Genomic DNA, 115,343 nt, shown 5'->3' with positions numbered 1-115,343 from the left:
CCCTGCCCTGCGATAGGGTGAATAGCGTGCCCTGCATTACCAATTAATACCGTACGGTGGCTGCTCAGTGATTCTGCTTTACCATACACAAGCGGATAACTTGCACGCATACCCACTTTACTAAATGAACCGCCGCAGTAACCAAATGCTTTTTGCAACTCAGCTAAAAAGGCATCGTCTTCAAGCGCCATAGTGTGCTCAATTTGCTCAGGCTCCATGCACCACACCAGTGAGTATCGATTATTACTCATTGGCAATAGGGCCATTGGGCCGTGCTCAGTAAAACGCTCAAAAGCATGATGATGATGACCACCAGCCACTTCGATGTTAGCAATAATCGCCGCTTGCTGATAAGCGCGAGTATTAAACTCTATATTAGCTAGTTTACGGCTTTGCGAATGAGCACCATCGGCAATCACCACAAGCTTTGCGCTTAACTGCTCACCCGAGCTTAGCGTGATGTTGGCAAAATCGCTTTGGTATTCAAGCTTGGCAACCGTATCAGGGCAAAACAAACTAACATCAGTACGAGTAAGTTGCTGATGAAGGCTGCGCCCAAATGGGTTCACTTCGACCACATAACCAAGGGCATCATGGCCATATTCTTGGCAATCAATATGTGTTTTACCAAAATGACCACGGTCAGACACAGTTACTTTTTCAATCGCTGCCGCAAATGGCGCTTGGCAATCAAACGCATTGATTGATTTTAAGTACTGAACAGACTGCTGAGCCAGCGCAATGCTTCTATCATCAAAGCTTGGGTGATAGTCTGCGCTTACTTCATTTGCTTCAATTACAGCGATTGATAACTGATTATTGCTCTGTTTTAGACCCAGAGCACAACTTGCTCCCGCCATTCCACCGCCGATAATGACAACATCAAACTGCTTTGCCACGCTTGCTCCTAGCCTTTATTTGCTTGCATCACTGCTTCAATGTCACTAATGGTTTTTGGAACCGAAATGGTCAGATTTTCATGGCCATCTTCAGTGACAAGTAAGTTATCTTCAATACGAATACCGATGCCTTTATATTGCTCTGGTGCTTTTGCATCTTCGCTAATATATAAACCCGGCTCGATAGTGAGCACCATGCCCGACTCAAATAAGCGCTCTTTTTCATCAAGCTTGTATTCGCCAACATCGTGCACGTCTAACCCTAACCAATGGCCAAGGCCATGCATGTAAAACGCTTTGCATGCTTGGTTTGCCATTAACTCATCAAGCTCGCCGGTTAAAATGCCTAAATCAATAAGCCCTTGCGTTAATACCGTTGAAGCCAGTTCATTTGCTTTAGATAAACTACCGCCCGGCTTAACTTGGCTAAATGCTGCTTCTTGGGCTGCTAATACAATGTTGTAAAGCGCCGCTTGTGGTTCGCTAAATTTGCCATTAATTGGGAAGGTGCGTGTAATATCTGCCGCATAACCTTCAAGTTCACAGCCAGAATCAATTAACACTAAATCGCCATCTTTTAGCTCAGCGTCATTTTGTGTGTAGTGTAAAATGTTGGCGTTGTCGCCACTGCCGACAATCGTGCCATAAGCAGGATGACGGGCACCATTCATTGCATAATGGTGGTGAAGCTCTGCCTCTAATTGGTATTCAGTTGCGCCAGGTTTGGCAAACTGCATAGCGCGAATATGGCCTTGCGCGCTAATTTCGCAAGCTGTGCGCATTATGTTTAATTCTGCGTCAGATTTAAACAAACGCATTTCATGCACTAAACCACGAATATCTTTAATGGTATGTGGGGCTTTATAGCCTTTTTTAGGTGCGCCGCGAAGTGTGTTTAATAAATCCCAAACCTTTGCATCGAAATTTGCGTAAGTGCCTTGTGCATAAAATAAAATCTGCTGGCCGTTCACCAAATCTAATAATTGTTCATCTAGTTCACTAAGTGGGCAAGTTGCGTCGAATAAGTACTCAGATTTAGCTTTTTCGAAGCCAATTCTTCGGCCATGCCAAATTTCAGCTAGTTTATCTTTGTTACGACAAATCAGCGTACTTGGTGTATCGCTTGACGGGCAAAGCACTAAAACCGCATCCGGTTCGTTAAATCCTGTTAGGTAGAAAAAGTCACTGTCTTGGCGAAATGCATATTCAGTATCACGGCTACGTGTTACTTCTCCTGCCGCAGGAATAATAGCCACGCTATTTTTATCCATCATCGCAAGCAAGCGCTCGCGGCGGGCTTTAAATTCAGCTTTATCGATTGCAATAGACGACATGCTAAACCTCTGTAATTTGATTAGTGAAGGGTCTTCTTAGGGTTTTTATCTGCAGGCTCTTTGCCTAATTCAGCAAAACATAAAAGCGCAGAAACACGTACATACTCAATCACTTCGTGCAGTGCTTGGCTGTCTTCTTCGGTCTCTTCAAACATGGTGTCTAGGCGGGTAATTTCACTAAAATCGCTGATCACTTCTTTCACATCAGCAGATAACTTGCCGTAATCTTTTTGTTTTAAACCAAAACCAAGCATAAAACCCGATACCCAAGATACTAAGCCATTGGCTAAATCGATCAGTGTTTCGTCGTCGCTTGGTAAGAATAGGTCAAATTGAAATTCTTCATCGCTAAAGCTGGCAACAACCTGAGAATACACATCAGCAAAAAATGCTTTTAAATCTTTATTGAAGGCTAAGCCATCATTGAATACATCGCTTAGTAAACCTAAGTATTCGTCGGCTTCGATATTGATGCCACAGGCTAATAAACCACTGATCACACCATGGGCTTCGGCTGGTGCGACAAAAATTTCATTCTTTTCTAATAACAATTGGGCTTGTTGGTAATCAGGTAACGTGCTCATAACTTTTTCTTTGTTCGGCTAAGTAACGCCATGCTACCACTCGATAAATCGCAACTCCAATTAATTGTATGATTGAGGTCAAAAAGCAATCTGAAAAGTAAATAAGCAGTTAAAGGTGGGGAAAAACTACCCGAACGATCCGCTTTTTTTACTTCTATGGTTTAAGGATTGAAACTTGTCTTATATACTGAAGGTGTTCCCTAGGGTGCAGGAGCTTGGTTAAGTCCCTGAGCCGATAAATTTTATGTTAGGGTTTCTGTTCGTCTACTATTGTGCAAGCTCGGCATGTACCGAGAAGCCTACGGTAAACCGCAGATCCCCGCCCTGAAACCTCAAGGTTTCAGGACTGACACCGGGCACCGCATACTTGGGGAACACCATCAAGCTATCAGCTATCAGCTATCAGCTATCAGCTATCAGCTATCGAAAATCTTCCATGTAGTTTTTCTTTTATACAAGAGCTTATTATTCTTATTCGCGCGAAATAAATTTCACGCCTACAGTATTATTTAGTTTCAAGTTTCAAGTTTCAAGTTTCAAGTTTCAAGTTTCAAGTTTCAAGTTATCAATAACTTCCATGTAGTTTTTCTTTTATACAAGAGCTTATTACTCTTATTCGCGCGAAATAAATTTCACGCCTACGGTACTAACTTTACTCTTTCCCCTTGCTAACTCGCTAACTTATTTTTATCTGACTCCTGACGACTAATATCTAATATTTCCTATGTGTTGGGTTTCGCTTCGCTCTACCCAACCTACGGGCTAAAGCTCGACCTCGACTAACCCGTTATTTAAGAAATATCGCGCGAAATAAATTTCACGCCTACGGTACTAACTTTACTCTTTCCTCTTGCTAACTTTCCCCTTGCTAACTTTCCCCTTGCTAACTTTCCCCTTGCTAACTTTCCCCTTGCTAACTCGCTAACTTGTATGTTTTTCTGATAGCTGACGGCTGAAAGCTGATAGCTCCTGTGTGTTGGGTTTCATTTCGCTCTACCCAACACACATGTTTTCAACCTATCGCCCCTACTTAAACCATCCCTGAAAGCGCTCCATTAATAGGTAATTAACTGGCACTAATAGCAAGGTGATAAGCGTTGCGAAGATAATCCCAAAGCCAAGGCTTACCGCCATAGGAATAAGGAATTGTGCTTGCGTTGCTTTTTCAAATAACAACGGCATTAAACCAATAAAGGTGGTTAAACTGGTTAGCATTACTGGGCGAAAACGTGCCGCACCGGCAAGCTTAACTGTTTCAAGTAAATCGCCGCCCTCTTCACGCTTCTTATTGATAAAATCGACCAATACTAGTGAGTCATTCACTACAACACCTATCAAGGCTAGCATGCCAAGTAGGCTCATAATGGTTAACTCCATGCCCATTACCCAGTGACCCATTACCGCACCTATCATGCCAAACGGAATAACACTCATCACAATTAATGGCTGCATATATGATTTAAACGGTATCGCTAATAACGCATAAATAATAAAGAATACAAACACCAGACCCCAAGCGAGTGAACCAAATGATTCACGCTGCTCTTTGGCTTCACCTTCGAGCGAGTAATCAACACCTGGGTATTGCACCATTAGCTCATCTAAGTAGGTTTTTAAGTCTGCTTGCAGTACCGTCATATTGGTATTTGATTTTTCAACATCGGCTGTTACGTTCAATGTGCGATAGCGATCAATACGATAAATAGACGATGGACTTTGCCCCGGTACTAAGGTCGCCACATGCGACAATGGCACTGTGCCACCCGTTGGGGTTTTAATTAAAATATCAGTTAAATCAGCAACTGAGCGACGTTCTTCAATTGGCAAACGCACCATTACACGCACATCATCACGACCACGTTGAATACGTTGAACTTGCGCACCAAAGAACGAATTACGCACTTGTTGCGATACATCAACACGGTTTAAACCAAGCGCCAAACCTTGCTCTGTTAGCTCAATTTGCAGCTCGTCTTTACCATCTGACATGCTATCGGCAATTTCGTACACAGTTGGGTAAGTTGCTAAACGTTCTTTTACCTTTTCTGCCACAGCTTCAAGGGTGTCGATTGAGCTGCCGCTTAGCTGCACATCAATAGGATCTGAACTGCGACCAAATTCAGCACGGAAAGTTACACTCTCTGCGCCCGGTATAATACCAATAAGGTCACGCCATTCACTGGCAAGCTCTCGCGAACCTATATCTGAATCACGTTTTTCGGCTGGTGTGATTTCAAAGCGCACACTACCTGTATTTGATGAACCACCACGGCCACCCGTGGTTGCCAAAATATTTAAAATCACACTTTGACCATCTTCATCGCGATACTTGTCTTGTAGCTCTTTGGCCTTATCTGACATATCGATGATGTATTTATTAGTCACTTCAAACGGTGTTCCAGCAGGGAATGTTAGCTCTGCGCGAACGGTTTCACTTGGTATACGCGGGAAGAATATAAACTTCGTCCAACCACTGGTGATCAGGGTCAAAATGATAAAGAAAATACCTACGAACAAGCTGACTGTTGCTAATTTATTCTTTAGCGCAACATTTAGTAGCGGCTGATAGTACTTCATAATGGCGTGTTCAAAGCCATCGGCAAAACGCTGCTGAAACTGCTGCAGTTTTGACGGATTTGCTTTTTCACTACGTAGTTTTAAGTACTTTAAGTGAGCCGGCAGAACAAATTTAGACTCAATTAAAGAGAACAGTAATACCGGAATAACAACAACAGGAATTTGCGCAAATAAGGCACCACGGTTACCTTCGATAAAAGCTAATGGTAAAAATGCGGCAACCGTTGTAAGTACACCAAAGGTAACAGGTGTCGCAACTTCTTGCGTACCACGAATAGCAGCTTGTTCACCATTTTCGGCTGTTTTTAGGTGGGTGTAGACGTTTTCACCGGTCACAATGGCATCATCAACAACAATACCGAGTACCAAAATAAAGCCAAATAAACTCATTACATTAAGCGTAATACCAAAAATTGGCATCGCTAAAAACGCGCCCATGAATGACACAGGGATACCAATAAACACCCAAAATGCAATGGCAGGACGCAAGAACAAGGTAAGTAATGCAAGAACTAAAATACCACCTTGAATAGCATTGGTTGTCAGTGTAGCAATACGGCTTTTCACGATTTCAGAGTCGTCATCCCAAAAGCTTAACTCAAACCCTTCAGGTAGCTGGCTTTGATGCTCGGTAATGTAATTTTTTACCGCATCAGCAACTTCAATCGCACTTTGCGGACCAATACGATACACATCAATAAACGCCGCTTGCTTACCATTGAATCGCGTGCGAACTGGGGTTTCTTCGAAGTCATCGGTAATACGAGCAATGTCACCTAGGCGAATAATGGTACCATCAGCTTGGTACTTCACCACAACTTGGGCAAACTCATCTTTACGATAGGCTTGGCCTTTTGAGCGAATGAGTACATCACCCCCTTCCGTTTTTAAGTTACCTGCAGAAACATCGGTACTTGAATTACTAATTGCTGAAGAAATGTCCGATAAGCGTAAATCATATTGGCGTAATGTATCTTGGCTTACTTCAATAGCAATTTCGTAATCACGCACCCCACTTAGCTCTACCTGAGTGATTTCTGGCAAGCGTAATAAGTCATCACGTACCTGCTCGGCGTATTCTAAAGTTTCTTTTTCGCCGTATTCACTCGACACAGTTACCGCTATTACTTCACGAGTGCGCTGTGCAAGGGCTACAACTGGTTTTTCGGCATCAACCGGAAAAGTGTTAATGGCATCAACCCGGCTTTTTATATCGGCTAATAGCTCCCGTGGGTCATAGCCAGTATCTACTTCAATTGATACCGAGGCAGAGCCTTCTGATGAGCGGCTAGTAATACGCTTGATCCCTTCGAGATCTTGCACCGCTTCTTCAATACGGATAGCGACACCCTTTTCAACATCTTCAGGTGTTGAGCCACGTAAGGTCACGCTAACACTGATACGGTCTGCTTCAAATGACGGGAACACTTCAAGTGGTATTTGCGTCGAAACACTAAATAACCCTGCTAATAAAATGCTGATCAGCAATAAGTTTGCTGCAACATGATTCTTTGTAAACCAAGCTATCATTATTGCGCTCCTTGCTCTTTAGGCGGCTCTTGATTGCTTGGGCGCTGTGCTTTACCACGCGTAGCTTGATATGCTTCACTACCCATTACTGTCACTTGAGTACCTGAGCTAACTTGTCCAAGCGGAGTAATCACTAAGTGTTCTCCTGCTGATAAGCCTTCGGCTACCATGGCGTGATTAGCGTTTTGCCAAGCTAGTGAGATATTTTTACGGCGCAACACACCTTGCTCTTCAACATACACATAAGTGCCTTGGTAAATTGCGCTGTTTGGGATCACAATGGCATTTTCAACCGCCTTGCCAGTAATTTGCGCTTTGATGTACTGACCAATTTTAATTGGGTACTGATTCGCAGAAGTGGCTTTGTAAGGGTCATTAATTTGTGCAACCACGTAAAGCTGCTGAGCGCTTTCATCAATGGCCCCTTCGGTGCGAATAACTTGACCTTGCCATTGCTGTTTACCAACGAGATCTGAGCTAAATTTAACGAGTGAACCAGCGCTATTTTTAGCGCCATCACGAAATTGCTCTGGCAAATTAATAAACGGTAAGTCTTTATTTTTGATCGGTAAACGGATCTCAACTCTATCGATGGCATAAATACTGGCAAGTTCCATGTTATTACTCACCACTTGCCCTAAGTCTACGCTGCGACTTAAAACTCGCCCCGCGTATGGAGCAGTGATCTTTGTACGCTCTAAATCAAGCTTCGCTTTTTCAAGTGTCGCTTGCGCAGACAACACACTGGCTTCGGCTGCTGCTAATTGTGGTTTACGAAGTACCAGGCTACTTGCTTGTTCACCCTTGCCTAAGCGTTCCCAATCAGTAATTGCTTGACGACCACGAGCTTGCTCTTCAAGTAAGCTTTGCTCAGCGGTTAATAAAGCCGCTTGTGCTGATTTTACTTCGGCGCGGTGATCTCTATCATCTAGTTGCAACAACACATCGCCTTTTTCGAAAAAGCCACCTTCACGAAATTGCTCACTAATTTCGATAATTTGCCCTGAAGCCTGCGCGACTAGCATACTTTGCGTACGTGGCTTTACGGTGCCAAAACTATCAATCATCACCTGATAGGTTTCTGGTGTTAGGGTCTTAACTGCCACATTTACTTTTGCTTTTGGCGGTGAAGAAAAGCGGTTTGCTTGAGGCGGGTTGCCTTTAATAAACATGACAAGCAGTACCGTCACAACGATCACTACCAATGGAATTAAAATTTTACGAGTCTTGCTATTCATGATTATTGCTCTGCTACTTCGCTGTTTGCTTCACTAAAATCACCACCAAGGGCAATATGTAAGTTGATTCTATTAATAATTAACTGGTTTTTAATTTCGATTACCGAGCTTTGCGCATTGAACGAACGATCTTGTGCATCGAGTACCGTGGTGTAGGTAACCAAGCCACTTTGATATTGTTCAAACGCTAATGCCTCTGCGGTAATGGCATTTTCTTGCGCTTCTAAGGTTTTTTCATAGCGTACTTTAAGCGCTTGCTCTTGGCTGATGGCTGTTTCAACATCGTTAAAGGCATCATAAAGTGTGGCAAGATACACCTGCTCTTGGCGCTTAACGTTTAACCTTGCTTGTTCTTCATTGGCTTTTAGGCGGCCCCCTTCAAAAATTGGCATCGAAATACTACCAAGCAGCGACCACGCTAAGCTTGAAGGCGAAAATAAGTCGCTCACTCTATCTGTACTATCACTAATTGATGCAGAAAGATTTAAGCTCGGAAAACGCTGTTTATGCGCATAAGCAAGCCCAGCATCGGTGCTAAGTAATTGATACCAGCTTGCCATTAACTCAGGTTTGCGAGTGATAAGCTCTGAAGGTAAACCAAGTGGAATAGCACTATCGAGTAGTGGTAAATCTGCACTAACGCTTAACGCACCAGTTGGGTATTGGCCTGTTAAACGCTCTAAATCGCGAATCGATTTAGTTAACGTTGCTTGCTGCGCCGCAATGTTCGAGCGCTCAGTATTTAGTTCATTACGAGCAAGGTAAACATCAAGCGCTTCATTTAAACCTTGGCGATAACCTGACTCAATAATATCTAAATTTTTCTCAGCGTTTTGCTCACGCTGCTTATATAGCTCAAGTAATTTGTGGTTCGTAATAACATCAAACCAACCCGCTACCACATCAGCGACTAATTGTTGTTTGCTTTGTGCAAAGGTGGCTTTTTCAGCTAGGTATTCAAGATTTGCTTGTCGTTCTGAAGCTGATAATTTACCCCATAAATCAACTTCGTAGCTTAATTCTAATGATGCTGAGCTGGCGTTGTTATAACTAACAGGGCGGTTATCTTTACTACGGCTAGCACGTGTTGATAAATCAAGGCTTGGCCATAAATCAGCCCCAGCAGCAATCAGCTGCTGCTCTTTAATCGCAACATCGTAACCCGCTTGTAAAATCGCTTGGTTATGGGCTAATGCTTGCTCAACTAAAGTAAAAACTTGAGGGTCATGTAATTGCTGCAACCAGTTATCTTCAACAGCAAGCACCTTGTCGCCCGAAGGGAGTTGCTGCCATGCACTTGGTACAGTCTCAAGCTCAGCAACTCGTTCATTGTGAGTCGGCTGGCTCGCACATGCACTTAGCAAAATTACACTTAAAGCCAATAAACTCGGCTTATATTGCCAATTCATTCTAAAAACCTGAAAAACATCTATTTATGAGTGTAATTCAAGCACCACGTTAAGTTTTGCTCAACTGACTTTACATAACATTACACAGCCTGACATTTGGGGACGATGAATGGTAGATAAATGGAGATAAGTTGCAAACTATCAGCTATCAGCTATCAGCTATCAGCTATCAGCTATCAGCTATCAGCTATCAGCTATCAGCTATCAGCTATCGAAAATCTTCCATGTAGTTTTTCTTTTATACAAGAACTTATTATTCTTATTCGCGCGAAATAAATTTCACGCCTACGGTGCTAGGTGCTAGGTGCTAGGTGCTAGGTGCTAGGTGCTAGGTGCTAGGTGCTAGGTGCTAGGTGCTAGGTGCTAGGTGCTAGGTGCTAGGTGCTAGGTGCTAGGTGCTAACAGCATAGTGTCGGTTTTGGGTTCGTAAAGGGGTCACCCTACCAAATCGAATTTTTTGTTCGGCGTTTAAGCGCCTCCTACAACTCGTATCTCGGGCCTCGAAACTCGTACCTTTACCCTTTACTCTTTCCCCTTGCTAACTCGCTAACTTATGTATTTAAAATCTGATAGCTGACGGCTGAAAGCTGATAGCTCTTTAAATTTCACGCCTACGGGATGTAAAATCGTGATTTGGAGGAGACAGAAACAAAAAAGCCTCGCGATTGCGAGGCTAGGAAAAATGGTGCCCAGAGGCGGAATCGAACCACCGACACGAGGATTTTCAATCCTCTGCTCTACCGACTGAGCTATCTGGGCAATATTTAGTTTTATGCAGAATATCCACAAGGATTTTCAATGCAATTCCCGATGGCTCTACCGACTGAGCTATCTGGGCAAAACAATTAGCTAGATGCTAACTATTAAATAAATGGTGCCGACTATCCGAGTTGAACGGATGACCTACTGATTACAAGTCAGTTGCTCTACCAACTGAGCTAAGTCGGCACACTAAACCTGTGTGCGTTTAGCACTTAATCACGTTGTGATTATAAATAATGGTGCCCAGAGGCGGAATCGAACCACCGACACGAGGATTTTCAATCCTCTGCTCTACCGACTGAGCTATCTGGGCATTTTAAACTTTCGTTTAAAAATAAATGGTGCCGACTATCCGAGTTGAACGGATGACCTACTGATTACAAGTCAGTTGCTCTACCAACTGAGCTAAGTCGGCACACTAAAATCGTGTGCGTTGTGCACTATAATCACTTTAAAAGAGATTATCAAATAATGGTGCCCAGAGGCGGAATCGAACCACCGACACGAGGATTTTCAATCCTCTGCTCTACCGACTGAGCTATCTGGGCAAAATTTAGTTTTATGCAGAATATCAACAAGGATTTTCAATGCAATTCCCGATGGCTCTACCGAGTGAGCTATCTGGGCATAACAAAAAGCTAGAAGCTTGATGTTTAAATAAATGGTGCCGACTATCCGAGTTGAACGGATGACCTACTGATTACAAGTCAGTTGCTCTACCAACTGAGCTAAGTCGGCACACTAAATCTGTGTGCTATGCACGATACTGATGTCTAAAGCATAAATTAAACACCAACATATTAAATAATGGTGCCCAGAGGCGGAATCGAACCACCGACACGAGGATTTTCAATCCTCTGCTCTACCGACTGAGCTATCTGGGCAAATTTCAAACGCACTTATGAGCAACAAATTTGGTTGTCGCTGTCTGGGCGTGCGGCGTATTAAACGGGTTTTGCCTTCTCAAGTCAACTTTTTTTTGAGGATTCTAACTGTTTGCACAGTTTTCAATCAAGATTGCTGTTTTTAATAGTTTTTAGCTTATTTAATCTACAAACTTTGTGCTTTTTGGTTGACCCTCATCATAAAAGGGTTACCTATCTTAAAAACGTGGTGAATTTTTCTTCATAGATGGTAGGATTGTCCAATAATCAAGAATATGCTTAATGATGCTGTATAATTTGTTGGACTAAAGCCATGCCAAGTAAATCAAATTCACCTGTAAAAGGCCTACTACCGCTTTTTATAATCACGAATCTTGTCATCACCCTACTTGCGGTTGTTGCTTACTCTTTTTATCCAACAAGTGAAGTAACTCAGCAAGATAGCAAACCAACTATCACAACGCAGCAATTATCAAATCAGCTTTCAGCACCTCTAATCAGCGCATTAACTATGCCTGGCCAAGATAAAGTAAAAGAGGTTCTCGATTTAAGTCTCCTGCTTAATGATGGTTTTGATTACTATTTATATCGATATGAATTCAACGGCGATGTATCGCTTGTATACGCCAGTAATAAAAAGCTAATCGAAGCCAGTAAAGTTAATCAAAAGCTAGAACAAAACACCCTCATTCATACGGTGTTAGAGTTTAATGATCAACCAGTTGGTGAACTAGTTATAAAGCAACACCCGATTACTGACCCCATTGCGCAGTCTGCAGGTCTTGCATATGGTTTAGCCGCATTGACTTTAGTAGCACTGGCTATTTTATCTTTTGCCTTAAGTATCTTTATTAATAAGCGTTTTACTAAAAGTAGTGAGTCATTAAGCAGTGAATTAATGGCCATCACAGACAATGCTGACTACCAAGCCCAAGTAAATGAAAACCTAGATTTTGGTTTGGATTCAGTAGCAAAAAATATCAATTTATTACTTAATAAAGTTCAATCAGCAATAACAGAAAACAAAGCTGCTCAGGCAGATTTACAGAAACTACAAAGTGGTCTAGAAAACGAAGTACAAAACCGTACTCTAGCTCTTGAGCAAGCAACTCTCAAAGCCGAACAGGCAAACGAGACCAAAACGACTTTCTTGGCAACCATGAGCCATGAAATTCGCACCCCTATGAATGGGGTTATCGGTACCATTGACTTACTTCGCCAAACTGAGCTTGATGGTGCGCAGCACAGATTAAGTACAATTATTCGTGATTCTGCATTTTCTTTATTAGGCATATTAGATGACATTCTCGATTTCTCGAAAATCGAAGCAGGTAAACTGAATATCGATAATATTCCTTTCTCAGTGTCAGACACCATTGAAGAGGTCGCTCGTGTTTTATCATCGGTGGCCAAAAAGCGTGACCTTGAATTAGAGCTGGCAATTGCGCCAGATATCCCTACAAATTTGATTGGTGATACGGTGCGTGTTCGCCAAGTACTTTATAACCTATGCAGTAATGCAATTAAGTTCACTAGTACTGATGATAAACATAAAGGCCACGTTAAAATCTCGGTAGAGGTGGCTCAAAACACCACTGATCACTACACCCTGCGTTTTAGCGTATTAGACAACGGCAAGGGTATGACGCAAGCACAGCTTCGTGAAATCTTTAACCCATTCATTCAAGCTGAAGGCTCAATCACCCGTGAATACGGTGGTACTGGTTTAGGCTTATCGATTTGTAAAAGCTTAACTGAGCTAATGCTAGGTACCATCTCTGTAACAAGTGATTTAGGTATTGGTAGTGAGTTTGTTGTCGAGTTACCTTTTAGTACACAAGGTAAAGTTGAATATGCCCACAAACAGGTAATGAAAGACCAACGTGTTGTAGTTGTAACCAATCATGATGGCCGCAAAAAACTACTTACTCGTTATCTATCATTTATGGGGGCAACACCTGTTATTGCTGATAGCAGCGACAAAATCGAAGCTGAACAAGATAAAAAAGATATTATTTGGATCCTCGATGGTATCGAAACCATGGAAGATATTAACTATATCTTACGCCGCTTGCTATACACCTTAGAAGACAATAAACAGCAAGTAATTGTATTAAGTAAGCTAGATGAAGCCGCTGTTAATCATAAAAATATCTTCTACTTAAATGCTGCACCGCTGTGTAAGTCTAACTTTATGATGTCGCTATTAGTGGCGGCAGGTTTACATAAGCCAAAACAAATTGCTTCGGCTAAGTCATTTAACGACTATTTAAGTGTTGATAAAGCCCGCGAAGAGAACAAACTTGTATTGCTTGTTGAAGACAACGTATTAAATCAGCAAGTGTTAACTGATCAGCTCCATCTATTAGGTTATGGTGTTGAAGTAGCTGAAAATGGTGAAAAAGGCCTTGAAGCATGGCGTGAAGGTAAACACTCAATTATCTTGACCGATTTACACATGCCGAAAATGTCAGGCTACGATATGGTTGAAAAAATTCGTCATGAAGCATCGCAGCTTGAAGATATTAACGCTCAACCTTATGTGATTGCTATCACTGCCAATGCCCTTAAAGGCGAAAAAGAACGCTGTTTAAGCATTGGGATGAATGATTACATCACCAAGCCTGTTGAGCTAAATGTGCTCGAGGCCACTTTACACAAATGTGCATACAAAACGAATCCTGAAGCCACTAAACTTGAAGTTAAAAGGCCAACAGCGCCTATTAATATGGCGATGCTTGCTAACTATGTAAACAATGATGAAGCAAAGAAACTACGCTTTTTCAAAATGTATTTAGAGCAAAGTAATCAACTTAGTAAAGAAATCAACAGTGGTGTTATTGAGCAAGACTTAGAGAAAATCATTTCAGCCTGTCATCAGCTCAAGTCAATCTCAAAAACGATTGGTGCAATGAAAGTTGCAGAACTAGCTGCCGAATTTGAAAAACGCTGCAAAGAAGATGAGCTATCAAGCGATGATTTAATTGAACTGCGCGATAGTTATGAAATTGAATACTCCAAAGTAGCTCAATTCTTAAAAGAACAAATACAAAGAGCTGAGCAAGAAGCAACACATTAAAAAAGGGCCTATTGGCCCTTTTTACTTTTAATTTCTTCGTTTATTTTTCTGGTGGACGGTAGCCTTCAATTTCCACATCTTTACCTTCAAATAAGAAACCTACCATTTGCTCTTCTAAAAAAGCACGGTGCTCTGGATCCATCATGTTCAGGTGTTTTTCGTTGATCAACATTGTTTGCTTGTGCTGCCATTGGCCCCATGCTTCTTTACTGATGTTGTTGAAAATCTTTTCACCAAGCTCACCTGGGTATAGTTGGAAGCCTAAGCCTTCAGCTTCTTTTTGTAACTTTTGACAAAATACTGTGCGTGCCATAATTGCTCTCTACTCTTATTGCGTGATGCTATTGTAATCTATTGCGCTTAATTGTTTAACCAGCTTTTTCGTTGGGGCTGCAAGGCCAACCTCAACTGACTCATCAAGCGGATACCAAACTAGTTGCCGCTCATTAATAAGATCTGGAATACTCGGCAAGGTTAAAACATGTGGGTTGATGGTTAGCTCAAAATGCGAAAATACATGGGTAAAGGCTTCAAGTGCCTGCGTATTGTTTGATAAACCATGCTGGACTAAAAATGTTTCTAGCTCAGTTAATTCACTAAACTCAAAAAAGCCAAACAAACCTCCCCATATCCCTGAGCTTGGGCGCTTTTCCATAAGCACTTTATTGTCGCAAGCTAGTATAAGCTGATGACATGACTTTTTCGGCACAGCTTTTTTCGGCTTTGAATGCGGGAACTCTTTAACTTTACCTTCTTTAAAAGCAAGGCATTTGCTATTTAAAGGACAAGGCTCACAGTCAAACTTACTTCGTGAACAAAGACTTGCGCCTAAATCCATCATTGCCTGATTAAACTCAGTGACCGACTCTTTAGGCGTTAATTGCGATGATAATGACCAAAGGTGATTTTCGACCTTTTTCACTCCATACCAGCCTTCAACCATAAAAAAGCGTGCCAGTACTCGTTTAACATTACCATCTAAAATTGGATGATGTTGGCCAAGTGATAAAGACAAAATTGCCCCAGCAGTTGAACGACCAATACCCGGCAAGTCCATCACCTCTTCAAGCGTGGTTGGAAATTTACCTTGGTATTTTTCACGAACTATTTTTGCCGTTTTATGTAAGTTACGCGCACGGGCGTAATAGCCAAGCCCAGTCCAATGGTGAAGCACCTGATCTTCATCGGCATTAGCAAGCGCAATGATGTCAGGAAAGCTTTGCATAAACTTTTCAAAGTAAGGAATAACAGTTACTACTTGGGTCTGCTGTAGCATGACCTCAGAGATCCATACCTTATAAGGGGTTTTATTTAGCTGCCATGGCAGAGTTTTACGACCGTGAAGGTGGTACCAGTCAACCACTTGGTTTGCAAACCAGGTTGACTCCTTATTGCTTAAATTCAAAATAACATCTTTACTTGCTGAAGCTCATTGCGGCCAAGTCTATTGCAGTTAGTTAGGCCAAGCAAGCCGAAGAAGCTCTGCTCTGTCTAAATTGCTCGTACATGGTCGCAATATTAATCTCGAAAGATAAACAGCCCTTGACTATTGTACTCAAGGCGCAGGTCAGGGATAATACGCAACCTTTTTCTATAGTCAGTATTTTAATCAGGCCAAAATATATGAGTGACTCAAGTAACCCAAACCTCGAGCAAGCAAAGCAAGAGGGTAAATACATCCGCACGATTCGTAGTTTCGTTAAGCGCGAAGGTCGCCTTACAAAAGGCCAAGCGGCAGCCATCGAGAAGTGTTGGCCAACTATGGGCCTTGAGCACAAAAATGGCATGCTAAACCTAGCAGAAGTGTTTGGTAACGATAACGATGTGGTACTAGAAATCGGTTTTGGTATGGGCAAATCGCTAGTTGAAATGGCTAAAAACGCACCAGAACTTAACTTCATTGGTATTGAAGTTCACCGCCCAGGTGTAGGTGCTTGTTTAATGGATGCCGATGAAGCGGGTGTAACAAACTTACGCGTATTCGAGCATGATGCGGTTGAAGTGCTTGCTGACTGTATTGCCGATGAAAGCTTATCTAAGCTGCAATTATTCTTCCCTGATCCATGGCATAAAAAACGTCACCATAAGCGTCGTATCGTACAACCAGAGTTTGCACAAAAATTACGTAGCAAATTAAAAATTGGCGGTGTTTTCCATATGGCCACTGACTGGGAAAATTATGCAGAGCATATGCTAGAAGTAATGCAAGTGGCTGAAGGTTACAAAAACCAATCAGAAACTAACGATTACGTTCCTCGCCCAGATTCACGTCCACTGACAAAATTTGAGCAGCGCGGTCACCGTTTAGGTCACGGCGTATGGGATCTAATGTTCGAGCGTACTAAGTAATAAAAGGTAAAGCAGCATGAGTAAGTTAACCAACCCAAGTTTACTATTGCTTCGTAATGAAGACGAACTTGTTGGACAATCGATTTTAGTGGTTAACTTTGAGCAAGATGGCTTTTTACGCGAACTTAAAGCGCTAAATCCCGACGCAAAAATTACTGCGTTCAGTTATAACCACGCAAATGCCATGTATGCCAGTAAAATAGCCGGTATACATGCAGTGGTTGATCACACTATTCCAAATGGTAACTACGATTTAGTTATCTACTATTACCCAAAAGCAAAGCCAGAAGCACAAATGAGCCTTGATAACATTCGTGCTGTTTGTCATCAAGATGCGCAACTATTTGTAGTAGGTGAAAATAAAAGCGGTGTTAAATCAGCAGAGAAACAACTAAAAGACCACTGTGGTTTTAGTAACAAGATCGATAGTGCCAAGCACTGTATTCTGTATTTATTCTCTGAGCTTACGCTAAACGATAACTTTGCTATCAGCCGTTACCACAAACAATTCCAAGTAAAAGCCGGCGATATTGAATTTACTGCGATCAGTGTGCCAGGGGTATTTAACCACGGTGCGCTTGATGTAGGCACTGCGGTACTTCTGAATAATGCGCCAACTGTTAGCAAGGGTAAAGTACTCGACTTTGCTTGTGGCGCAGGCATTATTGCTACTTACTTAGGTTTAAAGCAGCCTGAGCTTGAATTTGTATGTAGCGATGTAAGTGCGCTTGCAACTTATGCCACTGAGCAAACACTTGCGTTAAATGACCTCAAAGGCCAAGCGATTTTGAGTGATGGCTTAACTGATATTAATGGTAAATTTGATCTAATCATCAGTAACCCACCGTTCCATACGGGGATTGCCACAGATTACACCATTGCCGAAGCATTTCTTAGCTCAGCAAAGCAACACTTGAGCAAGCAAGGTAAATTGACCATAGTTGCAAACAGCTTCTTAAAATACCCACCTATTTTAGAAGCACAATTTGGCCAATACAGCACAGATTTCAAAAATACTAAATTTGCCGTTTACTCAGCTAAATAAAAGTTGAGTAAATAGCTTATTCGTAGCAAAAATATTTTTTAAAATATTTAGTTACTTTCAAATGTCTTTGCTAGACTAAACTCTTACTAATAACAAAAATTCTGGCCTTCTATAGCGCATGCCGATATTTTCGACACAAACAAGTATTCGTAAAGCGTTGACCAATGCGGTAATGCTAGTCACTGCGTTATGCTTGTCTTTGTCTATTTCTATTTCGACCTACCTAGATGTAAAAGAGCAAAAGTCGCTGATTGTCGATAAGATCTCTATTTTATCGAAAATAATTGCCTACAACGCCCAAATCACCGTGCTGTTTGATGATAACGAAACCGAATCTGAGCGCTTAAAGTCATTTGAATCTGTGCCGCTTATTAAAAACATCCATATCTACTCAATCGATGAGTTATCTAACGAGCCGGTGTTTTTTAGTAGCTTTAATGCCAACCGTACACCACCAGTACCCATTAAAGTTGGCAGCATAGATAACCTGTTAGAGCCACGCTTCACAGATAAAGATATAGAGCTAATAACCCCTATCGTATACGAAGGGGATACCATCGGTTATGTTTACGTTCGCGGCGGCTTAGACAGGTTAAACCAATATATTAATCGTAAAATTATCATCGATATTTTACTGACCCTGTTCGTTTTAGTACTGGTGTATTTTGTCGCTAGACGTATTCAAAAACGTATTGCAAACCCTATTGATGAGCTAAGTAACCTGCTACAGGACGTATCGAAAAACCATAACTATGATACTCGCGCACAAAAAACCAATATTGATGAAATAAACCAGCTAGCGGGCAGCTTAAATATCATGCTCTCGCGCACTCAAAAACAAATTGAGCGCCACGAAAAAGACAAACAAGAAATAAAACAGCTTAACCAAAGCCTTGAAGAAAAAGTAAACCAACGCACAATCGCATTACGTGAGGCTAACCAAGAGCTGCTCAATACCCTTGAGCGTATGCACCAATACCAAAACCAAATCGTCGAAAATGAGAAAATGGCGTCACTGGGGCAAATGGTTGCAGGTGTTGCTCATGAGGTTAACACACCTATTGGGTTAGGTATTACAGGCTCAACGCTGTTACGTGACAAGCTGGCAGAAATTCACGCGCAGTTTGAACAAAAAACTTTAACTTCAGCACACTTAAAACGCTTTATTAATGACGGCATTGAAAACCTCGATCTTATCTATCGCAATCTTAACCGTGCAGCTGAGCTCGTATCTAGCTTTAAGAAAGTGGCTGTTAATCAAGATGTAGAAGTCAGCACCAAAATCAATTTAAATGATTTATTAAATGATGTGGTGATGTCGATGCGCTCAGAGATTCAATATCGTAATCCTAAAATTACGATTAACTGTAGCAATGACATTAGTATAGAAACCAAATCTGGGCCGTTACAACAAGTGTTACAGCAGCTATTAAGTAACTCGGTGATTCATGCATTTAGTGATGATCAAAATAACGAAATCACCTTTAATGTTGATCGCAACGAAAGTAGCTTGAGTATTCACTACTTCGATAACGGTATTGGCGTTGAGAAATCAATTCGCAAACGTATTTTCGACCCATTTGTAACTACTAAACGTGGTGAAGGTGGCAGTGGTTTGGGCATGCACCTAGTTTATAACTTAGTGACTCAAGCACTTGGTGGTAGCATCGTATACGATGAGCTAGCAGACGAAGGGGCTCACTTTATTATTACTCTGCCATTGCAAGAAGGTGCAGCGTAATGAGATTAGTGAGTTGTATCTTATTAGCTTTGCTTGCTGTATGCCCTGCATTTGCCAAATCACCGGACCAAGTTAAATCAGCCTTTTTGTATCAAATTGCTAAGTTCACGAAGTTTAATGACCAAGTGAACCCTCCCCCTATTTCATTTTGTTTTTATGACTTAGATAAAGGTCCTGGAGCGTTCCTTAAAGATAGAAATGAACTGCAAATTAACAAAAAACCAATTAACGTTATATTAGTGAAAAAAACCCAGCAAATTTCTGAACTTTCTCAAGTTTGTGATATCACATACATTGATGAAACATTAGAAAATGATATACTTCCACTTTGGACCGATACAATTTCATTGGATACTTTAACAATAGGTGAAAGTATCAGCTTTTTAGAAAATGGCGGTATAGCCTCTCTGGTTCAAGAAGGAAATAAAATCCGACTGTATATCAATAAGCAGCACGTATTGCAGCATAACTTTAAAGTGCAATCTCGATTGTTAGCTATGGCTAAGTTTTATCCAAATTGATTTTACTTGTTAACAATTGGATCTAATCCTATAATCTCTAGTATTCGGTTTTGCTTGATAATACCGAATTTTTGTAAATAAAATTTCCGAAAAGGTTAATATACAATGCAAACGCCAGTCATTCTGATCGTAGAGGATGAAGACGTAACTCGACTAAACCTCGTTAGTTTATTTGAAGCTGAAGGTTACAAAGTTATTGAAGCCATTGATGGCGATGATATGCATGACAAGCTTACAAATAATGATGATGTGAACCTTGTAGTTATGGACATCAACCTACCAGGTAAAAACGGGCTAATCTTAGCGCGTGAATTACGTCAAAAACGTAACGTTGGTTTAATTTTCTTAACAGGTCGTGACAACGACGTTGATCGCATTTTAGGTCTTGAAATTGGTGCTGATGATTACATCACAAAACCATTCAACCCTCGCGAATTAACTATTCGTGCTCGTAACCTTATTTCGCGCACAGCCCTAGGTGGCGAAGAAGCGAATATCGAAACAAATGGTGTTATCACATTTAACGGTTGGGAACTTGATGAAAACAGCCGTTGTTTAACATCTCCAAGCGGCGACGCTAAACGTTTACCTAAAGGTGAATACCGCGCGCTACGCTTAATGCTTGACTCACCGGGCCGTATTTTCAGCCGTGAGCAATTAATCAAGCACATGACTGGCCGTGAGCTTCGCGCTAACGACCGTACTGTAGACGTAACAATTCGTCGTATCAGAAAACACTTTGAAAGCGATAACAGCACATCTGAGCTGATCAGCACCATCCATGGTGAAGGCTATCGCTTCATTGGTAAAATCGACAGCTAATTAGAATTAATCTTCTAACTGTTGTAAGAATAATTGGAGGGCGTCACGCCCTTCATTTATTTTCACTGCTAATTCATCAAGCCACTGTTGTAACTCTTCGCTATTTTCTTCAAGCGCACCATGTTCCATCTTCTTAGCGTGTAATTGCACATCGTTTAAACCTACAGAACCAGCTGCACCTTTTAATTTATGTGCCACCGATTTGTACTCTTCTCTATCATCTGCCGCTAACGCATCTGCCAGCTCAGTTTGGTACTGAGGGTTTAACTTATTAAATAACTCACAGCTACGATTAAAGATAACCAGCCCCATTGAGCCTACAAAGTCCTCGATGGTTTCTATATCGAGCAGCTCAACACGAATACCCGATAAGTCTTTTTCAGCTACCGTTTTTATTGGCTCTGGCTGACAGTTTTGTTGCTGCTTGATATCAAATAACTCACCGAGCATTTTATCGAGTTTAGTGGTGTTGATAGGCTTAGCGAGTGCACCTTGAATATTAATACCCGCAAGCTCCTCTTCGGCGCTACGCACGTTGGCAGTCAAGGCAACGATTGGTAAGTTATCAAAGTGTTCATCGTCACGAATTTGACGAGCAACTTCATCACCATTGATATCAGGTAATTGCATATCAAGTAAAACTAGGTCTAAGTCATCTTCTGTGTAGACAAACGACAGCGCATCCTCACCAGTTTCAGCCCAAATAACTTCGTGGCCACGCTGCTCAAGTAAGTTAGTAGCAATTTCAGCATTTAGCGGCACATCTTCTACTAAAAGAATGTTTAAGCTGCGTACCGCATAACTTTGCTCGGTAGGCGCAATACAAAGCTTAAGCGGTATTTCAACAACAAAAACACTGCCCTCACCTTCAGTACTGCTGACATTAATTTCACCTTTCATTGCGCTAACAAGTGCTTTTGTTACCGCAAGGCCGATACCAGAGCCAATAGCATTGGTGCCCTTGATATCTGGTGCTTTGTAGTACATGTCAAAAATACGATGCAGCTGCTCTTGTGGAATACCTTGACCCGTGTCGCTCACACGCATCACTAACCACGGACCATCGGCACGATTCTCACGACGACATTCAAGCTCTACATGGCCTTGCTGAGTAAACTTAACGGCATTATTGATAAGGTTCCAAACAACTTGGCGTAAACGGGTCGGATCAAGAGACGCGTAAACATCCAGTGTGCCTTTACGTTTAATATTGAACTCAAGACCTTTTTGTTCAGCAATTAAGCCTGCAAAATTCACTACGTCATTAATAAAATCGGCCACATTAACTGAGTCAGCAACAATATCGAGCTGCTCACGGTCAATTTTATCCAAGTCGATAATATCGTTAAAAATATTGCCAAGGGTTTCAGCACTTGAAAACACCGTATTACACCAACTACGTTGCTGTTTATCGAGTTCAGTATCAAGTAGCATGCGGGTTAAACCCACAATACCGTTAAGCGGCGTTCTTAATTCATGGCTTAAAGTTGCAATGAACTTACCTTTATCTTTATAAGCTGCTTCAAGGGCCTGAGCTGCCTCTTTACGACTGGTGATATCACGGCCAAAGGCAAGTAAACCTATGTACTCACCTTTTTCATTAATAAAAGGTAGCTTACGCATTTCAAACCAGCGCTTTTCACCATCAACGGGGTATTCAACGTCAAGTGTAAGAGCTTGGTGGGTTTGAGATACTTTTTTGTCGGTGCGCAGTACTTCTGGTAAATAATCACTTGGGTAGATTTCTTCAACACTCTTACCGATTAACTCATCGCTGCTTTTACCTATCACTTGTTCAAACATTTTATTACAGCCAGCAAATACACCATTGTTATCGCGGTAATAAAATAAATCGGGAGATGAGTCGACAATAGAGCGCAATAGCATGCCTTGTTGCGCAAGCTCTTGTTGAGTTTTTTTACGCTCGGCGATTTCGCGTCTAAGCTCTTCAATCGCTCTATGCTTGGCATGAAACGCCATTTTACGCTCATCAATCTCTTCGTTTAAGCGACTGATATTGTCTTTTAGCGTTTGGTTAAGCAGTTTTTCTTGTTTGGTTGCGCTATCTAGGTAGCTATAAGAAGCTTCTAATTGGCGAATTGAGTTAAGCAGTACAGTGATTAAAATCGGCGATACCACCGCAGTGAAGAACATCACCGCTAAGACATCAACTAAAGTCACCGTTCCAACTGCAACATAATAAAACATGCACGATAAGATCAGCGACATGACCAATAATAAGGCATAACAGGCGGCGGCAGTTTTAAACTCACCGTACTTAGAAATAAAGCTTGAGAGAGTGCGAGCCCACGGACTCAAAGAAGAATCAATCATATATAAAGCTTAGGCACATAATCGAAAAAAAACAGCATAGCTAATTTTATCACTATTCCTTTAGAAATATTCATATTGTGCGATAAACATAGAATTTTTTCATCAACGCCGCTTTTTTATATTTTTTCATGTAAAATACCGCGCTTTAATAATTGCAAAGAATGAGTATTACCATGCAAACCACAATGCCAGATATTGCTGATACGGCTCCCGCCTTACAAACAGGTAAATTAGACTGGGTTGGCATGGGCGAAATTGAACTTCCTTTCATTTTTGAAACTCGCAATATTGCCCCTGTAAATGTAATTGCCAAGGCACGCGCTTTTGTAAACTTGCATAAAGAAGACGCAAAAGGCATTCATATGTCGCGTCTATTTTTAGCCCTTGATACCTTATCAACCGAGCAGCAAGTTAATCCACAAACTCTTAAACAAGCTCTTGATGCCTTTATTAGCAGCCATGATGATTTAAGTGACCAAGCACAAATCGAATTTAAATTTGAGCTACCTCTGCGTCGTAAATCTTTATTAAGTGGCAAAGTAGGTTGGAAAAACTACCCTGTTCATTTGATCGCTAAGATCAACCAAGGCATTGTAAGCTTTGAGTTAATGGTTGATGTTACTTACTCGTCTACATGCCCATGTTCAGCGGCTCTTGCTCGTCAATTAATTCAAAATGCCTTTAGCGAAAAATTTGCTGAGCAAAACATTGATAAGCAAACTGTTTTAGAATGGCTAGGCACAACAGACGGCATTGTTGCTACACCACACTCACAGCGTTCAATTGCAAACGTGAAAGTAAAACTCGACAGCCAAATTGACAGTTTTGATGTGGTTGGCTTAATTGATGCTTTAGAAGCTGAGCTAAAAACGCCAGTACAAGCGGCAGTTAAACGTGAAGATGAGCAAGAGTTTGCCCGCTTAAATGGTCAAAACCTCATGTTCTGCGAAGATGCTGCACGTAAAATTAAAGGCTTACTAGAACAGCAAAACTACGCCGATTATTGGCTGCAAATAAATCACTACGAATCACTTCATGCCCACGACGCAGTAGCTATCGCTGTTAAAGGGGTTACTGGCGGATACACAGCTTAAAAATTTCTGGTGACTCCACACACTTAGGCACGCTAATTGCTTTTAATTTTCAGTGTCAATTTGTTGTTGTGGAGTTACCGTATGGAATTCGCTTTATTATCAATTTTAGTTTTAGTCGTAGTAGCCTCTGTTGTTGCGTCAAAGTTTACCGATGAAGGCGGAAACCCTTACCCTTTCACTCGTAAGCAAACTGTTTTTACGCAAGTTGAGAGTGCTTTTTTACATCTTCTAGAACGTGCTGTAGGCGACCAATATAAAATCGTCAGCCGCGTTAAACTCATTGATTTAATCGACTGCAAGCAAGGCTTATCTGTCAAAGCAAAACGTGCTGCAATGGCTAAAGCCAAAAACAAACAGTTAGATTACGTACTTATCGACAAAGACAAACTTACTATTGTTGCCGCTGTTGATTTAGTAAATAACACCAACCGCGACGGCCATAAAGCACAACGTGATTGGTTTGTTAGTGGCGCATTAGAAGCGGCGGGCATCCCGCATATTCGCATGAAGGTAAAATCAGGCTATCAACCAAGAGAAGTACGTGATGCAATCATGTTTAAACTTGGTAAACCTGCAGCAGCGCCTGCAAGACCTGCACGCAACCGCATTACTAAACCTGCGGTATTATCACCATCACAAGCAAAAGCACACTCAACGGCGCTTGCAGAAATATAACCTGTCACAATATTGGCAAAAGCAGACTTTAAGGTCTGCTTTTTTGTTTGTTTCAGGCATTTTTAGGTATAATCATCCTATTCAATCTAAGGAATCAAATATTATGCACGTTGGTATTATTGGCGCGATGGAGCCAGAAGTAAAAATCTTACGCGAAGCAATGGTAAACCCAAGCATCATGACTAAAGCTGGTTTTACCTTTTACACCGGTGAACTAGCGGGTAACACAGTTACTTTAGTTCAATCTGGTATTGGTAAAGTGGCTTCTGCAGTAGCAACAACACTACTAATCGATAACTTCAGTCCAGATTGTGTGATCAACACAGGTTCTGCAGGTGGTTTTGAGCCATCGCTAAATGTAGGCGATGTGGTTATTTCTTCAGAAGTTCGTCACCATGATGTAGACGTTACTGCATTCGGTTACGAAATCGGTCAAGTACCACAAATGCCAGCAGGCTTTGCTGCGCACCCTAAACTGATTGAAGCGGCAGAGCAAAGCGTAAGTCAAATCAGCGATGTTAAAACCATGATTGGCCTAATTTGTACTGGTGATTCATTCATGTGTGACCCGGTACGAATTGAAAAAACACGTGCTGAATTCCCAACTATGCTTGCAGTAGAAATGGAAGGTGCAGCAATTGCACAAGCTTGTCATGTGCTAGAAACACCATTTGTTGTTATTCGTTCAATGTCTGACATTGCTGGCAAAGAGTCGCCGCAATCATTTGAAGAGTATATCGAAACTGCATCTATCAACTCATCTAAAATGGTTGTTGCTCTTTTAGAGAAGCTAACATCGGTGAGTTTATAAGGTGATTGCAAATATTGTTCAAAACCATTTGGACATTATTGTATTTTTTGTAGCGCTCTTAGCTGAGCGCTTCTTTCCTTTGGTTAGTTGGTATCATCCTAATACCTTTTTAACCGTTATTTTCTCTGCGCTTAGCGAGCGTTTATACAACCCAACGAACCCCAAAAGCTATCAATATTTAGCCTCAACCTTAGCTTTTACTCTCACCATTTTAGTGATAGTGACATTGGTTGTGCTGTTTTTAGAGTTTGCTTTTTACCCTGAGCTATTAAATGGCTTAATTTTATATCTGTTACTCAGTAGCCGCGCTCAAGAGAAGAAATCATTACGTATTGCCAGATTACTCAAGCTCAACCAAAAAGCGACTGCAAGAGAGCTACTAGCTAGCCTCGTTGCCCGTGATGTATCACGTTTATCAGCCCCAGGCATTTGCAAAGCAACCATGGAGTCACTGGTGCTTCAAAGTGCGCGGCATTATTTTGCCGTTATATTCTTTTATCTACTTGGCGGCGCTATCCTTGCTTTGGTTTATCGCTTACTCACATTAATTCATCAGGCATGGCGAAAAAACCTAAAACCCAACAACCCGTTTTTGGCTCCCATTGCTAAATTACTATTTGTATTGGAGTGGTTACCCACTCGATTAGTTGCATTAACGATTGCAGCAACTAATGCCAGTAAACAATGTATTCATTATATAAAACACTATGGCAGACACTTTTATCAAACCAATACAGGATGGCTGTTAAGTGTTACATCGGCTGCTTTGCAAGTACAGTTAGGCGGCCCTGCCCTTTACCAAGGTGAGCGCTTTAATAAAATGCGTGTTGGGACTGATCGCCTACCAGATGCCGATGATATTCCTGCTTTAGTGAATCGCTTAAATCAAGCGAAAGCATTTTGGTTACTACTGATAGTCGGGATTGAAGTAATTAGCCTATTCACAAACTAATCAAAATATAAGCACAAAAAAACCAGCCGCAGCTGGTTTTTTATACCAATTAGCTTTATTAAGCTAAGGTGATTTTAGCAAACTTACGTTTACCTACTTGGTAAATCTGTGTTGTGCCTTTAGCAACTTCAAGCTTAGTATCCGTTACTTTCTCTTCACCATTAATCTTTACAGCACCTTGTTTAATCATACGCATTGCTTCTGACGTACTAGCTACAAGGTTAGCTTCTTTTAATAGATTAGTAATAAACACAGTGTCTTCAGCAGTTGTTACTGTCACTTCTGGGATCTCATCTGGTAATGCATTCTTTTGGAAACGCTTGATGAAATCTTGATGAGCACCTTCGGCTGCTTCTTCACTGTGGAAACGTGCAATCATTTCTTTGGCAAGTTCAATCTTGATGTCGCGCGGGTTTGCACCATCAGCAACACGCTGTTTAAGCGCAGCAATTTCTTCGATAGATAATGCACTTAATAAGTCATAGTAACGCCACATTAGATCATCGCTGATAGACATTACTTTACCAAACATGTCGTTTGGCTCATCAGTAATACCAATGTAATTACCTAATGACTTGGACATTTTCTGAACGCCATCAGTACCTTCAAGCAGTGGCATCATAAGTACTGTTTGTGGCTTTTGACCTTCGTCTTTTTGTAATTCACGACCCATTAATAGGTTAAAACGTTGGTCTGTACCGCCAAGCTCAACATCAGCTTCTAATGCAACTGAGTCCCAACCTTGTACCAGTGGATATAAAAATTCGTGGATAGCAATTGATTGGCCGTTGGCATAACGCTTTTTAAAGTCATCACGTTCTAGCATACGTGCTACTGTTTGACGCGCAGCCAGTTTAATCATACCTGCTGCACCTAAGTTCTCCATCCAAGCAGAGTTGAATGCAACAGTTGTTTTAGCAGGATCAAGAATTTTAAATACTTGCTCTTTATAGGTTTCAGCATTAGCTAAAACATCTTCACGAGTTAACGGTTTACGCGTTACGTTTTTACCCGTTGGATCACCAATCATACCGGTGAAGTCACCGATTAAGAAAATCACTTCATGACCTAGGTCTTGGAAGGTTTTCATTTTGTTGATAAGAACTGTATGACCTAAATGCAGATCAGGCGCAGTTGGATCGAAACCCGCTTTGATCTTAAGTTTCTTACCAGACTTTAGCTTTTCGACTAATTCGTCTTCAATTAATATCTCTTCTGCACCGCGTTTTATCTCAGCTAGAGCGGTTTGTAAATCCACTGTGTATTACTCCAAAAATTCAGCTACCGGGGCGTGGTGGCCTGTCAGGGTTATAAATATAGAGCTAAAAACTTTAAAATTTAGCTAGTTAGCACCAAAAAGCGACACTAGAAAAAAGCCTAACTTAAATAGTTTAAGAAACAGCCCTGAAGGCAGCGCGCATGATTGTTCTTTATACCGCGTTATTGCAATTTAATGAAGGTACTTTAGTTAACTAATATAGATTTAGTTTAACCATAGGCATCTGCTGCAATTTTAACCAAAAAAGTTTAACGCGCTGAGCAATTCTAGCGTAAAATAGCGCCAGTTTAAATCTACAAAACACTGGTATTTGCTCTATTTTAGGTATATCCTGCGATATTAGTATTTAAATTTCTTGACAGCAGAAAAGGCACGATATGGTTCACGTAGTGCACAAACTTCCCAAAAAACACAAACTGCTTATTCTCGGTTTGGTTTCTGCTATTGTTGGCTTGGCATTATTGCCTTCTGAAAAAGCCACCGCTTCAAAGGATAACAGTGCAAAAGCACTTGAAATTGGCAAACGCTACGAATTACAAGTTAAAGTTGATGATAACGAAAAACTAACTGAGCTTAATTCGCAGCAAGCAGCAGCAAAACTTCCAGAATACGAGCTTATCGACCATGAAGTACGAAATGGCGATAATTTAGCACTTATCTTTAAACGTGCGGGCTTCTCAGCGCAAACATTACACAAACTTGTTAATACCAACGCAGAAACTCGTAAGTTAACAAAAATTCACCCAGGCGAAATCTTAAGCTTTGCAACAGCTGAAGATGGCTCTTTAGCTCAGCTGCGTTATGTGATCTCGAAAACAGATACCTTATACGTTACATTAAATGACGAAGGTAACTACGACACTTCTATCGATAGCAAAGAAATCGAAACGCTAAGTAAATCTGCTGGCGGCGAGATCTCTAATAGCTTTTGGACGTCAGGTATTGCCGCTGGTTTAAGCGAGCGTCAAATTATGAATTTTGCTGACATTTTCGGTTGGGATGTCGACTTTGCTAATGACATTCGTAAAGGTGACCAATTTGGTCTCATTTATGAAGCTCACTATGTTGATGGTGAGTACATTGGTGATGGTAAAATTATTGCCGCAGAATTTATTAACCAAGGTGAGCGTTACACTGCTATTCGTCATACTGATGGTAACTTCTACACACCTGAAGGCCGTAGCATGAAAAAAGCCTTCTTACGCGCACCTGTTAACTTTAAGTATATTAGCTCGAGCTTTAACCCGCGCCGCTTACACCCTGTGACCAAAACGGTAAAACCACATAACGGTATTGATTACGCAGCGCGTACCGGTACGCCAGTTGTATCATCGGGTAATGGTAAAGTGATTAAAGCAGGCTACAGTAAATACAACGGTAATTATGTATTTATTAGCCATGGCACACAGTATGTGACTAAGTACTTACACTTAAACAAAAAGATGGTTAGAACTGGTCAGAAAGTGAAGCAAGGCCAGAAGATTGGTACCGTTGGTGCGACAGGTCGTGTAACGGGCCCTCACTTACACTATGAATTCTTAGTAAACGGTGTTCACCGTAACCCTAAAACGGTCAAACTACCTAAATCAGAGCCTCTACCGCGCGATGAGTTAGCTAAGTTTAAACCGATTGCTGATAACTTCTTAGCTCAATTACAGCGTAACCGTGAGTTACAATTAGCTTTAAATAAGTAGTAGGTAAACATGTAAAAGCCGCTTCAACTTGAAGCGGCTTTTTTGTGCCTAGAATAAATCCGGCTAAAACTATTATAGACTTTACTAAAACGAGTACTGAAGGCACTGCGGGTTAATACAATTATTACCTTAAAAGAACATAGATAAGTTGAATAATTAGCGAAATCATCATCAGTGGCCAAATGTACTTTGCATACTTTGTCGCGCCATCAAGCCCCATTTTAGACTGATACTTTTCAAGTAGCGGTATTAGAATAACCAAAGCAACAAAAAGGCATAATAAGATAATAAAGATATTCATGGTGGCTTCCTTACACAACTATCATTTAACTGCAATTTCTTTAGGATGACCCTAGTCTATAGGCAAAAAAAAGCGCAGTAAAATTACTGCGCCAGTCGGTTGGAAGTAAATCGACTTAATCGTGTTATTAGCCAACAATCGCTAACAAAATACCTGCTGCAACGGCACTTCCTAATACCCCTGCTACGTTTGGTCCCATGGCATGCATTAACAAGAAGTTATGCGGGTTGCTCTCAAGACCTACCTTATTAACCACACGTGCTGCCATTGGTACCGCAGATACACCGGCTGCGCCTACTAATGGGTTGATTGGCGATTTTGAGATCTTATTAAGACCTTTTGCCATAAACACCCCTGAAGCTGTACCAATTGCAAAGGCCAAAGCACCTAATACCAAAATACCGATTGTTTCTACGGTTAAGAACTTATCGGCTGCAAGCTTTGAGCCTACCGCTAAGCCTAAGAAAATGGTGGTAATGTTGATGATTTCGTTTTGTGCACTATTACTTAAACGATCAACCACGCCCGATTCACGCATCAAGTTACCTAAGCAGAACATACCTACCAGCGGTGTTGCCGCAGGTAAAAACAAGATAGTTAAACTAAGCACCATTAATGGAAAAACAATTTTCTCTTTTTTCGATACTGTACGAAGTTGCGGCATTTGAATTTCGCGCTCTTCTTGCGTTGTTAGTGCGCGCATAATTGGCGGCTGAATAATTGGCACAAGTGCCATGTATGAATAAGCCGCTACTGCGATTGCACCAAGTAAATCAGGTGCCAACTTAGATGCTAAGAAAATAGCTGTTGGACCATCTGCCCCACCAATAATGGCGATGGCCGATGCATCCTGTAGAGAAAACTCAAAGCCTGGAATAAAGTTAAGTAGAATTGCACCAAATAAAGTAGCAAAAATACCAAACTGCGCAGCCGCGCCTAACAGCAACATACGCGGATTTGCTATCAGGGCACTAAAGTCTGTAAGCGCCCCAACTCCCATAAAGATCAAAAGTGGGAATACTCCAGAGTCAATCCCGATGTGGTACACGTAATAAAGCAAACCACCCGGCTCAGATAACCCAGCAACTGGGATATTAGTTAAAATAGCCCCAAAGCCGATAGGTAATAACAACAGTGGCTCAAAGTTACGGGCGATTGCTAAATAGAGTAACAAGCAACCTACCGCAATCATGATCAATGCCGGAAAAGTAAAGTTAGCAATACCCGTGGCATGCCAGAGGTTTAAAACACCATCCATCCTCTGTCTCCTATGCCAGTGCGATTAGCGCATCGCCAGTGGCAACAGAGTCGCCTTCTGCTACTAATACTTCAGCTATTGTGCCTGAGTGTGCAGCGCGAACTTCTGTTTCCATTTTCATCGCTTCCATAATGATAACCACATCACCTTCATTTACTGTTTGGCCAGCTTTTACCTTCACTTTGAAAATATTGCCTGCTAACGGCGCGTTTAAGGTTTCGCTAACAGACGCTGAAGCTGACTGAGGAATTAACTCACTGTCTTTTAGGGTTACTTCTTTGAGCTCACCACCTTGCGCTACAACTACATCGTAAACTTTGCCATCAACTTTAACGCTGTATTGCTCTGCTTTTGCAGGGCTTGTAGAGGCTGGCTTAGTTTCTGACTTAGCGACTTCACCCGTTGGAATTGCTTCAAACGCATCAGGGTTGTTACGGTTTTTAATAAACTTAAGGCCGATTTGAGGGAATAATGCGTAAGTAAGCACATCATCAATCACGTCATCAGCAAGCTCTAAACCTTGCTCTTTAGCTTCACTTAATAACTCTGCTTCAAGCTTCTCAAGTTCAGGTTCAAGCTTATCAGCAGGACGGCACGTAATTGCTTCAGCCCCCTCTAGTACACGCTCTTGTAGCTCTTTATTCATTGGCGCCGGTGTTGCACCATACTCGCCTTTGAGTACACCCGCAGTTTCTTTTGTGATGGTTTTATAACGCTCGCCAGTCAGTACATTGAGTACCGCTTGAGTACCTACAATTTGCGACGTTGGTGTAACTAAAGGAATGTAACCTAAGTCTTCACGTACACGCGGGATCTCAAGTAATACTTGATCAAGCTTATCAGCAGCACCTTGCTCTTTAAGCTGATTTTCCATGTTAGTTAACATACCGCCAGGTACTTGGGCTAATAAGATACGACCATCAACACCTTTAAGGCTGCCTTCAAATGCAGCGTATTTCTTACGTACATCACGGAAATAAGCGGCAATTTCTTCTAACTCATTTAAATTAAGGCCGGTGTCACGCTCAGTGCCTTCTACAATTGAAACAATGGTTTCTGTTGCGCTATGACCATAGGTCATACTCATTGACGAAATAGCCGTATCAAGCATATCGATACCCGCATCGATTGCTTTTTGGTAAGTTGCAGTACTTAAACCTGTCGTCGCGTGGCATTGCATTGCGATAGGAATAGATACAGTTTCTTTTAAGCCTTTGATCAACTGCTCGCAATCATATGGCTTTAATAAACCCGCCATATCTTTAATACAAATTGAATGACAGCCAAGATCTTCTAGTTGTTTTGCCAGCTCAAGCCACATATCAAGCGTATGGACTGGGCTTACTGTGTACGAAATAGTACCTTGGGCATGAGCACCTACTTTAACTGCGGCTTTAATGGCAGTTTCAAGGTTACGTACATCGTTCATCGCATCAAAAATACGGAATACATCAACACCGTTTTTGTGGGCACGCTCAACAAACTTTTCGACTACATCATCAGCATAATGACGGTAACCTAGAAGATTTTGTCCACGAAGTAGCATTTGTTGCTTAGTGTTTGGCATTGCCGCTTTTAGCTCGCGAATACGTTGCCAAGGATCTTCACCTAAATAACGGATACACGAGTCAAACGTCGCACCACCCCATGATTCAATTGACCAATAACCCGCATTATCGAGTTTTTCTGCCATGGGTAGCATGTCGTCTAAGCGCATACGCGTTGCCAAAAGAGACTGGTGTGCGTCACGCAATACTAATTCGGTTAATTTTAATTTAGCCATGTTTAAGCTGCCCCGTTATTTTTGTTTATTTCGAAATTGAGCAATTGCAGCGCTGATTGCTGCAATATGTGCCTGTGGCACACCCTGTTGAGGTTGAATTTTTGCTGTACGCGTAGGTTCTGCAGTTGCAGGATCATCAAATCGACCCACTACCTTTGACATTAAAGTGACTGCTGAAATCAAAATAGTCAGAAAAACAAACACGCCTACCATGCCTGTCACCATCAAACTGGCCGCAGTGGTGAGTAATCCACCTATATCCATACGACTCCCCTCGCTTACTTAAAATAAAAAGTTATTTTTGTTAAATAATTATGCACCAATAATAACAAACAAAATTCATTTGTATAGCACCATTGTAAATTGGTAAAACCAATTAAATTTAAAATAACATGACGCACATATAATTAACACCCTACTATTAGCGCATTTAAAGCCCCGTTATAGATGATATAAATAGTCAATATAGCCAGACGTTATATGTTCAGCTATTAATCAACCATAGTAAAATGCCTAAAAACCACGCACAACAAGGTGTTAGAGCTACCCCCTTAAAATAAAGTTAAATTGGTCTTACCAATAACCATAACAATTCTCTTTTTCCTCATTCATCTCAATATGAAAAAATATCACTATGAATAAGTTACATGCTTACTCGTAAAAGTTACCAAATGATGAACCCTATAAAGAACGACAAAAACACGCAATCCATTGAAATATATAAAATAAAACTTATGGCACAGAACTCGCTTTAGTAATATCGAACTTAAGAAAATTTAAATAGCCAAGGAGACCACTATGTTACGCTGGACAATTACTTTTTTAGTTATCGCGTTAATCGCAGCAGTGTTAGGTTTTGGCGGTATCGCAGGAGCCGCTGCAGGCATCGCTAAGATTATCTTTTTTATATTTTTAGTATTACTAGTTATTTCGCTGGTATCAGGAGCACTTAGAGGCAGTGTCCCTAAGTAGTTAAAAGCAGATAACCACTTACTTTATTTTAAATTTACAAGGAATTTCATTATGAAAAATTCAACTTTAAAAGCCGCTACTATCGCCCTATTTTCAGGTTTATTCATCATGGGTTGTGAAGACAACTCTGCTGAAGACGCAGGTGAGCGTATTGATGAAGCAATTACTGATACACAAAATGCAGTTGAAGATGCATGTGAAGAAGTAAAAGAAGGTGTTAACGCAGAAGAAACTAACTGCTAATAACACACCTTTACTAAGAAAAGCGGCCAAGTGCCGCTTTTTTGTGTATGTAAGTTAGCAAGTTAGCGACTCTAAGCTGCAAACTGCTTGTGTCAAGCAGCTTACTAACTTTACTCTTTCCCCTTGAAACTCACTAACTTTACTCTTTCCCCTAGAAACTCGCTAACTTGATGGGTTTCGCTCCGCTCTACCCTACATCATGTAGGTCGTCATTTATGGCGACACATAACCGCTAACATTGACGGGCAAAAGCCCGACCTACGACTTACACGTAGATTTAAGAAACATCGCGCGAAATAAATTTCACGCCTACGTGAGCCTCAAACTCGATAACTTTACTCTTTCCCCTAGAAACGCGCTAACTTGTTGGGTTTCACTCCGCTCTAACCAACCTACGAGCTCTTTTGTTTTAATCTGATAGCTGACGGCTGAAAGCTGATAGCTTCTTTATCTAGAAACTCGCTAACTTTAAGCTTTCATTTACAACCCGTTGTGAGGGGCTCGTTTGTCGTTACACTCGCTATATGCCACTGGCCGTCGATAAAACTCACCTTTGCGACATCGCTTACAGCAAAGTCGCCAGGTACATTTAAGCGCGTTAAGTTGCTCGCTAACTGCTGCTGGCAATATGGGCCGGTATCGCCATGCATTACAAGTACAGGCTTATTGGTGTGCTTTGCGAAGTCGCTGATGGCATCTCGGTATATTTTAAATGCATCACAATTAGAGCGCTGTGATTCACTGCAAGTGGGTTTACTGGTCGGGTGGTAAATGTCAGCCTGAAAGCCAAACACATAGGCATTAGCATCTTGATGAACAAGTGCTTGTTTTAACCAAATTAAGTTGTACTTATCACGCTTGTCGGCGTCATCAAGTGCTGCGTTTTTGTCACTTTTTAAAATTTGTGAGCGACCATTAAAAGTGCCCGGTATATGCAAAGTGCGAAACTCAATGCCATCAAACTGCCAGCGAGCATTTTCTAGCATTTCAGCTTGGGTTGCATAGCCCTGAAGTTGCTGAGCTTTTTTTGTATAAGCATCGTCAAACATCAAGCCTTTAACAAAGCTTAGCCGTTCAAGTTCATCAAAACGCACCGATAGCTTTTCTCGGTCGCAATCGGTCCATTCATTATCACCTGGGGTGTAAATAAAAGGCTGCGGGGTCAACGACGTTAATAACGCTTTATTACTTTGCAAAAGCTTATTGGTGCAAGCAAGCGCTCCTGATTTCATATCACCTAAGTGCATTAAAAAGCCATGGGGTGTTGCTGCGATTGCTTTAGTAATTTTTCCATCTTTGGCGAGATTGATTTCATCAATCGGGGTGTATGGCATATCGCCCATAACTAAAAAAGTATTTGTGGTCATTGCAAGTGCTAATGACATTGAACTAACAAACATACAGCTTACACCTTTAAAATACGCATACCTTAAGCTCTCACAATGACAACTAAATGAAAACCAACTACGGAAGATTTTTTCTATCAATGTTAAACTGCTGCCAGCAAATTAAGTGAGCCTACGAATGACATTAAGTACAACTTACACATTAGATAAACCGTATTATTACGAATGCTTTGATGAGTCTCTACCTTATTCATCACAAGCTAAGCCTAAATACCCGCTGTTGGTATTGTTAATAACCTTAGGCTTATTAGCTTTTTATCAATTAGAGAATCATTATCTGGGCAGCTTTATGATTATGCTTGCCGTGGTTGAGTGCTTATCGTTTTATTACAAGCGCCCATGGTGGGTCGCAAGACAAATGATGAGTCGTGCATCGGGTAGCGAAGTCACTATCGTATTTGATGATGAAGGCGTTAAAGCCGAAAACCCGCATAAAAGCTACCAATTAAGCTGGCAACAAATTAGTGAGATTATTGAAACTGAGCGAGGTTATATTTTAAAGGCTCAGCGCGGTATGCAATATATTTCTAAACAAGCGCTAAATGATGAAATGACAGCCGAACTAAATAAAAGAGCCACTCAGTGAGTGGCTCTTAAAAATATCTGTCGCTGATTAAACGTTGCCCGGATTTGGGTTAGATTTCTCTGCTTGAATTCGCATGTAGATTTCTTCACGATGTACTGATACATCTTTAGGTGCATTTACACCAATGCGAACTTGATTTCCTTTAACACCAAGAACAGTAACTGTTACTTCGTCACCGATCATAAGGGTTTCACCTACTCTACGAGTTAGTATTAGCATTCTCTTGCTCCCATGTTCCAAAAAATTAAAAGATTCCGCGTCAAAAACATTCTAATGAAATATAGACTTAAAAGTAAGTAAAAACTCTAGATCTTATTCATTTTCAGTTAAAAAAACTTTGTGTAGCGCACGTACAGCCAGTTCTAAATACTTTTCGTCAATTAAAACTGATATCTTTATTTCTGATGTCGATACAAGCATCACTTTGATGTTTTCATCGGCAAGGGCATTAAAAAATAAACTTGCCACACCAGAGTGAGATTTCATCCCTACACCTACTGCAGACACCTTGGCAACATTGCTGATCCCTTTAATAGATTCTGCGCTGATACCATCTTGGTTACTGGTCAAAATTTCAAGCGCTTGCTCAAAATCATTCGTGTGCACAGTAAAAGCATAGTCTATTTTTTCAAAGTTATGATTAACTTGATTAATCATATCTATTTCGATGCCGAATTCTGCAAAAAGTTTCAAAATTTTTGCAAGGTTTTCCGTTCCTTGGTGCACGCCATTAACGTAAATCAGACTTTCGTCACGATTAAAGGCGATACCCGACACAATGTTTGCTTGCACATCCGGCTCCTCAAAACTGATCAAGGTCCCTTGATCCGGGTTAAAACTCGATAACACTCTGAGCGGTATATTATATTTTCCTGCGGCTTCGACACTACGAATATGTAGCACCTTAGCCCCAAGGCTGGCCATTTCGAGCATTTCTTCGAAGGTGACATGGCTCATACGTCGCGCATTTGGTTCAATACGCGGGTCGGTGGTATATACCCCATCAACATCAGTGTAAATTTGGCATTCGTCGGCATTGATAGCACCTGCAATCTCAACCGCAGAGGTATCTGTTCCACCGCGACCAAGCGTAGTGATATTGCCTTCAATATCACGGCCCTGAAAGCCCGCTATAATAGCGATACGGTTATGCTCAAGTTCATGCTTAAGACGAGTCGCAGCAATCTCTTCAATGCGCGCTTTACCAAACATGTTATCGGTACGAATGTTGACCTGATCAGCAAGCAAGCTTACCGCTGAGTGACCACGTTTGATGATAGCCATTGCCAGCAGAGAGACTGACACTTGCTCACCGGTGGTTAGCAATACATCAAGCTCACGAGCACTAGGTCGAGAATCGATTTGTTTAGCGAGTTTAATTAGACGGTTAGTTTCTCCCGACATAGCCGAGAGCACCACCACAACTTGATGGCCTTGTTGCTTGGTTTTTACAACAAGGTCGGCGACGGCCTCAATTCGCTCTATTGAGCCAACTGAGGTGCCACCGAATTTTTGGACGATAAGTGCCACTAGTAGTTAAGAACGCTCAGATAACCAACCAGTTACACTTTCTAAGGCTGCAGCTAGGTTCTCTGGCTGAGTACCACCAGCTTGTGCCATATCAGGACGACCACCGCCCTTACCGCCTACTTGTGCAGCCATGTGATTTACAAGCTCACCGGCTTTCACTTTACCTGTTAGGTCCTTAGTTACACCTGCAATTAGGCTTACTTTATCGCCATTAGCTACACCAAGGGCAATAACACCTGAACCAATCTTCGTTTTCAGGTCATCAACCATGCCACGTAGTGCTTTAGACTCTGTACCTGCAACATCAGCAACCAGTAGCTTAATACCGTTCACTTCAACAACAGAGTCAAGTAACGATGCACCTGCCGCACTTGCTAGCTTGTCGTTAAGCTGTGCAATTTGCTTCTCAAGGCCTTTTGATTTCTCAAGTAACGCCGTTACTTTTTCAAGTACAGTGCTGCTATCACCTTTAACTAGTGCTGCAACATCGTTTAGTTGTTGCTCTTGCTCACTTACATAAGCAACCGCTTCAGCACCTGTTACCGCTTCAATACGGCGGATGCCGGCCGCGATACCGCTTTCTGATACGATCTTAAATAAACCAATATCACCTGCACGCTTAACGTGAGTACCACCACATAGCTCGATTGAGTAATCACCAATGGTTACTACGCGAACTTCGTCGTCGTATTTTTCACCAAATAATGCCATTGCACCTTTTGCTTTAGCATCTTCGATAGCCATTAGCTCAGTTTCAAGAGCAAAGTTACGACGGATTTCATCGTTCACTGCGCGCTCGATTTGGCGTAATTCGTCTTTTGTTACCGCTTCAAAGTGAGAGAAGTCAAAACGTAAACGCTCAGGGTCAACAAGTGAACCTTTTTGATTTACGTGCTCACCTAAAATTTGACGTAACGTTTCATGTAAAATGTGTGTTGCAGTATGGTTTTTCTTGATGCTATCGCGACGTGCTGCATCAATCGTAGCCTCTGCTTTATCGTTTGTACCAATACGGCCTTGTACACGACCATGGTGTGCAAATGCATTACCAAGTTTCGTGGTGTTAGTCACTACAAACTCACCGCCAGCAACTTTTAACACACCCGTGTCACCAACCTGACCACCTGATTCAGCGTAGAACGGTGTGCGGTCTAAGATTGCGATACCTTCTTGACCATCTTCAAGTACAGAAACCGATTGACCTTCAGAGAAAAGCTCAACCACAGTACCTGTGTAATGTTCTGCATCGTAACCTTTAAAGTCAGTGTGTTTTTCAGACTTAAGTTGTTGGTTGTAATCAGCACCAAACTTACCAGCTTGCTGTGCTTGCTTACGCTGAACAGCCATACACTCTTGGAAGCCGTGCTCATCAATCGTCATGAAACGCTCACGCGCCACGTCAGCCGTTAAATCAGCAGGGAAACCGTAAGTGTCGTAAAGTTTGAATACTAAGTCACCTGGGATCACATCACCTTCGATGTCAGTTAGGCTTTCTTCTAAAATAGCCAGACCACGCTCAAGTGTTTTACCAAACTGCTCTTCTTCGATACGCAGTACTTTTTCAATAATTTCTTGTTGCTTAGCAAGCTCTGGGTACGCTTGACCCATTTGCTCAATTAGCGCAGCAACTAGCTTGTAGAAGAATGCACCTTTCGCGCCTAGCTTGTTACCGTGACGAACTGCACGACGAATAATACGACGTAGTACATAACCACGGCCTTCGTTTGATGGCATAACGCCGTCAGACACTAAGAACGCACACGAACGAATGTGGTCAGCCACAACGCGTAACGATTTATCGTCTAAATCTTGTGCGTTTGTTACTTTAGCCGCTGCTGCAATTAGAGCTTGGAATAAATCGATTTCGTAGTTTGAGTGCACGCCTTGTAAAATTGCAGAGATACGCTCAAGACCCATACCTGTATCAACAGACTGCTTAGGAAGCGGCTCCATTGTACCGTCGGCATGGCGGTTATACTGCATAAATACTAGGTTCCAGATCTCGATGAAACGGTCACCGTCTTCTTCAGGAGAACCTGGAGGACCACCCCAAATTTCTTCACCGTGATCGTAAAAGATTTCAGAACATGGACCACAAGGACCTGTATCACCCATTGACCAGAAGTTATCGCTGGTTGCAATGCGAATAATACGGTCTTCACTTAGACCTACTTCTTTATGCCAAATGTTGAAGGCTTCTTCATCATCGTGATAAATAGTAACAAGTAGTTTTTCTTGCGGTAGTTTTACAACATCAGTTAAAAACTCCCAAGCAAACTTGATTGCGTCTTGCTTGAAGTAATCGCCAAAGCTAAAGTTACCTAACATTTCGAAGAATGTATGGTGACGTGCAGTGTAACCTACGTTTTCAAGGTCGTTATGTTTACCACCGGCACGCACACAACGTTGAGAGCTGGTTGCACGTGAATAAGGGCGGCTTTCCGCACCTAAAAATACATCTTTAAATTGCACCATACCGGCGTTATTGAATAATAACGTGGCATCGTTACCCGGGATCAGCGAGCTTGAAGGAACAATTTGGTGTTGTTTAGAGGCAAAAAAGTCTAAGAACTGTTGCCTGATCTGTGCGGTAGTCATATGCTGCATGTGAAAATCTCACCCGTTTATTGCTGTGCTTGCATTGCAAAATCAATTTGTTCGTAATTAAAGCCTCGATACATCAAGTAGCGTACACGTTTCGCTCTTTCTTTCTGGTCGAGTTCTTTACCTGAATTTGAAAACTTCTTTAAATATGCGTCCTTTGCGAGTTCGAACCAATCGACTTCGAACTCCTCGAGCGTCTTATCTAATAGTGCTCGGTCTATCCCTTTTGCCATTGCTTCGCTCTGAATGCGTTTTACACCATGATACTTAGCTAAATGGCGGCGTACAAACCCTTCACAATAGCGCTGTTCGTTAATAAAGTTGTGTGATTCACACCAATCTAACAAGCGCTCTGTGAACTCGGGCGTCGCCTCTTTTTGCTGTAACTTTCGTGTTAAATCCCGACGCGAATAATCTTGTCGAGACAATAACCAAAGTACGTAATTCTTTAACTTTTGTTCTTTATCATCCATTACGCGTCAAAGCGTCCTGATTGTGAGGGCGCTTCAGGTGCTTTTGTTTGGTCATCACCTTTTGGCACAACCGGCATAAAAATAGCCTGAAAAGACACGAAGAAGCTAATGTAACAAATTGGCATTAAAACCAATAGTGGAATAAACGATAAAGGAATACAGATCACCATTAAAACAGCGCAAATTAGGCCATAAACACTCAATGGCGCCATATTATGGTAAAACACCATGAATGAGGTTTTTAAAACCTGAAACATATTGCTTTGTTTTTGAAAATAAACCAAAGGCACTGCATAGGCAAAAGCGGTTAAATACACACAGATCGCCACTAAGAATACCGCAACTTGCCCCATTGAAATGGTTGCCAATAAATCTGCAATATGTGATTGGTTTTGTGGATCGAAAGTCTGACTCGAAATAACTGCGTAGGCATCTGCAAAAATGAAATTAGACAGTAAGGCTAATAAAATACCTGCCGCCATCTGATACACGGCGACGCGCACTAAACCTATACGGTTTCCTTTATTACTAAATGGCTTAAAAATATCAGCTTGGCTGATAGTCCCGCCTTGCTGCTTAGTTAACACAGCTTGATAAAAACCTGCCATCAAAAACGGGGTTACAAATGCACCAACAACTTGCAGTAAAGGTAGCAGCAATGCCAAAAAGCTAATTATCACGATTAGCAGATGCATTAAAATAAAAGTCAAAGGTTGCAGCTTAAAGATTTCCCATCCAGCTTTAAACCATTTAACGCCTGCATCAGCTTTAAAAATACGTACTTCGATCGACATAGTTTCTCATTCAATAACGACAAAACGCACCGAGTATAACTGGGTGCGCTACTTGTTTATAGTCACCTGTAGTGAAATTTACTCAGGCTTTTTAATTTTTTTAATATCAAGCATGTGCGAACCATGTTTGATTTTCGTTTCGAGGTAAGCTCGGTTACCTACCACACCCGCTTTAATGTGCGCATGAGTGCCAACCACTGAATCAACTTCAATACCTGCATCACGCAGTGCTTTAAGCTTATTTGGGTTGTTAGTCATTAACTTAACGTGCTTTTGATTGAGTGCTTCAAGCATTAATACCGCGTCTGAAAAATCACGTAAATCATCAGCAAAACCCAAGTGGTTATTCGCTTCGTACGTATTCATACCTTGCGACTGTAGTACGTAAGCATCAATTTTATTGTATAAACCAATGCCACGCCCCTCTTGGCGTAAATACAGTAAAATACCGCCTTGTTGGTGCATCATCTCGATACACTCATTTAATTGCTCACCACAATCACAACGTGATGAATGGAATACATCGCCCGTTAAACACTCTGAATGCATACGAATTAAAGGGACATCTTGCTCTGTGTCAGCTTGATTAAACACTAAAGCAACATGTTCTTGGCCATCATTTAAGCCACTGAAAGATACGATTTCTGCAGGGATATCACTGTTTTTGCCAACATTCAGCTGGACTCTTGCTCTTACTTGCGCCACGACAAATCCAAATTAAAAAATAAATGCGATACTGCAAATGTGATTACAACAGCTTGAAGGTTGTAAGGATGCAACATACGACGAGTGATAACTAATATTGAGGCAGTTACCAGCAATTCAAGTATTATACACTCAAACCACCCCAAGATACGAGCTTTGCGCCTCGCTTTAGTGGCGCTAAAAAAACACCTTAAAAGCTCTACTTTTTAGAGTTAGGCCTTTGAAATAAAATAAATTAATAAATAAACCTTTGCAGATATTCGAAAAAATAGATTAGTTTAATCTCAATAAACCACTAAGCCTTTATCAACCACCTATCAAAATAATAAAAATAACAGTGTTGTGATGTGTCTCAGCGCTGATTAATAACGTACTAAAAGCGCTAGATAAAACAATTATGAAGAATAACCAAATAGTGATGCTTGAAGCTTAAACTGCTCTGCTAATTCATCAATTATAACCCTTTGACTAAGCTTTAAATATCTTGAGCGTGGCCAAACAACATTGATTGGCATAACCGCACCTGAAAAGGTATTTAAAACACTAGTTAGTCTATTACTATCTAGCTGCTCTTGAATAAGCCAAGTAGGTAATTGTGCAACACCTAAACCATTAAGTGCGGCATCTAGCATCGCATCTCCATCACTGAGCATATATCTGGCATTGATTAGCTGGTTAAATGACTGCTTTTTACTATCTTTGAACAACCATGTTGGCTGCGAAGAGCGCTTACTGCCAATAATACAATCATGAGTGAGCAAATCCGCAGGAGTGTCTGGCACACCATGTTGGTCAAAATAATCTTGACTACCACACACTGTTAGTTTTTGATAACCCAACAATTTTGCTACCAGATCGGCATCATCCTCTAATGTGCCGATACGTACCACCAAATCAACATTTTCATTAATTAAATTTATACGACTTTCACTAAAGTGAACCGCAAGCTCTAATTTAGGATACTTATTTGCTAGTTTAGAAAGTATTGGCATTACATACTTACGGCCGAATGCCGCAGGTAAGTGAAGCTTTACTTGCCCCGAAACATTATGGCTACCGGCAGTGACCGCTTGCTCTAGGCTATCTATTTCAGCCAGTATTTTTACCCAGCCTTCAAAATAATGCTGCCCTTCTGGGGTTGCCATAATTTTACGAGTTGTTCGATGCAATAACTTCGTACCTAACTTACTTTCAAGCCTAGTAACAGTTTTACCAACAGCGGAGCCTGTTAAACCTAACCGATTACCAGCTGCTGTGAATGTACCCATGCGTAGTGTTTCAACAAACTCTCGAATACCAAAGAAAGGGCTATCTTCTGGTTTCATTATGGAATCTCAGGACAGAATAAATGGAATATTTGCTAGGTTATCATTTAAAAAGAAGATAATAAAATAGTGTTCACTTATTCAGCAATAGAGAAACATGATGAGCGAACGCAAACTTCTAGATTTACTCGAAAAAGAAGAGATCCGAACTCTTCGCTTAAACTACAGTCAGCTTTTAGACTCTGGTCAAATTCATAAAATGGAAGAAGTATTTACTAGCGACGCACGAGTCGAAGTAACAGTGGGTGAAATGAATGGAATTGAACAGATAAAGCAAGGATTAAAAAATGCTTATGATGAATTCGATACCCACAATAGAAAGCACTTCCCTTTTGTTCATGCAGTGATGAACCATCAAATAGTACTAACAGATAAAACGACAGCACAGGGTGAGTGCTACCTAATTGACTTTGTTACAAGTAGGGAGCCAAGCGAATCTCCGCTTTTATTAGTAGGCCGATACTTAGACCGCTATGAAAAAGTCGACGGTCAATGGCGCATTAGCCACTCTAAACTTGATGTTGTCTGGCCAGCGAATTCGGGAGATCAGTAACATGAATAATCTACCAACTAGCTTTACAAATGTATTTGACGACAACAAATTAACGCTGGGATTGCTCACTCCCCTTGAAGCTTACCCTAGCAGCCCTTTCCCTACCCTCAATGCTGATATAGCAACGGCTAAGCAAGCTGAACAAGCAGGTATTGCCAGTATTTGGTTTAGGGATGTGCCTTTTTATGATCCTAATTTTGGTGATGCTGCGCAGATGCTTGATCCATTCACTTACGCAGGTTTCATTGCTGCACATACAAATACAATTACTTTAGGCACCGCAGGGGCCGTTTTACCATTACGCGATCCTATCATGGTTGCCAAACAAGCAGCCTCAGTTGATCATCTAAGTAATGGTCGTTTTGTGTTAGGAGTTTCAACCGGAGACAGGCCAGTTGAATACCCGGCTTTTGGTGTCGATTTTAACGCGCGTGCTGAGCGCTACAGAGAGTCAGTTGAAATTATCAAAACATTACACCAACAAAGTTTTCCTAAACACATTAGCCAATATTACGGTGAGCTTGATGGTTCACTTGACCTTTATCCAAAACCAGTAAACCAGCAAATACCCGTTATGGCCGTTGGTCGTTCTAGGCAATCATTTGAGTGGTTGGCTAATAATGTTAATGCTTGGATTTGGGCTGTTGATAATGAACAAGCCATCAGTGAAATCATTAACAACCTATCAATTGCAAGCAATAGCAACACAAGCCCACATTACGGCTATGCGACATTTTTTGATTTAGATAAAAACCCTGACGCCCCGTACCAGCGTTTTTATAACGTTGTACGAATTGGTCGAAATGCCCTTATTGAGCGACTGTTAAAACACAGAGAGCTTGGCGTAAAACACATTGCGCTAAACTTAAAACCTTCTCGAAGGGCTGCCCAAGATGTAATTGATGAATTGGGTAACTTTGTTATTCCTGCTCTTGAAAAAGAGCAAAGAGAGCCTGCAGTATGAGTACTCAAGAACAGCTCGAAAACTTAATAACTCAGTTTAAAGATAGCTGGTTACGCTCGGATAAGCACTCGTTAGCAAAGCTGTTTAGTTCTGATATCGATTTCAAAAGCCAGCATCATGGTTCTGTAAATAGGCAAAAGCATGTATCAACAACCTTGAGTGAAGATTTCAAAAACTATGCAACGAATGCTGAATTTACAAATACGTTTACTGCACACCAAAAAGATTTTGCTGCAGCAAGCAGCTACGCTTATGTAGATGTAAATCATGGGCAAAAACGCTTTTTATGTGGTTGTACGTTTATTTTTCATTTCGTTTATGAAAACCAGCAATGGCTTATTAACCACATTAAATTTCAGGTTAACTGGAATAAAGGACAACAATCCTTGCTTCCTAACTGGAACATGCTTCCTGGAGTTCAGGGCTGGCAGCTTGTTGATGGTGCACCAACAATTGTGAGTGAATTACACTCTCCATGGGCATTAATTCGCAAGTTTAAAGCCTCTGAGCCAAAGCAAGCTCTCATTGATCTCTATAACAAGTATGCATTTGCTGTTGATAATTGTGATATTAATTTACTTATTGATTGCTACAGCCAAGATATACATGGCAGCTTTCCTCCTTTAGGTGATTTATCTGGTAGAGAAAGTGTTATAGGGAATTTAAAAAACTTTAGACTGCTTGCGCCATTTTGGCAGCACTTTGCAGAGTTGGTCAAAATGGAGGTTAGCCAAGATAAAAAAGCAGCTCGATTTATCATTGCCCGAATCATTCCCGAAAAACCAGTGAATGATAGCAATCAAAAAATCTATGCAGCTCACTATCAGTTAGCAGCAAGATTAGAGTCAGATAACTGTTGGCGACTTTACGAGTCGCATTACATACCGGGTTGGTTTGATGAACAGAATTTGCCCAAGTTAATAATCTAACAATAAAGCGCTCAATGTGAGCGCTTTTTCATAAGTACCTGCGACCGGTTAAGCTTAACCACTGTTTTTGCTTAAATTAAAAACAGTGATACATTAAAAATTACTAAATACCTTGCACCTAATGATGATAATAATTATCATCTACAAGTATTAATCCCCTGTTCTTTGGGCAAAATAATAAGGAATATTATGAAAAAGAGCTCACTTGCCTTATGTGTTGCATTACTATTTAGTCAGCAAGGCATTGCCAATGAAACGACCACCCAAGAATTTAACGACACCTACCGCGCTTATGTCGCTGCTGTAGAAAATAAGCAAGACAGTAGTGAGCTTGCCAAAAAAGCGTTTGAGCTTGGCAAAGAAATTTATGGTGAAAGCGCCGACAACACCGCCAATCTTGCTATTAACTATGCAAACAGCCTAGATAAAAGCGAACAAGAGCGACGCTTTGAGTTATATCGCACAGCCTACGAAATACTCGAAAAAAACCACGGCAAGCAAAGTGTGCAAGTGTATGATTCATTAATCGGCATGGCAGAATCAACTTCCTCAGCTAAGCGCGCCGATACGTATCTTGATGATGTCATTGCTATTGCTGAAAAACAAAACTCAGACAAGCTTGTTGCTGATGCAAAAATGACCGCTGCTCGTATCCTTGCTTATAAAGGCAGTGGCGAGCGCTATTACACAGCAAAGGAATATCTTGAAGAAGCTGATAAGTACTACCAAGAAAACTTACCAAATAACGCTGTCGATCGTATTAGCGCAGACTTTTTAGTTGCCGCATTTGCAGAAAACCAACGTAAATACAGCACCGCCATTGAGCGATTAAATCACGTAGTTAGCGTATTTGATCAAGAGCTAGACTTTGATCATCAAACCGAATTAAACGCCCATTCAAAGCTAGTTCACTTATACGAAAAAACAGGTAAAAGCGACGAAGCAACCAAACATTGCTTAGCGATTGCGAAAATGGTGCCTTGGAAAGAAAGCCAAGAACAAGAGCCGTTGTACCGTGTGCCGCCGAAATATCCAATGTCAAAAGCACAACGTATGGAAGACGGCATTGTCGTGATGGAATTTGAAGTAACCCCGTCAGGCTTTGTAGACAACATAACTGTGGTTGACTCTGAAGGTGGTACTGCATTTGAAAGAGAAGCAGTAAAAGCAATGAAAAAATGGCGTTATGCGCCTAAGTTTGAAAATGGTCAAGCCATTGCTGCAACTTCTCGGGTGCAATTAGACTTTAAAATAAAAAGATAAATAACAGGGTCGCAATGCGACCCTTTTCATAGCTTTTTATAACTTTTTAAGCAAGTTATCGGCTGCGTCCTCAATTAAATCGAGTACCTTTTCGAAACCTTGATCGCCACCATAATAGGGATCTGGGATCTCACTCTCCCCTGCATCACCATGGCTTAAAAATAGCGACAACTTATATTGTAAGCGCTCTGGGCACTGGGCTTGTAAATCAGCAAGATTTTGCTTGTCGGCTGCGAGAATTAAGTCAAACTCATGAAAATCAGCTTGAGTCACTGGTCGCGAATAGATGCCTTTAAAACTATAACCGCGCTTTTCGGCTGCTGCTTTTGAACGTGAATCTGGTGGATTACCTTGGTGGTAACCAATGGTGCCAGCAGAATCAACTTTGACATTGACACCCAACGCCTTTGCACGACTACGAAGTACCGCTTCAGCAGTAGGTGAACGACAAATATTGCCTAAGCAAACAATCAAAACCTTTTTCATTATTCGTCCTTAAAATTGCTTTAAGATTGACTCATCATAACGTTCTGCATCAAGCGAGAGGTTGTATTTATCTGCAACACTATCAAGCTCTGCCTGCTTAATTGCCAACTCATCCATGGTAATAGTGTTGTCATCAAGTTGCCATAACAAACGTGATCCCGCATAGCTGTAATGAATTGCTAATAAAGCATCTGCATTGCCCTCACGCCCTGCTGCTTTTAACTTTGGCATTTTACGGGTGATTTTATTCAGCGCTTTTTTAAGCTCCCACACATAGACTATTTCAGTCATGTAATCATGATTGCGGTATTTATTAAGCACAAAGCCCACCAGCAAACTACACACAACAACACCTAATAGGTTCCAATGAAAATGGCTACCGCTGGGGTCAGGAAATAACGCTATTAACGTTTGTGAAATGGCTAAACTGCCAACGGCTAAAGCAATTACACAAGCAATAATTACTTGGTTTAAATGTTTACGGTAACGGGCTTTATCTATTTGAATAAGTTTCATAACAACCTAAAAAACTTGTGAAAAATAAAAAGTGAAAAAAAATTTCACCCCTTTTTTATTTGCCAGCCGTTTTAGCTATGAAAGCAATTATCCAAAGAGGAACGGCTATGCATACTTTACCACTAAACTCAGCAAGCTTGAATAACAGCAATGCTGCTTTAAAGACAACCGCAGCAATTATTGGTGGCGGTGTCATGACCTTTGCAGCATTTGCATTTATGCAGTACTTAATTTCTGCTGAGCAAAGAGCCGATGTTAAAACAGGCCCAGATATCACAGTTGAAATTTATGAAGTACCGGAAGACTCAAAAGTACAAGTAAAGCAAACACTGCCGCCACCGCCAGTTGCTAAAATGCCACCAAAAGTACCGCCACGCCCAACGATTGATACGACAGATACCGTTGTAGTAGCTGATTTAACACCAACAATGACATTCGATAACATTGGCGACACGCTTAGCAAAAGCATTAACCAACCAACAGGAGATGCGACACCAATTGTGCGTATAAACCCTAAATACCCTCCGGTAGCAGCTCGTGATGGCATTGAAGGTTGGGTACAAATTAGCTTTAGCATTTCACCGACTGGCGAAGTGATTGACCCTGTTATTATTGATGCCGAGCCTAAACGGGTATTTGACCGTGAAGCAATTCGCGCCATTAAACGTTGGAAATATCGCCCTAAAGTTGTTGAAGGTGTGGCACAATTACAAACAAACCAAAGCGTTCAACTTGATTTTAAAATAGATGGATAACTGCCTATGCTAATGAGCATCAAGACATGGTTATTTGACAAGCCAAGCACAGATTGTTTGGCGCAGTATGCCAAAACGGGCGACAACCGTTACCTTAACCAACTCGTTGCTCAATACGGGAACGATCTTTATCACTACCTAGTTACACAAAGTGATAAAGATCTTGCCCTTGATATATGCCAGCAAACCTGGTTAAAAGTCATTGATAAACGCGACTTTTACAATGATCAGAACAACCCTAAAGCGTGGCTTTTTCGATTAGCACGTAATTTATTAATTGATGAATTTCGTAAGCAGCAAAAGTTCGTTGAATTAGAAGACAACCAACTATTTACCGAACCTCAGGATGCAAGTTATCACTACGACTATGAAGCCTTTGATAAAGCACTTATGGCACTTAGTTTTGTACAACGTGAAGCGCTGACCTTACAACAAGAAGGCTTTAGTCTCGAAGACATTGTTGCTATCACACAAAGTAACCCAGAGACCATTAAAACTCGGCTGCGATATGCCCGTCAAAACCTGAAACAACAACTAGGAGGCCATCATGAAGCGTAACGACGAGCAACTCGATGCTGATTTAAAAGTACATTTTCAAAAACGTAAGGCAGAGCACAGCTTAAGCAGCGACGAGCTTGTACACATGCAAAAGCCACAGTCGGCAATGCCAAGACCACAGCGCTTTTTAGGCCTGCAAATGACCGGAGTATTTGCTGCTTTAGCGATTCTTGGTTTTGTCATGCTGCAATACAACAACCGCGAGTTAACCCATGTTTATGCCGTGGATTTATCGGACTATCAATGGCTTGAAGTACACGAACTCGACGCCAAAGGCAGCTATGTGAGTAATCTTAAACAACAAAAACAAAACCTAGATGCTAACTACCAACAAGCATTAGCCAATCACCAAGCCCGCACCAGCTTCACCGGCCGTCTAGTCAGTGTTGATAACGACTGGTATATCGCTGACTGCGAGCAAAATGTCATAGTACAAATTAAACAATCACTCCTTGAAGAACTACAAAAACACGGCACCCTAGATACTCATATTCACCAAGGAGACCTACTCGCCCTAGACCAAAACAAACAAGGGCAAATCATCGCACTCAAACAGCTAACCCATGAAACGGAAAAGTGTACGAGTTAGCGAGCTCGTAGGTTGGGTAGAGCGTAGCGAAACCCAACACACTCAGAGCTGTCAGCTTTAAAAAAGTTAGCGAGTTACAAGGGGAAAGAGTAAAGGAGTACCGTAGGCGTGAAATTTATTTCACGCGATGGCCTCAATCCATATTCTTGTAGGTCGGGCTTTAGCCCGTTAATGAAAAGATAATTTGTCGCCATAAATGACGACCTACGTGACGTTTGGTAGAACGTAGCGAAACCCAACACACTCAGAGCTTTCAGCTATCAGATTTAAAACAATTTAGCGAGCTACAAGAGTAAAGTCGCAAGTTTTTAAGTAGCAGCGGGTTTACCCCGCGTAGGCGTGAAATTTATTTCGCGCGATTCTCTCAATTTATGCGGCTGTAAGTCTGGCTTTAGCCCGCCACATATGAGTGATAAAACATGTTTCGCCATAAATGACGACCTACGTGACGTTGGGTAGTACGGAGTAAAACCCAAACACACTCGAAGCCGTCAGCTATCAGATTTAAAACAACCTAGCGGGCTACAAGAGTAAAGTTACAAGCTTTTAAGTAGCAGCGGGTTTACCCCGCGTAGTTAGATATCAGATGTCAGATCATTCTTCTGACATCTGATATCTAATATTAATTTCACTCCCCTACCTTCGGTAGCATGCTTTTACTAATCACTTCAAATGTATCTAGGTCTATCAGCATAGAATAAACTTCATCGTTGTTGATAAATACAACGAATAAATTGCCTTCAGCGTTGAGGTTAGACTCTACAATTCGGTTGTAACCTGAAATAACTTCGCTGTAGTTTGAGCCATCAATCTTGCTTAGCGCGAAGGTGCGCTTATCTTTGCCATCTAGCAGTTTGTCGTTGTTGGTATCGTTTTTGATAACTTCATACGAAACTGCCTTAGGAGCATCGACTTTTTGCTCCTTGTAAGGGCGAGTATCAAACTCTTTGTAACGGCTTAAAGCACCAAACTCTATGATCAACTGATCCGTTGTTTTAAATAGCCACTTGGCGTGATTGGTTTTGTCATTAAGAAACAAGATGTTCTTTGAGCGCGTAGGTCTGTATTTATAACCACCGCTAAAATTATTGTAAACTGTTACGTCAGCTTTCACCTCGATATCCAGTTTTTCTGATTCCAACGGGATAAAGTAAAAATCACTCCCCTCGACCTTACGGGGGTAACCCAGTTTCCACTTTTCTTGCTGCTTTTCATCTTCAGCTAAGTTTAGTGTTTGTTGCTGAACATGGTTATCGGACTTAAATAAGTAAGCAACAAAATTATACCCTATTGCTGCTGCTCCAATGATTAAGCCCATAAGTAAAATTAGGCCGTTAACATTCCACACCCATTTAAAAAACTTTTCTGACTTCATACGACTTGTTAAATCCTTTTAAAAATAAGAACTTGCTAAGCTAGCAGATTTAAAACAAGTTAGCGAGCTGCAAGGGGAAAGAGTAAAGGAGTACCGTAGGCGTGAAATTTATTTCGCGCGATGGTTTCCACGAGATTCCAGACTGACGGCTGACGGCTGACGGCTGACGGCTGACGGCTGACGGCTGACGGCTGACGGCTAATACTCCGCTCTTTACCTCGCTTTTCCTACCAATAATCGCACATTGCTCTAATGTTAATAACAATTTAATGCTGAACCAGCTAGGCTAGTAACATCGTGTTTAAATATTATGGAGTTACCATGAAAAGGTCTTTGTTTAACAGTTTAATCATTGCCTCAATTAGCTTATCGAGCTTGCAAGCGTGTGCTCAGCCGGAGCAAAAGATTCCTCTGGATGCCAGCGCTAATAACTACAAACTAGAATTAGTAAGCGAAGGGATTCAAATTCCTTGGGGTATGGCTTGGCTTAACGAGCGTGACTTACTCGTTACTGATCGACGTGGCGAGCTTAGATTGATTCGTGATGGCAAACTCGTTGAGCAAGCAGTTAAAGGCACACCTAAAGTACATGATGAAGGTCAAGGAGGCTTACTAGATATAGAACTTGATCCGAACTTTGCCGACAATGGTTGGATTTACTTTTCGTACTCTGGCTATGAGGGCGATGGTGAGGGTTACAATACCTCAATTATGCGTGCCCGCTTTAAAGATATGGCTCTTGTTGATCAGCAATTATTGTTTGATGGCGAGCCAAATATTGAAACAACAAAACACTATGGTTCGCGTATTGAGTTCGACAAAGAAGGTTACTTGTACTTCTCTATTGGCGACCGTGGCAAAAGAGACGTTCACCCACAAAGTCTAGACTATGATGCTGGCAAAATTCACCGTATCAATAGCGATGGCTCTATCCCTAAATCAAACCCGTTTTATGACCATAAAACAACTCACAAAAGTATTTATTCGTATGGACACCGTAACCCACAAGGTATGGCGATGCACCCTGAAACGGGGGTTATTTGGAGCCATGAACATGGCCCTCGTGGCGGCGATGAAATCAACATAGTTAAAGCAGGTGCAAACTATGGTTGGCCTGAGATCACTTATGGGATCAACTACATTGGTACAAAAATTACCGACGAAACTAGTCGCGAGGGAATGGAACAACCTGATTGGTATTGGGTGCCTTCAATTGCCCCTTCTGGAATGGAATTTATCACCAGCGATAAATACCCACAGTGGCAAGGCCAAATTGCCGTAGGTTCGATGAAGTTTGGCCACCTTGTTTTGGTGAAACTTGATGGTGACAAAGTAACAGGCCACAGCAAGGTTTTTGAAGGTGTAGGTCGCGTGCGCAGCCTAGCCACCCACCCTAATGGTGATTTATATCTTGGTGTTGATGGTGTCGGTGTTTATAAGGTTGTACCGAAATCGTAGGTTGGGTAGAGCGGAGCGAAACCCAACGAGTTAGCGAGTTACAAGGGGAAAGAGTAAAGGAGTAACCTAGGCGTGAAATTTATTTCGCGCGATGGTTTCTTATGGCTGACGGCTGACGGCTATCAGACTTGAATATGCAAGTCATCGAAATTCAAGCAATAAAAAACCACAGACTTCTCTGTGGTTTTTTACTTATAACTTAAGCCTTACAGCTATTACTTATAAAACAATAATACTCGTCACTAGGTAAGCAATGAAGGTTAATGCCCCGCCGAATAAGGCGTATGGCATTTGGGTTTTTACGTGAGTTAATAAATCACACCCTGATGCAATAGCCGATACCGCACTAGTATCTGAGATTGGCGAGCAGTGATCGCCAAACACACCACCACCTAAAATAGCGGCAATGACCAACGAAGGTGGTAAACCTAATGCTTGAATGAGCGGTACACCAATTGGAATAAGTATTGCGAAAGTGCCCCATGAGGTACCTGTGGTAAATGAAATAACCGCACCTGTAATAAATAGCACTGGCACAACTAAATAAATTGGTAAGAAATCACCTACTAGGCCTGCTACAAACACACCGGTACCAAGATCTTTCAAGCTTGCGCCTAACGTGAGTGATAGCAATACAATAGACACTAATGGCAGTAACTCACCCATTCCTTTAAAGCCAATATCTACCAGCTTATGGTGTGTAAATTCACGCGAGCTAATCATTAAAAAGTAAGCTACAACACAGGCTAAAATAGTTGCATACAGCACTGATTTAGAACCACTACCGCTGGCAATATCGCCATCGCCAGTCCAGAACATAAAGCCAACCATACTACCAATTAAGGTAATTAGAGGCACAAGCATGTAACGTGCCTTTGAACCTTTTACTTCTTCTGTTAGTTCGGTTTCTTGTTGCTCTAGGTTTTCTTCAGCTTGCTTAAGTGGGCCATGCACCTTGTCAAAGGTGATGGTGTAGAACACGATAAGTAAAGTGATAATGGCGTAAAAGTTATAACCAATACTGCCCCACAATACCGATACCGCAGACTCTTCCATTTCGTAGTTGCCAAGAAGGCCGAGCACATAGGCGCCCCATCCATTTAGCAAGATTAAAATACACACAGGTGCGCTGGTACTATCGATAATGTAAGCAAGGCGTGCTCGGCTCATTTTGAACTTATCGAATAAACCACGCGATAAAATTCCCGAGGTTAATACGCTTAAGTTCGATTCAATGAATACCGCAATACCCGAGAACATGGTTAAGTAGCCCACTTGGCGCTTACTTTTAGCCACCCCTTTGTTCATCAGCAAATTAACGGTAGCGGCTACACCGCCAGATTCACGAATATAGGCAAGTAAAGCACCGATTAAGATACTAAAAATAAGGATGCGGCTATTACCAGGGGAGCTGGCAACCTCAATGACTCTCTCAATAGTGTTGATAAAGGTGAAAAACAAGGTATTGCCTTCACCATTCAGAGCAAGCAAAAACTCAGACGACGCAACCGCGACCAATAACGCCATGATCACTTCTTTGCGCCAAAACACAATTAAGATAGCAATCAAGGGTGGTAAAATTGAATACCAAGACATAAAAACCCTTTTAAATTAAGAACAACATTTTATTTTTATTATGCGAAAACTCGCTAAGCTTAATGGCTTTGCCACCAAACTCAACTTAATTCGACTAGTGATTTAATATACTCTCATAAATCAGCGAGATAATAGAGCCATACTTACCTGTTTCGAAACGCTTGCCGACAAACTGGTAATTTTCTTGTGAACCTTCAATCGGTGTATGACGGGCATTGGTTAATAGCACAATAGCAAGGTCATACTCAGGGTCAATAACGGTCACGGTGCCTGTCCAGCCGGTATGACCAAAAGCCCGCGGGCTGGCATAAGGGCCAAAATGCCATTTACGCGCTTGATGCCCCGCTCTACGCCATCCTAAACCATAAGTCTCATCACTTGCTTGGGAGTTTGTGAATTGCTCAAGTACTTGTGGTGTAAAAATTTGCTTGTTGTCGTAGCCACCCCCATTGAGTAACACTTGCATAAGCACGGATAAATCACCGGCGGTACTAAAAAGCCCTGCATGCCCCGCTACGCCACCTAGAGCATAAAATGCCTTTTCATCATGTACTTCACCTTGCAGCACATCGGTTCGAATATTTTCAAACTCGATGCGACCACCTCGGGTATTGCCGTTAATCTCAGTGGCGGCAATTTGCGAAGATAAAAAACCTTTCTGTAATGGATTATAAACCGTATGCGTTAAGCCAAGTGGCTGATAAATTTGGCTTTCTACATATGTATCCAGCGCCATACCACTGATGCGTTCAACCAGTACACCAAGCAACATATAATCGATATCAGAATATAGGTGTTTTACGTTACTACCAGCCACGAAAGGGACACCTGTTAACAGTAGGTTTTTAGTACGCAGGCTGTTTTGAGAAAAAAAGCGCTCACCAAATTTATTGTCTTTACGATGAAAATCAACCACCGCAGGATAACCCGCACTGTGGGTGAGTAAATCTTTTACTAAACGCTGTTCACGGCCGCTGCCCCTAAATTCTGGTAGGTAATAAAACAGTGGCTTTTCTACGTCGAGTTTCCCTTCACTGGCAAGCTTCATCAGCGCAAAATTAGTGGCAAACATTTTTGAGTTTGAAGCTATATCAAACAAGGTATCGTTTTGCATAGCTTGTGGGCTTGTAAGCTCACTGCCATCAGCATGATACTTTTTAGCCGCGCCATAATGGCTTAGTTTAATCAACTTGCCATCTTTAACAACGGCGAGTACCGCGCCCGGAAAGCCCTCTTTAATCTCTTGATTAATTAATTCATCAACGGCACTAAAACGCTTTTGAGTGCTGTTTTTATCAAGCGTTGGGTAAGGAAAACGCAAGGTTAAGCTTGCCCCTTCAGGCAATACATTTTCTACTTTATACGTGTTTATGCCATCGCGGGTGCGTTTAGCCAAACTGTATTGATATATTTTTTCGGCTGTTAATGGTGAGGCAATATTAATTTTTTCACCATTTATGAAAATATCAGCACTGGTTGCATCTTGGTTTTCAATGATGATCTCACCGCGACCTTTATAGGCTGTAAATGTGCCTCGGTCGTTAACAAGCGCGCGACTACTTGGATCAAGAGCAGGAATACGCGCTATAACTTGTGCATTGGCCAGTGTTTTTGGCGCTGGCTCAACCGCTTGCTGTTGCTGCTGATATTCTTTAAATAACCGCTCTAGCTTTTTAGGAAAGTATTTATCTAATAATGCAAATAGCACAGCCGCACTTCTTGCATCACTATTACCGCTTACATGCCAAGGTAAAAAGTGCATTTGAAAGGCACTTAGGGCATCGAGCGTTTGCGAATCAAGCTGACCCGTTGCAATCACCTCATAGCCGTAACTGCGTAATGCTTTTTGCATTAATTCAACAGAAGGTTTTGATGCGCTAAATAACTGCCAATATTTATCAACAGTGTCGCTTTCATACCATGCACCGATACCAGCTTTATACAGTTGATACCAAGGAAAACGCGGGCCTGGATCGTTCTTACGGCTTGGAGCAATATCAGAATGGCCAATCACTTGAGTTGGGCCAATATCAGGGTTACGGGCAAGAATATCTTTACTAAGTTTTATTAGTAGCTCTATTTGCTTGGCATCATAGTCTGGAAAAATACATAACTTACTGGCGTCATTTTCCATCGCAAGGTTTGCTTGCTCAGGAATATGACAGGTTGGTACATTAACAATTTCAATACCAATAGAATGATCATTTAAATCTTCGCGGCCTTGCCAAAAACTGCGTCCGGCGTGCCATGCCCTATCTCTTTCATCAACCAGCTGAATAATTTCTAATTCATCTTTTGGATAACTCGGGTCGCCTGATTCAGGTAATAAATAATGTGAACTTAAGCCCCCTTCATCCACGAGCGCACGCATTGATTTTTCGTAATCAATGGCGGTGTAATGCATCACTAAGAATTTAACACGATGGCTGTAGTTAGCTGATTGTGTATAGGTATATGGATTACTGGCACAGCTTACTAATAATGCCGCACTACTTAGATAACACAGCTGTTTAAGTAATGTTTTCAAAGGGGTAAAACTCATAACAGATTCATACCTGATGATTTAAGCGTTGACGATTCTCAGCCATACAGTAGCAACACCCACTTAACATGTAAAATATTTTATTTCACAATCAAAGAATAAAAAGCATACATTATCGCTAAGTTACTAAAAATAGAGCTATCTCAATAATTAGAGTTGTATCTATTATGGAATAAAACTATATTATTCCATCTAAATTAAGAAAAATATTCCAAACTTAGGTCTGCTAAAACAAAAATAAGTCGTCGTGTTAAGCAAACAATGCGCCCAAGCCCTGTGTTTATAATAGAACCATCGCTTTGCGCTTTGACTAAGTTAAGCAAACAAAGTGAGCCCTATGTCTACTTTTGTAAAAATTAAAGCCTTACGCCAATCTCTATCGAGCAGCGAAGCTAAGCTTGCTGACTTTACGTTAAATTCAGCGAATGCCATTCGTAATTTATCATCGGTTGAACTAGCAAAAGTGGTTGGTGTAAGCCAATCAAGTGTGGTGAAGTTTTCGCAAAAGTTAGGTTATAAAGGCTTCCCTGCTTTTAAACTTGCGGTAATTGATGCACTTAACGATGAAAGCAGCGAACCTAAGCTACATGGCAAGATCACTCTGAATGACTCGCTAGAGCAAATCGCCGAAAAACTATTAAGCAGTAAATTGGCGGTGTTAACCGAAACCAAAAACCTCAACGAAGCACCAGCTGTCGAAAAGGCGGTAGAGCTATTAAAATCTGCAAAGCGCATTTTAATTTGTGGTTTAGGTGGCTCAGCACTGGTCGCAAAAGATTTTTCTTATAAATTACAAAAACTCGGTATGCCAGCTATTGCAGAGCCAGATGGCCATGCACAACTTGCGTATGTTGCGACGTTTTCAAAAGGTGATTTGGTTATTGCGATAAGTGAGTCAGGTATGACTCGCGAAATTGCCGAAGTTGTTAAGCAAGCTAAGAAAAACTCAAGCTCGGTGATCTCAGTGACTAAATTTGGTAGTAGCCTTGTTGCTGACTCAGCTGATGTAAAACTTTATTCGGTTGCTGAAGGCGAGTCTGTACGTTTATCGTCAATTTTAGCGCGTACGGCACAAGATTTTGTCATTGATATTTTGTTTATTGCTCTAACACAGTCAAGCCGCCAAGGTCGTAAGTTACTAGAACATTCTAATGAAGTTGTTGGCGAATTTAAGAATAACTAATTTCTTCAATAAGGTTATATAAATACTTTAAAGCAGCTCAGGCTGCTTTTTTTATGCCTAATTTAGGATGCAGTTTAACAATCCCCTTTCCCCTCTAAACTACCAAACAATTGCGATAAGCGACTGACTTTAAAATCATAATTTCTTACAAAATTGTACTAAGAATAAATTAGCACCCCGTTAAAGCAAGTCATTACTGATCTTTACCTAAAATCGGTTATATATTTTATTCCTAAAAACCAACCTTTAAATGAAAAAATATTCTTGACCAACTTAAATAACACCTGTTTAATATATGGGCAACATAATTTTAAAGTTCATAAGTCTCAATTGGGTAAGTAGTCCAGCAAAGCATATAAATATAAGGACGGGAAACAATGAAACAACATGCATCCACACTCGCAATGAGCTATATAGCAAAAGCGACTAGCAATGCACTTCGCGCAAAGAAAACAGCCTTTACAGGTGTTGTTATGGCCGCGGCGCTAGCCAGCGCGCCAGCCTTTGCAAATCTAACCGGGGGGATCAAAGGTAAGGTATCATCACCAGAAGCACAGCAGTCACTGGCGGGGATCACAGTAACAGCAAAAAGTAATGTGATGCCAAAGCCACGTACCGTTGTTACGCGAGAAGACGGCAGCTATGACTTACCGCAGTTAAAACCGGGTACTTATGAACTGACTTTCACCGATAAAAACGGTGTAACTCAAACTATGACTGTGGATGTTTTACTTGAACAAACTTCGAGCCTAAACGTCACTATGGGTGGTGCTAACGAAAACGTTGAAGTCATCACGGTTACCGGCAGTAAATTATTCCGCCAAGGTAAGTCTGCACTGACTAACTCACTTGGTGAAGAAGCAATCAATAGCGTACCAGTTGGTCAAGATTACCGTGACCTATTAAAACTAGTACCGGGTGTTGAACTATCTGAAAACGCAACGCTAGGCCCATCTGCGGGTGGTTCAGGGGTTGATAACTCGTATGGTTTTGATGGTGTTGATGTATCTCTACCTATGTTTGGTAACCTAGCATCAGAGCCATCAACTCATGACGTTGCTTACGTAACTATGGACCGCGGTGGTGCAAAAGCCGTTGGTTTTAACCGCTCAGGCGGTTTCTCAATCAATACCGTATCAAAATCTGGTACTGACGAATTCCACGGTAATGTTGAATACAAAGTTCAACCTAAGAGTTTAGTGGCAACACCAACAGGCCAAGAAAGCTATGAGCTAGATAAAAGCTGGTTAACAGCAAGCTTAGGCGGCCCGCTTATTGAGGACTCTTTATACTTCTACACTTCTTATTATCGTCCTGAGGAAACTCGTACTAATAAAGATACTGCTTATGGTGAAGTAAAAGACTATAAGAGTGTGCGTGATGAATACTTTGGTAAGTTAACTTGGGCGCCTACTGACGATATTTTACTTAATATTTCACAGCGTACCTCAGAAAAGACCATTGAAGGTCGCTCAGTTGGCGCTTACGAAACAGACAGCGTCTCTGCAGGTGATGTAGCTGACCAAGATATCTTTACCTTAGATGGTTCATGGCTTTTAGGTGATGCAACAACCCTTTCATTCCAGTACAGTAAATTTGAACTTGAGTCTGGTACCACACCTGATACAGAACTATCTGTAGTGCCATCGTTAACGGGTCAACTTGACTTAAGTAACTTAACTGAAATGGGTTACTTCAGTGTACCAAGCTTATTAGATGCTGATGATAACTACACAGCAGAGCAAATAGCTGCGTTTAATGCAGGCGCCGCACCTTTAATTGCACAATACGGTTATACTGAAAACGGCGAAATGCTTGGCGGCGGCGGTGTTGGTGCGTATTACCAATACGATAATATCGACTTTTACCGTGATAGCTTTGAATTAAACCTAGAGCATGAATTTAGCTGGGGCGATACTTACCATACGTTACATGTAGGTGGTGAATGGAAAGAAAGCAAAGAAGTACTGTCTCGCCTTTCAAACGGTTGGGGTAGAATCTCTTATGTTGGCGGCCTCGATGAAAGCTTAGAAGAAGGCAGCTCTGCCCCGGTTATTTACCGTGCTCGCGTACAACAAATGAGCTTGGTTGCTGGTGAAGACGCCGTTTCTGCTATCAACTCAGAAATGGAAACACTGAATTTCGAAATCAACGATACCATTGAAGTAGGTGATTGGACTTACAATGTGGGTGTACTCGTAAGCCGCGATACTTGGTATGGCCAAGGTCTTAAATCGGCATCTGGCACGCTTTCTGGTTATGAGTTAGCACCAGGCGAAAAATACAAAATGTACCAAACAGATTGGTCAGATATGATCCAACCGCGTTTAGGTGTGAATTGGAATTATGCAGATCAAGACTCAGTATTTGCAAACTTCTCAATGTATAACCCTGAAGCAAGCTCATTAGCGCGTGCTGCATCTTGGGACCGTAATACCCGTGCCGAAATCGAAGTTGAATTTGATGAAGCGGGTAACGTAATTTACGCAGAGCCACGTCAAGGCTCATCAGGTAAAGTATTTGCTGATGATTTAACACCTCGTCAAATCAAAGAATTTACACTTGGTACCACTAAATATGTGGGTTCTGATTTAGTATTACGTGCTCATGTTCGTCACCGTAAGGCATCGCATTTCTGGGAAGATATGCCAAACAATGCGCGTTTAACTGACTACTCTGGCGTTGATGCTGATGGCGTACCACAGCATATTGCAGATAAAGGTTTATATGTAGATAACCTAGATGAAATCCGTGATGAAATTGGTGGTTCTTCTTATGTTATTGCCGAAGTAGATGGCGGCGAAACCAAGTACTGGGAAGCTAGCATCGAAGCTGAATACCTAGGTGAAAACAGCTACATCAATGCCTCTTATGTTTGGAGCCATTACTACGGTAACTTCGACCAAGATAACACTACCGCAACAACAGATGCTAATACCTTCATTGGTTCATCAAACTATGGCGATGGCCGTGGTCGTTATCCTTGGGATTACAAATACGGTACATTATCAGGTGATAAGCCGCATAAAGTAAAAGTCTATGGTTACTATACAGTGCCATGGGATGCAAACATTGGTGCATACTTTGTATTCCAGTCGGGTAAACCTTGGGAAGCATGGGATGGTTCAATCTACGGTTACTCAAGTGGTACCACACGTTACAGCGAACCTGCGGGTAGCCGTCGTAGCCCAAGCCACTGGCAACTTGACTTAAACTACACCCAAGACTTTAAGTTCTCAGGTGACATGGAATTACAATTCCGCGCTGATATCTTCAACGTATTTGACCGTCAAACAGGTTATAACAATAACCCTTATGTCTCGTCAGAAACCTTTGGTGAGTATCGCAACTACTACAGCCCACGTCGCGTGCAGCTGTCGTTTAACTTCAAGTTCTAAGTTTATCAATCCTGTTGGGGGCCGCTATTGCGGCCCTTTTTTATACCTTAAAAACAGTAAAAGCTTAAATTGTACAAAATGCTTTTGCGGCATCCATATTACTCGCTTCTTTCATAACGTAGTCGAGTTGCACAGTTCGAATAATCGCTCTCGATTCGCTGTTACTTTCCCTTGCCTGCCAGTGCCAATTTTTAAGCGACTCTCGCGACACATCGACAAATAGTCCTTCTGGGAAGCTCTCTATAAAACGTATATCGGTGGTATTGCCTTGTTTATCAATAGTAATAATAAAGCGCGCACAGCCCGTCTGCTTAGATATTAAAGCTGCTTTAGGGTAACTGGACTTTGTTGCATGTTTAAGTGTCCACAGCTGCTCTGCTGCGTTTTTATCATCACGAAGATCGAGTACATCGGTTGAGTTAGTTGTTGTAGTGTTTGGGAGTTGTGAGCAGCCAGCGAGTAAAGCAAGTGCGGCAATTAAATGAACTTTCATGCTATATCCTTGTAAATCAAGTTCCTTAATATAACACAGCTTTTTTATGGGTATAAAAAACGAGGCAAGCGCCTCGTTGTTATTTATCAAGTTAGCTAATTATCTAGTTATTATTGATACAGCAAATATGGGGAGCGTTTTCGTTTAAAAGCACTTAAGTCGGCTTGCCAGCTTTGCTTTATTTGCTGCTCAGTTTGGCCTGCTCCAATGGCTAAACGCAATTTATCAGTACCTGCAAGTTTATCCATGAAATCAGCGCGTTCAAAAAACGTTTGCTCATTCGCACTTAGCTTTTGATAAACCGAAATAAACAAGCTTAAATCTAGGCCATGAATATCAGCATCTCGTAAGTCTTGACCAAATACTTCAACCCCTTTGAATTTAGGGTGCATTGAAGCGCCTTTAATCGCCCTTGGCGTAAAGCTAAATTCGCCGAGTTTTACTGGCGAGTAACCAACGACTTGAAACGGAAAATCAGTACCGCGGCCAATAGTCACAGGCGTAGCTTCAAAGAAACACAATGATGGATAAAGCGCAATTGATTGGGCATTTGGTAAGTTAGGACTTGGCTTTATTGGTAGCTCATAAGCCATAGTGCGGTCATAATTCGTAACAGGCACTACACTCAGCTCAAGCTTATCAGCGCCATTTATCCAACCTTCGCCTTTGATCATCTGAGCAAGCTCAGCCACTGTCATACCGTGTAAAACAGGTATTTCGTGCATACCAACAAATGAGCGAAATTGTGGGTCAAGGATAGGCCCATCAACATAGGCAATATTCGGGTTTGGTCTATCGAGTACAACAACCTCTTTACCATTTTCAGCGGCGGCTTCCATCACGTAGTGCATTGAGCTGATATAAGTGTAAAAACGAACCCCAACATCTTGAATATCAAAAATAATAACGTCTAAATCAGCAAGCATCTCAGGACTTGGTTTTTTGTTACTGCCATAAATCGACACAACATCGATACCTGTCTTAGCATCCACAGTGCTTTTAACGTGAGCTCCAGCGTCATGATCGCCGCGAAAACCATGCTCTGGGGCAAATATTTTGCTAACCACAACGCCTTTATCAAGTAATGCATCAACCAAATGTTGGCCATTAACAACTGATGTTTGATTAACGACCAAGCCAACACGCTTCCCAGTTAATGCAGGTACATAAGCTTGAAAATTGGCTGCGCCAACCTGTAAAGGCTGTGCATTTTTAGGCACATTTTCAGGCGCTTCTTGGCAACCTAAAAGCGCAAAACAACTGACGAGTAAAACAGCTAAAAAACGCATTATTCTTCAACCGCCTTACGTAAAAAGCCACCCGCTTTTGACAATAACTGTTTTGCTTCAGGAGCTGGTTTTCCGGTTAACACAATTAAAATAGCCAGTTTTGCGCTTTGCTCTGCTTGCTTTAATGCATCCACTGCTTGCTGCTGTGTACAATCTGTTGCTTGCATCACAATACGAATAGCACGAGCGTGCAGCTTTTCATTACTAGCATTTACATCAACCATCAGGTTTTTATACACCTTACCTGTGCGGATCATGCTAGCTGTGCTTAGCATATTCAGTACGAGTTTTTGTGCAGTACCCGATTTCATACGTGTAGAGCCTGTCACAGCTTCAGCACCCACCACAGGGCAAATGCCGATTTGTGGTAAACGCATCACCGCTGAATCAGGGTTACAAGTGACACCTACAGTGACACAACCAAGTGATTTAGCGTATTCTATTGCCGAGCAAACATACGGTGTACGACCACTGGCGGCAATACCAACCACGACATCTTTACTGGTTAAATTGGCATTTTTTAAGTCTTCAATAGCAAACGTGGTACTATCTTCAGCGCCTTCTACGGCTTTTTTAACCGCGGTGTCACCACCAGCAATAATACCGAGCACTTGCTGATCGCTTACGCTATAGGTAGGCGCACATTCAACCGCATCCAAAATACCCAAACGACCACTGGTACCAGCACCAATGTAAATTAACCTGCCACCTTGTTGAAATGCTTCAACGACATGATCGACAGCTTCACTAATTTGTGGGATCACAAGTTTCACGGCACCCGCTACTTTGTGATCTTCATTATTGATTTTAGTGAGGATCTCAGTGGAGCTGAGCAGATCGATATCCAAAGTGTCAGGGGTTTGTCCTTCAGAGACAATACCGTTTAACTCTTCGAGTAACTCACGTTGTTGCTTAAAGACGTGCTCAGGGCTCATTGGGTTGTCCTTTTTCAATAATGTCATGGTAATGCTTTGCCGCTAAAATGGCGGCACCAGTTAATGAATCTCCCTTACAAGGAGATAATTCGTTTTGTAAGGCCTGTGGCAATAACGGTTGGCTGACTTTCGCCAAACCACCAATTAAAATCACCGGTAACGGCGAGTTACCTCGGCTTTTATTTATTAACCGAACCACCGATTGGGTGTGCTCCGTTAATACCTCTTTTGCCGCCTCACAGTCGTTTTGTAAGCTAAACACCAACGGGCTAAATGCTGCATAATCCGCGGGTTTTGCTTGTTTAAGCCAACTGCTAATTGTTTGACGAGTGCATCCTAGCTGCTCACTCAAACGAATCGTTAATCGGCTTTTTGGTAAATCATAAATATCTATATCGTTTAATAGTTGCTGCACAGCCATCAGGCCGATGCGGGCACCACCGCCAAAATCATCAATGGTAAAGCCCCAGCCACTCACCAACTTAGTTTGCTTTTGGGCGTTTAATCGTGCGCCAACAGCACCGGTGCCAAGAGCAATAACCACACATGGGTCACCAAGATTAGCACCATATAATGACGTAATTGCATCACTGGTAATTTGCAAACTGGCAAATTCTATTTCGTACACCAGCTTGAGCATCACTGTTAATTGCTCTGCAAGGCTCTGCGATGAGCCACCAGCAACACCCATAACGGTGACAATTTCACTTGGATCTGCGCCACTTTGCTGGCAAACATCACGGGTTACTTTAACAATGTTTTCTAACGCTAAATCAAGATCATTCGAAATTGATGCCGAACCCGCTTGGGCACGAAAAGTCGCGCCACTTGCCTGCTCTTTTAGCTCTGCTAACACTTTGGTGCCGCCACCATCGATGGCTAAAACATAGCGTACGGCCATTTACGCACTCTTCTCGTCTGCCGCTTTACCAAGGCAACACACCAATGTCGCAAGCAAAGTGCCAATGCACAGCTGCCAAGTAAAGCCTAAGTAAAAACGCATTGATTCGGGTAGTAGCCAGTCAATCATGTACGGCTGCATTAATAAGGTCACCATAAAGCCCGCTATTAGTGCTGCTAATACTGAGCCTTCACTGCCTCGTTTGGTAAACAAGGTAGTAAAATACACACCTAACAAACCGCTGTACGAAAATACCATTACACTTAGCGCAAATTTTAATAATGGCATATCACTGTATTGCTGCCAGAAATAACAAAGAATAGCCATCAGCGCTAAGGCAAGGCTCACTAGTGCCATACCCACACGACCCGCTTTTACAAAGTGATGATCGCTTACTTGCTTGTTATGTTTTTCTAAATACGGGCGATAGATATCTTGTACGATGACTGAAGACATCGAACTAAGCCCAGAGTTCAAAGTAGAAATAGCAGCTGCAATAATACCCACGCTGACTAAACCTTTAACCCCAGCTGGTACTTCGTTTAATACGTAGTACATAAAGATAGTGATTTTTTCGCCATTAAATTCTTGTACGACCGTTTGCCCAGCTTCGTTATTCATTAGTGCAGGTTGCTGATAAACAATATAAAGCAGCAAACCAATAAAGATAAAAATAGCCATAACCGGGATCACCATCACCACCGATAGTAATAACGCTTTACTGCCTTCTTTTGGACTTTTACAGGTTAATAAACGCTGCGTCATATCTTGGTCTAAACCAAATGCGGCGATATTTAATAGCACAAACCCCGTTAACACAGAGGCCATGTTAAAGACCCCTGACGGGCCAAAGTCTAAATCAAATTTAAACAGCGCGAGTTTTGAGTCTGCACCAGGACTTGGCTCACTCAAAGTTGCAATTATGGTTGAGAAATCAGCCGGAATAACATTCAGCAAGCACCAAATAACCGCAATAGCTGCACTCACATAAACGATACTTTGCAGTACATCAGAATAAATAACGCTGCGAATGCCACCCAAAAAGGTATAAAGCAGACCTGCAAGCGCCAGTACTAAAGTTGCGATAACCACACTATCTGCATCGATATTGCCATATAGAATCATCGCCACAGCAATCGCTGCCATATACAAACGGGCGCCACTGGCAAACACACGGCCAAATAAATACATCAAGCCACTACGGCGCTTAGCTTTTGGTCCGATACGTTTTTCAAGCAGTTCGTAAACGGTATACACTTTTTGCTGGTAAAACTTTGGAATTAAAAACGCCGATACAATAAATGCCGCAATAAACGCACCGATATTGGTCGCAATATATGAAAAATCACCTTGATAGCCTTGATCAGGCCCACCAATAAACGTTGCCGCAGATTGCGAAGTAGCTAAAACAGAAATAGCCACCATCCAAGTTGGCATGCTATTTCCGCCTAGAAAAAAATCTTGGCTTGAGTTAGCGCGTTTGCGATTAAACCACCAGCCACTTAGCAATAAAATTGCACCGTAACTTGCGAATACGAGCCAATCGAGAAAAGCGTAATTTGCACTCATTTATTATCCTAACCCAAACCTTGATGGAATATATTATTCCACCATTATGACAAAATTAAAATACTTTTATTTTATTATTTTTATTTAGCTAAGTTAGGTAATTGCCACTGACTTTGCTTTTGTTGATATTGCGCTTTGGTCAAGCTGACTAATAACGGTTTTTTACGCTCATCTAACCAAGCAAGTAACGCATCCATATCGCTTTCTGTCATTGCTGTACAACCTGCTGTTGGCTTACTTGGTGCCCGCCATAAATGCATAAAGATACAACTGCCCGCACCATTGATATTGCTTGGGTTATGCTTAACAACAATGCCTTTTTTATAAAGGTTATCTTGACTGTAAATATCACGACGCATCCATTCTGAAGAGTCTTTTACGGCGTCTTCACCTACTTGTGCTTTATCAACCAACTGGTTGTAAAACGGTGAGCCTTTCACATCAATACAATAATCATTTGCTGTCATTGCTTGATAACTGAGGTTCGTTTGCAATGAATCTAAATAACCAAATGCAGTACCAAGCTCAAAAATACCCGCAGGTGCTTTACCATCGCCTTCTTGTTTTTGCTGACCGGGTTGTGCAGGATGCAGCCCCACTCCCCACGCAAGGCCAGTACGACCCAGTACCACCGCGTGTTGCTGGCCTTGTTGTTGCCAGCTACCAGCGGTTTTTTCAAAGCGATAAAGAGTGGCATCAATGGCATCACTGTCATTGGCTACCACCACGACGAGCTGCTGATGACTGTTATCAATAATAGGTGTAGGTGATTCTTTGCTGGCACAAGCCGATAAACTCATAACTGCAATAAGACTGACTAGTTTTTTCATGCTGGCCATACTCCGTTTGTAATTAGTTCAAGCCCCGTTATTGATTCAATGCCAAGACCAGGGGCATCCGATAAGCGTATTTGTGGGCCGCTAAATTCAACGCCCCCTTGAACTGGGTCATACTGACCAAGGGCTGGGCCATCTAAATCGATTTTACTGATTTGCTGCGCTTTGGCAGAGGCTAAATGTGCAGCACCAGCAACGGCAATACTGCCCTCTAGCATACAACCTATCATACACTCTGCTTGGTATTGGGCTGTGATATTAGCAATCTCAATTGCTCGGCTTAAACCGCCCGTTTTCATTAATTTAATATTGATAATATCAACTACGCCAAGTTCTAAAAGTTGTATTACTTGCTTCGGTGAAAAGGCGCTTTCATCGGCCATAATCGGGGTGTTCACTCGCTCAGTAATATATTTGAGACCTTGAATATCGCTGCTTTTTACCGGTTGCTCAACCAACTCTAAAACCACGCCTGCTTGCTCAAGTTGCTGCAGTGCAAACACAGTTTGTTTGGCATTCCAGCCTTGGTTTACATCTAAACGCAGCTGCGCCTTAGCGGCAAACCCTGCATGGATTGCTTTTACTCGTTCAATATCTTGATTAAGGTTATTACCGATTTTTATTTTTAATACATCAAAACCTTGCTCAACCGCTCGCTGACAATCACTGAGCATTTTATCTATGTTATCGACACTAATGGTGATATCGGTTTTCAGCGCTGACTTACCACCACCAAGTAGCTTATACAAAGGAGCTTGATAGAGCTTGCCCCACAAGTCGTAAACCGCTAACTCTAAAGCCGCTTTTGCACTACTGTTACCAACCACTGTAGATTGAATAATGTGGGTAAGCTGATTGATGTTTTCGATTTCTAGCCCCACTAATTTAGGGGCAATAAACTGCTGAATGACCGCTATCATTCCTTGATGAGTATCGCCTGTAATAACCGGAGTTGAGGCCGCAGAGCCATAGCCAATTTGGCCACATTCGGTATCGATTAAAACCACTAAATCCTCAATAAAACTGACTTCTCTTAGTGCTGTTTTAAATGGGGTAACTAATGGCACTTTGAGCTTTGTAAAGCGAACAGCTTTAATTTTCATATTGGCCTCTAACGAATACGCTTAATGTTATAAATACGATCTAAGTAGCTGGTTTCTTGAGATAATCTAAGTGGCAATAATGGCGTGACCGACACCCCATTCAAGGCACTACTATAAAAACTACCATCGCCTTTGTTATAACCTAAACCTTTAACGTCATGAATAACATAAGGCTCACCATGATGCTCTCCTAAGTACATCATTACATGACCCGGAATATAAATTAGATCGCCAATCGCCATGTTTTTAACCTTTGGCAACTTAGCATCCGCCGCTGTATTTTTATCAAAGCGATTATTTTGCCCGTATTCACTACTACCTTGCTGCCCTGAATTACGCGGCATTAGTAGGCCAAAGCTCTTATAAATTTCACCAACAAACCCAGTGCAGTCACGGCCATTATAATCATGACCCCAACCATAACGCTCACCTAAAAACTTAAAGCCTTGTTTAATCAGATTCTGTTCGTTGTAGTCTAGGTAGCCTAAATTTACATCGGCAGTTTTACTGATCATCGCAGGTTTAATAACAAGTTGGCCTTGCTCATCGCGGGTTGGTAACTGTACAACATGGCTAGCATAGCTATTTTGACCATTTAGCAAATAGGGTACTTGCTCACTATCAACCAATGGTAAGCGCACTCCCATATCGAGCTGAACTTCTGAGAGGCCTTCATCATTTGGCACATAAGCAGTATTTACTTTTGCACCAGTTACCACCAAAAAGTTATCTTGTTCGCGATAGGCTTTTATTTTATCTGCATCAGCAAAGGCAAGATCTTCTGCAGGCGTCCACGCTAGGTAGTTGTAAGCACGTACTAACAACCATTTTTTATCTGCGCTTTGATGCAATACAGCAACCGCTTCGCCCGGAAACATTCCGCTTTCTTGAAAGCGATCTAAGTCTTGATCAAGGCCGCTATTTAAAACCCGATCCCAAGTTGGAAAAGTACGTAAAGCAGTGCGCTTAACGACCACAGCAAAGCGTACCTCATTGTTATCTACGACCTTGTTAAGGTTTAAGTTTTCCTGATATTTAGCAAAGTCTTTCGCGGTGAGTTGTCGGCCATCGGTAAAAAAGCGCGGGCTTTTTGGAATTGAACTTGCTGAATGAATGGCGCTTGTTAGCTCGTCTTTAGTGAGCGACTTTTGAAATGAAAGAGGATCAACAATGTATTTATTTTCTTTAATTAATTTCTCGTTGAAGGCCGCAATTTGCGCCTCAGTCATGATCACTTTTGCCGATGCACCTTGTGCTAGCCAGTAGCTAGCCGAAAGCTGTGACTGCGTGACCCCAATAACATCAGATTGCCAACCCTCAGCATGCATAGGTGCACTAAAAGCAACACCTAAAGTAATTGATAAAGCGATAATTGAACGACGCATAGCTGTACCTTAATTCTTATTGAACGCGTTAATCTAATAATTTTGTAAAAGCATGCTGCAATTTTTGCTGCATTTGCTTACCGACTATTGGCAAATTGGCTTCGTCGGCCCCCGAAGTTGACTGCTGTACACTAAACGTAAACTCACGGCCACCTTGGTAATTGCCTAAACACACATGTGCCAACATTACGGTTTCTGTGGTGGAGCGCGTTTCACTTGGCCCCCAGCCAATTTTTTGCCAAACACGCCATTGCCCATTCGTTGCGCTATCGAGCACTTCTTTTGCAGAGCGACTATCATTTGGCGCAATAACATTTGCCAATGCATTTGTAACGATATGACTAATACCCACCATCATACCGCCAACTTGAGCATGTTCATCTGTATGACCTGTACCGTTAAGTAGCACATCAACATCAGTTGCTTGTAAAAAAGGCATTTGCGTACTTGGTTCACGCTGGTGACTAACCAGACGTTTTAACCATTCCGCTTGAGCAAGTGTGGTCATTGCTTTGTTGCCCGTTAAACCACAACTCTCACAACGATACCCTAAATAGCCAGGATCATCACTGCTTGCTTTGAACCGAGGTATCTTTGCATCAAGCTCATTATTGGCAGGGTTATGCCAGTATTCGTCTGATGGCATAAACTGCTCTGAGCCATATGCGCCGTTAAATAACAAACGCTGATCCTGTAGTTTTAGCCAGCCATCATTAAAAAGCCCACGTAAATATTCACGCCCTGCGACATTGACAAAATAACTGGCTATCGCATTTGAATTACCATCGGCTTTACCAAATGCTTCGTAACTATTAATACTGCTGATCAAATCAGCCAGTGCTGTATCACCGGCAAAAGATGCAGCACCAAGCTCTGGATGGGTTTGCCTTACTTTTGACAGCGCACCGCTAAACGCTTGAATTTTTGATGAACTCCAAGGTTCATACAACTCATTGTGGCTGCCGTCACTTAAATACCGGTAAGCTAATTGCCCTGCTTGAACTTGATAATCAATTAGGAGTAGCTTGCCCGGTTGCTCTGGGGCTAAAAAATACTGCCAATCGGCCGCAACTCTGTTTTGCCAACCCGCCTGCTGGTAATTAACCTCAGCCGCTGATTTATAACCTTGCAGGTTGCTTTCATTTTCGAGTGATAAACAGCCGCTATTAGATAAGTCTTTTGGCAAAATAGCGGGTGCTAACATTACTTGCTCAAAGTATTGTTGGTCGGTTAATGGGGCTTTTTCTGTGTTCGCTTCACAACCAGTCAAAAGCATCAAGCCGCAACTTATAGCCAGCCGTTTTTGATATGCACCTTTCGCATACATAAAATAAAATTCCCACTTGTTATTATTTTTGGAATATTTTATTAAATCTAACACAAATTGACCGTGAAGCAAATTAACTCGGTTTTATTGCGTAAAGGATTTGAAACAGTGAGGATTTAGGTGAAGTTGAGTGTGAAACTACACTCAACTTCTAAAGAGATTACAGAACTTGCTCAGTGTATTTTTGTAAGTCCGTGATCAAATCACGATATAGCGTTGAGCTTTTATCCTTAATGCGGTCGAGAAAGAAATCGTCGGCAATACGGGTGATCTTTTGACGCTTCTTTTTATCGCTTAACTTACTTTGCGCAACATCCATCAGTTCGGCTATTTTCTCACGTTCATAGCCGTTTAAAGAGGGGTCTGTGCTTATATCTTTTAGCATGATTAATGAGTCTATTGTTGAGCCATTTAGGGTTACCGTTAACGCTTTTGCTAAGCTTGGTAACCAGGGTTTTTCAATCTGCTCACCAATCACATAAAACATGTTTTGTGCTGTCGCTAAGTCACCATCACGTACTGCAACACTACCAATAATGAGGTAAGAAATAAGCTGCTCTTTTGGATAGCTCTGGCTCACTGTGGCAAATAAAGGATCGGTGCGAATGAAGTCAGCTTTTTGTTTAGCCATTTTACGCCAGCCTTTGTTATAAAAAGCCAAAGACTGAGCACTGTATGCTAAATATTTACCCCGCATATCAGTCGCTTTAGCAAGCGCTAAGTCGCTTTCTGCAATTGCAAAATCTTTACTTACACCAAGGCTCAAAATGTAGCTCATCATGGCATGAGTCAGTGTTGGCTCAATTGCACCTATTTGCTCTAACTGTTCTTTTTGTAGTGTGTTATAACCGTAAGCAATAGAATCGACACTGGTATTCGACACTCCCCTATAAGTTTCATAACTAAAACTATCTTGTAGATCAGCATATTGTTGTTGCTCAGTCTTTGTTGATTTGCAACCACCTAGTAAAGCGACACAAAACAGCGAGCACGCTGCTAATTTAACAAAAGGGATACTATTTAAAGCGGTCATCAATAATTCCTTTTTCTACTTCTATGGCATCATGTGCCAAACCTTGGTATATCGGGCTATGGATTCTACTTAACGAGAATATAATATTACTGTCATCGACAACGCTTATTGCATGCTCAGATGCATTGATTTGCACACCAGCACCATCAAATCGGCTTTCATTCAGTTTTACACCTTGTTGAGCCGTAATAGTGACATTGGTTAGTTCAACCACAGAGCGCTTAACATTTAAAGCGAGTTTAGCCCCTGATAAGCTTACATTTTCTAATCTCACTAAAGAATCTTTAATACGGATAGATTCAGCAACCACATTTTTAAGTAGCACATTATTACAGTCTTCAATAATCATATGACGGTAATGGCCTGAAAACTCGCGACTGTGCTGATCTTCACAATGAAATGTCTCAATTTGTTTATCAGAAACTTCTGCACTGGCTGGTTTTTTAACTTCCCCAGTTAATGCACGATTTAATAAAGCTAAAAACTGGCTAGGCTGTTGCTTCATTGGCACATGGCCCACATCAGGCAAAGTAGCTAAATCACTATTGATTAGCTGGCTGTTCAATACTTTTGCAGTTCGTAGAGGAGCTACTGCATCTTCTTCACCCCAAATAATATGTGTTTCTATTTTCAGATTGCTGACAATCTCGCTAAAGTCTTCTTCAACTAAACTCAGCGCTGCATTCATATTTGGTGTTTCACCCATTACTAGCTTCCACGCACCATCACTACGCTGCAATAACTCTGTCAGGTATGAATCAATCGCCCCTTCTTCAATGAGTCCGGTTGTAAAATCATTGAGCTGAGCTAACTTAGTTGAGAGAAATTTAGGTAGCTTAGTATTAGGCTTAGGTACGTTGGAGATAGGCTTTATAAATGCCACTTTATGTAAGATACCCGCTGCGTCAACTAACACCAGTTTATTGAGTTTCTCCGGGTATTTACCGGCAAAATACAGGCTGACCGCGCCCCCCATCGAATGACCCACAACCGTGGTTGGTTCAGCAATATAGTGATCGACCACTTCTGCCAGTACAGCAGCATAATTGCGAGGAGAGTAACGCCCTTCGGGGCTTTCTGAGTGAGCAAAACCAGGTAAATCAATCGCAATAACATGATAATGCTTAGTGAGTTCAGGAATAGCCCCAAACCAATCTTGCATACCTAATACGCCTAAACCATGCACAAGCAGCAAAGGCGGCGACTTTTTATCACCGGCCTCTAAGACCAAAATTGATGAATTAAATACGGACTCTTGGTAAGTACTAAACAACCAATCTGCTTTAATAGGAGATTCAAATTTGAGTGCTTGGATTTGTTGTTGGTTTAATGGTGTTGATTGCGAAACAACTGGCTCGCTTTGCGCTGCAAACGAACCAAGCAAAATGCAATAAAAAAAGAATAAGTGAAATAGACGCAAGGGATATTGGTTTAATTATTATTGTATTAGCGAGATTGTACCCTTTGTCGGTTAAATGTAAATAATGCATGAGCATGAACCTAATATTGAGAAATGGTTATTCTGGGATAGATAACAAGATGTGAGAGGTGTAGGTCGTCATTTATGGCGACAGCATCGTGATGCGCGCGAAACAAGTTTCACGCCTACGGGGTGCATTTTTGCATTTTGAGTTGGGGTTTAATTTGGGGTGTGGGAGCGTGATGTTCGCGACTGAAGTCGCTCCTACGCGAATTGCAGGCACAAAAAAACCGACTTTCGTCGGTTTATGTCACTTTAACTCTACTTAAGAGAAAAGTGGCGGACGCGGGAGGATTCGAACCTCCGACCGCCTGGTTCGTAGCCAGGTACTCTATCCAGCTGAGCTACGCGTCCGCAGTGTGATGATGCATGTTTAAGTCTTGCATTGACTGTATCTTAAAGACACAAAAAAACCGACAGCTTGTCGGCTTATGTCACTTTCTAAGAGAAAGTGGCGGACGCGGGAGGATTCGAACCTCCGACCGCCTGGTTCGTAGCCAGGTACTCTATCCAGCTGAGCTACGCGTCCGCAAGTTGCATTTTATAATCTTGCAATGATTTTATCTTTATACTCGATGTGAGTTTTCAAATATGGTGGTTGCGGAACGTCTCTTGAAAGAGTGAACCTCCGACCAAATTTGTATCTTTATACTCGATATGAGTTTCAAATATGGCGGACGCGGGAGGATTCGAACCTCCGACCGCCTGGTTCGTAGCCAGGTACTCTATCCAGCTGAGCTACGCGTCCACACGCACATTTGAATATTGCTAATTTATTCTCTTAGCAAGAGACTCAAGTTTATACTCGATGCAGAGTCAAAGTAAAAAGTGGCGGTTGCGGGACGTCTCTTGAAAGAGTGAACCTCCGACCAAATTTACTAACATCTTATACTCGATGCAGAGTTAAAGTAAAAAGTGGCGGACGCGGGAGGATTCGAACCTCCGACCGCCTGGTTCGTAGCCAGGTACTCTATCCAGCTGAGCTACGCGTCCACACATATTACTTTCAAGACATGCCATTTTAGGAAAAATGGTGGAGAAGGAGGGATTCGAACCCTCGATAGAGCTACAAACCCTATACTCCCTTAGCAGGGGAGCGCCTTCGGCCACTCGGCCACCTCTCCGTCTTGTGGGGCGTATAATAAAGATTTCAGGAAATATGTCAAACACTTTTCAAGGAAAATCGCATAGATGGTTATAGATTGTCCATAACGAGCCTAAACAGCTTGTTTTTGTTTATCCTTTCGCCGTTTTTTCTTTATCACTCAACGGCTCAAGACCCGTCAATGGGATTAGTTCATCAGTTAACTCTGCGAGGTATTGATCTTGATAACCCAATTGTTGGAATTCGGCTATGCAAGCACGATAAAAATCTTCACGTTGATGCTCGCTTTTGTTCGTATCTGTAGGCAACGGCGAAGGCTTTTTAGTCATTATTATTAAGTCCATTTATACATTGAACGAGAATTGCGCAATGATGTCATATCTTGGCTAAAAATAATACTATTGGCCTTTGTATTTGTAGAAAAATTTTACAACTTAGTAACTTTGTTGGAAGACTAATTCAGCATTTCTTTTTAGATCAGCTAATTACAATTGAGTATTAAAATTGAGAGCAATAAAAATCAGAAATTTCTGATAACAAAAACGCCGCTAAAAAGCGGCGTTTTCAAGACTTTTAGCTGATTAATCAGCTTGAGGACGCATGTGTGGGAATAGGATCACGTCTTTAATTGTTGGTGAGTCAGTAAATAACATCACTAGACGATCGATACCAATACCCTCACCCGCTGTTGGTGGTAAGCCGTATTCTAATGCACGGATATAGTCATCATCGTAGTGCATCGCTTCATCATCACCAGCGTCTTTCTCTTCAACCTGACGAGTAAAGCGCTCTGCTTGGTCTTGTGCATCGTTAAGCTCAGAGAAGCCATTTGCTAATTCACGGCCGCCAACGAAGAATTCGAAGCGGTCAGTTACAAATGGGTTTTCATCGTTACGACGTGCAAGTGGAGATACTTCCCACGGGTAAGCGGTAATGAAAGTCGGTTGAATTAGCTTATGCTCAGCTGTCTCTTCGAAGATTTCACATAAGAATTTACCCGGGCCCCATACACAGTTTTCTGGGATCTTAACGTGTACTTGCTTCGCGTACGCTTTAAGTTCTTCAAAATGGTTTTCAGGGTCATTAAATACCGCAGCATCAAAGTCTGGGTTGTACTTAAGGATAGCCTCGCTCATTGTTAAACGAGCAAAAGGTTGTCCAAAGTCGTACTCTACTGAATCAACCACTTCACCATTTTCATCTTTCGTTGTGTTTACAACAATTGGTGTACCAAGTACGTCTGTCGCAACAGTACGTAGCATGTCTTCAGTGATGTTCATCAGGTCAATGTAGTCAGCGTATGCTTGGTAGAATTCGATCATTGTGAATTCTGGGTTATGACGCGTTGATAAACCTTCGTTACGGAAGTTACGGTTGATTTCGAATACACGCTCAAAGCCACCCACAACTAAACGTTTTAAGTAAAGCTCAGGTGCAATACGTAAGTACATGTCGATATCAAGTGCATTGTGGTGTGTTACGAATGGACGTGCAGACGCACCACCCGGGATCACTTGAAGCATCGGGGTTTCAACTTCCATGAAGTCACGTTCTGCTAAGAAACGACGGATACCTTCAACAACCTTTGAGCGAATACGGAAGGTTTCGCGTGTCGCTTCATTAGTAATTAAGTCAACATAACGTTGACGGTATTTAGTTTCTTGGTCAGATAAACCATGGAATTTTTCTGGTAACGGACGTAATGACTTTGTCAGTAACTCGTACTCTGTCATTTCTACGTATAGGTCACCTTTACCTGATTTATTTAGTGCGCCTTTAACACCGATGATGTCACCGATATCAAGTTGACCATATTTTGCTTTTAATTCTTTTTGTACGTCTTTTGATGCGTACGCTTGAATTTGGCCTTTCATGTCTTGTAACGCAAGGAAAGGACCACGTTTTGCAAGAATACGACCCGCTACTGATACAACGTGTTGCTCAGCAACTAATTCTTCTTTCGATTTATCACCAAACTCAGCTTGCAAATCAGCCGTGTAATGTTCACGACGGAATTGGTTTGGATGACCGTTGGCTGGGCAATTTTCGCGGATTGCGTCTAATTTGCCACGACGCTCAGCGATTAACTTATTTTCGTCTTGGATTTGATCAGTCATTTTTTAGCTCTTTTTTAGCTTGGTGGTTATAGGCCAGATTTAAGGCTGGCTTCAATAAATTTATCTAAGTCGCCGTCAAGAACCGCTTGTGTATTACGGTTTTCAACGCCTGTACGTAAGTCTTTAATGCGCGAGTCATCAAGTACGTATGAACGAATTTGACTACCCCAGCCAATATCAGATTTAGCATCTTCTTGGCTTTGTTTCTCAGCATTTTGCTTTTGAATTTCAAGCTCAAACAATTTCGCTTTTAACTGCTTCATTGCTTGGTCTTTATTCTTGTGCTGTGAACGCTCATTTTGGCACTGTACAACAGTGTTAGTTGGTATATGAGTAATACGAACCGCAGATTCTGTTGTATTTACGTGCTGACCACCGGCGCCTGATGCGCGGTAAACGTCAATACGTAAGTCTGCCGGATTAATATCAATTTCGATATTATCGTCGATTTCTGGGTAAACGAATGCCGATGCAAACGAGGTATGACGACGACCACTTGAGTCGAACGGGCTCTTACGCACTAAACGGTGAACACCTGTTTCTGTACGTAACCAACCGTATGCATATTCGCCCACGAAGCGCACTGTTGCGCCTTTGATACCAGCCACATCACCATCAGTTGCTTCAACCAGTTCAACTTTAAAGCCTTTTGCTTCACCCCAACGTAAATACATACGTAGTAGCATGTTGCACCAGTCTTGGGCTTCGGTACCGCCAGAACCTGATTGTAAATCAAGGTAAGCATCGTTTTGGTCATGGTCGCCTGAGAACATACGACGGAACTCTAGCTTTTCAAGCTGTGCGTTTAAATCGCCTAATTCAGCTTCGGCTTCTGCGAAGGTTTCTTCATCTTCTGCTTCAACAGCAAGCTCGACTAAACCTTCAACATCTTCGGTACCTGACACTAGATTATCAATGGTCTCAACGATAGCTTCGAGTGCCGACTTTTCACGGCCAAGTGCTTGAGCTCGCTCTGGCTCATTCCAAACTGCTGAATCTTCAAGTTCTGCGTTAACTTCTTCTAACCGCTCTTTCTTAAGAGGGTAGTCAAAGGTACCCCCGAAGCAGTTCAGTACGTTCGCGAATTTCCTTGATTTGATTAATCACAGGATTCACTTCAAACATGTACATTACTCCAAAATGGCTGATTTACCGCGCACCGTTATCGACAATAAATACGGTAAATTATCTACAAATATTAAAAACGCCCGATTTTAACAAAAAACCGAGCGTTTTATTAGCCTTTTATGTCGATTATAACGATATTTTTATGTCGCTTTTTGTAGCTCTCGAATAATCAACTGTAACGAGAATTTACCACGGAATTCATTTATATCGAGTTGATAAGCAGCTTTCACATAACGCACTTCGGTATCTGGCCATGCACGCACATCAACACCAAATGCAATGCCGTCAACTAATCGTCCAGACTGATGTTTTAAAACCAGTTTTAAGTGTTTTTCACCGACAATGCGCTGCTGTATTACCTCAAACACATGCTCAAACACTGGCTCTGGAAATTGCTGTCCCCAGGGGCCGGCATTTTTTAGTAAGTTGGCAAACTCCATCGAAAAGCACTCATTAGGTAATTCACCGTCGGTAAGTAAAATACTTTGCTTATGCTCTTCAGTGAGTGTGTCTGTTACCATTTGCTCAAACACGGATTTAAACTCAGTAAAACTTTGCTCATTGATACTCAGCCCGGCCGCCATAGCATGGCCACCAAATTTACTGATCAAATGCGGATAGAGTGTATTTACTCGCTCGAGTAAATCACGCATATGCAGCCCTTCAATAGAGCGGCAAGAGCCTTTTATTTCGCCGTTATCGCCAGCTGCAAAAATAATCGTCGGGCGGTGATACTTTTCTTTTAAGCGACCAGCCAAAATACCAATCACACCTTGGTGCCAATCAGCTTGGTATAAACAAATGGCATCAGGCACTGACTCAGTTTTAAATGCTAAACGGTCAAGCACCGCCTGTGCTTCAGTTTGCATGCCCTGCTCTATTTCACGGCGCTCATGATTTAGGCTGTCGAGCTCACCGGCAATTCGGCGTGCTTGATTTATATCGCTTGATAACAAACAGGCTATACCTAAACTCATATCATCTAAACGCCCTGCTGCATTTAAGCGTGGCGCTAATGAAAAGCCAAAGTCACTGGCACTTAAACGGGCAGCATTACGATTTGCCACTTCGATTAGGGCACTGATACCTGGGCGTGTTTTACCACTGCGAATACGTGCTAAACCTTGATGAACTAAGGTACGGTTATTGGCATCAAGAGCGACCACATCGGCAACGGTACCAAGGGCTACAATATCAAGTAACTCAGCCAAATTTGGCATTGGGTTATGCTGAAAATACCCTTGTTCACGTAAGTGGCTACGTAAAGCAATGAGCAGATAAAAAGCTACCCCAACGCCTGCTATTGATTTCGATGGAAACTGACAGTCATGACGATTCGGGTTCACGATGGCATCAGCATCTGGCAGAGCTTCACCTTGTAAATGGTGGTCAGTTACCAGCACTTTAATACCCGCTTGCTTAACAATTGCAATGCCATCTATACATGAAATACCGTTATCAACAGTGATCACAAGCTCGGGTTGCATAGCCACTATTTGCTCAGCAAGCGCAGGACTTAAGCCATAACCTAGGCTGAATCTGTCAGGTACCAAGTAATCAAGGTTCTTTAAGCCAAACATAGCAAGACCTTGCATTAAGGTTGCTGTGCTGGTTGCGCCATCGGCATCAAAGTCACCGACGATTAACACGCGACTTTGAGCCGCGAGGGCTTGTTGCAATAGCACCACAGCTTTGTCGATATCTTTAAACAACTTAAAGTCATGTAATGTCGCAGCGCTATTATCGAGTTCGGTGGCACTTTGCACCTGTCGAGTCGCATATATTTGCTTAATTACAGGGTGTAAATGGTGTGGTAGATGCGAATCATCAACATGAGGACGAGCTTGAATTATTTTTTCCATGTCGGAAATGGTACTTCTTTGCTTAAGACAAATAAAAAAGGCCTACGACAAATAGGCCTTTTCGTTTAAAAAATCAGTTATGAAGATGTTTTTGGTAAGGCATCAAGCGCTTGGCTAATTTGCGCAGCTGATTGATAACCTGGGATCATGGTGCCATCTTCTAAAATAATTGCTGGAGTACCCGACATACCAAAGCTTTGACCTAGTTGGTAATGCTCAGCAATTGGCGCGTTACAACCTGGCACGTCTGCGACTTCTGCACCCGCTTTTGCTTCTGTTAACGCTTCAGCAGGGTCTTTAGCACACCATACATTCATTAGATCTTGATAACCTTTACCACGTAAGCCCCCACGTGGGAAAGCTAGGTATTTAACCGTGATACCCGCATCTAAGAAATCATCAAGTTCACGGTGTAACTTACGGCAGTAACCACAGGTAATATCGGTAAAGACTGTGATTGAATGCTTTTCGTTTTTCGCTTTGTAAACGATCATTGAGTCTTCGTACTCAGCAATGCCTTCTTTACGTACATCGCTCAGTGCATGCTCTGTTAGATTAACTCGGTTATTAAGGTCAATCAGTGTTCCTTGCATTAGAAATTGACCGTCAGGGCTTGCGTACAGCACGCCTTTATCAGTAATTAGTTCTTTAAGGCCTGCCACTGGGCTTGGGTTGATTTGCTTAACGGTTACGCCTAATTCAGCAAACTTAGCAATAATAGGGGCATCAGCAGCATCTGTTGTTGATACGCCATTGGCAAACACATTTAAGCTTGTGCCTAGTAGTGCTGTGGCTAAAACTAACTTTTTCATAAATATCCTATATCCTGATCATTTTTTATATAGACCGGTACATCTCTAAAAATCTTGCACTAAGCACGTGGATGATGTTGCTCGTGTACCGACTTCAATCTTTCATTCGCTACATGGGTATAAATTTGTGTTGTTGATAAGTCACTGTGACCTAACATCATTTGCACGACTCTAAGGTCCGCCCCATGATTAAGCAAATGCGTTGCAAACGCGTGTCTGAGCGTATGCGGTGATAACGGCGATTCAACTGATGCCAAAATAGCATAGTGTTTGATGCGATGCCAAAAAGTTTGTCGTGTCATGCCAATCCCGCGCTTAGATGGGAACACAAAGTCAGTGGCATGTTTAATCATTTGCGAACGACCCACTTTTAAAAACTGCTCAAGCCAGTACATAGCTTCTTCGCCTAGGGGAACTAAACGCTCTTTATTACCCTTACCTTTTACAAAGACTACCGCTTGGCGCAAATTAATTTGCTCCATTCTGAGTCCCACCAGCTCTGTAACACGAAGCCCTGTGGCATATAACAGCTCAAGCATGGCTTTATCTCGAAGTCCCATAGGATCTTCTATGTCTGGGGCTGCAAGCAGAGCTTCGACTTCGGCTTCTGACAGCGTTTTTGGTAATGACTGCCCAGCTTTTGGTTGAGCAATATTGACCATCGGCGAATCGGCAATGGCTTTTTCGCGTACAAAATACTGATAAAAACGCTTAAGCGCACTGATGCTTCGCGCTGTGCTGCGCGACTTCAGCCCTAAATCAACACGGTATGCTAAATACGCTTCAATATCATCAGAGCGAACAGCTAGTAGGTCTTTATCTTTTAAAAATTGGCAAAACTTTTCAAGGTCACTGCGATAAGCAGCGAGTGTATTTTCGCTGACCCCTTGCTCAAGATACAGCGTATCTAAAAATAACTCTAAATGTTCGGCGTTATTTGCTGTTATTACACCTTTTTGGGCTTGTGAATTATTATCAGCCACGCGTACTCTCATCCTTATCAAGGTATCAATTGATTATACCTTACGGTAAACTTACGCCTATCATATCAGGCAAATACACAGTGATAAATACGATGCAGATTGGTTTATTTTATGGTTCTACAACCTGCTACACAGAAATAGCGGCAGAGAAAATTCGCGATATTATTGGTCACGACATCGTGAGCCTTCACAATATCAAAGATGAGCCATTAAAAAATGCAGAGCAATTTGATTTCGTGATCTTCGGCATTTCAACTTGGGATTTTGGTGAGTTGCAAGAAGATTGGGAATCAATCTGGGACGACATTAAAGATGTTAACCTAAACGGCAAAACCGTGGCTCTGTTTGGTATGGGCGATCAACAAGGTTATGGTCAGTGGTTCCAAGACGCACTTGGCATGTTACACGATGAAATTTGTGATCAAAGCATTACCTTGTTAGGCAAATGGCCTAACGATGCAAGTTATGAATTTGAGGCTTCAAAAGCACTCACTGAAGATGGCAAACTATTTGTTGGCTTAGCCCTTGATGAGGACAGTCAATACGAGCTCAGCGATGAGCGTATCGCAAGCTGGGTTGAACAAGTCATGACTGAGTACAGCGAAAGCTTGTAAGTCATGGATAAAAAAGCCAAGCATTGCTTGGCTTTTTTAATGATTATTCAACGCGTTGCCAGTATTGATTACGATAGAAAAATGCAATATAACCGCGTACTTCAAGTACCTTACCTTGTTCTTGTGGTGTTAGTTTAAGGGTATAGGTTTTACCATTGTTTGGGTCTAGAATTTCCCCCTCTTGCCAGCTACCATCACCGGCATCTTTAGCACCTTCTATAATTTGTAACCCTAAAATTGGCTGATTTTTCTTATCACCTTTACACTCTTCGCAGATTGCGTCTTGCTTGGCTGGGTTAAGGATTTTTTCAACACTACCAACCAATACACCATCTTGCTCACTAATACGTACTAAAGATTTCGCTTCATTCGTTTCTTCGTCAATAGTTTTCCAAAGACCCACTGGCGTCAATGCAGCAAAACTCAACTGAGAAAATAATAAGGCAGATAAAACAATTGATAAACGGAACATAAAAAACTCGTATAAAACTTAAGACTTTGGCACTATATCAGGGCTTAACCAAACACACCATTTTCTAAGCTCCGAAATCGACACAGCATTGCGAGGGAACACAATGAGTCAATTCACATTAATTACCGGTGATATTGTCAGTTACGACAGTAATCAGGTAGCTACAATTAACGCCACGGGCGAAATAAAAATAAATCGCTTTGCTGAGCCATTATTTATTCCTGATAGCGCTAAAGCCGCCATTGAACTGGGTCGGCTTGATGATAACTTGTTTAATTTAAAAAAGTTATTACGTTCAGGCTATGCCGATCCCTGCCCTACAACCCGCGTGCTAATTGAAACCACACATCCTTTACCTGACATCAACGGCCTGCTGATAAAACGCCGCTTTAGCATTATTGACTTTTGCAGTGCCGAAATAGAAAAGTCGCACAGTAAAGCCGTGTTAGACGCCCTATTAGAGCTTGAATATGTGCAACAAATTCAGCTTGATGAAGTAATGCAATTACAGCCACCGGTACAATTTAACAACCAATAAAGGTACAATAACTTATAAGTATGCTAATCAGCTCCTTCATTTGTAAAAGGAATAACAATGAAAAGTGCGCTACCTATAATGATTGCCGCAAGTATTTTGCTAACTGGTTGTGATGAATTAGAAGTTGAAGAAACTCATAACTTTGGCGATGAAATGTATGAGAACAATTACACACTCGTAAATACCACTGATTTAGAAGTGGACTATTACATGGCAAACACTGACCTGTTTGGTGATGCTCAAGAAGTTAAAGACTCTCAATACTATATTGATACGCTTGCATCGCAATCACTTCCCATTGATGTAACACATGCTCACAATGAACGTAGTCGTATTTCATTTTATGTAGTCGATCACAGCGACATAACTAACTCAGCCACACAGATGTATCAGGTAGAGCAAAATCAACCTTATCATTTTGTGGCTTGGCAAAATGAAGAAAAGCTTCGTTTAACACTCGTCAAAAAAGCTAATGATGATAAAGATGACTTTTTTGCTATACGTATTCTCGCAACTGAAAACCTTCGCTTAAAAATCGAAAATCAAATCGTCAATTTATATCAAAATCAATTAAGTTACTGGTACCACATTGATGACTGCGCTGATGATTTAAAAGTATCAAAGCTCAATGATGAAGATAAGCGAGTTTATGAACCAGTCTCAATCTGCAACGCATCATATGGGCAGTCATACACTTTACTTTTAAGTGAAGATGGCCTTGAAGCGAGCATTGCTGAATAACGATTACATCTTTAGGTAAAAAGCTTTACAGAGCTCTTTATAATCTTGGCTATAGCTGCCATCAGCTGCATGTATGGTTAACGATGATGTATCACATTCGCCGTTGTTTTGGCTGAGTAACAACAGGCTACGACTTGGTTGTTTTTTCTCGGTTGTACGTACCAAGCAATGGCGATTTAAGTACCAGCCTGCCTGCTCAGCTACCGCAATGAATTGTTTTGCCTCTACGCAAGGCAAAATCACATTCAAAAGCGTTTTGCCGTGGCTAATCCTAGTACACGCTTCTATCAATTCGCTGAAGCTAAGGCCGTCAGTATGACGGGCAGTATTTCGAGCATCATTTTCACCTTTTAGGCTCGCATTAAAATACGGTGGATTGGTGATGATCGCATCAAAAGGCTCTGCTGCGTTGAACGACTGTACAGCTCCTTCTAAAAGGTTTATTTCTGGCCAAGGGCTAGCCGCAAAGTTATCTCGAGCATCATTACAGGCACCCGCGTCAATTTCGATGGCACTTACTTTTGCTTCAGGCGCTCTTTGTTTTGCCATTAACGCCAACAACCCTGTGCCTGTGCCAATGTCTAAAATGCCCTTAGCACCACTTAAATCAGCCCACGCCCCTAACAAAATACCATCGGTCGATACTTTCATCGCCGTGCGTGTTTGCGTTACCGTAAATTGTTTAAACACAAAGCCTGACATTTTTTCACCTTTTCATTCACCACAGCCGCGTTAACGCGTATAATTAGGCTCAATTGTCCTCTATTTATGTCACTCTATGCAATTTTCTGAATTTGATATCGATAACAAGCTGTTAAATGCCATTAATAAAATGGGTTTTGATACGCCTACCAGTATTCAACAACAGGCGATCCCTGAAGCACTTCAAGGTCGTGATATTTTGGCATCTGCCCCTACTGGTACGGGTAAAACAGCCGCGTTTTTGATCCCTGCAATTCAATACTTGCTTGATTTCCCACGTCGCGATCCTGGCTTTGCGCGCGTATTGATCATGACACCAACCCGTGAGCTTGCTTATCAAATTCATGAGCAATGTGAATTACTCGCAGCACAAACTCATCTTAAAATTGGGGTTGTAACAGGTGGTATAAACTACGGGACACACAGAGAAATTTTCGAAAGCAATAACGACATTCTCATTGCCACACCTGGGCGTTTAATGGAGTACCTTGAAACAGAGAACTTCCATGCTGAAAACGTTGAAATGCTTATTCTTGATGAAGCTGACCGCATGCTAGACATGGGCTTTCGTAAAGAAATGCTACGCATTTGTGATGAAGCACGTAACCGCCGCCAATGTTTCTTATTCTCAGCGACCCTTGAAGGTGACAGCGTTGAGTTATTTGCAGAACGTATCTTAAACGACCCTGCACTGCTTGAAGCCGAATCTTCACGCAAAGAGAAAGGCAAAATCCATCAATGGGTTCACCTTGCTGATGACTACGACCACAAGCTAAAAATGTTGGTTGAAACGTTAAATGGTGACGACATTCATAAAGCAATTGTGTTTGTTAAAACCCGTGAGCGCCTAGAAACATTAGTTGGTGAGTTAAACAACGAGGGCCTTCGTGTAGCTTGGTTACGCGGTGAAATGCCACAAGACAAGCGCATGAAAGCGATGGAGAACTTTCACTCTGGTCGCAACAATATCTTAGTTGCAACGGATGTTGCTGCTCGTGGTATTGATGTTGCTGATATCAGCCATGTTATCAACTTTGATATGCCACGTACCGCAGACGTATACGTCCACCGTATTGGACGTACTGGTCGTGCAGGTAAAAAAGGCATTGCGATTTCATTTATTGAAGCTCATGACGTGGCAATTGTTGGTAAGGTGGAGCGCTACATTGAGCAAAAATTGAAACGCCGAGTAATTAAAGGGCTTGAGCCACAGCACAAAGAAGCGAAGATCCCATCTAAAAAGAAAAAAGATCCTGTAAAAATGAAGGCAAAGAAAAAAGCCAAAGCTAAAACGAAGAAGAAGTAGTTTTAGTTTTAACTTTAACATCATTACTGTAAAAATGCCGAGCTTGTCTCGGCATTTTTGTGCCATACCCTTTTTACTTATTAACTGTGTAATTAGTTCACACTTTATTGCCCATACATCACACCAATAAAAATAAAACAATAAAATTCAACAGCTTAAATGTTGGAATAATAATTGTAACAGGTTCAGCAATAGTTCACAGCAGACTAGATTAACGAGGGAATTGTATGAGCCGCTTCAAATTAACCGTAGTACTTACTTTATTGAGTTGTATGTTTTTACTTGCTTGCGCAACGACTGTGAGCGCCAATACTAGTGTGCTAACAACAAGCACATCTGCGCAACCGCGCTTACAGCAAATGGCATTACAGAAGTTAACTCGTAACCCTAACTTTCACATTGAAAACTTACAAGTGATTGTTGAAGGTGAAACTGTTGAACTAAAAGGTATTGCAGAAACGGGCTTTCAACGCGCTTTAGCACAGAAATTTTTAGAACACAGCCAAGGTGTGATGCAGATAAAAAACAACCTTAAAGTGAGTAAGTTAAATCACTCGTCACTTTAAGGTTAGGTTTACAGAAGAGGCTTGAGATTATTCGCCACTTGCTTGTAGGTTGATGAATTTCGCAAGCTCTTCAGGTTGACCCATCAGCATTTGAATTTGCTGATTAATCTCCATCATAGTTTTACCTTCAGGTAATTTAGCTGATACTGAGAAAGATGATAAACCATTCACAAAGTTACTAATCGCTGTAGCAAGCTCTTCGCTCACTGGTACTTGCTGTAATTGCATCGCAACGACTTGCTTAAATTGCTCATGAGTCATACCTTGCGCAGTTAAGAAGCTATCAACAACCGCTTTAAGCTCACCTTCATCAGCAATCGACATATTAATGCTACGTGGCTCTAACTGAGTGAGGGCTGCCATCATCTTCGATTGCTGTTGTAACTGCTGCTCTAAAGTAAGCTGACCATCAGCTGCTTCATTTTGCATCTGGCTAACAGCGAGTGATGCTTCCATCAGCGCTGTGGTTTTAGCTAAACCAAGATTAAAGTTAACGTCAGCCACCTCATTTGCAGTCACTTTAAGAGCAAAGTCGCTATCACCTGAATCTTTATTATAATCAAGCGATGAGTCAACGTTATAGCTTGTTGATGCTAGCTTGTTATTAGAGTTTTCTGGCAGCTGCGCTAAAAATTCATCGCTAAAACGAAAGTTCTTCATAACAAAACCTGTGTGAGGCGGCACCGCATCCACTTCGTAACCCGACACATCAATACTATCGATTGTTGCAACAGGCTCATTGCTTAAACTATTTGAAACCGTGATCTCAGATAACTGCATGCTGCTATCAAAAATACTGGCTGAGATATCACTATATTTAATTTCTACACCGCTTTGGATTGATAACGCACTGATTTGCTTATCAACCACCTTTTTCACTTCCTGTGTAGCTGCGTAATTTGCGTAAGCTACGCCACCGACAGCCGCAGCAACAACCGCTGCAATAATTAACTTCTTCATTTTATTTCCTTTAATTGGTGTAAATTTTTTATCAGTGTATCAAATTGTATTTAGTTTATTAACGACAATAGCTCATGCACGGTTTTTACTGGGGTGATCTTAGCACCAAGGCCTTCCATTGATTTATGGTAATTACGATATGGAATAAAGATCTCAGTAAAACCGTGTTGCGCAGCTTCTTTAACTCGAGGTACGCCGCTGTCGATTGGTCTTACATCACCATTTAAACTTAGCTCACCCATAATACAGGTGGTACGCGGTACAACAAATTCGTTCAAGCTGCTTAAAAGTGCTGCTACCAATGCTAAATCGATACAAGTCTCTGACTCATCGATTTTTAAACCACCAACAATGTTGAAAAAAGTATCGTGGAAGATTTTTGTTTTTGTGTGCTTACGTAAAATACCTGTTAGCATCTTGATACGATTCATATTCAAGCCAACACACACCCGCTGCGGGAATTCGGCTTCGGTTTCTGTGGTTAAACATTGTATTTCGAGTAGTAAGTTACGGTTACCTTTACGGATACAAGTGATAGCAGAGCCCGGAGACTCGGTACTAGAACCAGATAAAAAGATTTCGCTTGGGTTATCAACGCTCAACATTCCGCGCTCGCACATTCTGAAAATACCCACGGTATCGATATCGCCAAAACGGTTTTTATTAGCGCGTAAGGTTCTGATTTGCCCATCGTTAGTATCGATATGTAATAAAGCATCGACTATGTGTACAAGTGTTTGCGGCCCAGCAATTTCGTTATTTTTGTTTACATGAGCAATGATGAACATAGTTACATCATTTTGCTTACAGTATTGTGTTAGTGCCTGAGCTGCACTTTTTACCTGTGAGGGTGAACCAGGGCTACCATTTGCCGTTTCTGTTACCACGGCCTGAATTGAGTCAATCACCGCGAACTTAATTTTGTTTTTATCAAGCTCTTCAATGATGGCTTCAACACTGGTTTCAGACAGCAAGTAAAGCTCATCTTCGTTGTAATCTAAACGTAAGCGATTCACACGGTTTTTGAACTGCGATAGAGACTCTTCGGCTGTGCAGTATAAAGAAGGCATTAGCTTTGACATACGTGCAACTAAATCTGACAGCAAGGTGGTTTTACCGGCACCAGGGTCGCCAGAAATAATGTTAACAGAGCCTGTGGTTACGCCACCACTTAGTACTCTGTCTAGCTCACCTATTTCTGTAAGGCGTTTTTCGGCCTCAGTGGTGGCAACTTCATTGATTTTCTTTGAGCCACCGCTAGCGATACCGGCATAGCCTGCCACTGCCGCACGGCTTGCCGCTTGCTTCGATTGCCCCGCTGAAGGCTTAAATTCTGCCAGCGTATTCCACGCTCCACACTTACACTGACCTTGCCAGCGTTGATAGTTCATGCCGCACTCAGTGCAGACAAATTCGATTTTTGCTGATTTTGCCATTCGGCCTTACCTATTTTGGTCGCTGTTTTGTGACTATTTCTGTATTTTCAAGCATATAATAGCTAAAGTAAAACATATGACTCAGGTAATTAATCTAGAGTCACTTTTGTAGTCACAAAAGATAATATGCTGTAACTTGCCCCATGAAAAACGCTTAATCATGCTAAGTGCTTAATTAAGAAATGGTTAAGGGCACAGTTTTTGCTTACAAATAAAACTTTACAGTGCTTGCCATTTAATTGGCGAATACATATAACAATAACTAATAAAATAAAAAACTAGTTACACTGCTTTGGCTTTCAATAGCCAGCTAGTATACCTACTTTTTTAGATAGACGGTGATGGTTTTATAAATGGCTGAAGACATACTGCTTAAATATGAAAGCCTAGTTGAAGAACTAAAGGCACATTTAGGCACTCCCCAGTTCGACAAACTGTTTAAATCAAAAACAGCTAGCTTAACAAAGCCAGAGCAGTTTCTGATCAAAATGGAAATGTCGCGCTTATCTCAGCCTGTAGCACGCTTTATTGATTTACGTGGCCAGGTAACCGGCCAAGTCAAACCCTACGAATATGATGGTAAGCAACACTTTATGGACGATACAGCCATTGAAGTGTTTGAAGATGCTATAAAGCGCCACGGTGGTTACACCCTTGCCGTTTACGAAGCGGTAATGAATACCGAAAACAATCACCGCGTAATGCAAAAAAAAGCCGCTGAACAAGCTTTAACTGACGATAGTAGCACGACAGAGCAGTCAGCCAAGGTCATTAAGTTTGCATCCTATGAAAGTCGCCGCGAAGAGCGGATGAACTACTCAATTAAAATTACCGTTGAACTAGATAAAGACAATAAGGTTGCAGCTTCCACCTCTGATATCTCTTTAAGTGGCGCAAAAATCAAGTTAGCACCACGGTATAAAGTTAAAAAAGGCCAATTAATTGGTCTGCGCTTAGTTGGCCTAGAGCAAGATTTTGAACTGGGCTTAAAAAACGGAATTCAATACGAAGTGGTTGCGGTAGAAAAAGTATCCCGTGAATACAACCATGTACGCTTAAAGCGCACCTTTATTGAAAATAATGATAAGTTTGATGAGTTCTTAGAAAGCTTTATTCACGGTAATAAACGTCGCTATAAAGTGAATCTAGACAATACCTTAGATGCGGTTGTATCGAAAGGCTACGAGCAATACTACATTCCACGTGTTACCTCGCTTTATACTTTTTTGAGCTTACAAGGCGACAAACTATATCCTAGCCTTGCGTTAACCACAGAAAATAACATTTTTATTCAGCGCTATTTTTGTGATGAGCGTAAGTTGTCATGCTTATATAGCATTATCAATCAACAACGTTTAGGTCACTTGCTCAGTTCACCAGATGCGGTAAAAGAAGAATACCTGTACACCTTCACTCATACCGTTGCTGGCAAGATTTATTACTACTCAGCTACGCGAACTGAGCTTGATAGCCAACCACAACTGAGAGATTTATTTTTCGGCTTTGGTAGCCAAAAAGACAGTTGGCAATGCTTTAAGCTTCAATTGATGCCAAGCCATCCGGAAGATTCGTATATTCCGCTGTCGCTGCCCAGCAGTGCTGGCAAAAACATCGAAAAACTTAATAAGCCACCGACACCACGGGTGCAGGGGTTGATTAAAGATGTTAAATATCTACTGATTTTGACCTCGGTGGGTACTAAGTTTGAACAACAAACATACCAACAGCTTGATTATAATAAAGATGCGGTAAACCAACTTAAACAGTTTGGTCACAGTAAGCATAAAACGCCTCCTCATTTAGAGCCTGTGGCGCTTGAGTATGTGAACCTTCGTGCTCATAAACGCTATTTATACAAAACAGCTATCAGCATTGAACATCATGAGCAAACAATTACAGGCCATACTCGTGATTTGTCTGTGATGGGCTTGCAAATTGAATGCGACCAACCGGTTGAGTTCAAAAAAGGCGATATCATCAAACTAAACTTGCCTGATTTGCAAAAAATTACCAAAAAGCACGATTTAACAAATCTGGCTTATGAAGTAATGGCTATAAGTAAATCACTGACAACGGTAAATTTAAAAGTGCATAAAGTTGGTGACTTACCGCATATGGCGATTAAGTTTTTCACCGTATTAATCGATAACAACAAAGACAAATTACGTGTTTGTGAAGAAACCCCTAAAATTCCGGGGCTATCAACTGCACTCAGAAATATGGTGACCAAAAGCGTGTGCCAATTCCCGTTTTATTTACATAAAGAAGCTGCCCACTTTAAAGCTGGCGCTATTGGCCAAGGCTTATATCCAAGCCCACTTCATGTACTACTACAAAATTTTGCGTTATTGAACGAAACAACCAGCATCGACGGATTCTTATCAACGGATCAAATTACAGAAGTGATCACCCCGTTGATCAAAGACCGTAGTCGCCAAGATCCACCTCTGCCATTTACCCTATTTGTTCGCTTTGATCCGCGCCAAGCCGAAATAAGCGATGCAATTACCAGCCGCTGTATTAGTGAAGATGATTACAAACCACAAACTTTGTTTGTGAAAAAAGCGCTGAAAAACGATTTAGTCTTTGTATTTCGTTTATATGTATCACGAACTGGTCGCCCTGATATTGATTACTTAGCGAATGAACTCAAATATATTAGTCAGTACGCATTACATAAAGCAAAAGACTTAGAAGAAGCACTATGGGCAGTAGCTGGTGTGGGTGATTTAATTGATATAACCGAAGAAGCGCTTACCCATTTTGATATTGACCGAAGGCTGATCAATGAAATGAGTAAACGCAAAGCGACTTGGTTAAAGCGAGTAATCTAACGGTAGAGAGAGTAAGTAAGCAACTTGCAGTAATGAGCCTTCATTAATTGCAGTTTGTGCTTGCTCAACTACTTTAGGTTTACCATGCACAGCAACACCAAGCCCTGCCGCAGCCATCATTTTCAAATCGTTCGCACCATCACCCATAGCAAGAGTTTGGCGATTGTTTAAGGTAAGCTTTTGTTCGATTCGTTTAAGTACACGGGCTTTTTCTTCAGCATCAACAATCGTGCCTATGACCTTGCCTGTTAAACGGTTATCTTTAAATTCAAGGGTATTAGCGTGCACTTCATCTAAATCAAGCAGTGACTGTACTTGCTCAGCAAATGGCACAAAACCACCTGATGCAATCGCTAAATGCCAGTTATGCGCTTTTAGGTATTGGCATAATTCACTCACACCAAGCATTAGAGGTAAACGCGCTTTTAAGCCGTCAATTAAATCTACATCGATACCTTCTAGTTTTGCGACACGCTGCTTTAAGCTTTGTGCAAAGTCTAGCTGACCAGCCATTGCTTGCGCGGTCACAGCAGCAACTTCATCATACACATCGGCAAGACGCGCAATTTCGTCGATACACTCAATAGTAATGGCTGTTGAGTCCATATCCATCAGCAATAAACCTGGTTCATTCACTGTTGGTGGATTAGTTAATTGCACCAATTGAATACCCAATTGCTTAGCAAACTCAACTAATACCAAAGGGCTTAGTGCTGTTGTTGTATCGCTATGAAAGCTCCACGCTACTGGCATGTCTGAGATTGGCTGATAACAACAAAGCGATAAATTGCTAAATCCTTGCGCTGCTAAAAAATCGCTAATAGCAAGTAATTGCTCAGCATTAAGCTCATTACCAAAGGCAACACTGAACACGCCTTGATTTGCTTTTGGCGTAAAGTCTGTTGTAATAAGGTGTTTGTTTTCAATTTTATACCAGCAATTTAGGCTGATTTGTTCTGCTAAATTTGCTGAAGGTGTAGCAGCTAAGCTAAGCTGTGACATAGTGGCTCCACATTAGACTTATGTCTGTCCTTGGTCGTGCATTTGGCACTCGCACTCAAGGGGCTGTTAAAGTTATCATGTTGTACCATCAAATTTAAAAGCTGTCAGTAACGTATACGGTGACTATGAAAAATAACCAACTTAAAATTCCCTTTTCAGCCACTTATCGCCAACGTGTTGTGCGCTTGAGCTTGGCTGCAGCCTGTTTTGTGCTGTTAAGTTGGGTTGCCATGAATAGTAGCTTTCAAAGCCACCAATTACTTTATGATAGTGCTGACAGCACCGCGATAAGCTTAACCAAGTTTATGGCACTAAATGCAAAAACCCCACTGCAAGAAAAAAACAAACCAGAGTTAAATGCTTTGTGTAATCATATTGCTGAAGATGAGTATGTTTTAGCGGCAACGATTTACGATCAACAAGGTATTCAAATTGCGGCCAGCGATAATTGGCAAAGTCACCACACTTTTGGTTTATTACCTGATTCAACGCCGGGTATCAGCAAGCTTAAAACCCCATTTGTAGAGCCGGTGATAAGTGATGATGAAAGGCCAATTGGCTTTGTGTCGATTACCTATTTAACGCAGGCTTCTATTGCAACCAGCCACAGTAGTTTTCATGATTTAGGTCGCCAAGTGTTATTAATGTTAGTGATCACCTGTATTTTCACTTGGCAGTTAGGCCGCGGCTTAAAACACTGGCAAATCAACCGTTACATCAAAAAAAGTGCAGAGCAAGAATCATAAAGTTCAGCAGCCAATTTCTGCTTTGTATCGCCTGTAACGCTTTTAAGCTCACATAGATGAGCAAACACATCGCGCACCTTAAGTGGTGTATTAATCTGCCCTTGAAAACCAGCTAGCGGCATTGATGGCGAGTCGGTTTCAAGCACTAAAAACTGGGGTTCAATTGTACTTATAACTTTACGAGTTTTAGCAGCGCGCGGGTAACTAATCACGCCACCAACACCAAGCTTAAACCCTTGTTTAATATAACTATGAGCTTGTTGCTCTGAACCTGAAAAGGCATGAATAACACCTCCATACTTTGGCTTGCAGCGCTTAAATGAGCGAGCAATTAAGTCATGGCTTTGTCTGTGATGTACAATCAGTGGTAAAGCGAGTTGGTTGGCAAGCTCTATCTGCCCTTCAAAAAGCTGCGTTTGTTTATCGAGGTTGTCGATACTGCGATCAAGTCCGCACTCACCGATGGCAATAAACTGCCCAGTATGGGTTTTCGCTAATTGCTCTAGTTCAGCGAGGTGATGAGTTTGGTGATCAGATAAAAAATAAGGATGTAAGCCTAAAGCAACTGAAATACTTGGCTCTGATTTAGCAAAAGAGAATAGTTTTGTAGATTGTGCCAAGCTCACACCCGGCACAATAAAATGCTCGATCCCTACTTGCTTGCATGCCTTGATGAGCTCTGTGCGAGTCTCATCAAATTCGCCAAAATCAAGGTGGCAGTGGGAATCGATAAAACGCATTTACGGATTTAAACGACCAAACTGCCAACTACCGTCGGCTTGGCGTTGGTACATAAAGCGGTCGTGTAAGCGGTGTGCCCCACCTTGCCAAAATTCGATTTTAGTAGGCTCAACACAGTAGCCTCCCCAAAAATCAGGCAATGGAATTTCACCCTCAGAAAACTTTTGCTTCATTTTCGCAAATGTTTCCATTAATACCTTACGTGATGACACTGGACGACTTTGCTGAGATGCCCATGCAGCTAACTGACTTTCTTTAGGACGTGATAAAAAGTACTTAGCCACAGCAGTTGTTGGTAAGGGTTTAGCTTCACCATAGACAATGACTTGTCGCTCCATATGGTGCCACGGAAAGTGCAGAGAAATTTTGTTATTACCTTTAAGCTCCTGCGCTTTGCGCGAGCCGGTATTGGTAAAAAACACAAAGCCATTTTCATCAAGATGCTTTAACAGCACAATACGCTGTGAAGGCTGACCATGTTCATCAACCGTTGCGACGACCATCGCCGTAGGATCAGGCAAATTAGTGGCAACAGCTTGCTCAAGCCATTTTTCAAACTGCTTGATTGGAGACGCATCAAGCATATCTTCAGATAAACCATCCTGTAAATATTCACGGCGAATATCTTCAAGTTTCATAAAATTCCCTCTATCGCTACAATCAGCTATCAGCTATCAGCTATCAGCTATCAGCTATCAGCTATCAGCTATCAGCTATCAGCTATCAGCTATCAGCTAAAGATTAATCAAGGTTATTGAGCTGTCAATTTTGTTGGGTTTCGCTGCGCTCTACCCAACCTACGAAACTAGGTTCTAGGTTCTAGGTTCTAGGCTCTAGGCTCTAGGTTCTAGGTTCTAGGTTCTAGGTTCTACAAGCTACTCCCCTCGCGCCTAGAGTCTAGTGCCTTCGATTTATGTTGGGTTTCGCTGCGCTCTACCCAACCTACGAAACTAGGTTCTAGGTTCTACAAGCTACTCTCCTAGCGCCTAGAGTCTAGGGCCTTCGATTTATGTTGGGTTTCGCTACGCTCTGCCCAACCTACGATGCTATGAGCTCTTAAACGTTCTGCAAGTGTAGGAGTGCTAGCAAGGCAATGAGTTTATTAATGCCAAGGAGCATACGTGTTTTGTATGTGACTTAGGCTAAATAAACTCATTAACGCAGCTAAAGCGAACTACACGAAGCAGAATTCACCTAAGTAGTTTAGCCTAAGACAAGGCGGAAAACCGACTTATCCCTATGAGCATACGTGTTTTGTATGTGATTAGGGTCAGTCGGTTTGACAACGCAGTATTAGGTTAAAATACGACGGTGATTACATTTGCTCCATTACTTCGATACCTAAAAGATCCAATCCTGACTTCAACGTCTTAGCAACTAAATTACACAGTACTAAACGGCTGTCACGAACACTTGGCTCTACGCCTTCTTTTAGAACTGGGCATGCTTCGTAGAACGTCATGTATAGGCTTGCTAGTTCGTATAGGTATCCACATAATACGTGCGGTGTCGCTTCGCTGATCATTAGATCAAGTACTTCTTCTAACTGAAGCAGTTTAAGCGCCAGCGCTTTTTCTTGTGGCTCGTTGATTGCAACGTCAGCTGTTAATGAAGCTGCATCGATACCTGATTTACGGAAAATACTGCGAACACGAGTATATGCATATTGTAAGTAAGGCGCTGTCGCACCTTCAAAGCTCAGCATAGTGTCCCAGTTGAAGATATAGTCGCTAGTACGGTGCTTAGAAAGATCCGCATATTTTACTGCGCCAATACCTACTTTACGGGCAATTTCACTACGCTCTTCGTCGCTTAAATCTGACTCACGCTCTGCAAGCTTAGCTGCGGCACGAGTGATTGACTCTTCCAGTAAATCAGCAAGCTTAACGGTACCGCCTGTACGTGTTTTGAATGGCTTACCGTCTTCACCCATCATGGTGCCGAATGGGCAGAACTCATAACTTGTTTCATCACGTAATAAACCTGCTTTACGTGCTGTTAGCTCAACTTGATTGAAGTGTAAGCTTTGACGTGCATCTACAAAGATTAAGATGCGATCAGCACCCAGTTTATTTGAGCGGTAATCACAAGCAGCTAAGTCAGTCGTCGCGTATAAGAAACCACCACCTGATTTCTGTACTATAAACACTGAAGGCTCGCCGTCTTTGTTAGCAAGCTCGTCTAAGAACACCACTTGCGCACCGTCAGACTCAACGGCAATGTTTTTGTCTTTTAATAGTGCGATGATGTTTGCAAGTTCGCTGTTGTAAGCACTTTCGGCCATGATGTCATCTTGCGTAAGTGTTACGTTTAGACGCTTATAAACTTCTTCAGAGTGCTTTACAGAAGTGGCAATGAATAACTTCCACAACTTTTCGCAGTGTGCGTCGCCGCCTTGTAATTTAACAACGTAATTACGGGCTTTGTCGGCAAACCCTTCTTCATCATCAAAGCGTTTTTTCGCATCACGGTAGAAGGTTTCAAGATCGGCCAGCGCTACAGACTCTAAGTCTACGCCTTGGTTGATTTGATCTTCTAAGTGCGCGATTAACATACCAAACTGAGTACCCCAGTCACCCATGTGGTTTTGACGAACAACTTCATCACCACGGAACTCAAGAGCACGAACAACTGCATCACCAATGATGGTTGAACGTAAATGACCTACGTGCATTTCTTTAGCAAGGTTAGGTGATGAGTAATCAACAACTACTTTTTGTGCTGTTGCATGTGGCGCAACTGCTAGCTTTTCGTCTTCGTTTGCCGCTTTTAAGCTAGCTGATAAAAACTCAGGCTTTAAGTGAATGTTGATAAAACCTGGGCCCGCGATTTCTGTTTTTTCTGCGATATCTGCAAGGTCTAGGTTATCAATAATTTTTTGTGCAAGTTCACGTGGGTTTGATTTTAATTTTTTAGCCGCGCCCATTGCGCCATTGATTTGGTAATCACCAAACTGTGGACGTGTGCTTTGTGTTACCGCTGGATTAGTGTCTTCAGGTAACCCGGCTGCAACCATAGCAGCAATTGCTTTGTCGATTAAAAGAGTACGAATATTCATTGTAATTTTTACCTTTATGGCCCGCTGTACGGGCACTTAAATTTGAAGCAGACTTAGCGTATTAGTTTTCGCGCGTGTGGTTAAACTTGATATCTGGATAGCGTTCCATCGACAAGTTTAGGTTTACACGGCTTGGCGCGATATAAGTAAGGTTATCGCCACCATCAAGCGCTAAGTTGCTTTCGCACTTACGCTTAAACTCTTCAAGCTTTTTGGTATCGTCTGAGCTTACCCAACGTGCAGTGTTAACACTCACACCTTCGTATATCGCATCAACGTTGTATTCTGCTTTTAAGCGCGCAACAACCACATCAAACTGTAGTACACCGACCGCACCTACGATAAGGTCGTTATTGATAAGCGGTCTAAATACTTGTACAGCACCTTCTTCAGATAGCTGAACTAAGCCTTTTAATAATTGCTTTTGTTTTAATGGATCTTTTAAGCGAATACGACGGAATAATTCTGGCGCGAAGTTAGGAATACCACCAAACTTCATTTTTTCACCTTGCGTGAAGGTATCACCAATTTGAATTGTACCGTGGTTGTGTAAACCAATGATGTCACCTGCGTAAGCATCTTGCGCTCGCTCACGGTCACCGGCCATGAAGGTTACCGCATCAGAAATACTGACTTGCTTACCAATACGCACATGGTTCATCTTCATACCTTGGCTATATTTGCCAGATACAATACGCATAAAGGCGATACGGTCACGGTGTTTAGGGTCCATGTTCGCTTGGATTTTAAATACGAAACCAGAGAAGTTATCTTCAGTTGCCGCAACTTGGCGGTCTTCTGTTTCACGTGGTAATGGCGCAGGAGCCCACTCAGTTAAGCCATCAAGAACATGGTCCACACCAAAGTTACCAAGTGCTGTACCAAAGTAGACTGGTGATAATTCGCCAGCTAAGAACAGATCTAAATCAAACTCGTGCGATGCACCAATTACCAGCTCTAGCTCTTCACGAAGCTGCTCAGCAAGTTCGCTACCAATCGCAGTATCAAGCTCAGGGTTATCTAAACCTTTAATAACGCGAACTTCTTGAATTGTGTGGCCTTGACCTGTGCTATACAAAATCGTTTCTTCACGGTGGATGTGGTACACACCTTTAAACTCTTTACCACAACCAATCGGCCAAGTTACCGGCGCACAGGCAATGTTTAGCTCAGTTTCAACTTCGTCTAATAACTCCATTGGATCACGAATATCACGGTCACACTTATTCATGAAAGTTACGATAGGTGTGGTACGTAAGCGTGTTACTTCCATTAATTTACGAGTACGATCCTCAACACCTTTCGCTGCGTCGATGACCATTAGGCATGAGTCAACCGCAGTCAGTGTACGATAAGTATCTTCAGAGAAGTCTTCGTGTCCCGGAGTATCAAGTAAGTTAACTAGACGCTCATTGTAAGGAAATTGCATAACAGACGTGGTTACCGAGATACCACGTTCTTTTTCCATTTCCATCCAGTCTGATTTTGCGTGCTGGTTTGAGCCACGACCCTTTACGGTACCCGCTTTTTGAATCGCTTGTCCGAATAACAGAACTTTTTCTGTAATAGTGGTTTTACCCGCATCCGGGTGCGAGATGATCGCAAAGGTGCGTCGTTTATTAATTTCGGTAGTTAAATTAGACATGTAAGCTGCTTTTAGTCATAACAAAGCGCACTTAACTGCCTTATAAATTATAAAGCTCGGTGCGCACTGTAAAAATAAAATAGAATTGCTAAGCATTATACCTTGTTTGTCTTAGCCAAAAAAGCAGCGATTGTAAGTAATTATTCACCTTTCGTTGAGGATTTTCGTTGTTCACTTTTTTGCTAAGCTTGTGTAATCAAGTTGTAACGCATACTATTGATAAATTGCACGGAGGGATATCAATTTAGGTCATGAAAACCAGTAAGCTCAGTATTCGATTATTATGGTATATCACACCATTAGTGATCTTACCTTTGTTGTTTTTAGGTGGCTTTACGTTAACCAATGTGACCAATTCAACAAAAAAACAAGCTGAGCTGATTGTCAGTCGCTTTGTTGAGCAACAGCAGCAAAAAATCTTCAATTACATTGACTCATTTCACTCAATTACCCGGTTGCTTTCGACCTCCCCAGTTTTGGCAGACTTTTTAGCCCGCGAACCTGAATCAAAAAACCAATACATTGAACGCCTTGGCGAGTTAATGAATGTATTTGCAAGTTATTCAGAAGCTTACCCTGACATTGTAAGTATTAACTATGTTGCCCCAGATGGTAAAAGCGATGCATTTTATTCAAGCCAATTAACCCCTGCGCCGAAAAGTTACCCATTTTTTGATCAAGTACTGCAATCAAATTTGCGCCAACAGCAATTTATGATCTCCAAAGAAGATGGCTCAACTAGCCTGTACTTTGTGCACCCCATTTATAATATCGATTACTACTTAAAACAGCCGCAGCAACTTGGGTTTATTGTTGTTCATGTTGAACCGTCGATATTAAATGCCAGTATTTTAGAAGCGCCATTTAATAACACTCTAAATTTGTTTTTGACCACTAAAGGTCAAATTTTATTTAGCTCAGACTATGACCTACGCGGCAGTTACCTAAGTGAATACGAGCTTGAACAAATTAAGAGTTTGGCCGATTACGGCAAACTAGCCAGTATTGAGCTGTCGAGTATCGATAAAGAAGAGCGCATCATCTACGCGGTACAAATGACCGACGGTGATTATTTTATCTCTACCACTCCCAAAGATTTGCTATATCAGTCTGGTAAAGCCATCAGTTTAATTACTGCATTAATTGTTATTATTTCAGTGATTTCACTGCCTATTTTGATCTACATTGTGGTGCGCAACTTACTACTTACCCCTGTCGAATTATTAGGGGCTGCAAGTCATCGAGTTGGTGATGGTGATTTATCGGTGTATTTGCCCGCCCATACAAACGATGAAGTAGGTGTGCTTTTTAATGACTTTAATCACATGGTGAACCAAATTCGTCATTACCAAGATGAGCTTGAAGAATATAAACATCACCTAGAAGAAAAAGTAGAGAGCCGTACTAAAGCCCTCGAAGCGATGAATAGCAAGCTAGAAGTAGCCATTGCGCAAGCTGAGCAAGCAAACCAACTGAAAAGCCGCTTTTTAGCGAATATGAGTCATGAAATTCGTACTCCACTTACCGCAATTATGGGCTTCACAGAGCAACTTCTGCACAACAAAGATGCGGTGAATGATGAGCAGCATTTAAGCACTATTTTACGTAACTCTAAGCACTTGCTTGAGCTCATCAATAACATTCTTGATTTATCAAAAATTGAAGCTGAAAAACTCGCCGTTGAGCGCGGGCCATGTAATGTAGTGCAGCTTATTCATGATATTGATTCGATTATTCGACCACTGGCTAATGAGAAGCAACTGGCGTTTAATATCAACTACAAGCTACCAATACCCAAAACTATTAATAGCGATACCACACGTTTAAAACAAATCTTGATCAATATTGCCAGCAATGCAGTCAAGTTCACTGAGAAAGGCAGTATCTCGATTGATATTAGCTACAACAGCGAAAAACAGCATTTACAATTTGCGATTCAAGATACCGGTATCGGTATGTCTGAGCGCGAAGTCGAGAGGGTATTTAAACCGTTTGAACAAGCCGATGCGACGACAACTCGCCGCTTTGGTGGTACGGGTCTTGGCTTGTGTATATCGAAGAACTTAGCCCAGTTATTGGGTGGTGATGTACAACTGATTAGTGAACCTGGAAACGGCAGTTGTTTTACCGTACAAGTTGCTGCTCACTTAAATGCCGAACAGCTTAAGTACGAGGCCTTTATTCATAGCTATGAGCAACTATCGCCAAGTAAAGACGTTCAGCTTTCATTTGCAGCAAACAGTTTTGATGCCAATATACTAGTGGCCGAAGATAACCCAGATAACCAGTTGCTGATCAAACTGCTGTTACAAACTTGGGGGCTTGAGCCTGACATCGCGAAAAACGGTGCTGAAGCAGTAGAAATGGCATTAGTTAATGATTATCAGCTGATCATCATGGATATGCAGATGCCAGTTATGGGTGGCTTAGAAGCAACGCAAATGCTACGTCACGCAGCCTATGATGGCCCTATTATTGCGCTTACGGCCAATGTAATGAAAACCGATGTTGACACCTACATTGAAGCGGGCTGTGATGAAGCACTCGCCAAACCAATCGACAAAGATGCTCTAGAGCAAGTGCTTGTAAGCTACTTACACATTGAAAAAGACAGTCAAAACAAGTGGGAAAACTTACTGAAAAGTGAAAAGTTCCAACAAATTAACGACAACTATCGCTCAAAACTTCCTGATTATTTAAGCCAAGTCGTACAGTTGTATCGCGCTAAAGAATGGGAAGCGCTACGTTCATTAGCACACAGCTTAAAAGGCAGTGCGGGGTGTTTTAGTTTTGAAGCAATTCATAAGACCGCAGGTCAGCTTGAAAATGCGCTACGCAGTAATCAAACTGAACAGGTGGAGCAATGCTACGATGCACTTATCAATGCCCTTGAAGAAGCATCTTAAAGGCTAAAGCTCATCCCCATTAAAATAGCGTCTTCGTTGCCTGTCGCGGTTGGATAGTAGTTCTTGCGCACCGACATATGTGAAAACCCAGCGCTTTCGTACAGGCCAATAGCAGGAGCATTCGACTCACGCACTTCTAAGAATAGGTTTTCAGCTTGCTGCTGCTCGCCGTGCTCAATAAATGCATTTAACAACTGCTTAGCAATGCCCTGCCCTTGGTACTTCGGCGCAACACAAATATCCATTAAAGTGTAATCTGGGCCTGCTTGTTCACCAATATAAAAACCTAGCATCTCATCACCTTGAAAAGCGGCCAGGTTAAAATAACGCCCAGCTAAACACGACAGCATGGTTTTCTCTGTCCACGGGTGACTATGGCAGGCGTTTTCGATAGCCATTAACTGGCTAATATAGGTTGCATCGACAGGTTTAAAGCTTATCAAGTTGTTCACCGATTAAAGACCAAAGTTGTTTTTTCTGTTCGCCATTGAGCTTATCGCTTGGTAAGCCTAAGCAGCCCTCTTGCCAGCTAATACTTGCTGTTTTAACGATTTGGGTAATTACTAACGGCGCAAATGCCTTTTCGAGGTCTTGGTGAAACTGTAACGGTAACGTCAGTGTTTCTTGTTGAGTGTTTGGCATTTGTTCGCCAGAAGTATCAGGCGCAGTTCGATAGTGTTGATTCAACTCTAAAGATTGTATAGAGAATATCGCAGCGTAACTTGGATTCATAACAACTCAATCATGATTAAGAGCAAGTAATATAGGGAGATTTGCGATTAAAGTAAAGAAGGAAGAAATGGCAGGGGCGGAGAGATTCGAACTCCCAACCGTCGGTTTTGGAGACCGCTGTTCTACCAATTGGAACTACGCCCCTGCAATGACGACGAATTATATAGAGCTTTTTTCAAAGGTAAAGTAAAAAAACACAGTTTTTAGTTTAACTGCTTCTTAAATAAACAAAACGGCGAATTAGCAAGCTAATTCGCCGTTTTTGTACCAATTCAGGTCAGAATAATAAAATTATTCCCACTCGATTGTTGCCGGTGGCTTACCTGAAATATCGTAAACAACACGAGAGATACCATCGATTTCGTTGATGATACGGTTAGAAACCACACCTAAGAACTCATAAGGTAAATGTGACCAACGTGCCGTCATAAAGTCGATTGTTTCTACACAACGTAGCGATACAACCCAGTCGTATTTACGCGCATCACCCATTACACCTACCGATTTTACTGGTAAGAATACAGTGAAGGCTTGACTTACTTTGTGGTAAAGCTCTGCTTTGTGTAGTTCTTCAATGAAGATAGCATCTGCACGACGTAGTAAATCACAGTACTCTTTCTTGATTTCACCAAGTACACGAACACCTAAACCAGGACCCGGGAATGGGTGACGGTAAAGCATGTCGTAAGGTAGGCCAAGCTCAAGACCAATTTTACGTACTTCATCTTTGAATAGCTCACGTAACGGCTCAACAAGGCCCATTTCCATATCGTCTGGTAAACCACCTACGTTGTGGTGAGACTTGATTACGTGTGCTTTACCTGTTGCTGATGCAGCAGATTCGATTACGTCTGGATAGATAGTACCTTGACCTAACCATTTAGCACTTTTCAGCTTTTTAGCTTGCTCGTCAAAAACTTTAATGAAGGTATGACCAATCGCTTTACGCTTTTCTTCTGGGTCTGACTTACCTGCTAAGTCTGCTAAGAATTGATCTTCAGCATCTACTTTAACAATGTTTAGGCCAAACTTGTTGCCGAACATGTCCATAACTTGCTGACCTTCGTTTAAACGAAGAAGACCGTTATCAACGAATACACACGTTAGCTTGTCGCCGATTGCACGGTGAATAAGCATAGCAACAACAGATGAATCAACACCACCTGATAAGCCTAAGATAACTTCGTCATCACCTACAGTTTCCTTAATACGCTCAATCGCATCGTCGATGATTTTAGCTGGTGTCCATAGCTTTTCACAGCCACAGATATCAATCGCGAAGCGCTCAAGTAAACGTAAACCTTGGTGAGTATGAGTTACTTCTGGGTGGAACTGTACGCCGTAAAAACGTTTTTCTTCCCAAGACATTGCTGCATGTGGACATGTTGAAGTTTTAGCAGTTGTTTTGAAAGTCTCTGGTACTTCCATCACTTTATCGCCGTGGCTCATCCAAACGTCTAGTACGCCTGCACCGCCGTCAGTAATGTGGTCTTCGATAGCATCGAATAACGCACAGTTACCTACTTTTTCAACTTGCGCATAACCAAACTCTTTCTTATCAGAGCTGTGTACGCTACCACCTAGTTGCATTGCCATTGTTTGCATGCCGTAACAGATACCAAGTACTGGCACGCCTGCGTTAAATACATACTCAGGAGCACGTGGGCTGTTTTCAAGTGTTGTAGACTCAGGGCCACCCGACAAAATAATACCTTGTGGATTAAATTCGCGGATTTGCTCTTCAGTTACATCCCATGCCCATAGCTCACAGTAAACACCAATCTCACGTATACGACGTGCGATTAACTGTGTGTATTGCGAACCAAAATCTAAAATGAGAATTCGTGAATCGTGAATGTCTTTGCTCATGGAGTATCTCGTTAGTCAGGAACTGCTCTCCCAAAGGGAGATGATCAATAAATTAGGGCTAGCAGATGCTAGCCCATGTAATTTCAATACCTTAAGGTAATTAACCTAAGCGGTAGTTTGGCGCTTCTTTGGTGATTTGCACGTCGTGAACGTGGGACTCACCCATACCAGCTGAAGTTACGCGAACAAATTGAGGTTTAGTATTTAACTCTTCAATTGTTGCACAGCCTGTTAAGCCCATTGCACTGCGTAGACCACCCACTTGTTGGTGAATGATTGTCGCGATAGGACCTTTATAAGCAACACGGCCTTCGATACCTTCAGGAACAAGCTTGTCTGCTTCGTTCGATTTTTGGAAGTAACGGTCTGATGAACCTTCTTTTTGGTCCATAGCTCCAAGGCTACCCATACCACGGTATGATTTGTAGTAACGACCTTGATATAGCTCAACTTCACCCGGTGCTTCTTCAGTACCGGCTAACATTGAACCCACCATTACACATGATGCACCAGCAACAAGTGCTTTTACGATGTCACCAGAGAAACGGATACCACCGTCAGCAATAACAGGAATATCACGGCCTTTTAAGCCTTCAACTGCGTCAGAAATAGCAGTAATTTGTGGAACACCACAACCTGTTACGATACGAGTAGTACAGATAGAACCAGGGCCGATACCAACTTTAACAGCATCAACACCTGCATCAGCAAGGGCAATCGCGCCTTCAGCTGTTGCAACGTTACCTGCTACGATTTGTAGATCTGGGTATGCTTGACGTGTTTGTGCAACACGGTCGATAACACCTTGTGAGTGGCCATGTGATGTATCGATAAGTAATACGTCAACACCTGCTTCAACAAGTGCTGCGATACGCTCATCAGTACCCGCGCCAACACCAACAGCGGCACCTACACGTAGACGACCTTGCTCGTCTTTACATGCATGCGGCTTGTCTTGTGCTTTTTGATAATCTTTTACAGTGATCATGCCTTTCAGTTTAAATGCATCATCAACTACGAGAATTTTTTCGATACGGTGCTCGTGCATTAGACCTAAGATTTCATCACGGTCTGCACCTTCTTTAACAGTCACTAACGATTCTTTTTTCGTCATTACTGTAGAAACAGGTTGCTCAAGTTTCGTTTCAAAACGCATATCACGGCTTGTCACAATACCAACAAGGTTATTGTCAGCGTCGGTTACAGGGAAACCTGAAAAACCTTTGTCTTCTGAAAGCGCGATAGCATCAGCAATTGTAAGATCCGCAGTCACAGTAACAGGGAAAGAAACAATGCCCGCTTCGTAAGTTTTAACTTTACGAACGTTTTTAGCTTGCTCTTCAATTGTCATGTTTTTGTGGATGAAACCTAAACCGCCCTCTTGCGCTAAAGCAATCGCTAAGCGTGCTTCTGTTACAGTATCCATAGATGCTGAAACTAGCGGCAAGTTAAGATTGATACCACGCGTTAAGCGAGTTGAAATATTTGCCGTGTGTGGCAAAACAGTAGAATGACCTGGTACTAAAAGTACGTCGTCAAAGGTAAGAGCTTCTTTAGCGATTCTTAGCATAGTGCAACTTCTCACATGTGGATCTGAGTATAAGGAATTGCGGCCAAATTTTATCAGCGTTGTGAGCACGAGTAAATAAAATTATTCATTTATTTGTGTTAAAGTACACAGAGAATTTTTTACTGGGGTTTTTAATGGCTTTTACGCAATCAACACAGCCTGTTTACACGGTCACGCGCCTAAATAAGGAAATTCGCCATGTTTTAGAACAAGGCTTTTCATCGCTTATCTTAAATGGTGAAATTTCTAACTTTATAGCCCCTGCATCTGGACACTGGTACTTCACTTTAAAAGACGACCGAGCACAGGTAAAAGCGGCAATGTGGCGTGGCAATAATCGCGGCCAAACTTTTCGCCCGAGCAATGGTGCACAAGTAACTGTGCGTGCCCGCGTATCTTTATATGAACCTCGTGGTGATTATCAGCTGATTGTTGAGCATATGGCCCCTGCTGGCGAAGGCTTATTAAAACAAGAATTCGATGCGCTAAAAATGCGCTTAGCTGCCGAAGGTCTATTTAGCTCAGCCCATAAAAAACCATTACCAACCAATATTAATCGCGTTGGGGTAATCACCTCAGCCACTGGTGCGGCTATACGCGATATTCTAACGGTACTTAAACGCCGTGCTCCGCAGCTAGAAGTCGTGATTTACCCAGCTATGGTGCAAGGTGCAGATGCCCACAGCCAATTAATAGAAAAAATAAACATCGCCAATCAGCGTAACGAAGTAGATGTGCTTATATTAGGTCGCGGTGGTGGTTCACTAGAAGATTTGTGGTGTTTTAACCATGAGCAACTAGCTCGCGCTATTTTTGAAAGTCGCTTACCTATTGTTAGCGCCGTTGGTCACGAGGTCGATACCACAATTAGTGATTATGTTGCCGATATTCGCGCCGCAACACCTTCTGCAGCCGCCGAGCTAGTTAGTCCAAATACCGAAGAGCTACATAACAAAGTTACGCAGTTAGTTAGGCACTTAAATCATGCCTTTAAACACTCTTTAGCTGTAAAACGCAGTACTGCCACTCAATTTGAGCATCGCTTGCAGCTATGCCATCCCCGTAATCAACTCAATCAACAAGCGCAAAAACTAGATGAACTTAGTTTGGCCTTACACAGCGCAATGAGTGGCAAAATCCAGCGATATGAGCGAGTACTTGCTAACCTAACACCACGTTTGATGCAACGCTCTCCTGAAAAACAGTTAGCCAAAAGCGAGCATCAGCTCACGCAATTACATGCCCGCCTCACACAAGCGATGCAGCAACAACTTTCAAGTTCTCGAAACCAGCTTTCTTTACAAGCGAGTCGTTTAGATTCTGTGAGTCCACTTAGTGTGTTAGCACGTGGTTACAGCATTACTAAAAACCAACAAGGTGGCGTAGTAAAATCGGTTAACGATGTAAGCGTAGGTGAGCTTATAACCACCGAGCTTGCTGATGGTCAACTGCAATCAAAAGTTGTATAAAATTACTCCGTGCTTGCAATGATTGTTAGACTATCGTCACTTGAGGTGGTGGAGGTAAATTTGAATTGTTTCCACCAGCTTTGCTCCATCATTTTATCGGTCATGTTGCGCCAATAATGGCTTGGCAAATCATCAACATCCTCTGGTTGCAATAGCTTAAACTGACACACAGAGCTTTTGCATGTTGAGACACTAAGCTGTGGTTGCACTGGTAAATCGGCCATGATTAAAAAATCACTCATAGCTGTTTCAACTTGGTAGGCCCAAGCCTCATCCCGAGATTGCTCTTCTAACAAGGTATAAAGTTCATCCAGGTGTGAGTCGATTTGCTGTGGAGGTATCGCACTTGAACGGTAACTAGCAATCACCGCTTGTTGATTTTCGACTTGTAACTTTAACTCTGCTATTTGTTGCTCAAGCTCACTTTTGCTAACAGCTGCTGAGCTATCTGAATTAACTTCAGCGACTTGTTTATTAATAACAGGCGCTATAGCAGTGGCTTGCTGCTCTGGTGCTTGAACTATTTGTTCTTCAACAAATTGTTGCTGATAAGTGTGTGGCTGTTGTTGTGGGTCTGATTGAAAAAGTGACATAGCGACAGCGCCACAAATAAATGACGCTGTAACAGCTAATCCGAAGGATAACTTAGACAATTCCATTGCTCTTTTTTAAGGTGTAAAACTACAACATAGCACTGGTGTGGGAGGCATTACTAGCGGTAGTCGTACCATCATCTAAAAAGTTTTGGTTCATGCTCTCTGCTGGACAGGGACAGCTCGGTTTGCCGACCACTTTAGCTGGCACGCCAACCACAGTTGTGTGTGCTGGAACCGCACTTAACACGACAGAGTTTGCACCAATACGTGCCCCCTCTCCCACTTCGATGTTACCTAGTACTTTTGCACCCGCACCAATCAATACACCGGCGCGAATTTTTGGATGACGGTCACCTTGCTCATTACCCGTACCACCTAAGGTTACAGATTGTAGAATCGATACGTTATCTTCAATAACCGCTGTTTCACCAATTACAATCCCAGTTGCATGGTCAAACATAATACCATGACCAACTTTACAAGCGGGATGGATGTCAACGCCAAATACTTCTGAGGTTCTGCTTTGAATGAAGCGAGCAAGCTCTTTTCGGTTTTGTTGCCATAAACAATTTGCGAGTCGGTGTGCTTGTATTGCATGGAAGCCTTTAAGGTTCAAAATAACAGTTAAGTAACTATCGGCCGCAGGGTCGCGATCTTTAACTGCTTTTATGTCATGAGCCACATGCGTCAGCATTAGATCACATTTAACAAAGGCTTGGTCGAATAATTCACGGATAGTAAATGCTGATACCACCGCATCTGCAAGTTTATTTGCCACAATAAAGCTCAGCGCCGAACCTAAGCATTCATGATTTAACACGCACGAATAAACGTGACTTGCTAAAAGCGGTTCACGGGAAACGACTTCGTTTGCTTCATCTCGAAGCTTTTGCCAAATTTCATGACGCATAATATTGCCTTTCTGGTTGTACCTAACTGCTAAGCCTTAAGTTTAACGGATTTGTAGCAAGATGTACTAACCCGTTGTTTATTTGTTCTGGTTATATCTAATAACCAGAGTAACAATACCTATTTTTACTCTTTTTGCTGTGCTTTTTTGCCAATCGCATATGACAGTAGCAAATTCTGACTCTAGCCGAGCAACTTAATTAAAGTGCTTATTTTTCAATAACAAAACAGATATGACATCTTGCCTGTCATATGCCAAAATAGGAACTGGCATATCGCTGACGGCGTAAAAAACAAAAATAATCATTAAATTTACATCATCAACTTAACAAGGAAACGATGATGAAAAACGACGTACTAAACTCACACAAGCTAGGTTATAAATTTTACTTTCAAGATGGTGACAACCAAATCGCTTGCTTTGGTCACATCATGAGCGGTAAAGAAAAAGTATATGTAAACGACGAATTGGTAAGTGAAAAACGCAGCTTCGGTTTTAAAAGTCATCATGACTTTAGCTACCAAGGTAATACTTATGCAGTCAAATTCGAGATGAAAAATATACTGACAGGCAAGCTTGAATGTTCGTTTTATAAAGCTGACAAATTAGTTAAACAGAGTACACAAACCTCACTTACTGATAATCCAAAACAAGTAGCTTTGGTTACCTTAGGCTGTTTTCTTGGTGGAGCAATATCGGGTTATGCTGTCGTTACTTTTATTGAACCATTTCTTGGGAAGTAAGTAATGCAACTGAACCCTAATACAATAAAAGCACTTAGACTTAAATTCGATTGGACGCAGCAGCAATTGGCCGATGCCTGTGATGTAAGCCTACGTACCATTCAACGAGTTGAAAAAGAAGGTGCGGCATCAAAAGAAACCACCATGAGCCTATGCGCAGTTTTTGAAGTGCGCCAAGGTGAGCTTATTAAGCTCGATGACGAAGTATCTGAACAAAGCACAACACATGCAGTGAGTAAGCAAAATCTCGCTGCAATCGTAGCGGCTTCTTCGTTTGTCAGTTTTGCCCTTGGTATGGCAACGGTATTTGTTATTTTTTAGGAGTGATAGATGACCAAAGAACAACGCGGCTACGCTACACTTATCGGCTTTGTAATAACAACCATGCTATTTGCGCTAGCAGTTAAAATTGGCGCAATGCTTTAGCATTTCTAAGCATATAAATAAAATATAACTGTCAGAACTGAGCGTTGAGCTAGGTGCTGGCAGTTTTTTCATATCAGCACCTACAAATACCTTATCAATTGTTTTTTATGTAAACCACGGTGAAAACCCAGCATTTATTGCTAATCTTAAAAAAGTGATAGTGGCTAGGAACGAATGTGGTTGAATCAAAAGAGTTTCTAAAATCAATACTCGATACGATCTCAAAACATATTGTTGTAATTGATGAGAAAGGTGATATTCAATTTGTGAATCGCAGTTGGCAAACTTTTGGCGATGAAAATAATTGCCAGTGTAATACCCAGTGGGAAGAGCAAAACTACCTCGCAATATGTCAATCAGCTGCACAGCAAGGTGATGAGTTTGGTGCACAAGCTTTATCTGGTATTAGTCAGGTTATAAACCAACAACTAACCGAGTATTACCTAGAATATCCATGTCATAGCAATACCGACAAGCGTTGGTTTTTAATGCGAGCAGTGCCCTTCGAGCATGCATCAAAACGCTTTATCGTCATCAGCCATATAAATATTACCGAACGTAAAATCGCCGAGCAGCAAGTACAAGAACTCGCCCGTATCGATGGCCTCACACTAATAGCTAACCGACGTCATTTTGATGATTTTTATAAGCAAGAGTGGAGTCGCTGTGCACGTTTAAAACACCCCTTGTCGTTAGCCATGATTGACCTTGATAACTTTAAGTCTCTTAACGATAACTTTGGTCATCTGGTGGGTGATATTTGCTTAAAAGAAGTGGCAAAACTATTACCAGATTATACTCGCAGACCTGGTGACTTGTGCGCTAGATACGGCGGTGAAGAATTTGTACTGGTACTCGGTAATACGCAAAGCCATCAAGCACAAAAACTCGTGACGCGGTTTATGGCAGCGCTAAATACGCTTCAACTACCAGAGCTTGCCGGTCATCCCTTAACGGTTAGTATTGGTTTAGCAACTATCTACCCTAGTAGCATTGATGATGCCATGTTACTCATTGAAATGGCTGATAACGCGCTTTATCAAGCAAAAGAAGCTGGCCGAAATCAGCTTGTAATTGCTGATAACATCGAGCCATTAAACCTAGAGCAATGCCCCTAATTAGGGGCATTGATTAGAGCTTGTTTATCCAGTTATTACTGAAATACTTTTTCGACATCAAGTACTGAAATGTTTTTCGCTGGTATTGCAAGTTTATAGTCAGCAATCACTTTGTCTTCAGCAACAAGTTCTGCTGGTTTTTCAGCATTATACACCATAGGTGATGTTTGCTCTGAAACTAAACGTTTTTGCATGTCTTTGCCGTCACCAGTAATAAACACATAGTGAATATTCTCTGTTTGCAGGTTATCGCGAATAACACGGTTAACATCATCAAGGGTTAGCTTTTCAAGCTTGCCGCGCACATAGTCAACAAAGCTCTCAGTGTTATAGAACTCACTATCAAGCGCATAACCTAATTGGCGATCTTGGCTTGCAACCATTTGTGGCACAAAGTTAATTAAGAAGTTACGAGTCGCTTCAAAATCTTCTTTGCTGATGCCATTTTTAATTAGCTTATCAAGTTCAAATAATGCCGTACGCGTTGCAAAGTGCGCATCATTATTAGAACGAAGCGGACGTAACCACACTTGGAAAATTTGCTCTGAACGACCTAAGTTAGCATCAGGTTTAGTTTGGAACATACCACGTGGGAAGTACTCAATGTATGCATAGTCACCATAGTTCATACCACGGGTTTGACGAATACGCTGATACAAGAAGCTGTTTGAGCTGCGGTGTTCGCCAAAGTAAGAACGCACTAACCAAAGCGCTGTCCAGTCATCGCTACTACGAATTGTATCGATTGGGAAACCAAATGACACAGCGGTAGATTGCGCTGATTTTTCAACAATCGTTGCATGATGACCTTTAAGTTCTGGCGCATCAGGGATCGTTAAGCGGCTTTCTTTACCTTGTGGAAGCGATGTTAAATCTTTCATCATCGTCGATTTAACATCACTCGGAATCGCACCAATTAGACCCACTGTTAATTTAGATTGAGTAAACTGGTTAGCATAAAACGCTTTTACATCGTCAAGTGTCAGTGCTTCAAGATCTGATAAATCACCATAGTTATAGCTTTCATACGGATGGCCTTTATAAAGCTGATGATATAGCACTTCTTTACCTAGCTCTTCGTCATTTGACGCTTTCAGACCTGCTTTAATGCTATCAATAAGCTCTTTTTTCAGACGCTTGAAATCATCTTCTCTAAAGCCAGGATTTAACAACTGGTCGCTAACAAGTGCATACCACTGCGCGGCATTATCTTTATGTACACGGCCGCGTAGTGAAATCATCTCTTTATCGATTTGATAGCCAAAGCTTCCCGCTAGTGGATATAACGCTTTTTGAATATCTTTGTAGCTCATCGTTTCTGAGCCACCTTGCGCTAGCATCGCTGCAGTGAGTGCTGCTAAACCTTTTTTACCATGTGGATCAGCCGCTGCGCCGGTATTAAATAACCAGTTCACATCAACTAGTGGTGAGCTATTGGTTTTATCAAGTACTTTAAAATGACGCTGTGTTGGGGCTTGCTCGATACTGGCAACCAAGGCATTTAAATCAACTTCTTGCTCAAAACCAGCCACTTTATCAAGCGCCGACATTGTCACCGTAGTACGGCTTGGATCAACAAAGTACTTGTTTGCTACCGCTTTGATATCTTCTGGCGTGATGCTATCAGCAGTGGCATAAAGTTGGTTAATCACTTCAGGGTCACGCTCAAAGTGCATGTAGCTTGCAAGTGTTGAAGCGATTGACTGCGATGAATCAAGACCATTTATAAAGCTATACTTTAGGTTTGATTTTAAATCAGCTAACTTTTGCGCATCTACTAACTCAGTACGCGCTTGTGCATAGGTACGGTTAATCGCATCACGGGCTTTAGCCAGGTCCGCTTCGTTTTCGACTTTTACAAACACATGTAATAAACCCGGATCTTTAGTATCTGGGTTATAGGTAAACATTTGGCTGGCAATTTGTTTATCAACAACAAGTTCTTGATAAAGTGCCGAGTTATTAGAGAAATACAGCTGTGAGATCAAATCAAGAGCTGCACGGTCTTTTTGAGTAGGATCCCATGCAGTGCCTTTGTATGACACAAGCAACCAGTGGCCTGGTAAACCATCATTTTTTTCATGTACATATTTTGCGGCTTGTTGCTTTGGTTCAACAGGAATATCTGCTTGGTAATCGCCTTTTTTCCAATTACCCCAATGCTTTTTCACCATTGCCATGGTTTCTTGTGGATCAACATCACCAACGATGACTAAAGATACATACTCAGGCTTATAAAATTTAGCGAAAAACTCTTTACCATAGGCCATTTGATCAGGCATGGCTTCAATGTCTTCGAAAAAGCCCATGGTGGTGTGCTTATAGGTATGCTTTTCGAATGCTTCGTTACGAACGGCAGAAAGTAACTTACGAATTGGGCTAGCATTATTCTTTAAATACTCACCTTTTACAGTGAGCGCTTCGGTGCGGAACTGCTCTTCGCTGTAAGTCAGGTTTTGGAAAATATCAGCTTCAATTTCGAGCACTTTATCTAAGTGCTCTTTTGAGAAGTTTAAGTGATAGTTAGTGTAATCGTTAGTCGTATACGCGCGATTATCAACACCTGAGTTTTTTAAAATATCTGAATACACATCTTGTGGGAATTTTTCAGAGCCTTTAAACATCATATGCTCAAAGAAGTGTGCAAAACCGGTTTTACCTTCTTCAACCTCATTACGTGAACCAACCGATACTGGAATTTGCAGTGACACAACATCTGGGTAATCTGTTTTAACTACCATCACGCGAAGGCCATTCTCAAGCTCTTCTAATAGATAATCTTGGCTAAATACACGGTTATCATCTTGGCTTACTTGCTGCTCAATTTCGACTTCTTTAACCATAGTTGACTGTGAGTTACTTGCGCAGCCACTTAAAGCAAGTGTTACAGCAACACTGGTTGCTAATAATCTAAATTTCATAATGTTCCCTTGTTAGTTATTTTTCTCATAATCATTGCTGCTTGATTATGCATCAAAGCGCCTGAAAATATGAGGGTCAGAGCAATAATTTATGTAAACAGGTGTGTCAATTTTGCGAAACGCTCAGCTTTAAACTTGAGTAAAATTCATAGTCATTGAAAAACTTTCAAGAAAAAAATCTATCTAGACGTCTAAATGGCTGCTATATTATTTGTCATAGACATTAGCACGAGCTGGAATGAGGATTATGGCTTTATCATTACAAGAGAAAATTGAAGACACCAATCAAGGCGTCTACCTAATTGGTACCACACCACCAAAGTCAGGTACTGATAAAGCACAGCTTGAGACCATTGCTCAGAAGCTACTTGGTCGTTTACACGAAATTGAATACGATGGTGTAATCATCTACGACATTCAAGATGAAAGTAGCCGTATTGCAAAGCCGCGTCCTTTTCCGTTTAAAGAAACGGTAGATCCCCGTGAATACAGTCAGTTACTACGTAGCTTGTCGCAACTTGATGTGATCACTTATAAAAGTGTTGCCCAGCGTGGAGAAGCAGAGTTTACCGAGTGGTTAAACGAAACACGTAACGACTTTGAACT

General features: G+C 41.7%; 97 protein-coding genes, 13 tRNA genes and 1 other RNA gene (2 of these 111 cut by a window edge). 38 read left to right on the top strand and 73 right to left on the bottom strand.

Annotation, left to right across the window (positions count from 1 at the left end):
* The 3 genes in view from ubiH to WA256_RS00805 are tightly spaced (at most 20 nt apart) and all read right to left on the bottom strand, a layout consistent with a single transcriptional unit that may run on beyond the window.
* Window positions 1–899 carry the 5' portion of a 2-octaprenyl-6-methoxyphenyl hydroxylase gene (ubiH, locus tag WA256_RS00815; RefSeq protein ID WP_130166876.1) on the bottom strand. Its footprint begins 283 nt before the window's first position, so 899 of the gene's 1,182 nt are visible here — the first part of the coding sequence; it begins with the start codon at window positions 897–899; the stop codon falls past the left edge of the window.
* 8 nt (window positions 900–907) lie between these two features.
* Window positions 908–2,233: a Xaa-Pro aminopeptidase gene (gene pepP, locus WA256_RS00810; RefSeq protein WP_335988290.1), complete on the bottom strand. Its 1,326-nt coding sequence runs from the start codon at window positions 2,231–2,233 to the stop codon at window positions 908–910.
* A gap of 20 nt (window positions 2,234–2,253) precedes the next feature.
* Entirely contained in the window at window positions 2,254–2,817 is a 564-nt protein-coding gene (locus tag WA256_RS00805) for a UPF0149 family protein (protein ID WP_054551315.1), read from the bottom strand.
* Window positions 2,818–3,011: 194 nt separating this feature from the next.
* Between WA256_RS00805 and ssrS the strand changes: the two genes are divergently transcribed.
* Window positions 3,012–3,195, top strand: a non-coding RNA gene (gene ssrS / locus WA256_RS00800) — 6S RNA.
* Window positions 3,196–3,843: 648 nt separating this feature from the next.
* Here ssrS and WA256_RS00795 read toward each other — a convergent pair.
* The 10 genes from WA256_RS00795 to WA256_RS00750 all read right to left on the bottom strand — a co-directional run bounded on the left by WA256_RS00795 (window position 3,844) and on the right by WA256_RS00750 (window position 11,217).
* Window positions 3,844–6,924 (bottom strand): efflux RND transporter permease subunit, encoded by a 3,081-nt coding sequence (locus WA256_RS00795; RefSeq protein ID WP_335988285.1) that lies wholly within the window; start codon window positions 6,922–6,924, stop codon window positions 3,844–3,846.
* Window positions 6,924–8,162 (bottom strand): efflux RND transporter periplasmic adaptor subunit, encoded by a 1,239-nt coding sequence (locus WA256_RS00790; RefSeq protein WP_335988283.1) that lies wholly within the window; start codon window positions 8,160–8,162, stop codon window positions 6,924–6,926. The genes WA256_RS00795 and WA256_RS00790 overlap by 1 nt, the downstream gene beginning before the upstream one ends.
* A gap of 2 nt (window positions 8,163–8,164) precedes the next feature.
* Window positions 8,165–9,571 (bottom strand): TolC family protein, encoded by a 1,407-nt coding sequence (locus WA256_RS00785; RefSeq protein WP_335988281.1) that lies wholly within the window; start codon window positions 9,569–9,571, stop codon window positions 8,165–8,167.
* Window positions 9,572–10,254: 683 nt separating this feature from the next.
* Window positions 10,255–10,330: transfer RNA gene (locus tag WA256_RS00780), tRNA-Phe, on the bottom strand.
* 113 nt (window positions 10,331–10,443) lie between these two features.
* Window positions 10,444–10,519: transfer RNA gene (locus WA256_RS00775), tRNA-Thr, on the bottom strand.
* A gap of 51 nt (window positions 10,520–10,570) precedes the next feature.
* Window positions 10,571–10,646: transfer RNA gene (locus WA256_RS00770), tRNA-Phe, on the bottom strand.
* 26 nt (window positions 10,647–10,672) lie between these two features.
* Window positions 10,673–10,748 (bottom strand) — tRNA-Thr (locus tag WA256_RS00765).
* 57 nt (window positions 10,749–10,805) lie between these two features.
* Window positions 10,806–10,881: transfer RNA gene (locus WA256_RS00760), tRNA-Phe, on the bottom strand.
* A gap of 114 nt (window positions 10,882–10,995) precedes the next feature.
* Window positions 10,996–11,071, bottom strand: a tRNA-Thr gene (locus WA256_RS00755).
* 70 nt (window positions 11,072–11,141) lie between these two features.
* A tRNA-Phe gene (locus WA256_RS00750) sits at window positions 11,142–11,217 on the bottom strand.
* Window positions 11,218–11,530: 313 nt separating this feature from the next.
* Here WA256_RS00750 and WA256_RS00745 point away from each other — a divergent pair.
* Window positions 11,531–14,296: a hybrid sensor histidine kinase/response regulator gene (locus WA256_RS00745; RefSeq protein ID WP_335988278.1), complete on the top strand. Its 2,766-nt coding sequence runs from the start codon at window positions 11,531–11,533 to the stop codon at window positions 14,294–14,296.
* A gap of 40 nt (window positions 14,297–14,336) precedes the next feature.
* Here WA256_RS00745 and WA256_RS00740 read toward each other — a convergent pair whose 3' ends face one another.
* Together WA256_RS00740 and mutY are read right to left on the bottom strand one after the other, a co-directional pair.
* Window positions 14,337–14,609, bottom strand: coding sequence for an oxidative damage protection protein (locus WA256_RS00740; RefSeq protein WP_036970432.1), 273 nt, complete (start codon window positions 14,607–14,609; stop codon window positions 14,337–14,339).
* A gap of 15 nt (window positions 14,610–14,624) precedes the next feature.
* On the bottom strand, window positions 14,625–15,701 hold the full coding sequence (mutY, locus tag WA256_RS00735) for an A/G-specific adenine glycosylase (RefSeq protein WP_442961410.1): 1,077 nt from the start codon (window positions 15,699–15,701) through the stop codon (window positions 14,625–14,627).
* 218 nt (window positions 15,702–15,919) lie between these two features.
* Between mutY and trmB the strand changes: the two genes are divergently transcribed.
* From trmB to arcA, 5 genes are all read left to right on the top strand, one after another.
* Window positions 15,920–16,645, top strand: coding sequence for a tRNA (guanosine(46)-N7)-methyltransferase TrmB (gene trmB, locus WA256_RS00730; RefSeq protein ID WP_054560769.1), 726 nt, complete (start codon window positions 15,920–15,922; stop codon window positions 16,643–16,645).
* 16 nt (window positions 16,646–16,661) lie between these two features.
* Window positions 16,662–17,690: a 16S rRNA (guanine(1207)-N(2))-methyltransferase RsmC gene (gene rsmC / locus WA256_RS00725; protein WP_062564935.1), complete on the top strand. Its 1,029-nt coding sequence runs from the start codon at window positions 16,662–16,664 to the stop codon at window positions 17,688–17,690.
* 118 nt (window positions 17,691–17,808) lie between these two features.
* Window positions 17,809–19,431 carry an ATP-binding protein gene (locus WA256_RS00720; RefSeq protein WP_062564934.1) on the top strand — a complete coding sequence of 541 codons (1,623 nt, stop codon included), beginning with the start codon at window positions 17,809–17,811 and terminating at the stop codon, window positions 19,429–19,431.
* The gene (locus tag WA256_RS00715) at window positions 19,431–19,952 is read left to right on the top strand and encodes a YfiR family protein (protein WP_062564933.1); all 522 of its coding nucleotides are present in this window, start codon (window positions 19,431–19,433) and stop codon (window positions 19,950–19,952) included. Before WA256_RS00720 ends, WA256_RS00715 begins: the two co-directional genes overlap by 1 nt.
* A gap of 105 nt (window positions 19,953–20,057) precedes the next feature.
* On the top strand, window positions 20,058–20,774 hold the full coding sequence (gene arcA, locus WA256_RS00710) for a two-component system response regulator ArcA (RefSeq protein WP_054551295.1): 717 nt from the start codon (window positions 20,058–20,060) through the stop codon (window positions 20,772–20,774).
* 6 nt (window positions 20,775–20,780) lie between these two features.
* On the opposite strand, the gene arcB is transcribed toward arcA, so the two are convergent.
* On the bottom strand, window positions 20,781–23,108 hold the full coding sequence (gene arcB, locus WA256_RS00705; RefSeq protein ID WP_335988271.1) for an aerobic respiration two-component sensor histidine kinase ArcB: 2,328 nt from the start codon (window positions 23,106–23,108) through the stop codon (window positions 20,781–20,783).
* A gap of 173 nt (window positions 23,109–23,281) precedes the next feature.
* Here arcB and folE2 point away from each other — a divergent pair, with 173 nt between their 5' ends.
* The 4 genes from folE2 to WA256_RS00685 all read left to right on the top strand — a co-directional run bounded on the left by folE2 (window position 23,282) and on the right by WA256_RS00685 (window position 26,640).
* On the top strand, window positions 23,282–24,202 hold the full coding sequence (gene folE2, locus WA256_RS00700) for a GTP cyclohydrolase FolE2 (RefSeq protein WP_062564931.1): 921 nt from the start codon (window positions 23,282–23,284) through the stop codon (window positions 24,200–24,202).
* Between the two features lie 81 nt (window positions 24,203–24,283).
* Window positions 24,284–24,877 carry a DUF2726 domain-containing protein gene (locus WA256_RS00695; RefSeq protein WP_062564930.1) on the top strand — a complete coding sequence of 198 codons (594 nt, stop codon included), beginning with the start codon at window positions 24,284–24,286 and terminating at the stop codon, window positions 24,875–24,877.
* Between the two features lie 103 nt (window positions 24,878–24,980).
* Window positions 24,981–25,688 (top strand): 5'-methylthioadenosine/S-adenosylhomocysteine nucleosidase, encoded by a 708-nt coding sequence (gene mtnN, locus WA256_RS00690; RefSeq protein ID WP_054551291.1) that lies wholly within the window; start codon window positions 24,981–24,983, stop codon window positions 25,686–25,688.
* A 1-nt stretch (window position 25,689) separates the two neighbouring features.
* Complete coding sequence (locus tag WA256_RS00685) at window positions 25,690–26,640, top strand: cobalamin biosynthesis protein CobD/CbiB (protein ID WP_058585663.1); 951 nt, start codon at window positions 25,690–25,692, stop codon at window positions 26,638–26,640.
* 58 nt (window positions 26,641–26,698) lie between these two features.
* Here the strand turns inward: WA256_RS00685 and tyrS are convergent, their stop codons facing one another.
* Window positions 26,699–27,898 (bottom strand): tyrosine--tRNA ligase, encoded by a 1,200-nt coding sequence (tyrS, locus tag WA256_RS00680; protein ID WP_335988264.1) that lies wholly within the window; start codon window positions 27,896–27,898, stop codon window positions 26,699–26,701.
* Window positions 27,899–28,296: 398 nt separating this feature from the next.
* On the opposite strand from tyrS, the gene WA256_RS00675 reads away from it, so the two are divergent.
* Entirely contained in the window at window positions 28,297–29,613 is a 1,317-nt protein-coding gene (locus WA256_RS00675) for a peptidoglycan DD-metalloendopeptidase family protein (RefSeq protein WP_054560778.1), read from the top strand.
* Between the two features lie 124 nt (window positions 29,614–29,737).
* Here the strand turns inward: WA256_RS00675 and WA256_RS00670 are convergent, their stop codons facing one another.
* From WA256_RS00670 to WA256_RS00655, 4 genes are all read right to left on the bottom strand, one after another.
* Window positions 29,738–29,914: a hypothetical protein gene (locus WA256_RS00670; RefSeq protein WP_335988262.1), complete on the bottom strand. Its 177-nt coding sequence runs from the start codon at window positions 29,912–29,914 to the stop codon at window positions 29,738–29,740.
* Between the two features lie 127 nt (window positions 29,915–30,041).
* Entirely contained in the window at window positions 30,042–31,172 is a 1,131-nt protein-coding gene (locus WA256_RS00665; RefSeq protein ID WP_054560779.1) for a sodium ion-translocating decarboxylase subunit beta, read from the bottom strand.
* 10 nt (window positions 31,173–31,182) lie between these two features.
* Entirely contained in the window at window positions 31,183–32,955 is a 1,773-nt protein-coding gene (gene oadA, locus WA256_RS00660; protein ID WP_055198140.1) for a sodium-extruding oxaloacetate decarboxylase subunit alpha, read from the bottom strand.
* 15 nt (window positions 32,956–32,970) lie between these two features.
* Entirely contained in the window at window positions 32,971–33,219 is a 249-nt protein-coding gene (locus WA256_RS00655) for an OadG family protein (protein WP_054560781.1), read from the bottom strand.
* 534 nt (window positions 33,220–33,753) lie between these two features.
* On the opposite strand from WA256_RS00655, the gene WA256_RS00650 reads away from it, so the two are divergent.
* On the top strand, window positions 33,754–33,927 hold the full coding sequence (locus WA256_RS00650; protein WP_064971747.1) for a DUF1328 domain-containing protein: 174 nt from the start codon (window positions 33,754–33,756) through the stop codon (window positions 33,925–33,927).
* Between the two features lie 51 nt (window positions 33,928–33,978).
* The gene (locus tag WA256_RS00645; protein ID WP_054551284.1) at window positions 33,979–34,170 is read left to right on the top strand and encodes a hypothetical protein; all 192 of its coding nucleotides are present in this window, start codon (window positions 33,979–33,981) and stop codon (window positions 34,168–34,170) included.
* Between the two features lie 476 nt (window positions 34,171–34,646).
* Here WA256_RS00645 and WA256_RS00640 read toward each other — a convergent pair whose 3' ends face one another.
* Window positions 34,647–35,570 (bottom strand): hypothetical protein, encoded by a 924-nt coding sequence (locus WA256_RS00640; RefSeq protein WP_335988249.1) that lies wholly within the window; start codon window positions 35,568–35,570, stop codon window positions 34,647–34,649.
* Between the two features lie 124 nt (window positions 35,571–35,694).
* On the opposite strand from WA256_RS00640, the gene WA256_RS00635 reads away from it, so the two are divergent.
* A complete protein-coding gene (locus WA256_RS00635; protein ID WP_335988247.1) occupies window positions 35,695–36,162 on the top strand; it encodes a YcxB family protein in 468 nt (155 codons plus the stop codon).
* A 27-nt stretch (window positions 36,163–36,189) separates the two neighbouring features.
* Here the strand turns inward: WA256_RS00635 and csrA are convergent, their stop codons facing one another.
* The 7 genes from csrA to WA256_RS00600 all read right to left on the bottom strand — a co-directional run bounded on the left by csrA (window position 36,190) and on the right by WA256_RS00600 (window position 43,593).
* Entirely contained in the window at window positions 36,190–36,381 is a 192-nt protein-coding gene (gene csrA, locus WA256_RS00630; RefSeq protein ID WP_036970495.1) for a carbon storage regulator CsrA, read from the bottom strand.
* Between the two features lie 93 nt (window positions 36,382–36,474).
* Window positions 36,475–37,692 (bottom strand): aspartate kinase, encoded by a 1,218-nt coding sequence (locus tag WA256_RS00625; RefSeq protein ID WP_058585667.1) that lies wholly within the window; start codon window positions 37,690–37,692, stop codon window positions 36,475–36,477.
* Window positions 37,693–37,698: 6 nt separating this feature from the next.
* Window positions 37,699–40,299, bottom strand: coding sequence for an alanine--tRNA ligase (gene alaS / locus WA256_RS00620; protein WP_058585668.1), 2,601 nt, complete (start codon window positions 40,297–40,299; stop codon window positions 37,699–37,701).
* 17 nt (window positions 40,300–40,316) lie between these two features.
* On the bottom strand, window positions 40,317–40,769 hold the full coding sequence (locus WA256_RS00615) for a regulatory protein RecX (RefSeq protein ID WP_054551279.1): 453 nt from the start codon (window positions 40,767–40,769) through the stop codon (window positions 40,317–40,319).
* Window positions 40,769–41,563 carry a BPSS1780 family membrane protein gene (locus WA256_RS00610; RefSeq protein WP_269408599.1) on the bottom strand — a complete coding sequence of 265 codons (795 nt, stop codon included), beginning with the start codon at window positions 41,561–41,563 and terminating at the stop codon, window positions 40,769–40,771. Before WA256_RS00610 ends, WA256_RS00615 begins: the two co-directional genes overlap by 1 nt.
* A gap of 78 nt (window positions 41,564–41,641) precedes the next feature.
* The gene (locus tag WA256_RS00605) at window positions 41,642–42,268 is read right to left on the bottom strand and encodes a GTP cyclohydrolase II (RefSeq protein ID WP_054551277.1); all 627 of its coding nucleotides are present in this window, start codon (window positions 42,266–42,268) and stop codon (window positions 41,642–41,644) included.
* Window positions 42,269–42,663: 395 nt separating this feature from the next.
* Window positions 42,664–43,593: a LysR family transcriptional regulator gene (locus tag WA256_RS00600; protein WP_335988237.1), complete on the bottom strand. Its 930-nt coding sequence runs from the start codon at window positions 43,591–43,593 to the stop codon at window positions 42,664–42,666.
* 97 nt (window positions 43,594–43,690) lie between these two features.
* On the opposite strand from WA256_RS00600, the gene WA256_RS00595 reads away from it, so the two are divergent.
* The 4 genes from WA256_RS00595 (at window position 43,691) to WA256_RS00580 (ending at window position 47,302) form a co-directional block, all read left to right on the top strand.
* Window positions 43,691–44,146: a nuclear transport factor 2 family protein gene (locus tag WA256_RS00595; protein WP_063529365.1), complete on the top strand. Its 456-nt coding sequence runs from the start codon at window positions 43,691–43,693 to the stop codon at window positions 44,144–44,146.
* 1 nt (window position 44,147) lies between these two features.
* Window positions 44,148–45,110, top strand: coding sequence for a TIGR03571 family LLM class oxidoreductase (locus WA256_RS00590; protein ID WP_335988234.1), 963 nt, complete (start codon window positions 44,148–44,150; stop codon window positions 45,108–45,110).
* Entirely contained in the window at window positions 45,107–46,039 is a 933-nt protein-coding gene (locus WA256_RS00585; protein WP_335988232.1) for a nuclear transport factor 2 family protein, read from the top strand. Before WA256_RS00590 ends, WA256_RS00585 begins: the two co-directional genes overlap by 4 nt.
* Window positions 46,040–46,228: 189 nt before the next feature.
* Window positions 46,229–47,302 (top strand): energy transducer TonB, encoded by a 1,074-nt coding sequence (locus WA256_RS00580; RefSeq protein ID WP_335988231.1) that lies wholly within the window; start codon window positions 46,229–46,231, stop codon window positions 47,300–47,302.
* 36 nt (window positions 47,303–47,338) lie between these two features.
* On the opposite strand, the gene WA256_RS00575 is transcribed toward WA256_RS00580, so the two are convergent.
* Together WA256_RS00575 and WA256_RS00570 are read right to left on the bottom strand one after the other, a co-directional pair.
* Window positions 47,339–47,788, bottom strand: a complete 450-nt coding sequence (locus WA256_RS00575; protein WP_062564917.1) for a low molecular weight protein-tyrosine-phosphatase — start codon at window positions 47,786–47,788, stop codon at window positions 47,339–47,341.
* Between the two features lie 9 nt (window positions 47,789–47,797).
* Complete coding sequence (locus WA256_RS00570) at window positions 47,798–48,304, bottom strand: DUF3087 domain-containing protein (RefSeq protein ID WP_058585678.1); 507 nt, start codon at window positions 48,302–48,304, stop codon at window positions 47,798–47,800.
* Window positions 48,305–48,411: 107 nt separating this feature from the next.
* Here WA256_RS00570 and WA256_RS00565 point away from each other — a divergent pair, with 107 nt between their 5' ends.
* The 3 genes from WA256_RS00565 to WA256_RS00555 are packed head-to-tail and all read left to right on the top strand — an operon-like array spanning window position 48,412 to window position 50,206.
* On the top strand, window positions 48,412–49,059 hold the full coding sequence (locus tag WA256_RS00565) for an energy transducer TonB (RefSeq protein WP_062564916.1): 648 nt from the start codon (window positions 48,412–48,414) through the stop codon (window positions 49,057–49,059).
* A 6-nt stretch (window positions 49,060–49,065) separates the two neighbouring features.
* Window positions 49,066–49,617, top strand: coding sequence for an RNA polymerase sigma factor (locus WA256_RS00560; protein ID WP_062564915.1), 552 nt, complete (start codon window positions 49,066–49,068; stop codon window positions 49,615–49,617).
* Window positions 49,607–50,206 carry a hypothetical protein gene (locus tag WA256_RS00555; RefSeq protein WP_062564914.1) on the top strand — a complete coding sequence of 200 codons (600 nt, stop codon included), beginning with the start codon at window positions 49,607–49,609 and terminating at the stop codon, window positions 50,204–50,206. Before WA256_RS00560 ends, WA256_RS00555 begins: the two co-directional genes overlap by 11 nt.
* Before the next feature lie 628 nt (window positions 50,207–50,834).
* Here WA256_RS00555 and WA256_RS00550 read toward each other — a convergent pair.
* Window positions 50,835–51,581, bottom strand: coding sequence for a hypothetical protein (locus tag WA256_RS00550; protein ID WP_335988224.1), 747 nt, complete (start codon window positions 51,579–51,581; stop codon window positions 50,835–50,837).
* Window positions 51,582–51,902: 321 nt separating this feature from the next.
* On the opposite strand from WA256_RS00550, the gene WA256_RS00545 reads away from it, so the two are divergent.
* The gene (locus WA256_RS00545) at window positions 51,903–53,039 is read left to right on the top strand and encodes a PQQ-dependent sugar dehydrogenase (protein WP_062564912.1); all 1,137 of its coding nucleotides are present in this window, start codon (window positions 51,903–51,905) and stop codon (window positions 53,037–53,039) included.
* 219 nt (window positions 53,040–53,258) lie between these two features.
* Here the strand turns inward: WA256_RS00545 and WA256_RS00540 are convergent, their stop codons facing one another.
* Entirely contained in the window at window positions 53,259–54,635 is a 1,377-nt protein-coding gene (locus WA256_RS00540) for a Na+/H+ antiporter NhaC family protein (protein WP_054560796.1), read from the bottom strand.
* A gap of 94 nt (window positions 54,636–54,729) precedes the next feature.
* Window positions 54,730–57,177: a penicillin binding protein PBP4B gene (gene pbp4b / locus WA256_RS00535; protein WP_335988220.1), complete on the bottom strand. Its 2,448-nt coding sequence runs from the start codon at window positions 57,175–57,177 to the stop codon at window positions 54,730–54,732.
* 337 nt (window positions 57,178–57,514) lie between these two features.
* Between pbp4b and WA256_RS00530 the strand changes: the two genes are divergently transcribed.
* Complete coding sequence (locus WA256_RS00530; RefSeq protein WP_054560797.1) at window positions 57,515–58,360, top strand: MurR/RpiR family transcriptional regulator; 846 nt, start codon at window positions 57,515–57,517, stop codon at window positions 58,358–58,360.
* 377 nt (window positions 58,361–58,737) lie between these two features.
* Complete coding sequence (locus tag WA256_RS00525) at window positions 58,738–61,758, top strand: carboxypeptidase regulatory-like domain-containing protein (protein ID WP_130166566.1); 3,021 nt, start codon at window positions 58,738–58,740, stop codon at window positions 61,756–61,758.
* Between the two features lie 64 nt (window positions 61,759–61,822).
* Here the strand turns inward: WA256_RS00525 and WA256_RS00520 are convergent, their stop codons facing one another.
* The 22 genes from WA256_RS00520 to xerD all read right to left on the bottom strand — a co-directional run bounded on the left by WA256_RS00520 (window position 61,823) and on the right by xerD (window position 82,080).
* Window positions 61,823–62,251 carry an energy transducer TonB gene (locus WA256_RS00520; protein WP_335988215.1) on the bottom strand — a complete coding sequence of 143 codons (429 nt, stop codon included), beginning with the start codon at window positions 62,249–62,251 and terminating at the stop codon, window positions 61,823–61,825.
* Between the two features lie 110 nt (window positions 62,252–62,361).
* Window positions 62,362–63,540, bottom strand: a complete 1,179-nt coding sequence (locus tag WA256_RS00515; RefSeq protein WP_335988213.1) for an exo-beta-N-acetylmuramidase NamZ family protein — start codon at window positions 63,538–63,540, stop codon at window positions 62,362–62,364.
* A complete protein-coding gene (gene murQ / locus WA256_RS00510; protein ID WP_335988211.1) occupies window positions 63,540–64,475 on the bottom strand; it encodes an N-acetylmuramic acid 6-phosphate etherase in 936 nt (311 codons plus the stop codon). Before murQ ends, WA256_RS00515 begins: the two co-directional genes overlap by 1 nt.
* Window positions 64,465–65,376 (bottom strand): BadF/BadG/BcrA/BcrD ATPase family protein, encoded by a 912-nt coding sequence (locus WA256_RS00505; RefSeq protein WP_304637067.1) that lies wholly within the window; start codon window positions 65,374–65,376, stop codon window positions 64,465–64,467. The genes murQ and WA256_RS00505 overlap by 11 nt, the downstream gene beginning before the upstream one ends.
* Window positions 65,377–66,945: a sodium:solute symporter gene (locus WA256_RS00500; protein WP_130166563.1), complete on the bottom strand. Its 1,569-nt coding sequence runs from the start codon at window positions 66,943–66,945 to the stop codon at window positions 65,377–65,379.
* Between the two features lie 80 nt (window positions 66,946–67,025).
* Window positions 67,026–67,775 (bottom strand): L,D-transpeptidase family protein, encoded by a 750-nt coding sequence (locus tag WA256_RS00495; RefSeq protein WP_130166562.1) that lies wholly within the window; start codon window positions 67,773–67,775, stop codon window positions 67,026–67,028.
* The gene (locus WA256_RS00490) at window positions 67,772–68,884 is read right to left on the bottom strand and encodes a dipeptide epimerase (RefSeq protein ID WP_335988205.1); all 1,113 of its coding nucleotides are present in this window, start codon (window positions 68,882–68,884) and stop codon (window positions 67,772–67,774) included. The genes WA256_RS00495 and WA256_RS00490 overlap by 4 nt, the downstream gene beginning before the upstream one ends.
* Window positions 68,885–68,892: 8 nt before the next feature.
* The gene (locus WA256_RS00485; protein ID WP_335988203.1) at window positions 68,893–70,269 is read right to left on the bottom strand and encodes an SH3 domain-containing protein; all 1,377 of its coding nucleotides are present in this window, start codon (window positions 70,267–70,269) and stop codon (window positions 68,893–68,895) included.
* 28 nt (window positions 70,270–70,297) lie between these two features.
* Entirely contained in the window at window positions 70,298–71,548 is a 1,251-nt protein-coding gene (locus tag WA256_RS00480; RefSeq protein ID WP_335988201.1) for a hypothetical protein, read from the bottom strand.
* Window positions 71,549–71,756: 208 nt separating this feature from the next.
* Window positions 71,757–72,629 carry a hypothetical protein gene (locus WA256_RS00475; RefSeq protein WP_269408616.1) on the bottom strand — a complete coding sequence of 291 codons (873 nt, stop codon included), beginning with the start codon at window positions 72,627–72,629 and terminating at the stop codon, window positions 71,757–71,759.
* Complete coding sequence (locus WA256_RS00470) at window positions 72,613–74,049, bottom strand: alpha/beta fold hydrolase (protein ID WP_335988198.1); 1,437 nt, start codon at window positions 74,047–74,049, stop codon at window positions 72,613–72,615. The genes WA256_RS00475 and WA256_RS00470 overlap by 17 nt, the downstream gene beginning before the upstream one ends.
* 337 nt (window positions 74,050–74,386) lie before the next feature.
* Window positions 74,387–74,463, bottom strand: a tRNA-Arg gene (locus WA256_RS00465).
* 98 nt (window positions 74,464–74,561) lie between these two features.
* A tRNA-Arg gene (locus WA256_RS00460) sits at window positions 74,562–74,638 on the bottom strand.
* A gap of 142 nt (window positions 74,639–74,780) precedes the next feature.
* Window positions 74,781–74,857 (bottom strand) — tRNA-Arg (locus WA256_RS00455).
* Between the two features lie 168 nt (window positions 74,858–75,025).
* Window positions 75,026–75,102, bottom strand: a tRNA-Arg gene (locus tag WA256_RS00450).
* Window positions 75,103–75,140: 38 nt separating this feature from the next.
* Window positions 75,141–75,233, bottom strand: a tRNA-Ser gene (locus tag WA256_RS00445).
* Between the two features lie 112 nt (window positions 75,234–75,345).
* On the bottom strand, window positions 75,346–75,543 hold the full coding sequence (locus tag WA256_RS00440; protein ID WP_055020963.1) for a hypothetical protein: 198 nt from the start codon (window positions 75,541–75,543) through the stop codon (window positions 75,346–75,348).
* A 252-nt stretch (window positions 75,544–75,795) separates the two neighbouring features.
* Window positions 75,796–77,331: a lysine--tRNA ligase gene (lysS, locus tag WA256_RS00435; RefSeq protein ID WP_335988195.1), complete on the bottom strand. Its 1,536-nt coding sequence runs from the start codon at window positions 77,329–77,331 to the stop codon at window positions 75,796–75,798.
* Between the two features lie 26 nt (window positions 77,332–77,357).
* A protein-coding gene (gene prfB, locus WA256_RS00430) for a peptide chain release factor 2 (RefSeq protein ID WP_105181232.1) occupies window positions 77,358–78,456 on the bottom strand; the annotation gives its coding sequence in 2 pieces (ribosomal slippage) (window positions 77,358–78,380 and window positions 78,382–78,456; 1,098 coding nt in all).
* Window positions 78,457–78,599: 143 nt separating this feature from the next.
* Complete coding sequence (gene recJ / locus WA256_RS00425; RefSeq protein ID WP_335988191.1) at window positions 78,600–80,321, bottom strand: single-stranded-DNA-specific exonuclease RecJ; 1,722 nt, start codon at window positions 80,319–80,321, stop codon at window positions 78,600–78,602.
* Between the two features lie 77 nt (window positions 80,322–80,398).
* A complete protein-coding gene (gene dsbC / locus WA256_RS00420) occupies window positions 80,399–81,133 on the bottom strand; it encodes a bifunctional protein-disulfide isomerase/oxidoreductase DsbC (protein ID WP_054560813.1) in 735 nt (244 codons plus the stop codon).
* A gap of 59 nt (window positions 81,134–81,192) precedes the next feature.
* The gene (xerD, locus tag WA256_RS00415) at window positions 81,193–82,080 is read right to left on the bottom strand and encodes a site-specific tyrosine recombinase XerD (protein WP_408002930.1); all 888 of its coding nucleotides are present in this window, start codon (window positions 82,078–82,080) and stop codon (window positions 81,193–81,195) included.
* A gap of 128 nt (window positions 82,081–82,208) precedes the next feature.
* Here xerD and fldB point away from each other — a divergent pair, with 128 nt between their 5' ends.
* Window positions 82,209–82,730, top strand: a complete 522-nt coding sequence (fldB, locus tag WA256_RS00410) for a flavodoxin FldB (protein ID WP_335988187.1) — start codon at window positions 82,209–82,211, stop codon at window positions 82,728–82,730.
* A gap of 43 nt (window positions 82,731–82,773) precedes the next feature.
* Here the strand turns inward: fldB and WA256_RS00405 are convergent, their stop codons facing one another.
* Window positions 82,774–83,202 (bottom strand): DUF2147 domain-containing protein, encoded by a 429-nt coding sequence (locus WA256_RS00405; RefSeq protein ID WP_130166553.1) that lies wholly within the window; start codon window positions 83,200–83,202, stop codon window positions 82,774–82,776.
* A gap of 103 nt (window positions 83,203–83,305) precedes the next feature.
* Here WA256_RS00405 and WA256_RS00400 point away from each other — a divergent pair, with 103 nt between their 5' ends.
* Window positions 83,306–83,740, top strand: coding sequence for a hypothetical protein (locus WA256_RS00400; RefSeq protein ID WP_058585703.1), 435 nt, complete (start codon window positions 83,306–83,308; stop codon window positions 83,738–83,740).
* Between the two features lie 57 nt (window positions 83,741–83,797).
* The gene (locus WA256_RS00395) at window positions 83,798–84,481 is read left to right on the top strand and encodes a hypothetical protein (protein ID WP_130166552.1); all 684 of its coding nucleotides are present in this window, start codon (window positions 83,798–83,800) and stop codon (window positions 84,479–84,481) included.
* 3 nt (window positions 84,482–84,484) lie between these two features.
* Here the strand turns inward: WA256_RS00395 and WA256_RS00390 are convergent, their stop codons facing one another.
* Window positions 84,485–85,183, bottom strand: a complete 699-nt coding sequence (locus WA256_RS00390) for a tRNA1(Val) (adenine(37)-N6)-methyltransferase (RefSeq protein ID WP_335988183.1) — start codon at window positions 85,181–85,183, stop codon at window positions 84,485–84,487.
* 76 nt (window positions 85,184–85,259) lie between these two features.
* Here WA256_RS00390 and srmB point away from each other — a divergent pair, with 76 nt between their 5' ends.
* Window positions 85,260–86,489 carry an ATP-dependent RNA helicase SrmB gene (gene srmB / locus WA256_RS00385; protein WP_063528733.1) on the top strand — a complete coding sequence of 410 codons (1,230 nt, stop codon included), beginning with the start codon at window positions 85,260–85,262 and terminating at the stop codon, window positions 86,487–86,489.
* Between the two features lie 227 nt (window positions 86,490–86,716).
* A complete protein-coding gene (locus WA256_RS00380) occupies window positions 86,717–87,055 on the top strand; it encodes a BON domain-containing protein (RefSeq protein WP_062564893.1) in 339 nt (112 codons plus the stop codon).
* A 27-nt stretch (window positions 87,056–87,082) separates the two neighbouring features.
* Here WA256_RS00380 and WA256_RS00375 read toward each other — a convergent pair whose 3' ends face one another.
* Both WA256_RS00375 and radA read right to left on the bottom strand, forming a co-directional pair.
* On the bottom strand, window positions 87,083–88,015 hold the full coding sequence (locus WA256_RS00375; protein ID WP_062564892.1) for a hypothetical protein: 933 nt from the start codon (window positions 88,013–88,015) through the stop codon (window positions 87,083–87,085).
* 50 nt (window positions 88,016–88,065) lie between these two features.
* The gene (gene radA / locus WA256_RS00370) at window positions 88,066–89,451 is read right to left on the bottom strand and encodes a DNA repair protein RadA (protein WP_063528732.1); all 1,386 of its coding nucleotides are present in this window, start codon (window positions 89,449–89,451) and stop codon (window positions 88,066–88,068) included.
* 353 nt (window positions 89,452–89,804) lie between these two features.
* On the opposite strand from radA, the gene WA256_RS00365 reads away from it, so the two are divergent.
* On the top strand, window positions 89,805–92,285 hold the full coding sequence (locus tag WA256_RS00365; protein WP_269408871.1) for a PilZ domain-containing protein: 2,481 nt from the start codon (window positions 89,805–89,807) through the stop codon (window positions 92,283–92,285).
* Here the strand turns inward: WA256_RS00365 and serB are convergent.
* Window positions 92,268–93,287, bottom strand: coding sequence for a phosphoserine phosphatase SerB (serB, locus tag WA256_RS00360; RefSeq protein ID WP_335988177.1), 1,020 nt, complete (start codon window positions 93,285–93,287; stop codon window positions 92,268–92,270). The two genes, WA256_RS00365 and serB, sit on opposite strands and share 18 nt — an antisense overlap.
* Before the next feature lie 125 nt (window positions 93,288–93,412).
* Here serB and WA256_RS00355 point away from each other — a divergent pair, with 125 nt between their 5' ends.
* Window positions 93,413–94,033: an AhpA/YtjB family protein gene (locus WA256_RS00355; protein ID WP_054560826.1), complete on the top strand. Its 621-nt coding sequence runs from the start codon at window positions 93,413–93,415 to the stop codon at window positions 94,031–94,033.
* Here WA256_RS00355 and WA256_RS00350 read toward each other — a convergent pair.
* The 4 genes from WA256_RS00350 to prfC form a co-directional block, all read right to left on the bottom strand.
* Window positions 94,000–94,773: a TatD family hydrolase gene (locus WA256_RS00350; RefSeq protein ID WP_269408873.1), complete on the bottom strand. Its 774-nt coding sequence runs from the start codon at window positions 94,771–94,773 to the stop codon at window positions 94,000–94,002. The two genes, WA256_RS00355 and WA256_RS00350, sit on opposite strands and share 34 nt — an antisense overlap.
* Window positions 94,774–95,412, bottom strand: coding sequence for a pyridoxamine 5'-phosphate oxidase (gene pdxH, locus WA256_RS00345; RefSeq protein ID WP_055020972.1), 639 nt, complete (start codon window positions 95,410–95,412; stop codon window positions 94,774–94,776). It lies immediately after the preceding gene.
* A 677-nt stretch (window positions 95,413–96,089) separates the two neighbouring features.
* Window positions 96,090–97,832 (bottom strand): arginine--tRNA ligase, encoded by a 1,743-nt coding sequence (argS, locus tag WA256_RS00340; protein WP_130166547.1) that lies wholly within the window; start codon window positions 97,830–97,832, stop codon window positions 96,090–96,092.
* A gap of 61 nt (window positions 97,833–97,893) precedes the next feature.
* A complete protein-coding gene (gene prfC / locus WA256_RS00335; RefSeq protein ID WP_054551232.1) occupies window positions 97,894–99,477 on the bottom strand; it encodes a peptide chain release factor 3 in 1,584 nt (527 codons plus the stop codon).
* A 251-nt stretch (window positions 99,478–99,728) separates the two neighbouring features.
* Between prfC and WA256_RS00330 the strand changes: the two genes are divergently transcribed.
* Entirely contained in the window at window positions 99,729–102,383 is a 2,655-nt protein-coding gene (locus WA256_RS00330) for a hybrid sensor histidine kinase/response regulator (protein ID WP_055020975.1), read from the top strand.
* On the opposite strand, the gene rimI is transcribed toward WA256_RS00330, so the two are convergent.
* The 5 genes from rimI to guaB all read right to left on the bottom strand — a co-directional run bounded on the left by rimI (window position 102,380) and on the right by guaB (window position 106,554).
* Complete coding sequence (gene rimI, locus WA256_RS00325; RefSeq protein ID WP_335988166.1) at window positions 102,380–102,826, bottom strand: ribosomal protein S18-alanine N-acetyltransferase; 447 nt, start codon at window positions 102,824–102,826, stop codon at window positions 102,380–102,382. The genes WA256_RS00330 and rimI overlap by 4 nt on opposite strands.
* On the bottom strand, window positions 102,813–103,115 hold the full coding sequence (locus tag WA256_RS00320; RefSeq protein WP_335988164.1) for a hypothetical protein: 303 nt from the start codon (window positions 103,113–103,115) through the stop codon (window positions 102,813–102,815). Before WA256_RS00320 ends, rimI begins: the two co-directional genes overlap by 14 nt.
* Before the next feature lie 68 nt (window positions 103,116–103,183).
* Window positions 103,184–103,260: transfer RNA gene (locus tag WA256_RS00315), tRNA-Trp, on the bottom strand.
* Between the two features lie 146 nt (window positions 103,261–103,406).
* Entirely contained in the window at window positions 103,407–104,984 is a 1,578-nt protein-coding gene (guaA, locus tag WA256_RS00310; RefSeq protein WP_335988162.1) for a glutamine-hydrolyzing GMP synthase, read from the bottom strand.
* A gap of 100 nt (window positions 104,985–105,084) precedes the next feature.
* Window positions 105,085–106,554, bottom strand: coding sequence for an IMP dehydrogenase (guaB, locus tag WA256_RS00305; protein ID WP_054551225.1), 1,470 nt, complete (start codon window positions 106,552–106,554; stop codon window positions 105,085–105,087).
* 134 nt (window positions 106,555–106,688) lie between these two features.
* Between guaB and xseA the strand changes: the two genes are divergently transcribed.
* Window positions 106,689–108,023, top strand: coding sequence for an exodeoxyribonuclease VII large subunit (xseA, locus tag WA256_RS00300; RefSeq protein ID WP_335988158.1), 1,335 nt, complete (start codon window positions 106,689–106,691; stop codon window positions 108,021–108,023).
* A 2-nt stretch (window positions 108,024–108,025) separates the two neighbouring features.
* Here xseA and WA256_RS00295 read toward each other — a convergent pair whose 3' ends face one another.
* Window positions 108,026–108,616, bottom strand: a complete 591-nt coding sequence (locus WA256_RS00295) for a hypothetical protein (protein WP_269407469.1) — start codon at window positions 108,614–108,616, stop codon at window positions 108,026–108,028.
* 88 nt (window positions 108,617–108,704) lie between these two features.
* Entirely contained in the window at window positions 108,705–109,529 is an 825-nt protein-coding gene (cysE, locus tag WA256_RS00290; protein ID WP_054560835.1) for a serine O-acetyltransferase, read from the bottom strand.
* 338 nt (window positions 109,530–109,867) lie between these two features.
* Between cysE and WA256_RS00285 the strand changes: the two genes are divergently transcribed.
* The 3 genes from WA256_RS00285 to WA256_RS00275 all read left to right on the top strand — a co-directional run bounded on the left by WA256_RS00285 (window position 109,868) and on the right by WA256_RS00275 (window position 111,816).
* Entirely contained in the window at window positions 109,868–110,272 is a 405-nt protein-coding gene (locus WA256_RS00285; protein WP_130166543.1) for a hypothetical protein, read from the top strand.
* Between the two features lie 3 nt (window positions 110,273–110,275).
* The gene (locus tag WA256_RS00280) at window positions 110,276–110,593 is read left to right on the top strand and encodes a helix-turn-helix transcriptional regulator (protein WP_063527559.1); all 318 of its coding nucleotides are present in this window, start codon (window positions 110,276–110,278) and stop codon (window positions 110,591–110,593) included.
* A gap of 281 nt (window positions 110,594–110,874) precedes the next feature.
* Complete coding sequence (locus WA256_RS00275) at window positions 110,875–111,816, top strand: sensor domain-containing diguanylate cyclase (protein WP_062564882.1); 942 nt, start codon at window positions 110,875–110,877, stop codon at window positions 111,814–111,816.
* Window positions 111,817–111,851: 35 nt separating this feature from the next.
* On the opposite strand, the gene WA256_RS00270 is transcribed toward WA256_RS00275, so the two are convergent.
* Window positions 111,852–114,737, bottom strand: a complete 2,886-nt coding sequence (locus WA256_RS00270; protein WP_335988149.1) for a M16 family metallopeptidase — start codon at window positions 114,735–114,737, stop codon at window positions 111,852–111,854.
* Window positions 114,738–114,984: 247 nt separating this feature from the next.
* On the opposite strand from WA256_RS00270, the gene WA256_RS00265 reads away from it, so the two are divergent.
* Window positions 114,985–115,343, top strand: partial view of a methylenetetrahydrofolate reductase gene (locus tag WA256_RS00265; protein WP_335988146.1) — the 5' end (the start) only. It continues 598 nt past the right edge of the window; only the first 359 of its 957 coding nucleotides appear in the window; it begins with the start codon at window positions 114,985–114,987; its stop codon lies beyond the right edge, outside the window.

This window comes from Pseudoalteromonas sp. CH_XMU1449-3 (assembly GCF_037027245.1).
GTDB lineage: Bacteria > Pseudomonadota > Gammaproteobacteria > Enterobacterales > Alteromonadaceae > Pseudoalteromonas > Pseudoalteromonas shioyasakiensis.
This window is presented reverse-complemented; position numbering and strand designations above follow the sequence as displayed.

Excerpts from the sequence above, each read along its gene's own strand:
- WA256_RS00540 (WP_054560796.1), bottom strand. The coding sequence starts at position 54,635 with ATGTCTTGGTATTCAATTTTACCACCCTTGATTGCTATCTTAATTGTG.
- WA256_RS00365 (WP_269408871.1), top strand. The coding sequence starts at position 89,805 with ATGGCTGAAGACATACTGCTTAAATATGAAAGCCTAGTTGAAGAACTA.
- WA256_RS00475 (WP_269408616.1), bottom strand. The coding sequence starts at position 72,629 with ATGACCGCTTTAAATAGTATCCCTTTTGTTAAATTAGCAGCGTGCTCG.
- WA256_RS00595 (WP_063529365.1), top strand. The coding sequence starts at position 43,691 with ATGATGAGCGAACGCAAACTTCTAGATTTACTCGAAAAAGAAGAGATC.
- WA256_RS00585 (WP_335988232.1), top strand. The coding sequence starts at position 45,107 with ATGAGTACTCAAGAACAGCTCGAAAACTTAATAACTCAGTTTAAAGAT.
- WA256_RS00380 (WP_062564893.1), top strand. The coding sequence starts at position 86,717 with ATGAGCCGCTTCAAATTAACCGTAGTACTTACTTTATTGAGTTGTATG.
- trmB (WP_054560769.1), top strand. The coding sequence starts at position 15,920 with ATGAGTGACTCAAGTAACCCAAACCTCGAGCAAGCAAAGCAAGAGGGT.
- WA256_RS00350 (WP_269408873.1), bottom strand. The coding sequence starts at position 94,773 with ATGCGTTTTATCGATTCCCACTGCCACCTTGATTTTGGCGAATTTGAT.
- alaS (WP_058585668.1), bottom strand. The coding sequence starts at position 40,299 with ATGCAGCATATGACTACCGCACAGATCAGGCAACAGTTCTTAGACTTT.
- WA256_RS00550 (WP_335988224.1), bottom strand. The coding sequence starts at position 51,581 with ATGAAGTCAGAAAAGTTTTTTAAATGGGTGTGGAATGTTAACGGCCTA.
- WA256_RS00665 (WP_054560779.1), bottom strand. The coding sequence starts at position 31,172 with ATGGATGGTGTTTTAAACCTCTGGCATGCCACGGGTATTGCTAACTTT.
- WA256_RS00495 (WP_130166562.1), bottom strand. The coding sequence starts at position 67,775 with ATGAAAAAACTAGTCAGTCTTATTGCAGTTATGAGTTTATCGGCTTGT.
- WA256_RS00740 (WP_036970432.1), bottom strand. The coding sequence starts at position 14,609 with ATGGCACGCACAGTATTTTGTCAAAAGTTACAAAAAGAAGCTGAAGGC.
- WA256_RS00575 (WP_062564917.1), bottom strand. The coding sequence starts at position 47,788 with ATGAAAAAGGTTTTGATTGTTTGCTTAGGCAATATTTGTCGTTCACCT.
- WA256_RS00395 (WP_130166552.1), top strand. The coding sequence starts at position 83,798 with ATGAAAAGTGCGCTACCTATAATGATTGCCGCAAGTATTTTGCTAACT.
- WA256_RS00545 (WP_062564912.1), top strand. The coding sequence starts at position 51,903 with ATGAAAAGGTCTTTGTTTAACAGTTTAATCATTGCCTCAATTAGCTTA.
- WA256_RS00520 (WP_335988215.1), bottom strand. The coding sequence starts at position 62,251 with ATGAAAGTTCATTTAATTGCCGCACTTGCTTTACTCGCTGGCTGCTCA.
- WA256_RS00635 (WP_335988247.1), top strand. The coding sequence starts at position 35,695 with ATGACATTAAGTACAACTTACACATTAGATAAACCGTATTATTACGAA.
- mtnN (WP_054551291.1), top strand. The coding sequence starts at position 24,981 with ATGCACGTTGGTATTATTGGCGCGATGGAGCCAGAAGTAAAAATCTTA.
- WA256_RS00805 (WP_054551315.1), bottom strand. The coding sequence starts at position 2,817 with ATGAGCACGTTACCTGATTACCAACAAGCCCAATTGTTATTAGAAAAG.
- pbp4b (WP_335988220.1), bottom strand. The coding sequence starts at position 57,177 with ATGAGTTTTACCCCTTTGAAAACATTACTTAAACAGCTGTGTTATCTA.
- WA256_RS00675 (WP_054560778.1), top strand. The coding sequence starts at position 28,297 with ATGGTTCACGTAGTGCACAAACTTCCCAAAAAACACAAACTGCTTATT.
- rsmC (WP_062564935.1), top strand. The coding sequence starts at position 16,662 with ATGAGTAAGTTAACCAACCCAAGTTTACTATTGCTTCGTAATGAAGAC.
- WA256_RS00565 (WP_062564916.1), top strand. The coding sequence starts at position 48,412 with ATGCATACTTTACCACTAAACTCAGCAAGCTTGAATAACAGCAATGCT.
- WA256_RS00785 (WP_335988281.1), bottom strand. The coding sequence starts at position 9,571 with ATGAATTGGCAATATAAGCCGAGTTTATTGGCTTTAAGTGTAATTTTG.
- WA256_RS00280 (WP_063527559.1), top strand. The coding sequence starts at position 110,276 with ATGCAACTGAACCCTAATACAATAAAAGCACTTAGACTTAAATTCGAT.
- WA256_RS00375 (WP_062564892.1), bottom strand. The coding sequence starts at position 88,015 with ATGAAGAAGTTAATTATTGCAGCGGTTGTTGCTGCGGCTGTCGGTGGC.
- guaA (WP_335988162.1), bottom strand. The coding sequence starts at position 104,984 with ATGAGCAAAGACATTCACGATTCACGAATTCTCATTTTAGATTTTGGT.
- WA256_RS00715 (WP_062564933.1), top strand. The coding sequence starts at position 19,431 with ATGAGATTAGTGAGTTGTATCTTATTAGCTTTGCTTGCTGTATGCCCT.
- cysE (WP_054560835.1), bottom strand. The coding sequence starts at position 109,529 with ATGCGTCATGAAATTTGGCAAAAGCTTCGAGATGAAGCAAACGAAGTC.
- WA256_RS00610 (WP_269408599.1), bottom strand. The coding sequence starts at position 41,563 with ATGTCGATCGAAGTACGTATTTTTAAAGCTGATGCAGGCGTTAAATGG.
- WA256_RS00295 (WP_269407469.1), bottom strand. The coding sequence starts at position 108,616 with ATGTCACTTTTTCAATCAGACCCACAACAACAGCCACACACTTATCAG.
- WA256_RS00745 (WP_335988278.1), top strand. The coding sequence starts at position 11,531 with ATGCCAAGTAAATCAAATTCACCTGTAAAAGGCCTACTACCGCTTTTT.
- WA256_RS00795 (WP_335988285.1), bottom strand. The coding sequence starts at position 6,924 with ATGATAGCTTGGTTTACAAAGAATCATGTTGCAGCAAACTTATTGCTG.
- WA256_RS00390 (WP_335988183.1), bottom strand. The coding sequence starts at position 85,183 with ATGTCAGGCTTTGTGTTTAAACAATTTACGGTAACGCAAACACGCACG.
- recJ (WP_335988191.1), bottom strand. The coding sequence starts at position 80,321 with ATGGAAAAAATAATTCAAGCTCGTCCTCATGTTGATGATTCGCATCTA.
- fldB (WP_335988187.1), top strand. The coding sequence starts at position 82,209 with ATGCAGATTGGTTTATTTTATGGTTCTACAACCTGCTACACAGAAATA.
- WA256_RS00590 (WP_335988234.1), top strand. The coding sequence starts at position 44,148 with ATGAATAATCTACCAACTAGCTTTACAAATGTATTTGACGACAACAAA.
- WA256_RS00285 (WP_130166543.1), top strand. The coding sequence starts at position 109,868 with ATGATGAAAAACGACGTACTAAACTCACACAAGCTAGGTTATAAATTT.
- WA256_RS00515 (WP_335988213.1), bottom strand. The coding sequence starts at position 63,540 with ATGCGTTTTTTAGCTGTTTTACTCGTCAGTTGTTTTGCGCTTTTAGGT.
- arcA (WP_054551295.1), top strand. The coding sequence starts at position 20,058 with ATGCAAACGCCAGTCATTCTGATCGTAGAGGATGAAGACGTAACTCGA.
- WA256_RS00505 (WP_304637067.1), bottom strand. The coding sequence starts at position 65,376 with ATGGCCGTACGCTATGTTTTAGCCATCGATGGTGGCGGCACCAAAGTG.
- WA256_RS00615 (WP_054551279.1), bottom strand. The coding sequence starts at position 40,769 with ATGGATGATAAAGAACAAAAGTTAAAGAATTACGTACTTTGGTTATTG.
- dsbC (WP_054560813.1), bottom strand. The coding sequence starts at position 81,133 with ATGAAAAAGTTAGTTTTAGCCACAGCACTACTAGGCACAAGCTTAAAT.
- WA256_RS00485 (WP_335988203.1), bottom strand. The coding sequence starts at position 70,269 with ATGCGTCGTTCAATTATCGCTTTATCAATTACTTTAGGTGTTGCTTTT.
- WA256_RS00330 (WP_055020975.1), top strand. The coding sequence starts at position 99,729 with ATGAAAACCAGTAAGCTCAGTATTCGATTATTATGGTATATCACACCA.
- radA (WP_063528732.1), bottom strand. The coding sequence starts at position 89,451 with ATGGCAAAATCAGCAAAAATCGAATTTGTCTGCACTGAGTGCGGCATG.
- WA256_RS00695 (WP_062564930.1), top strand. The coding sequence starts at position 24,284 with ATGGAATTCGCTTTATTATCAATTTTAGTTTTAGTCGTAGTAGCCTCT.
- WA256_RS00355 (WP_054560826.1), top strand. The coding sequence starts at position 93,413 with ATGAAAAATAACCAACTTAAAATTCCCTTTTCAGCCACTTATCGCCAA.
- WA256_RS00645 (WP_054551284.1), top strand. The coding sequence starts at position 33,979 with ATGAAAAATTCAACTTTAAAAGCCGCTACTATCGCCCTATTTTCAGGT.
- WA256_RS00640 (WP_335988249.1), bottom strand. The coding sequence starts at position 35,570 with ATGTTTGTTAGTTCAATGTCATTAGCACTTGCAATGACCACAAATACT.
- WA256_RS00440 (WP_055020963.1), bottom strand. The coding sequence starts at position 75,543 with ATGACTAAAAAGCCTTCGCCGTTGCCTACAGATACGAACAAAAGCGAG.
- pepP (WP_335988290.1), bottom strand. The coding sequence starts at position 2,233 with ATGTCGTCTATTGCAATCGATAAAGCTGAATTTAAAGCCCGCCGCGAG.
- WA256_RS00555 (WP_062564914.1), top strand. The coding sequence starts at position 49,607 with ATGAAGCGTAACGACGAGCAACTCGATGCTGATTTAAAAGTACATTTT.
- WA256_RS00720 (WP_062564934.1), top strand. The coding sequence starts at position 17,809 with ATGCCGATATTTTCGACACAAACAAGTATTCGTAAAGCGTTGACCAAT.
- WA256_RS00490 (WP_335988205.1), bottom strand. The coding sequence starts at position 68,884 with ATGAAAATTAAAGCTGTTCGCTTTACAAAGCTCAAAGTGCCATTAGTT.
- argS (WP_130166547.1), bottom strand. The coding sequence starts at position 97,832 with ATGAATATTCGTACTCTTTTAATCGACAAAGCAATTGCTGCTATGGTT.
- WA256_RS00580 (WP_335988231.1), top strand. The coding sequence starts at position 46,229 with ATGAAAAAGAGCTCACTTGCCTTATGTGTTGCATTACTATTTAGTCAG.
- guaB (WP_054551225.1), bottom strand. The coding sequence starts at position 106,554 with ATGCTAAGAATCGCTAAAGAAGCTCTTACCTTTGACGACGTACTTTTA.
- pdxH (WP_055020972.1), bottom strand. The coding sequence starts at position 95,412 with ATGAAACTTGAAGATATTCGCCGTGAATATTTACAGGATGGTTTATCT.
- prfC (WP_054551232.1), bottom strand. The coding sequence starts at position 99,477 with ATGTCTAATTTAACTACCGAAATTAATAAACGACGCACCTTTGCGATC.
- WA256_RS00670 (WP_335988262.1), bottom strand. The coding sequence starts at position 29,914 with ATGAATATCTTTATTATCTTATTATGCCTTTTTGTTGCTTTGGTTATT.
- WA256_RS00525 (WP_130166566.1), top strand. The coding sequence starts at position 58,738 with ATGAAACAACATGCATCCACACTCGCAATGAGCTATATAGCAAAAGCG.
- csrA (WP_036970495.1), bottom strand. The coding sequence starts at position 36,381 with ATGCTAATACTAACTCGTAGAGTAGGTGAAACCCTTATGATCGGTGAC.
- serB (WP_335988177.1), bottom strand. The coding sequence starts at position 93,287 with ATGTCACAGCTTAGCTTAGCTGCTACACCTTCAGCAAATTTAGCAGAA.
- folE2 (WP_062564931.1), top strand. The coding sequence starts at position 23,282 with ATGCAAACCACAATGCCAGATATTGCTGATACGGCTCCCGCCTTACAA.
- WA256_RS00655 (WP_054560781.1), bottom strand. The coding sequence starts at position 33,219 with ATGGATATAGGTGGATTACTCACCACTGCGGCCAGTTTGATGGTGACA.
- WA256_RS00600 (WP_335988237.1), bottom strand. The coding sequence starts at position 43,593 with ATGAAACCAGAAGATAGCCCTTTCTTTGGTATTCGAGAGTTTGTTGAA.
- oadA (WP_055198140.1), bottom strand. The coding sequence starts at position 32,955 with ATGGCTAAATTAAAATTAACCGAATTAGTATTGCGTGACGCACACCAG.
- xseA (WP_335988158.1), top strand. The coding sequence starts at position 106,689 with ATGGCTTTTACGCAATCAACACAGCCTGTTTACACGGTCACGCGCCTA.
- lysS (WP_335988195.1), bottom strand. The coding sequence starts at position 77,331 with ATGACTGATCAAATCCAAGACGAAAATAAGTTAATCGCTGAGCGTCGT.
- srmB (WP_063528733.1), top strand. The coding sequence starts at position 85,260 with ATGCAATTTTCTGAATTTGATATCGATAACAAGCTGTTAAATGCCATT.
- WA256_RS00320 (WP_335988164.1), bottom strand. The coding sequence starts at position 103,115 with ATGAATCCAAGTTACGCTGCGATATTCTCTATACAATCTTTAGAGTTG.
- murQ (WP_335988211.1), bottom strand. The coding sequence starts at position 64,475 with ATGAGCCCTGAGCACGTCTTTAAGCAACAACGTGAGTTACTCGAAGAG.
- WA256_RS00400 (WP_058585703.1), top strand. The coding sequence starts at position 83,306 with ATGAGTCAATTCACATTAATTACCGGTGATATTGTCAGTTACGACAGT.
- WA256_RS00560 (WP_062564915.1), top strand. The coding sequence starts at position 49,066 with ATGCTAATGAGCATCAAGACATGGTTATTTGACAAGCCAAGCACAGAT.
- WA256_RS00270 (WP_335988149.1), bottom strand. The coding sequence starts at position 114,737 with ATGAAATTTAGATTATTAGCAACCAGTGTTGCTGTAACACTTGCTTTA.
- WA256_RS00500 (WP_130166563.1), bottom strand. The coding sequence starts at position 66,945 with ATGAGTGCAAATTACGCTTTTCTCGATTGGCTCGTATTCGCAAGTTAC.
- WA256_RS00790 (WP_335988283.1), bottom strand. The coding sequence starts at position 8,162 with ATGAATAGCAAGACTCGTAAAATTTTAATTCCATTGGTAGTGATCGTT.
- arcB (WP_335988271.1), bottom strand. The coding sequence starts at position 23,108 with ATGATTGATTCTTCTTTGAGTCCGTGGGCTCGCACTCTCTCAAGCTTT.
- WA256_RS00650 (WP_064971747.1), top strand. The coding sequence starts at position 33,754 with ATGTTACGCTGGACAATTACTTTTTTAGTTATCGCGTTAATCGCAGCA.
- WA256_RS00570 (WP_058585678.1), bottom strand. The coding sequence starts at position 48,304 with ATGAAACTTATTCAAATAGATAAAGCCCGTTACCGTAAACATTTAAAC.
- WA256_RS00530 (WP_054560797.1), top strand. The coding sequence starts at position 57,515 with ATGTCTACTTTTGTAAAAATTAAAGCCTTACGCCAATCTCTATCGAGC.
- WA256_RS00405 (WP_130166553.1), bottom strand. The coding sequence starts at position 83,202 with ATGTTCCGTTTATCAATTGTTTTATCTGCCTTATTATTTTCTCAGTTG.